Below are 112677 nucleotides of genomic sequence, written 5' to 3' on the forward strand. Positions count from 1 at the left end.
GAGGCTGCATTCGACGCTGGGGTACGTGAGCCCAATGCAGCATGAGAGAAACTGGTTGGCGGCCCAGGAAAAGAAGTCCGCTTAACAAGCTCGGTTAAGGGATTCGTCAAACAGGGGCAAGGTCAGACAATCGGCGCGGCGTCACCAGTTCGAGCATTCGATCGCGCATGTCCTGCTGCGCCTTAAGTGCAACCTCCATTTCGGCCAAAACCTTTTTGGCGGCGACCACACTAGCTGCCGAATCTTTTCGGGCTGCGTCTAGTGCGTCGCGGTTACGGTTGAAGTCATCGATCAATTCGAGATTCCGCTTTTCCTCCGCTTCCACGAACTTACGCAACTCTCCGTATTGGGTTCGCAGCTTGGCTTCGGTCGATTTGGTGAACTCCTCCAAGTTATTTACGGATACACCGAGGGTGGCTGCGTGTTCGATGGCTCGGCTGGACTCTTTCTGTGCTTCGGCAATTTTGAGGGCGGCCTCCCTTGCTTCCTCTCGTTGGAACATTACGACTTTGTATGTCGCCCATCCAACCGAAATCGCGGCTGCGGCAGCTAACGCAAGTGAAACGAGCATCACGGCTTCCCAGCCGTGCAAGTCCAATGAGAGCACGCGAGATTCTCCTTTGGAGTCGATGGTCTTAGTCATTTGCGTAACAGCGATAGTCGCGCTTCTTTATCTAGCCGCCTATGTCTTCATTCGACACTTCGGTGGAAATCGTCTTGCATACTTTGTCCTACTAGTCTTCCTGCTAGTTTGCGTCGTTACCTGCTTGGCATCTTTCCATGGCTTGCTCCCTCATCCAGTTGGGGCCAGTACGCTTGTATCGGAATGTGCTCCTGCGGTCGGGAGTGAAGCCATCGTGATACGTAACTTCGCCCGTGACGAACAGCCACAGGCGACCCCCCTCGACTTCAAAGGCGTCGGCTATTTCGAGCGGAACAATCGAGGAGTGATCCTGGGTTGGCGCAATTGCACCTGGGCGCACTACAGACGCGAATTGTGGCTCAACACTGAGTGTGTTTTCTTCGGCAGCAGTTTCGACGAGTGCAGAGGCGCTAACAACAACGTTGCGCGCGGGTGTTCTCCCATAGTTGGCAACCGTGATAACTATGTGCGTCTTTGTGCCGATCATTTCCAAGGCCAACTTGTCGACCATGACGTGAGCGCGCAATTCTTGGGCAGAAGCTGCTTGCATGTGAGCGACGGTGGCGGCGGCTGCATCGGCAGCTCTTCGAGAGACGTTGAGAGAATGGCGCGTCATTTTGAGTTGGCGCAAACCGGAACGCTCTGCGCCAGCCCACAGCCAATAAGTGAACAGGGCAAGGACGGCGGTCACGACGCAAAGGAGGCCAGTAAATACAGCGACCCACCAGTCAGCCTCGCCCCACCAATGATGCGCAGGTTTTGCATCCTTGTTGCCTTCATCGCTACTGGCTGCTACCTGCTGCGTAGGTGTTTGAGGTACTGGGCTGGCGAGAGGAACATGCGAAGGCGCTTTTTGCGAAGTCGATGGACCTACGTCGCTGCTTGGAGCTTGATGGCGATCGGTTGCGCCGTCTTTGCTCTCAGCGGCTTTAAAAGTACTTGGGACTGGTGGCTGTGATGCGGCAATCCCTACAAAGCACGCAAACGCCAACGCGATCAATGCCCGCATGGGATCCCTCCGGTTGTTTTACCGGAGAGGATAGCTCAGCAGGCGCGGATAGCAGCGCCGAAGAAATCGGCATTCATGCGGTTGTTGTAGCGGAACTCAAACTCGTTCACGTACAGCGGCAGGTACTTGGCCGACACCTTATGGAAGGTGCCCACGATGCCGCGCTTAACGAGCGACCAGAAGCCTTCAATCGTGTTCGTGTGAACGACGCCTTGCACGTACTCTTCACGGCTGTGGGTGACGTAGCCGTGAGGCAGGCCAGTGTGACGCTGCAGCTCGTGATAAGCGGCGGCTTCATCGGTGGAAATCAAGCTCACCTTGTGCGACACGACTTCGCGCAGGAACTTGAGTGCAGTGGTGCGGTCAACGCGCTTGATAACGCGAGCGACCACGTTGCCCTTGCGCTCCACAGCTCCCCTGATGATTGCCTTGCCAGAGCCACCTTGCCCGCCGCCGCCCTTGCCGCCCGGCCCTTTGTGCTTGTTCTTGGCCTTGCCGCCGATGTAGGTTTCGTCTACTTCGACATAGCCGACCAGTTGCTTGAATTCGACGTTGCCGAGGGCCACGCGAATCTTGTTGCACATATTCAGAGCCGTGCTGTAAGAGCCGAAGCCCATCAGGCGCGCCGGGCCGCTCAGCAAAGGCGCGGGGCTGTGTCATGGCACTGCTGGCAATGGTTATGCGCTGCTCAAGCTCTGGACGCGCACGGGCGATGCGATATGGCTCGCCCGCGCTCGCGCGTTTGCGATGCACGCCATCGAGCAAGTCGAAGCCGAACGCATCAAGCACGGCCAGGGCTGGCATACGCTGTGGACGGGCGACCTCGGCGTTGCGATGTTCCTGGCCAGTTGCGTGGCGGGGGACAGTGAGTTCGGGACGCTGGATGTCTTTTGAGTGTTGAGCTCTACCGCATCAAACTTGATGCCGAATTGATTCACTTTCGATGCTAAACTTCGCGCATGCGCACCACAGTCACCATTGAAGACGCTCTTTATGCGAAAGCACTGGAGCTTGCGGATCCCAACATGGACAAGTCAGAAATCTTCCGCGAAGTTTTCAGGACGTTTGTCAGAGTCCAAGCCTCCAAGCGGCTCGAAGCCCTTGGTGGTCGCGCCCCTGGAATGAAGGATGTTCCGCGCCGTCGTGAGACGCGCGGAATTCGCGGAACGCGATGAGTGTTCTTGTTGATACATCTGTCTGGGTCGAGCATTTCCGCCATCGAAACGAAGTACTCGTTGATCTACTGCGACGAGATGTTGCGCTGATGCATCCGATGGTGCTTCTCGAACTGGCATGCGGCACGCCACCTGCACCGAGAACTCAAACACTTGGCGATCTGGGGCTACTCATGGCATCCGAACAAGCAACGCCTGACGAAGTGATGCAGCTTGTCGAGCGGGAAACACTCTATGGCCGAGGTTGCGGTCTTGTGGACCTGACGCTACTAGCCTCGACACTTGTGACGCCCGGCGCGATGCTCTGGACTCTTGATCGTCGGTTAGCCGACATGGCAGACGATTTTGGTGTCGCGTATCGCCCCACGGCACATCACTGATCGTTGCGCCCTCACGCCCCACCCGACCTGAACACGACCCGCACCTTTGCATTCACCGCCTTGCCCTGCTCGCGCATCCACTTGCGCGCGAACTCTTCTACCGTTCTGGCAGCCAGCGGCTCCTGCGTTTGCAGGTAAGCCGGCAGGGTTGCACGGCGCTCCAATTCGGGCCCAAGCTGCCTGAGCGTGGACTGCACGTTCAACTGTGCGCCGGGTGACGTCCACGCGTCCTTTGTTTCGATTTCCAGCTTCGCCGCCTCTATAGCCGGCGGCAATGCGGGTTGCACGGCCGGCACTGTCAGCACGTAGTCCTGGCCTTGCACGCGCAGCTCCCACGTCTGGGCGAGCGGAATGCGATAGGTGTAGTGCACCGGCACACGCACTCGCGTCACGGTGGCGCCGAACAGCGTCGCGCAGTCGATCAATGGACAGGTGTATGTCGTCTGCCAGCCGAATTCCTCCACGCGGCTCAGCGTGGCGACTTCAAGCAAGCCGCCGGGTGTACGCAGCACGATCACCTGCGCCGGATCGAGCAGATGCCATTGCTCCTGTTGCGTGCCAGGCACGCGCAAGCCGCTGAACGTCAGCACGGCCAAGCCAGCCACGACAACTACCGCCAGCGTCACCACAGCCTTCGGGTACTTCATCCGTGCAGTCTCTCATGCGCGGTCCCAAAGCCCTAGCGCACCGCGTGCGCACTGAACCCGGCATCCGCCCACGCGGCAGCGCTCGCGCGGGTGAGCTTGAATGCAGGCGACACGCGCGCGTGGCCCAGTTCGTCGCCCGACGCATCCATCGCGCGCAGCGTCGCCGTTGGGTTCTCTTCATCGGGCTCGATGTCCAGCGCGACAGTCACGCGTGCGCCTGCGTGGTCGATCTCGATTTCGCGGTGCAGTGACGCATGCAGTTGCTGCTCGTGCCGGCGCACAAACTCCGACGCAGTTTTGACCAGCGTGTTGAACGCTGACGTGTCCAGCGGTTTCGGGTTTTTCTTGTCGCGCCCCATGGTCCAGGGGCCCACCAGCGCGGGCTCGACTTGCCCGTCGGGCGTCATGGCTACCGCCCAGCCATCGTCGTCTTCGTTCTTGATCACGCTGGCTGTCCAGCCGTTGTCGCGCCACAGCCGCGCCTGGCGGATCGCGTCCTGTTCGCCTTCGGTATTGATGCCGGTGTCAGTGTCGTTGTCGTTCATCGCCTGATTTTCGGCTAAAGCCGAAACCGCACACTCGCTCGCAGCCCCTTGCCACTGGGCGCGGGCTGCAAAACAAACTGCGCGTCGAGCAACGCGGCGTAGCGCTGGACGATCGACAGGCCCAGCCCCGCGCCCTCACCCAGGCGCTGGCCCTGCGCGCCTTGCGCCCAGCGCTGCGTGAGCGCATCGACCTCGCTCACCTGCAGGCCGGGGCCGTTGTCGGTCACAGCGAGCGTCGCAAAGCCTGGCTCACGCTCGATGGCGACCGTCACGCGGGCGGGCTCGCCGCGGCCATAGCGCAAGGCGTTGTCGATCAGGTTGTTCAGCATGCCTTCGATCAACGCCGGGTCACCACGCACCACCACGCTGTCTTCCAGGCCCTCTGCGCCGAAGTCAACGCCCAGCGCATCAGCCTTGCGCAAGTAGCGCAGCACCACATCACGCACCAGCGCGTCGAGCGCGATCGCCTCGCTATGCAGGCCGGCGCTGCCTTCACCGGCACGCGCGAGCGCAAGCAGCTGGTCGATCAGGCGGCTTGCGCGCTCTTCGGCGAGCACGATGCCTTCGAGCTCGGCGCGCCACGCCTGCGGGTTCTCCTGCGCGAGCGCGTAGTGCGCCTGCGCGCGGATGCCCGCAAGCGGCGTGCGCAGCTCATGCGCAACATTGCCCGCAAATTCGCGCTGCGCGGCCAGGCTTGCTGCCAGGCGTGTCAGCAGCGAGTCGAGCGCGTCGCCCAGCCGCCGCACGTCCTGCGTCGTCGCGCCTTGCGTCAATTCGGCAGGCAGCGGCGCAAGATCGCCGGCGTCGCGCTGCTCCATCGCCTGCTGCAGCTGCGTGAGGGGGCGCAAGTCATGCTCGATGATGCGGCTGAGCCACCATGCAAGCGTCGCGAGCAGCCACAGCTGCACCATCGCCGAATAGCCGATGAGCCGCTGCAACAGTTGTGTGCGGCTCGCCGTGGTCTGGGCCATGACCACCGTGAAAGGCGAAGCTTCGTCGCGGCGCAGGCTCACGCGGCGCACGCTTGCGCCATCGAGCACCGCGTCGGCAAATTCATGGGCTGCGCCTGGGGGCAACTGCGGCGCGGGCAGGCCCGGGCTGCCGGCCACCAGCCGGCCGCTGGTATCAAACACCGAGAAGTACAGCGTCTCGCTCTGGTCGAACAGCAAGGTGCTGACCTCTTGCGGCGTGAGCTCCAACACCAGTGCATCGCCTGACTTGCGAACCTGCGCAGCGATCGCGTAGGCGTCATCGAGCAGCGCGCGGTCGAACGCCTGCGCCGCGAAATGATTGCCCACGATCAGCAGCACGACGCTGCCTAGCACCCAGCTCAAGGCCACCGGCAGCAACACGTGGCGCGCGAGCCGCGATCGCAGGCTCGGCGGGTTGCTGCCACTGCTCAGCAATCTTCCTCCAGCACGTAGCCCAGGCCGCGCAGCGTGCGAATCGCCACGCCACTGCCTGCCAGCTTGCGGCGCAGGCGCGAGACAAAGGCTTCGAGCGCGTTGTCACCCAGCGCTTCACCCGCCTCGGACAGGCGCTTGGACAAATCGCGCTTGCTCACGACGCGGCCGGGCGGCGTCATCAGCTCGCACAGCACGCCGAATTCCCGCGCTGGCAGATCCCACGGCTGGCCCGCCAGAAAGAAGCGGCCCGCGGGCCGGTCGAGGATCAGCTGGCCCACCAGCACCTTGTCGCCAGTGCCGCTCGCACGCCGTGCGAGCGCTCGCAGGCGCGCCTCCACTTCCGCCAGGTCGAAGGGTTTGCCCAGGTAGTCGTCAGCGCCTGCATCGAGGCCGGCGATGCGTTCCTCCGTGCGGTCGCGTGCAGTGAGCACCAGCACGGGCGTCTGGTCGCCACGCGCGCGCGCTGCGCGCAGCACAGCCAGGCCGCTGCCCAGGCCGCTGCGCTCGTGGTGGGTCAGGGGCAGGTTCAGGTCCAGCAGCACGGCGTCGAACACCTGCACGCGCCACCAGTGATTGGCTTCGTCCACGCTGCTCGCCAGTTCAACGCGATGGCCCGCCTGCGCCAGGCTGCGCGCCATGGCCTGCTGCAAAACCGGATCGTCTTCAACAACAAGAATTCGCACGGCGTGGTCAGGTGTCCTGTGAGTGAGCTACGCGGAATTACCAATGGGGCGGGTCAGTCACCGGTCAGGTAGTGCATGGGATAACCGACGCACCTGAGGATACGACAACACCACCATGATGAATCGCAACCTGGCGCGCGGAATTTTTCTTTGCGCCATCTCTCTGGCCTTTGGCATCGGCGCGGCGCGCTACCCGATCGGCGAGTTCAGCCGCGCCGGCCCGGGCCTCTTCCCGTTGATGGTCAGCGCACTGCTGCTGCTCATTGGCATCTCGACCGTGATCCGCGCGTTCTTAGTCGAGAAGGTGCCGATGGAGGTCAACCCCAAGAACATCGCGATCATTCTCGGCAGCCTGTGCGCGTTTGCGCTGGTGTCCGAGTTTGCCAACATGATCCTGGGCATCGTGGCGATGGTGTTCATCGCGTCACTTGCGGCCACGACGTATTCGGTCAGCCGCATCCTGAAGATTTCACTGGGCCTCGTGCTCGTGGGCCTGGCTTTCCAGAAGGGCCTTGGCTTCAACCTGCCCCTGTATTGAGGACGCGCTGACATGGAAGTTCTCAACAACCTCGCGCTCGGCTTCGGCATTGCGCTGACCTGGCAGAACCTGATGTTCTGCGCCATCGGCTGCACAGTCGGCACGCTCGTCGGCCTGCTGCCCGGCCTGGGCCCGCTGGCCACCATCAGCATCTTGCTGCCGCTCACGTATTCGATCCCGACGGGCGGCGCGCTCATCATGCTGGCCGGCATCTACTACGGCGCGCAATACGGCGACAGCGTGAGCGCCATCACCATGAAGATCCCGCACGCGAGCTCCATCGTCGCGTGTATCGACGGCTACCAGATGACGCTCAAGGGCAAGACGGGCCTGGCGCTCTTCACGGCCGGTGTGTCGAGCTTCATCGGCGGCACCGTCGCCATCGTCGTGCTGTCGTTCTTCGCGCCGATGCTCGGTGAAGTCGCCTTCCTGTTCGGCCCGGCCGACTACTGCGCGCTGATGATGGTCGGCTTTGTGTGCGTGAGCTTCGTGACCACCGGCAGCCTGCTCAACGGCATGGCGATGTGCCTGATTGGCGTGCTGCTCGGGCAGATCGGCACTGACGTGAACAGCGGCATGCAGCGCTTCACGTTCGACCTGCCTTTCCTGGCAGACGGCATCGGCATCGTGAGCATTGCGCTGGGCTGCTTCGGCATTGCGGAAATCACCAAGAACATCGACGAGAAGAACGAGCGCACGCCGTTCAACGGCGCGATCAAGCTCATGCCCACATGGCCCGAGTTCAAGCGGATCATCCCGAGCGCGCTGCGCGGCAGCGTGGTGGGTTCGTTCCTGGGCATCCTGCCTGGCGGCGGCCCGGTGATTGCACAGTTCGCGGCCTACGCGCTCGACAAGAAGGTCAGCAAGTACCGCCATGAAATCGGCACGGGCTGCATCGAAGGCGTGGCGGGTCAAGCCGCTGCCGACGAAGCGGCTGCGCGCACGAGCTTCATTCCGCTCATGAGCATCGGCATTCCGGAGAACGCGGTGATGGCGCTGATGATGGCCGCATTCATCATCAAGGGCATACAGCCCGGCCCGAACATGATTGCCGGCCATCCTGACTTGTTCTGGGGCCTGGTCGCCAGCATGTGGGTGGGTAACGTGTTCCTCATCACGCTGAACGTGCCGCTGGTGCGTTACTGGCTGTCGGTGTTCAAGATTCCGTATTCGGTGCTGTTCCCGTCGATCCTGTTCTTCTGCTGCATCGGCACGTACAGCGTCAACAACAACCTGCAGGACATCTACATCACGGCCATGTTCGGCCTGATCGGCTACGCGATGCTCAGGCTCGAACTCGATGCAGCGCCGCTGATGCTCGGCTTCATCCTCGGGCCGATGCTCGAAGAGAACTTCCGCCGCGCCATGCTGTTGTCACGCGGCAGCTTCGGTGCCTTCGTCACGCGCCCGATCAGCGGCACGCTGCTGGCATTGATTGCGATCTTCGTGATCTGGCAGCTGGTGGCCTTTGTGCGGCAAGCGCGCAAGGGGAAAGCCGTTCCCCCTGGCCCGCTCGACGTGGATGCGGCAGCGCCGCCGCTGGCGCAGGCGCACGAATAGGCCACAAGGAGGCCGCAAGGACGCTGGAGCGAGGCGGGCAAAAGGCCCGCCTCTGCCCCGCCTCAGAGCGACAACGCGTTCGCCAGCTTCTCCCATTCGCGTGGTGTGAGGTGCGGCCGCACCACCGCCAGCGCTCCTTCGAAGGCGGCTGCCGGCGCATGCAAGCGCATGTCCTTGAGCATCTCCGCGCGCTCTGCCGGGTTCATGAACGGCACCAGCCAGCGCAGCACGAACATCATTTCCTCAGGCGGGATCGACGCCACGAGTGCGCCGTGAATCGCTTCGAGTTCGGCGTCGCTGTAGCGCGCCCACAGCACGGCGTTGTGCGCGGTTTCTTCCACGTGCATGTGCTTGAAGTTCTCGGCAATGAACAGGGCGAGCTCGCGATACAGGTGCTGCACACGGGCGGCGCGCGCCTGGGCAGGCACGCCGAGTAGCGCCGTGGTCACGGCAGCCAGCTCGGCAATGTGCCGCTCATGGTCTTCGTGGTCGTGCGCAATGCGTGCGCTGGCTCCGGGGGCACGCGCTTCGATCGCGGTGTGCACAAAGTCGTTTTCATGTTGCAGGTGCGAACGGCAGAAGTCCAGCAGCTGCAGAACGCGCTGCGTCGTATCTGCGAGTTCCAGCGTGTCGTCGCAGTCCATGCGGCCCAGGGCCAGCAGGGTGTCGGACATCAGTGCGCGCAGCGCCTTGTGGATGCCTGCGTACATGTCCACGCGCGGGGCGGGCACCTGGGGCGTTGCCTGCGCGGTTGCAGCCACTTGCTGCATTTCGATGGTGTCGATGTTCATTCGTCTCTTCCTTGATGGAGCGGTGCACCATGCACCGCGAACCATGAAAGGAAGTCTAGGAACGACGCGCGGACGCCGCCGCTAAGAATTGCTTAAGCGATCCCTAAAGATTTCTTAAACGGGCACCGCCTGCGCAGCGACAGGCGCATCTTTGTGAACTGCATCACGCGGCGCGTCGCCTTGCTGCACGTGCTGCTGCTGCGCCGCCTTAATCATGTCGGCGGCCTTCTCCGCGATCATGATCGTGGGCGCATTCGTGTTGCCACCCACGATGGCCGGCATGATCGATGCGTCCACCACGCGCAGGCCCTCAATGCCATGCACCTTCAGCTGCGCATCGACCACATCGAGCTCGCCATTGCCCATGCGGCAGGTGCCCACGGGGTGGTAGATCGTGTCGGCGAAGTTGCGGATGAACTGCTCGATCTGCGCGTCGGTCTTCGCGCCCGCCGAGCGCGGGTGCTCCTTGCCGCCATGGCCCGCGAGTGCGGGTTGCTCCAGGATGTGGCGCATCTGCTTGAAGCCCTTGATCAGGCGGTCAGTGTCGTCGCGCTCGGCCAGGAAGGCGGGGTCGATCAATGGCGCATCCATCGGGTTGGCTGAAGCGAGCGTGACGCTGCCGCGGCTCTTGGGGCGCAGCAGGCACACGTGACACGAGTAGCCGTAGCCGAACGTCGTTTTGCGGCCGTGGTCCACCAGCTTGCCGATCACGAAGTGAAGTTGCAGGTCGGGCACGGGCTCGGACGGGTCGGTCTTGATGAAGCCGCCCGCTTCTGCAAAGTTGGTGGTGAGCATGCCGCTGCGGTGCTTGCGCCATTCGAAGATGCCGGCAATCACGCGCGCAATGCCTTTGAGCGACACGCCGAACAAGTCCGTGAGGTGCGGCGCATCGACCACTTGCACCACATCGACGTGGTCGTGCAGGTGCTGGCCCACGCCGGGCAAGTCGTGCACCACGTTGACACCACGCTCCTTCAGGTGCGCCGCCGGGCCGATGCCTGAGAGCATCAGCAACTGCGGCGACATGAGCGCACCGGCACTCACAATCACTTCGCGCGTGCACTTGAGCTGCTTGCGCTCGCCGCCTTGCAGGTATTCGATACCCACGGCGCGCTTGCCCTCCATCAGGATGCGCGTGGCATGCACGCCGGTGATCACCTGCAAGTTGGCGCGGCCCAGGTGCGGCGTGAGGTACGCCTTGGCAGCGCTGAAGCGCTCGCCGTTCTTGTGCGTGACCTGGTACATGCCCATGCCCTGCTGGTGCGCGCCATTGAAGTCGGGGTTGCTGGGGTAGCCGGCCTCGACGCCCGCCTTCACGAACTCGGGCCCAAAGCGATTGGGGCTGCGCAGGTCCATCACGTTGAGCGGGCCGCCGGTGGCATGGAATTCATCGGCGCCGCGCTCGTTGTGCTCGGCGCGCTTGAAGTAAGGCAGCACCTCCTGCCAGCTCCAGCCGGGGTTGCCCTCGGCAGCCCACTTGTCGTAGTCGGTGCGGTGGCCGCGAAGGTAGATCATCGCGTTCACCGAGCTGGAGCCGCCCAGCACCTTGCCGCGTGGCTGGTAGCCCTTGCGCCCGTTCAGGCCGGGCTGCGGCACCGTCTCGAAAGCCCAGTTGGCCTGGCCGTTCTTGGCCAGCAGCGCCAGGCCTGCGGGGCAGTGCAGCAGCACGCTCGAATCGGGCGGCCCCGCCTCCAGCAGCGCGACGCGCACGTGTGGATCTTCAGTCAGCCGGGCGGCGAGCACGCAACCCGCAGAACCCGCCCCGACGATGATGTAGTCGACCATGGTGCCTCCTCAATTGAGCCACCATACAACGAAAAATGGCGCGAGTGCCTTAGCGCAGCTACCATTGCGCCCATACTTGGGAGCACCCTCCGTCTCGCGTGACCAGCACAACTGCCATTGACACTGCGGCGGCAAAACCGCCCGACAGCCCCCTGAAGCTGCGCCTGAGCGAGCAGCTGGCACAGGTGCCCGCGGAGAGGGCGCCTGCTCCTCCGCCACCGCCCCCACCACCGCCCCCTTCTGCGCCACCCGCCCCGGCGCCAACGCCCGCGCCCGCGCCAGCAGTCGTGGCAGCGCCCACGCCCCCAGTCGTGGCGGCACCCACCGCTTCCGCCCTGCTCAACTCGTTCGTTCCCGCACCCGCCGCCACACCGCCGATGACATGGCTGTTTTTGAGCGTGGCGCTGTTGGGCGGCGCTGGCTGGATCATCGAGCGGCGCAAACGGCTGCTGCTTGAAACCGAGAAAGACTCGGTGCTGTGGGCCGACGTGCAGGTGCGGCCCGGCCCGTCGGCGATGGACACGCACCAGCAGCTCGACGACATCCTGCCCGATGGGCAAAGCCCCGCCGAGAAGGCCCGTTCCATCTTTGTGACTGCAATTGGCGAGACAACGTCGCGGCGCGAAGCCACGCTGATTGACCTGCACCAGCTCGAAGGCAAGGTCACGCGAAGGCGGCTGCGCGGCGACGTGTTCGATGCGGTGCTGCTGCTGCAGCAGCATCTGGTCGATTTCCGGTACACCAGCCCGTGGGCTTTCCTGGAACTGCGCGAGCTCTACAAAACGCTGGACCGCCAGAAGGAATGGGAGGTCGCGCGCCAGGCGTTTCGCAAACGCTTTGGCCAGAACGCGCCGACGTGGGACGCGCCTTCGACCGCCGATGCGCAGCTGGCCGATGACCGCCAGCTGTGCAAGGAACTCCTGCCGCTGTGGCCCTACCGCGAGTCGCGCATGTTCGTGCTGCGCTGGGTGCTGGGCGACTCAACGATGCGGCAAAAATGCATGGGCCCGCCGATGCTGCCACTGGGCGTGTACCGCGACCTGCTGTTCATCGACGGCATGCTCGATAGCGTGATGCGGGCCAAGCAGGACCGCGTCGATACGGATCTTGCCGGCCTTGAAATCACTGAGTGACCCGTCAGTCAACTTGAGTGATTGCACGAGCAGTGCAGCCCAGTTAAGGTCGCGGGTTCATTTCAAGGAATCGACCCGATGACTTACCTGGAAACGCGCCGCCACGAGCTGCGCAAACGCCGCATCCTGATGGTGGACGGCAACCTCACCCAGAACCTGCAGACCGTCGAAGCGGGCGCAAGCGCGCGTGTGTATGACAACGGCTACTGGGGCTTTGCCTCCACCAACGACACGAGCCCTGCGGGCATCGACCGCGTCACTGATCTCGCACGCAAGAACGCAGCAGCCATGGCGCGCTTCGGCGCGAAAGACACGCTGCCCATGCCCGGCGGCAGCTATCGTGGCGAACACGTGTTCCACGGAAAGCCGGCCATCAGCCAGAAGGCGTGTGTGCAGCGCATGTCGGAGATTTCCGCCTGGTGCAAGGACCGCTACGCCGACATCAAATCAACGCGTGTCGTGATGGGCGACGAGCACCACACCAAGCGCGTCACCACCAGCAACGGCGGCGACCTGGTCAGCAGCATCCAGCGGGCGCTTTGCTACGTGATGTTCACGGCCGAGGGCGCCGATGGCGCGCCGGTCGAACTGATGGAAGTCTTCAGCTGCAAGGGCAGCCTCGCAGACCTTGACCTCTCCTTTGAAACCATTGGCCCGGTGCTCGACGCGCTGCATGGCCACGTGATCGCCAAATGCAACGCCGTGGCCGCGCGTGGCGGCGCGCACACCGTGGTGCTCGCACCCGAGCTCGCTGGCATGCTCGCGCATGAAGCGATGGGCCATCCGTGCGAAGCCGACCTGGTGCTCGGCGGTGCAGTCACGGGTGATCTCGTCGGCAAGCGCGTGGCGAGCGACCTGGTCACCATGATCGACGTGGCCAACACCTTCCGCGGCGAGGAGACGATGATCCCCGTGTACGCCGACGACGAAGGCACGCCCGCTCGCGACGCGATGCTGATCAAGGACGGCATCCTCACCGAGTTCATGAACAGCCGCGAGACGGCCGCGCGCATGGGCCTCGCGCCCACCGGCAGCGCACGCGCTTACTCGCCTTCAGACGAGCCACTGATCCGCATGCGCAACACCGTGATCGTGCCGGGCACGAGCCACTTCGATGACATGGTGGCCGGCGTGGAAGACGGCTATGTGCTGATGAAGACCGCCAACGGCCAGGCCGACTCGACGACCGAATTCATGTTCGGCATCACGCTCGCCTACGAAATCAAGGACGGCAAAGTCGGCCGTGCGATCAAGGACACCACGCTCTCGGGCTCCGCCATCAAGGTGCTGCAAAGCGCTGATGCCGTGTCGAACGACTTGAGCTGGAACTGCAGCGGCTATTGCGGCAAGAAGCAGCCGATGGTCGTGTCCATGGGCGGCCCCGCACTGCGGGTTCGCGCACACCTGGGAGGCGAATGATGCAAGGCACGATCAACCTTCAAGACAAGGCGCAGGAAGCGCTGGCGCTGATGACAGCCGCCGGCTTCGACCAGGCGCAGGTCACGGCGCAACACGTGCTGCTCGATGAGCTGAACGTCAACCACAACGAGCCGACGCTCCTGCGCAGCACCGAGTCGCACAAGCTGCTGCTGACGGGGCTGGTGGATGGCCGCGTGGCAAGCACCGAGATGGCGGACTTGTCTGCCGAGGGCATGCGCGAACGCATGGCCGCGCTCTTCGACGACGCCAAGTCCGCGCCGCGCGACGAAGCCAATGCCGTGTCGAGCGGGCAGAAGGCGTCCATCGTGCAAGGCCCGCAAGCGGGCGACCGCGAGCTGATGGCCGACAAGGTTGCCGAGCTGCTCGCCTTCCGCGCGAAGCACACGCCCAAGATGATGGTGGACGAAGGCGACGCGAAGCACACGCTGCGCCGCTGGCACACGCTCACCACGGGCGGCAGCGATCTGTCGGGCAGCGTGGGCTGCTATTCGATGGGCGCTTTCGGCACGGCGCGTGACGGCACCAAGTCAAGCTCGTTCAACTACACGGGTGGTGACGCCAACGACCTGTCGGGCGCCGCGCCCGACTACTTCGGCATCGGCCAGATGCTGCGCGACACCGAACGGATGATCGAGACGACGCCTGCGGGCGGCAAGTTCGTGGGCGATGTGGTGCTGACACCCAACGCCGTCGAATCGCTGCTCGGCTGGCTGCAGGGGCAGTTGTCGGACATGCAGCTGATCGGTGGCAGCTCGCTGTATCGCAACAGCGTGGGCGAGGCGATTGCATCGCCGCTGTTTTCGCTGCGCAGCCGCTTCAACGCGCCAGGTGTGGCAGCCGTGTCGAGCGACGGGTTTGTGACGCCGGACGTCACGATCGTCGAGCAGGGCCGGCTCGTATCGCTCACGCCCAGCCTGTACGGCAGCCGCAAGACGGGGCTCAAGCATGTGCCGGTGGCAGCAGGCGGCTGGGACATCGCGGCGGGCACCACGCCGCTGGCGGAGATGGTGGGCGGCGTCAAGCGCGGCGCGCTGGTCGGCCGCTTGTCGATGGGCGCGCCTGCGGCCAACGGCAACTTCTCGGGCGTGATCAAGAACAGCTTCCTCATCGAAGGTGGCGAGCTGGGCACGGCCCTGTCTGAAGTGATGATTGCGGGCAACATGGCGCAGATGCTGCGCGACATCGTGGCCGTGAGCCGCGAGGTGATCGACGGAGGATCGACACGGCTGCCGTGGATCCGCATTTCGAACCTGCATTTTTCGTGAGTCTTTTCGGGGGTTTTTTCGTGACAATGGGCGGATGACTGACCCCATCGCACCCCCAGAAGGCACCATCACCACCGAGCGGCGCGGCGCCTTGCTGTTGATCGGCATCAACCGCCCCGCGAAGTACAACGGCTTCACGCCGCGCATGTTCCGGGAGCTGGGCGAGGCGTATTCGCTACTCGACGACGACCCGGACTTGCGCGTGGGCGTGCTGCACGCCTTCGGCAAGCATTTCACGGCGGGCCTCGACTTGCCCACCATCGCACCGCTGATGCAACGCGGCGAGAAGGCGATTCCGCTGGGGAACGTGGAGCCGACCGACCTGGGCACGCCCGGCTATCGCCGCCGCACCAAGCCGATGGTGGTGGCCGTCAAGGGCATCACCTACACGCTGGGCATCGAGCTGATGCTGGCAGCCGACATCGTGGTGGCGGCTGACGACTGCCGCTTCTCGCAGCTGGAAGTCAAGCGCGGCATCATGGCCACGGGTGGCGCCACGCTGCGCATGGCCGAGCGCGCAGGGCTGGGCAACGCGATGCTGCACCTTCTGACGGGCGACGAATTCGGCAGCGTTGAAGCGCTGCGCCTGAACTTCGTGCAGAAGGTCGTGGCTGCCGGCCAGGAGCTGGAGGCGGCGCTGGACATCGCGCAGGCGATTGCGGCGCAGGCGCCCCTGGCCGTTGTGGCGACGCGCCTGAGTGCGCTCAAGGCCGTGGAGCACGGGCCGCTGGCGGCGATGGAGGAGTTCATCGATGTGCAGGCCAAGCTGGCGAACAGCGAAGATGCCAAAGAAGGCGTGCGCTCGTTCGTGGAGCGGCGGGCGGCGAAGTTCACTGGCCGCTGAGGCACGAGCTACGATAGCTGTTTCGCAAGCCACGACTCACGCTTCTTGGATCAAATCACCAACGCCTCCGAAGTCCTTCAGGCGCGCCTCGATCACGCGGCGATGCTGCGCGAAGCTGGCCGCGAGACAGAAGCCATCGCCTGTGGCCCGGACATCCTGCACGCCTACTACCAGCTCGAACAGGGCCGCGTATTGCCGCGCGCCGAGCCGCGCAACTTCACTGACAAGGTTTACTGCCGCATGCTCGACACGCACGAGCACGGCTGCCCCACGTATTCGCGCCTGTCGGACAAACTGGCGGTGCGCGAATGGGTTGCTGCGCGCATCGGCGAGCGGTTCCTCACACCCGTGCTGTGGTCGGGCGATGATCCGCAGGAAATTCCGTGGGCGAGGCTGCCCGAAGAATTCATGCTCAAGTGCAACGAAGGCTCCGCCAAGTGCATGCTGGTGCTGCCGCCCCACGATCGCGCAGCCGCACAGGCTTTGGCTGCCAAGTGGCTGGCTGAATCGTTTTACTGGATGCGGCGCGAGTTCCATTACTGGGATGTGCCGCGCCGCCTGCTCATTGAGCCGCGCATGGAAGATGGCCACCCGGACGGCCCGCTCGACTACATCTTCTTCTGCTTTGACGGCGTGCCGCGCCTGGTGCAGATCGGCAGCCGCTCGCACACCATCCACCGCTTCTTCACGCCGCAGTGGGAGCCCATCACGCTGACCTACCGCAAGGAATACCTCACGCCGCCCATCGCGCGGCCCGCGCCGCTCGAGCAGATGCTGGAGATAGCCGCCACGCTCTCGGCGGGCTTTGACTTTGTGCGGGTCGATCTGTATTGCCTGGGCACGGACATCCGCTTTGGCGAGCTCACGTTCACGCCTTGCGCCGGCAACGCACCGTTCGAGCCGCGCGAATGGGACGCACGGCTGGGCGAGTGGTGGCACTACGCGGGCCTGCCGCATGGCTGAGGCGGCACGCGCGAAACAGACGTCGCCGCTGCGCATCGGCGAGCAGTGGCAAGGCTTGCGCGGGCACGCCCATGGCGTGCGCGGGCCGGTGATGTGTGGTGCGCTGCACTGGTCAACTGCCGTGCCATGGAAGACCGACGCACTCGCTGCGCTGCTGCATGACGAAGGCGGGCTCAAGCCAGCAGTCGTGCAGCAGTGCCTGGCCAACGAGTCGGACACGGACACTTTTTTTGCGCTCGCGCTGGCGCTCGAAGACATGGCGCAGTCGCCCGTGGCGCAAAAAGGTGTGTTGCTCTCGCGCACTGAAGTGCAGCCGCAGCTGGTGGACTGCCAGGTGGCGATGCCGAGCTTTTACCCGCCCTTCACGCAGGCGCTGATCTCGTGGCTGGGTTCGGCCATCAACATGTGCAGCGGCACATCGAGCGCGCAGCAGCGCAAGTCGCTCATCGACTCGATGAATGCCCAATTGCACGCTGCGCGCACCCAGCTGCTGTCGTCCATCCGCACGGGGGGCGTCAATACCGCGCGCATCGCGCGTGCGGCCGCCGAGCTGGGGCTGCCCGTGCAGGTGCTCACGCGCAGCTACCTGTACGTCGGCTCCGGTGCCAATGCGCGCATTTTCAACAGCACGATGACCGAGGAGACGACGGCGCTGGGTGTTGCACTGGCGCGCTCCAAATCAGCCACTGCGGCGCTGCTGGCGATGCGCGGCCTGCCCGTGCCCCGGCACCAGCGCGCTGGCTGCGCGCAGGACGCGGTGAAGGCAGCGCATGCGCTGGGCTACCCGGTGGTGGTCAAGCCCGACGACCGCGACGGCGGCGCCGGTGTGAACGCCGGCCTCACGAGCGATGAACAAGTCATTGCATGCTATGCGCAGGCCGCAGCGATCTCGCCGAACGTGCTGGTGGAAAAGCATGTGGAAGGGCTGGACTACCGCATCACGGTGGACAACGGCCGCGTCGTCAAAGTCATTGGCCGCCAGCCCGGCGGCGTGCTGGGCGATGGCCGCCTGAGCGTGCGCGAGCTGGTGGCTGCCAATGCGGCCAAGCCGTCGATGCGCGGCAATGCGAGCGCGGTGTCGCTGGACGAAGAAGCGCTCGCGCTGCTCGCCGGATACGGCATGACTGCCGATAGCGTCCCGGCCGCTGATGCATTCGTCGTGCTGCGGCGGCGCGCCAACATGTCCACTGGCGGCACGAGCCGCGACGCAATGGCCGACATGCACCCGGACAACGCGCGCCTGGCCATCCGCGCTGCACAGGCGCTGCGGCTCGATCTGGCGGGCATCGACTTCATCATCCCGGACATCGCGGTGAGCTGGATGGAGTGCACGGCAGCCATCTGCGAAGTGAATGCACAGCCGCAGATCAGCACGGAATTCGCGCCAGCCGTGTACCACGACCTGTTGACGCGGCTGGTGCGCGAGCCCACGCGCTTGCATGCCGTGGTGCTGGTTGACGTGTCGGCGAACGCAGATTGCGATGCCGATGTGATCGCGGCTGCGCAGCAACTGGCGGCACGCGGCGAACGTGTGCTGTCCGTGCGCAGCGATGGCACGTGGCTGGGTGATGAGCGCATCGCGCCTGCGGGGCGCAGCGCCTTCGCACGCGCTGTGGCCTGCGAGCTCGAAGTCGAAGCCACTGCGGTGGTCGCCGCGTTCAAGCCCGGGCAGCTCCTGCGCACCGGCCTGCCGTGGCTGCATGTGGACGAAGTGCGGGTGTTGCGCGGATCAGCCCCAGTGGACGAGGCGCAGCTGCAGGCCTGCCTTGACCTGGTTGCGCCGCATCTTGCGGCACCGCGTGTGTGACAGGCAAGTGAACACACCTCTGTTGGCACTGACGACCTACTACAACCCGCTGCGCGGCACACGGCGGCGGCGCAACTACGACGTGTTTCGCGCCAACCTCGGCGTGCCACTGGTGGCTGTCGAATGGGCGCAGGACGGCCGCTTCGAACTCTCGCCGCGCGATGCGGATGTATTGATCCAGGTGCAAGGCGGTGACCTGATGTGGCAGAAAGAGCGCCTGCTTAACTGCGGGCTGGCGCGCATCCGCAGCGAGGGGCTGGCGCGCGACGTGGCGATCGTTGATGCAGACGTTGTGTTCGAGGCACCCGATTGGCACAAGCGGGTATCGGCCGCGCTCGACAAGTGCCCGATCGTGCAATGCCAGTCGCTCATTGACCATCTGCCGCCGCTGCCGCCAGACATCCGCACCCGCGACGCATTGGCAGCCGTGGCACCCGAGCGCTCGATCGAGTCACTTGCCTGCGTGCTCGCGCAGGGCAAGCCACTTTTCACGCTCGATGCCGAGACTGTGCGGCTGCAGGCGGTGGCGAACTTCCCGCCGTCATCAGGCAGCACCGGCATGGCGATTGCCGTGCGGCTTGCTGACCTGCCATCGTTCGAGCTGTATGACGGCAACATCGTCGGCGGCGGCGATCTGTTGATGGCAACCGCCTTCATTGGGCGCCTGAAGGAGCTGTTCGACGTGCGCAACTACGCGAGCGGTCATGAGGCAGACGCGTTTGCATGGGCCGCGCGCTGCCTGCCGCGCCAACCCCGGCTGGGCTGGGCAGATAACCGCGTGATGCACCTGTGGCACGGCAGTCTTGCAGACAGGCAGTATGGAGAGCGGCTGCACATCCTCGGCCCGCGCGGCTACGACCCTGCAATTCACCTTGACCGCAGCGGCCAGGCCATGCGGTTCACGCCCTGCGCGAGTGAGTTGAAAAACGCCGTAGCGCACTACCTGGCATCGCGCAACGATGCGTAAGCAACAGCGACACCGACTGACAAGGCCACCACATGCGCGACCAGTTCCTGCTCGATCCCGCCCTCGCCTTCCTCAATCATGGCTCGTTCGGGGCGTGCCCGCGCGAAGTGTTCGAGGCGCAGCAGCACTGGCAGCTGGAGATGGAGCGCAACCCGGTGGAGTTCCTCGGGCGGCGATCGGCGAAGCTGTTGTTTGAGTCGCGCCGTGCGCTCGGCGCCTACCTCGGTGCGGATGCAGATCACCTCATCTACATCCCCAATTCGACAACGGGCGTGAACATCGTTGCGAACTCATTCGCGCTGTCTGCCGGCGACGAGGTTCTGACGACCGATCTCGAATACGGCGCGTGTGATGCAACGTGGGAGCGCGTCTGCGCGCAACGCGGTGCGCACTACCGGCATGTGGAGATCCCGCTTCCGTACGAGCGGGAGCGTGTTGCCCCGCGCCTGATGGCCGCAGTGACGCCGCACACGCGGATGATCTACCTGAGCCACATCACATCGACCACCGCGCTCATCCTGCCTGTGGCCGACATCTGCAAGGCGGCGCGCGCGCGAGGCATCACGACACTGATCGACGGTGCGCATGCGCCGGGGCAGATCGAGCTGGACCTGGCCGCCATCGGCGCGGACTTCTATGTCGGTAACTGCCACAAGTGGCTTTGCGCACCCAAGGGCGCGGGCTTTTTGCACGCGCGGCCGGAGCACCACGACATGCTCGATGCGACGGTGATCTCATGGGGCTATGCGGCGGGCACTGGTGGGCATACGGGCTTCGAGGCTTACCTGGGCCGCAGTGTGTTCGAGCGCAGGCTGCAGTGGCAAGGCACGCGCGACATTGCGGCGTGGCTGGCAGTGCCAGCTGCCATCGAATTCCAGGCGCGTCACGACTGGCCTGCGGTGCGTGCGAGGTGCCATGAACTCGCACGCCATGCGCACGATGCACTCACGCATCGCCACGCACTCGAGCCCATCGCGCGTGATGACGACTGGGCGCAGATGGTCGCGATCCCCGTGCCTGCGCAAGACACAGAGGCGCTGCGCCAGCGGCTGTTCGATGAAAGCGCAATCGAGGTACCGGTGACGAGCCATGCGGGGCATGTGTTCGTGCGAATCTCTATCCAGGGCTACAACACGATGCAGGATGTGGAGCGGTTGCTGGCGGCGCCGGCGCTGGCTTGAGGCGGCCACAAGGTGGATGTCTGTCAGCGAGTTGGCGGCCATAGGCGCGCGGTGTGCACCAAGGCGAGAATCCAAACGCCGTCGTCCCCCACTTCATAGATCAACCGATAGCTCTCGTGAGGAATGAGCTCTCTCGTACCCGCAATCTTTCCGGGCTTGCCAAGGCGGGGGTGCGCTGCCAGTCGCTCGGCAGCATCACTGAACAACAAATCGAGTCGCACTGCTGCAGATGGGTTGTCAGCTGCGACATAGAGCCAGATTTCTTCACGGTCAACTTCAGCCTCCGCCGTCCAGATGACCTTCACGAGCGCTTTGTCGTCGAGGCGCGTCTGGCAGCAAAGGAAGACTCAACCTGGTCGTTGGAGCGACCGCGGCCTGCTCGCACCGACGCTCGCGCTGCCTCCACCTTCCCGCGCAGGAACTCATCGTGCTCCCTGACCTGTTGCTGGTAGTTGATGAAGTCCCGCATCAACTGGCGGACCACCTGCGAGGCGGGACGATGCGCCGCCTCAGCCTCTGCCATGAACTGGTCGCGCAGCTCCGGCTCCAGCTTCATTGTGAAAACAGCTTCCTTGGTCATTAGTGTCTTGCACAGTCAATGAATGTACAAAGTATAGACAAGCTACATACGTGCGGTCACTGTTCTGATCCGCTATGTGAATAGCTTGTCTTGGGCCAGGTCATGCTGACGATTCGCGCCCTGATGTGGACAACGGCTGCGTTCGAGCGTTGAGCCATGCAAGCGCGTCGCCCGCGAGCAGCGGCTCCAATCGCGCGCGCACCACTGCGTGATACTCGTCCAGCCAGGCGATCTCATCTTCTCGCAGCATCGAAGCGTCGATGCATCGCGTGTCGATCGGGCAGAGGGTGAGTGTTTCGAACTTCAGCATCTCGCCGAATGCGCCGTGCTCGGGTGTGTCGCATGGCACATTCAGCACCAGGTTCTCGATGCGCACGCCCCATTGGTCAGCCCTGTAGAGGCCCGGCTCGTTCGACGTGATCATGCCCGGCTCCATCGCCATGTGCGGCTCGACCACGGCCTTTGAAATGGTCTGCGGGCCTTCATGCACGTTCATGAAGTAGCCCACGCCATGGCCCGTGCCATGCCCGTAGTCAAGCCCCGCCTGCCACAGCGGCAAGCGCGCCAGCGTGTCGAGCATGGGGCCGGGCGTGCCGCGCGGAAACACCGCGACCGACAGGCCGATCATTCCCTTGAGCACCAGTGTGTAGTCGCGCTGGTGTGCCGCCGTGATCTTGCCGATGGGCCACACGCGCGTGATATCGGTTGTGCCGCCGAGGTACTGCGCGCCGGAATCGATCAGCAAGAGGCCATCGCCGTCGAGCCACGAATACGACTCGGGTGTGGCGTGGTAGTGCGGCATGGCGCCGTTGCCGTTGAAGCCGGCAATGGTGTTGAACGAGCGGCCGACGAAGCCCGGGCGCTTGCTGCGTGCCTCGGTGATCCATTCGTCCACCGTGAGTTCTGACAGGCGTTCGCCGCGTGCCAGCGCGGCCTCGAAGCGTGCGTAGAACTCGCACATCGCGGCGCCGTCCTGCTCCATCGCCTCGCGCACGAATTGCGCTTGCGCGTCAGTCTTGCGGCTTTTGGCGAAGGTGCTCGGGTTGACGGCTTCGATCACGCGCACGGCCGCTGGCACTGCATCGCGCAGACCCGCCGTGATGCGGCGCGGGTCGACCAGCAGTACGGCCCCGCCTGCGATTGCGCCGAGTGCTCTCGGCGCCTGCTCGTAGGGCGCGATGCGCACGCCGTCGCTCGCCAGGGTAGCCTGCAGTGCTTCGCTGCATTTGCCTTGCGCGAGAAACAAGGTGGCTGCATCCGCGTCGACCAGCAGGTGCGCCACAAAGACCGGATTGAACGTCACATCGGCGCCGCGCAGGTTCAGCAGCCATGCAATGTCGTCGAGCGAAGAGATGAAGTGGTGCGTTGCGCCCGCCTGCTTCATTTCGTCTCGCACGTGGGCTAGCTTGTCTGCGCGCGCGACAGCGGCGTGCGGTGCGACATGTTCGTAGATGGGCTCGGTTGGCAAGCCAGGTCGGCCGGGCCACGCGAGTTCGAGCAGGTCTGAGTCGCCATTGACGACGATGCCCGCTGCCACCATGGCGCTGCGGATCTGTTGTGCAGCGGCCAGGCTGACAACCTGCGCATCAAACCCCAGCATCTCGCCCGCCTTGAGTTCCGCGGTGATCCAGTCGAGCACGGGCTTGAGCGCGCCCGTGCCTGTCTTGACGAGATCAACGCCGCTGCCCGCCAGTTCGCGCTCGGCCTGCGACCAGTAGCGGCTGTCAGCGAACAGCGCAGCGCGCCGGGCACCGACCACCAGCGTTCCCATCGATCCTGTGAAGCCGCTGAACCACTCGCGGCCACGCCAGCGCGCAGGCAGGTATTCGGACACATGCGGATCAGACGAGGGAACATAAAGCGCCTGCACGCCTGCACTGCTCATGGCAGTGCGCAGCTTGTCCAGGCGCGAACGGATGGGGGTGGTGGGTGCGTTCATGGCGTCATTTTGAATCACTGCCCTCGTGCGTGCACGGCAACGACCCATCCGCGCGACAAATTATATTGCGCACAATTTAATTTGACGCTATAATTCTACCTATGACGCGCAAGCCCGACACACGCAAGTTTGACGCACAACGGGCCCTGCTGCTGGACAACCAGCTCTGCTTTGCCCTGTATTCGGCATCGCTCGCCATGACCAAGCTCTACAAGCCCCTTCTGGATGAGCTGGGCCTGACTTATCCGCAATACCTGGCGATGCTGGTGTTGTGGGAAGAAGATGGCCTGATGGTCTCGGCGCTCGGCCAGCGCCTGTCGCTCGACTCAGGCACGCTCACGCCGCTGCTCAAGCGCCTGGAGGCTGCCGGCCTTATTGCCCGCATCCGTGATGTTGAAGATGAGCGGCGCGTGCATATCTCGCTCACGGCCGCAGGCCGCAAGCTCAAAAGCCGCGCTCAAAAAATTCCGGGCTGCATCCTCGATGCGGCCCAGTGCTCGATTCCGGAACTGGTGCAACTCACACGCCAGGTCCAGGAACTGCGCGACAGGCTGATGGCCTGAGCCGCGAACCGCTTGCCTTTTTTTATCCACTGACGAAACCCGAAGGAATCACCATGACCACGCTCGAAAAAGTGCTGTACACCGCCAAGGCCCACACCACCGGCGGCCGCGATGGCCAATCGAAGACGGACGACGGCCGCCTCGACATCAAGCTCTCGCCCCCTGGCCAGCCGGGCACGGGCACCAATCCCGAGCAGCTGTTTGCAGCCGGCTACTCCGCGTGCTTCATCGGTGCGATGAAGGCGGTTGCGGGCAAGATGAAGGTCACGCTGCCGGCTGACCTGGCTATCGACGCTGAAGTTGACCTTGGCCCCATCCCCGGTGCCTACGGAATTGCTGCGCGCCTGAACGTCAGCCTGCCGGGCATGGACCGCGCCGCGGCCCAGTCGCTGCTCGACGCAGCGCACCAGGTGTGCCCGTACTCGAACGCCACGCGCGGCAACGTGGACGTGCAGATCAATCTGGTCTGAGCGACTCAGACGAGGCTGGCTTCGCGCGCGTGCCTGCGACGAATGCCGGCCTCGCCATAGACCACTGTGTTGTGGCGATACTCCGTGGTGCCTTGAACGGCACCCGCCAGCAGGCGCAGGTTGCGCCACTGCTCACTGCCCACCGGATACATGTTGCTCGCCATCACGCACAAATCGACCGGCGCCCAGCCACCGACGCGCATGGCTGCGTGATGCGCAATGTTTTCCCGCACGCCGCTGCCCATGTGCAGGTTCTGCAGCAGCTGCGTGCAACCCCCACCGCTTTTCCAGCGAACCGAATAGCCACGCAAGAGCGCCAGTGCGTACAGCATGAACGGTGCCTGCACGTCGTCGAACACCTCGTTCAACAGTGAACTGTTGGACGTAGCGAGCCCGGAGGTGAAAACGGCGGTGAAGTCGTAGTTCTTTGGAAAGCCGAATGTGTTGATCAGCACATCCTGCAACAACACTTTCTCGGCCATGCTGGTGCCCGTGTACACAAGTGCCGCGCCTGTTGTGCGCTGGTAGTCAAAGCGGGCCAGCGCGTCTCCTGCGACCGGGTTGCCATCTTCGTCGAGCACTTCGAGTGCGGGCAGCACGCCCTTCATCACGCCATTGCCCATCGTGTCGCGAATGATCTGCGTCACTTCACGAAACAAAACCTGCAGGGTGAGCAGCACGATCGACCTGTAGGCATCGTCAGACGACGAGGAGACCAGGACTGCCGCGATGGCGGGCGCCGACCCCACCATTGCGCCGCCAGCTTTGAATCCTTCGCGATACTCCTGCAAACCCAGTCGATGCGCCAGAAGGTCGCCCGCCACCCAGCCTGCCCCAGCGCCGATACCAAGCCCCGCTATGCCCGCTACAGCGCCCAGGCTCGCAGCCGCTGCGTCATCGGCCGTCGCCATGTCCGTCGTGGCTGCGCGGCCAGCCAGCGCTGCCAGCAAGCCGACACCATGGCTGAACGGCACTTTCACGAACCCGTTGATCAGCCCCACGCCGAGGCAGTTGCAAAAACTCTGGCATTTGCTGATGCGGCGTGGCCTGTCGCCCTGCAGTTCTGGCATATCTTGCTGCTGAGCAGCCGCTGGTGTGGCGGGTAGCGCAACGGGCGCCGGATCGTGTTGTGGTGTTGGGCGCGCAAGATCTCGCAGCATGCGGCCTTGCTGCAATGCATTTGCCATGTTGTGCTTCTCCCTTGTCTCCAGGCTCTTTTTTTGGACTGGTACTTAGTAGTTACTCGAAAGTCGGTGAGCGTGCCCATGCACGGCCACACTGGCATCAGCACTTGTGCCCATTGCCTTCATCGAGTGAACGTGGTTTGCGATCACGCCAGGCGGTGCACATCCACTGCATTGCCGCTGGGCTCGTCGGGCGCGAGCGTCGGGTCCGCCCGCCAGCGCAAGGCAATGCCGGTCAGGCGCACGATGGAGTCGAAGGCGCTTTGGGCATCGACTCTGGACAGGGCGATGTGCTGGCGCATCACGACTTCGCCCGTGGCAGGATTCATGCCGAACACGGGCGCTGCATGGCCCAGCATCGTGTAGTTCGCCTCGGCCATCACCTGCAACGCGTCCAGCTCCATGCCTTGCGCAATCGAGCCGAAAGTCACTGCAACGAAGGCATCGTCACATGGCTCGTCGCCCAACGCGGGCAGTTGAAATACATCGACGACCACCTCTTGAATGACGAGGTGAAACGCGACGACGCCCGCGCCGTCAGGCTCAAGCTGTGGAGTGGCAATGCCGGCACAACGACAGAGCGCATGGGCGAACTGGGAGAAATCGGCAAACGGCAAAGCTACGACTCCTGAAGGTCCAATGGATGAGGACGCGAACCCTTTGATGAGGCCGGACTTGGTAACGGCCCCTGCGCACTAGTTCCACGGCGCATACTGACGTGTCGCCTATGCAGCCAATCCTTGTTGATGCGGCGAGACGTTTGGGCTACCTTGTCGGCATGACCACCACCACCTTGCATGTGCGCCAGAACGAGCTGGCCACCACCCGACTTGTGTCTCGCGATGACGCGCCGCTTGCCGCCGGGCAGATTCGCGTACGTGTCGATGCGTTCGCACTCACTGCAAACAACATCACCTACGCCGCGTTCGGCGATGCGATGAATTACTGGCGGTTTTTTCCGAGTGGCGAAGAAGGCTGGGGCATCGTTCCGGTGTGGGGCTTTGCCAGCGTCGTGCAGTCGCAGCATCCCGGCGTAGCGGTGGGCGAGCGACTCTACGGCTACTGGCCCATGTCAAACTTTGCCGTGCTGCAGCCAGACCGCCTCACACCCGCAGGTTTCAGCGATGCTGCGCCGCACCGCGCAGAGCTGCACGCCGTGTACAACAGCTATGTGCGCGCCGCGAGCGATCCGTTCTACACGGCCGACACAGAAGATGCGCAAGCGTTGCTGCGGCCGCTTTTCATCACGTCATGGCTGATCGACGACTTTTTTGCCGACAACGACTTCTTCGGTGCCACCACCGTGCTGCTGTCGAGCGCGTCGAGCAAGACGGCCTACGGCACGGCATTCCAGCTGAAGCAGCGCCCGGGCATCGAAGTCATTGGCCTCACGTCTGCATCGAACAAAGCGTTCTGCGAAAGCCTTGGCTGCTACACGCGCGTGCTGGCCTACGACGAGCTCGACCAGATCCCCGCTGACACGGCCTGCGTCTACACCGACTTCGCGGGCAACTCGGATCTGCGCCGCGCCATTCACACGCGTTTTGCAAACCTGAAGTACAGCTGCTCCATCGGCGGCACACACGTCGAACATCTCGGCGGCGCAAAAGACCTGCCCGGCCCACGTGCGGTGCTGTTTTTCGCGCCCGCGCAAATCAAGAAGCGCCAGACCGAATGGGGCGGCAACGAGCTGGGCAAACGGCTGGTCGCTGCGTGGCATGCGTTCAGCGCGAAGGTGAGCAACCCTGCAACGCCCTGGCTCGAGGTCAGGCGCCACCAGGGCGCTGAAGCCGTGGTCGAGGCTTACGCAACGGTGCTGGCCGGCAAGGGCGATCCACGCGTAGGGCACATCCTGTCGCTGCCCGGCTAGAGGGCGCGCAAGGCGTTGCAGGACGCGGCCCCACAATCGCAGCATGTCCCTGCACGCTTACGAATCTCTCACGCCCGACCTGGTTCTCGATGCGCTCGCCAGTGTGGGCCTGGAGGGCGACGGCCGCCTCATGGCGCTGAGCTCGTACGAAAACCGTGTCTACCAGGTGCGCCTGGGCGATGCGTACGAGGGCAACGACGACGTGGTGGCCAAGTTCTATCGCCCGGGGCGATGGAGCGAGGCGCAGATTCTGGAAGAGCATTCATTCGCGGCTGAGTTGATGGCTGGCGAAGTGCCGATGGTCGGCCCGCTCGTGCTAGGCGGCAAGACGCTGCATGAGTTCGGCGGCTTTTCATTCAGCGTGAGCCCGCGTCGCGGCGGGCGCGCGCCTGAACTCGACGACAACGAAGTGCTGGAGTGGATTGGCCGCTTTCTCGCGCGCATCCACATCATCGGTGCGTCAAAGCCATTCACGCACCGGCCCGCGCTGGACGTTTCGACGTTCGGCCACGAGCCACGCGACTGGCTGCTCACACAGAACGTGATTCCGCTGGACGTGCAGTCGGCCTGGGAGAAGCAGTGCAACGAGGCGCTTGCGATGATCGAAGACTCGCCGCTGGGCGACACGACGGACGGCGGCCTGAAGTTCATCCGCCTGCATGGCGACTGCCATCCGGGCAACATCCTGTGGGTGCCCGCGCAAGGCCCGCACTTTGTCGATCTCGACGATGCGCGCACAGGCCCCGCGGTGCAGGACATGTGGATGCTGCTGTCTGGCGACCGCGCGCAGCGGCAGGCAAAGCTGGGGCCGCTGGTCGATGGCTACGAGACGATGCGCGAGTTCAACCGCGAAGAGCTCGCGCTGATCGAGCCGCTGCGCACGCTGCGCCTGATTCACTACAGCGCGTGGCTCGCCCGCCGCTGGGCCGATCCGATCTTCCCGATCAACTTTCCGTGGTTCGGCAGCAGCGACTACTGGCAGGGCCAGGTGCAGATGCTCGAAGAGCAGGTCGAAGCCATGGCTGAGCCGCCGCTCGTGGTCTAGGGCCCGTTCACACGATGGATCAGTGGCAGCCCGCCGTGTTGAACCACCCCTCGGTATTGCCGAGGTTCACCAGGTTGCCATTGAAGTAGTAGTACACGCTCGAGTCACCCGAGTTGATCCCCAGATAGAAGTTGGTGGCCGGGTAGTAGCGCAAATAGAAACCCAGGTAGTCGAACGACTCCACGTGGGGGGCGAGTATTCCCGGCAGCGCCGCCTCGGCCCAGTTGAACAGGCAATCGCGCCGGTCGATGGCGGCGGTCACGGCCACGGCTTTGGTCATGCCCCATTCAGCAAAGTAGCCGTTCATGCCGGGGCGCGCTTGCAGCAGCACATTGCCCACACCAGCGCCCGAGAAGTTGAATGTCGGCGTGCCGGCCTCGCTTGTGTTCATCACCGAGACAGCCGTGGCGCCCGTGATCTTGATGTCGTCGAGATACCAGCCGACGCCGGCGTCCGATTGGTTGTAGTACGCGCCGACCGCCAGGCGCTGGTAGCGGAAGCGAATCCGCACGGTGCGGTCGGCATAACTGGCGAGCGAAAGCGTCTTCGTGCTGAAACTGGTCTCGCCGGGCTGGTCCGTGCCGGCCTGCGAGTAAATGGGAACCCAGGCGTGCCCATCGTCGGTCGAGATTTCCACCAGCGCCACTTGCGCAGGCGTTGCGACGCCCAGGCGGCTCTTGAATTCCAGCTGCGTCGTGGGCGTCACGCCCAACATCGTGTTGAGCACCAGGCTCTGGTCGACGCCCGGCGCATGCGTGAGGTGGAACGATGCGCCGCCTTGCGCCTTCACATCCGTCGCCACGACGCTGTAGCCAGGGTTGACCGGCGCGGCGAAGTTGCCGGCGCCGCTTTCAGCGCCGTCGTTGAGCGTGTAGGGGTCGGACTGCAGCCAGCGCCATTGATACGACGTGGCACCTGGCACGGCAGCGAATGAATAGGCCGTGTCTTTCGCAGCGGGGATCGACGCTGCGCCCGAAATGGTGATCGGCCCGTCGCCCGTGCCTGCGACATCCGGGTCGAACACGATCACGTCGTAACTCGTGGGTGCCACACCCACGATGTTCGAGATGGTGACGTGGTACGTGGTGTCGCCCGCAGGCTTGTCCCAGGTGGCGCCGTCGGCCATGCACTTCGGGCGCCACACCACCGAGTTCTCGCCAAAGCCGTTCTGCACGGTTTCCTTGCAGGTGGAGATCGGGATGCCGTTCTCCGTCATCGTGATGGTGGCGTTCGTGAAGGTGCCCAGCGGATGCGAGAACGACCAGCGCGCATACGTGGTGGTGTAGGGCGAGTAGCCCTTGGCGGGCCAGGCGACGTAGGTGTCGCGCACCGCAGGGCGAGCATCGAAGAAATGGCTGTCCTGGATCCAGATTGCGTTGGTCTGCGGCGAGCCCGTGATGTCGCCCGTGCCCATCAACCTGGTTTGCGGATAGAGCAGCCAGCGCCGGTGACCCGCGACGTTGTTGCTGGGCCCCGAGTCATTGATGTAGTTGGTGATGCTCTCGACGCCCGACGAGCCGAACGCCAGGTTCGACTTACCCGCCGCTTCAGCGACAGTGGCGTTAAAGCAGAGTCCAGAGGTGGGGGTGTGGGTGAGCGTGTTGTTCGCCGACATGAACAACGCAGCCTGCTGCGCCTTGGCACTGAGCGTCGGATCGAATTGCACCGTGGCGGGCACACCCGCCATGGCGCGGAACCAGTTCACGCGGCGCAACACGGCAGCCTTGTACTCAGAGGAAGTTTCCCCGGCAACGCAGCCTGCGACGTTGCCCGTCCAGCCGCTGTCAAAGCCTTCGCTGGAAGCAAAGACCGTCTTGTAGAAAAGCCTGACCTGTTCGCGGTTTTGCGGGTTGACCGAATAGCCGAAGTCGGCACCTGTGGCCAGCGGGCCGCGCGTCGCAGTGCTCGCCTGGGGCAGGCCCTGCAGCGACGCGGCCGTGGCAGGCGCCGAGGGCGCTGTCGGCCCGGTGCGCTGCACGGAGGCTTGCGGCTGGAGCCCGGCACCGGCAGGCGCATCGCCGCCGCCGCAACCCGCCAACGAAATTGCCGCGAGCGACGCCGCGGCAACCAGTTTGAATGTATGCATCGAAAGCCCTTCCAAGCCAGGCGCAAGCCGGACTGCTGAGTCCGGCGGACGGGCCATTTTGCGTCAGGCGCACGCCTGACGGAAGAGCGTTTTAACGGGCGCGGGTACTACCGCACACGATTTTCGATGGTGCCGATACCGGCGATTTCCATACGGACCGTGTCGCCCGGCCGCAGGTACTTCGGCGGCTTGAACCCGATGCCGACACCCACAGGCGTTCCCGTCGCGATGACGTCGCCGGGGTACAGCGTGATGCCTGCAGAGATCGTCTGCACCAAGGTTGGGATATCGAAGATGAAGTCTTTCGTCGATGCGTCCTGGCGCAGCTCGCCATTGACCCAGCACTTGACCTGTGTGTTCGCGCCGTCGCACTCGTCGGCGCTCACGACCCATGGGCCTATCGGGCAGAACGTGTCGAATGATTTGCCCAGGTGCCATTGCTGGTGCCGCGATTGCCAGTCGCGCGCCGTCACATCGTTCACGATGGTGTAGCCCCACACATGGCTCATCGCGTCTGCGGCCTTGATCCCCTTGCCGCCACGCCCGATCACCACGGCCAGCTCGGCCTCGTAGTCGATTGCGTCCGAGACGCCTTGCGGCATCACGATGTCGTCGAACGGGCCCACAACGCACTCAGGCACCTTGGTGAAGATGATCGGATGCGCGGGAATGTCGCCGCCCGACTTCGCGCTGGAATCAAAGCCGCTGCCTGCGAATTCGCGTGCATGCGCGTAGTAGTTTTTGCCCACGCAAAAAATGTTGCGGCGCGGGCGGGGGAATGGGGCCGTGAGCTGCACATCGGCGATGGCGACTGCGTCACCCGCTGCAGCAAGCTGTTCGCCGCGCACGAGCGCCTCAATCAGCGGCAAGGCGCCGAGCGCTGGATCAGCCCCCGGCAACTGGATGGGCTGCACCGACTGCGAGTCGGCCGAGACAAGGCCGGCAAAGGCGCGGCCACCATGGATATACGCTGCAATCCTCATGGGGAAAACTCTCTGGCTTGGGTGAAAGGCAATGTAGCATGCTAACCATCCACAGGAGAGTCTCCATGGATAGCCACCTCAATCGCCGCCTCGCCCTGGCCGCCGCCCTTTCGGTGGCACTGCCGCTGAGCGCACTGCCGCTCGCAGCGCAGGCCCAGACCGCTTCTGCCGCCTATCCCACGAAGTCGATCACCATGGTCGTGCCCTTTCCGCCGGGCGGCCTCGCTGACCTGGTTGCCCGCCCTGTGGCCGAAGCCATGTCGCGCGACCTCGGCCAGCCCGTGGTGATCGAGAACAAGGGCGGCGCGGGCGGCGGCATTGGCATGGCGCAAGTTGCCAAGGCAACGGCCGATGGCTACACGATCCTGATGGCGCTGTCGTCGTACAGCGTGATCCCCGAGGCCGACACGATCCTGGGCCGCGCGCAGATGTACAGCTTTGCTTCGCTGCGGCCGATCGCACGGTTCACGGCCGACCCCACGGTGCTCGCCGTGCGCGCCGAATCGCCGTGGAAGAGCGTCAAGGACTTTGTGGACGACGCGAAGAAGCGCCCCGGCGCGATCAACTACGGCTCGTCGGGCAACTACGGAACCATGCATGTGCCGATGGAAATCCTCGCGCAGAACGCCGGCATCAAGATGACGCACGTGCCGTTCACCGGCGCAGGGCCGGCGGTCGTTGCGCTGCTTGGCGGCCAGATCGATGCCGTGTCGTCAGGGCCAGCGACGGTGCTGCAGCACGTGAAGGCCGGCAAGCTGCGCGTGCTCGCGCATTGGGGCAGCGCGAAGCTCGACGCGCTGCCCGATGTGCCGTCGCTCAAGGACGCAGGCTTCAACGCTGAATATGCGCAGTGGTCGGGGCTGTTCATTCCTGCTGCAACGCCAGAGCCTGTTGCGCAGCGGTTGCGTGCTGCAGCGCGCGTTGCCGCCAATGACGACAAAGTCAAGCAGGTGATCCTCAACGCCGGCAGCCCGGTGCTCTACCAGGACACGCCCGACTTTGAAAAGTATGTGCAAGGCGATGTGCGCCGCATGTCCGATGTGGTGAAGAAAATCGGGAAGGTCGAGTGATGAACATGTCGATTCGCCTTTGGTCCGCGGCGCTAGCGCTGCTGTGCGCGTGCGCATCGCATGCACAGACGCAGGCACAGGCTCAGACGCAGCCACCAGCACAGGCGTGGCCCGCGCGTGCGGTTCGCATCGTGGTCCCCTTCGCTGCTGGCGGGCCAGCCGACAACTACGCGCGGTTCATCGCGCAGCGGCTGCAGGAGTCGCTCGGCCAGTCGTTCGTGATCGACAACAAGCCGGGCGGCGGCTCGGTGCTCGGCACGGACATCGTGGCGAAGTCGCCCGCTGACGGCTACACGCTGCTCTTGATGTCGAACACGCACACGGTGAATGAAACACTGATGGCCGCCAAGCCGTTCGTGCTGATGCGCGACTTCGTGGGCATCGCGCCGATCAACTATTCCGACCTGGTGCTGGTCGCCCACCCTTCGGTGCCCGCGAACAACCTCAAGGATCTGCTGCGCCTGGCGAAGGAGCGGCCGGGCAAGCTGAACTACGCGTCGTCCGGCCCGGGCACGCCGTATCACATGGCCGGCGAGCTCTTCAAGAGCATGGCCGGTGTGTACCTCGTCCACATTCCGTATCGCGGCAGCTCCGGCGCGCGCACCGACGTGATGGGTGGGCAGGTTGACTTGATGTTCGATGCCGTCACCACGATGGCTGAGGTGGTGCGTGCAGGCAAGGTCAAAGCCATTGCCACGACAGGCCTGCAGCGCTCCAACGTGCTGCCCGATGTGCCCACCGTGCACGAGTCGGGCGTGCCGAATTACGAAGCCACGATCTGGCTCGGACTGATGGCACCCAAAGGCACGCCGCCGGCCATCGTTGCGAGGTTGAATGAAGCCGTGTCGAAGATCGCGAGCCAGCCCGACGTGAAGCAGCAGTGGGGCAAGCAGGGCGCGACGCCCATGGTGATGTCGCCCACTGTGTTCGAGAAATACCTGCAGGACGACATCGCGAAGTGGTCGCGCGTGATCAAGACGGCCAACATCAAGGCGGAGTGAAGTGGTTCAACGCATCAGGCTTTTGAGTGGTGGCGCAGCGCAAGGGTTGGTGGGGCAGTTGCAGCAGCGCTTGCTGCACGAAGCCGGGGTTGTTGTCGAGGGCACGTTCAACGCGGTGGGTGCGATGCGCGACAAGCTGCTCGCAGGCGAGCCGTGCGACGCGCTGATCCTCACGCAGCAACTGATAGCCCAGCTCGTCGCCGACGGTCATGTGGTTGCCGGCAGTGATGTGGCTGTGGGAGTTGTGCGCACGGGTGTTGCCGTCAAGGCGGGTGCGCGCGTGCCGGATGTGTCGGGCCCTGAGGCACTGCGCGCTGCACTGCTCGCGGCTGACGGCATCTACTTTCCCGACCCGTTGAAGGCGACTGCGGGGATTCACTTCATGAAGGTGCTGCGCACGCTCGGCATCGCCGACGAGCTGGGCCCGCGTCTGCGCGCGTTCCCGAATGGCGCGACAGCGATGCGCGAGATGGCCGGAGCGGCTGAGGCAGGCGTGATCGGCTGCACGCAGGTCACGGAAATCCTCTACACGCCAGGCGTGCAACTGGCCGATGTGCTGCCGAAGGAATTCGAGCTGGCGACGGTTTACACCGCCGGTGTCTGCTCGAAGGCGCAGCAACCGCAAGCAGCGGCTGCATTCATCGCGATGCTCGCGGGCGTCGAGGCGAAGGCCGTGCGCGAAGCGGGCGGCTTCGAGGCCTGAGCACTGGGCCCTAGCAGCCTGCGCGCACGCCGAAGCGGCGCAGGATGATCTCCAGCGGGCACCACTTGGTGAGCGAGCTTTGCAGCAGGTTGGCACCGACGAATGCCGTGAACGCGAGCCACCACTGGCTCACGAACAACGGGCTGCCCGGCACACCCAGCAACAGCGAAACGAGGATGAACGTGCCCGCGAACAGGCGAACGATTTGCCATGAGGTCATGAAGAAGCTCCTTGGGTAGTTAACGTGGTGCGGCTGCGCGCCTGGCGGCTCGCAGCTGCGAAATACAGCAACGGAATCACCACGAGCGTGAGCAGCGTGCTCACCATGATTCCGAAGATGAGCGAGATGGCGAGCCCGCCGAAAATCGGGTCGTCCAGGATGAACAGCGCACCCAGCATGGCCGCCAGTGCCGTGAGCAAGATCGGTTGCGCGCGCGTTGCGGCTGATGCCACCACGGCTTCTTTCAGCGCCATGCCCTGCGCCTGCTTCAGGTGGATGAAGTCCACCAGCAGGATCGAGTTGCGCACGATGATGCCGGCCAGCGCGATCATGCCGATCATGCTCGTCGCCGTGAACTGAGCGCCGAACAAAGCATGGCCCGGCATCACGCCAATGATCGTCAGCGGAATGGGCGCCATGATGATCAGCGGCACGAGGTAAGAGCCGAACTGAGCGACGACCAGCAGGTAAATCAGCACCAGGCCGACGGCATAGGCCGCCCCCATGTCGCGGAAGGTTTCGTACGTGACTTGCCACTCGCCATCCCACTTCAGCGCGTATTCACGATACGCGTCTGCAGGTTGAGCGATGAAGTATTCCTGCAGCGTACCGCCGCCTGGCACTGCCAACGACTTGAGTTCGCTTCGCATGCGGAACATGCCGTAGAGCGGGCTGTCGAGCTGGCCGGCCATGTCGCCCGTCACGTAGTTCACGGCCAGCAAGTCCTTGTGGTGCACAGGCTGCTCGCGCAGCGTGTCGCTCACCGTCACCAGCTCGCGAATCGGAACCACTTGCCCGGCAGAGCCGCGCACGCCGAGTTGCAACAGTGCGTCGATATCGCCTTGCGCTTGCGCGGGCAGTTGCAGGACAGCCGCAGCCGGGTACTTGCTCTCGTCGCGCAGGAACGCCGCTTCGTCCCCCGCGAGGCCCACGCGCAAGGTGGAGACCACCGCCTGCTGCGACACGCCCAGCGCAGCGGCCTTGCGCCTGTCCACCAGCAATAGCTTGCGCGGCGCGAGTGCGATGCTGCTGTCGTCCACATCGACGACACCTGGTGTGCGCTCGAAGATCGCGCGCACGTCTTTCGCGACGGCGCGGCGCCCCTCGGCTGTGGGGCCATACACCTCCGCGACGATAGGCGCGAGCACGGGCGGGCCGGGTGGCACTTCCACCAGCTTGACGTTCGCGCCCAGGCGCAGGCCGATGGCCTGCAACTGCGGCCGCAGGCGCATCACGATCGCGTGGCTTTGCTCGTGGCGCATCGATTTGTCGGCGAGGTTGACTTGCAGGTCGCCCACCTCGCCGCCTGCGCGCAGGTAGTACTGCCGCAGCAGCCCATTGAAGTTGATGGGCGCTGCCAGGCCCGCATACGCTTCATAGTCCACCACCTCAGGCTGCTGCGCGAGGAACGCGCCCAGTTCGCGCAGCACACCGGCTGTCTTTTCAAGTGGCGTGCCGGCAGGCATATCAACCACCACCTGGAATTCCGACTTGTTGTCGAACGGCAGCATCTTGAGCACCACCAGCCCGAGCGCGGGCAATGCGACGGATACGGCGATCGACACGCCGATCGCAAAAGCAAGCCACCTGCGATTGCGCGAGCCGCGCGTGTCATCCAGCAAAGGCGTGTACACACGCGCTGCCACGCGCTCGATCCACTGCGCCACTCGCGCGGGCGGATGCGCAGTGCCGGTGGAAGGCTTCATCCACAGGCGAGCCAGCCATGGCGTGACGGTAAAGGCCACGATGAGCGAGAGCAACATGCCCATGCTCGCATTGATCGGGATCGGGCTCATGTAAGGCCCCATCAGCCCCGAGACGAAAGCCATTGGCAGTAGCGCAGCGATGACGGTGAGCGTCGCGAGAATCGTCGGGCCGCCGACCTCATCGACAGCGCCGGGGATCAACTGCGCGAGCGATCGCTCAGGGTGAAGCGCCTGGTGCCGGTGGATGTTCTCGACCACGACGATGGCGTCGTCCACCAGCACGCCAATCGAGAAGATCAGCGCGAAGAGCGACACACGGTTGAGCGTGAAGCCCCAGGCCCACGAAGCAAACAACGTCACCGTGAGCGTGAGCACCACGGCGGCGCCAACGATGGCGGCCTCGCGGCGGCCCAGTGCCACGAACACGAGCGCGACAACACAGGCGGTGGCGAACAGCAGCTTTTCGATGAGCTTCATCGCCTTGTCGTTGGCTGTTTTGCCGTAGTTGCGCGTCTGCGCTACGTCAACGGCCTTCGGGATGAGCGTGTTGCGCAGCTGGTCGGTGCGACGCACGACGGCGTCTGCGACATCGATCGCGTTCTCGCCGGGCTTCTTGGTGACTTGCACCGTGACTGCGGGAAACTCCGCGCGCTCTTTGGCGACGCCATGCCACACGTAATGCGTTGCAGGCGGTGCGCCATCGCGGATCGTCGCGACTTCACGCAGGTCCACAGGCCGGCCATTGCGCACGGCGACGACGAGGTCGCCCAGGTCGCGCGCGTCGCGAAGATAGGGGCCCGCTTCGAGTGCAATCGCGCGGTTGCCTGCCAGCAGGTCACCCAGCGGAAGGCCGAGGTTGGCGGATTGCAGCGCCTGCCGCATTTCCGCGACCGTCACGCCCGAGCCGGCCATGCGCTGCGGGTCGAGCTCGACGATCACGGCCCTGCCCGGCCCGCCGAGCGTCGTCACTTCGCGTGTGCCCGCCACGCGCTTGAGGTCTGCCTCCAGGCTATGGGCAACCGTCTCGAGTTCACGCGGGCCGATGGCAGCGTCGCGCGAGAAGAGGGTCAAGGTCACGATGGGGACATCGTCGATGCCCTTGGGCTTGATGATCGGCTGGCCCACGCCCAAGCCGGCGGGCAACCAGTCAGCATGCGAATTCACGGTGTCGTACAGCCGCACCAGCGCCTCGGTGCGCGGCACGCCGACCTTGTACTGCACTGTCACGACAGCCACGCCCGGGCGCGAAACGGACATGACGTGTTCAATACCGGCGATCTGCGCGAGCACTTGTTCGGCGGGACCCGCCACCATCTGCTCCACATCGCGAACCGACGCACCAGGAAACGGGATGATGACATTGGCCATCGTCACGTTGATCTGCGGCTCTTCCTCACGCGGCGTGACGATCACGGCGAACACGCCGAGCAGCAACGCCACCAGCGCGAGCAAGGGCGTGATTTGCGCATGCAGGAAGAACGCTGCGATGCGGCCGGAGACACCGAGGCGTGGGCTGGGGCGCATCTGGGATGTTGTGGGGGTTGTCATGGGCGCTGAGGCGTGTGTGCTGTGAGGTCAGTGCGTGCTTGCGAGCTCAACGTCGCTGGGCCGCTGCCTGCGGATCGAGCGCGACCCGCTCGCCCGCAGAAATACCTGCCAGCACCTCAGTGCGCTCACCCTCCGCGCGGCCCACGCGCACCTGCCGCAGCAGCGCGCGCCCGCCTTCGCCAACGACATACACGGCGGTGAGCTCGCCCTGGCGCCACAGCGCTTGTGAAGGAATGAACAAGCGTGCTGGCGCGCCTTCGACGGTGAGCGGCATCCAGATGCGCGCGAACATGCCGGGCCGCACGGCGCTTCCCGCCGGCAGGTCGAGCCGCACTTCGAGCGTGTGGCTGGCCGGATCGACAGCCGGGAGCACCTGCACGTTCAACGGGACGACCCGCGCCGGCTGCGCGCCGCGGATTTCCACCTGGGGCAACTGGCCGGGTGCAAGCGCCGCCGCTGCTGATTCGGGCACTGCCGCACTCACGCGCAGCGCACGCGGGTCATAGACGGTCATCAGCGCGCGACCGGGCATCGCCATGTCGCCCACCACTGCCGCCACCTCGGCAACCACGCCGTCGTACGGAGCGCGCAGCACGTGGAAGTCGGTCTGCGTGTTGGCGGCACCAGCGGAAGCGAGCTGTGAGGCCGCGCCTGCGACTGTTGATTTGTATTGCGCTTCCGCCCGGTCGAGCGCGGCCTGGCTGATGAAGTTCTGCTTGAACAGCGCCCTCTGCCGCTCCAGTTCGCGCGTGGCCACTTCCTGCTCGGCGCGTGCGGCGCCGACTTGCGCGGTGGCAGCGGCCGCGGTCTGCTGGGCAGCGCGTGCATCAATGCGCAGCAGCACCTGGCCTGCACGCACCGTATCGCCTGCCTTGACTTCGATGGCGACGACGGCACCGGACACCTGCGCCGCAACGCTGGTCTGGCGCACGGCCTGCACGAGGCCATCGAATGCAGCAGTTTGCGATCCGCCTGCCGCCGTGGCAATCGCAACTTGCAAGGCGGGCAGATCCTGCGCCGCCGAGCCGGTCTGCGCGACAGGAGCCGTTGAGGGCGCGAACGCACGTATCGCCAGAAGTACAGCACCGACGAGCACGACGCCAGCCACGGCCCACGCGGCAACGGGCCGCCGCGCAACCACGCGAGGGCGGGAATCAATAGACGGTTGGGTCGGCAGTGCAGTCGTCATTTCTGTCATGGGTGACTTTGTTGGACCATTGATCTATTATTCAATTACATAGTTAAATAGTCAAGCAACTACAATCTGACGACTCCGTGGAAGGCAAGGAAAGAAGCAATGGAAGGTCTCTCACCCGCGGCGATGGAGCAGGTGGCCGCGTATTTCCAGGCGCTGGCCGAGCCGACTCGCCTGCAAATCCTGAATCTGCTGCGCTCGGGCGAGCGCAATGTCGGCGAGATTGCGGCCGAGCTGGGGCACACGTCGGCCAATGTGTCGCGGCACCTGTCGGTGCTGACGCAGCGCGGCCTCGCGCAGCGCGAGGGCCGCGGCACGTCGGTGTACTACCGCATTGCTGACCCCGGCGTGTTCGCGCTATGCGACCTGGTATGCGGCTCGATCGCGCGCCAGCACGAATCGGCGGCGCGCGAGAGCCAGGTTTTCATTGCCAGCGCGAAGCGCGCCACGCGCACGGCGCGGCGCGCAGCGAAGTAGTCGCCCTGCGCTGGGCTGCGCACGTGGCGCAGCTTCTGCCGGTCGTCAGGCCAGCAGCGCGTTCACCCGCTTGACGTAGGCAGCCGGGTCTTCCGGCAGGCCGCCCTCGGCCAGCAATGCCTGGTCGAACAGGATGTGCGCCAGGTCATCAAAGTGATCCGAGCTTTCCAGCTTCTTGACGAGCGGATGCTCGGCGTTCACTTCCAGCACGGGCTTCAAGTCCGGCACCTTCTGGCCGGCCTGCTTAAGCATGCGCGCAAGCTGCGTGCTCATGCCGCCGTCGCTGGCCACCAGGCAGGCGGGTGAATCAACCAGGCGTGACGTCACGCGCACGTCCTGCGCCTTGTCCTTCAAAGCCTCCTTCAGCTTGTCGAGCACGGGCTTGAAGACTTCGGCTGCTTCTTCGGCGGCCTTCTTCTCTGCTTCGTCCTGCAGGCTGCCCAGGTCCACCGCGCCCTTGGCGACCGACTGCATTGGCGTGCCGTCGAATTCCTGCAAGTGCGACAGCGCCCATTCATCGACGCGGTCAGCCATCAGCAGCACTTCAATGCCCTTCTTGCGGAACACTTCGAGCTGCGGGCTGCTCTTGGCGGCTGCGAGTGTTTCGGCGGTGATGTAGTAGATGGCCTCCTGGCCTTCCTTCATGCGTGCCTTGTAGTCGGCCAGGGACACCGTGGGTGCATCGGTGGTTGTGGACGAGAAGCGCAGCAGCTTGCACAGGCGCTCCTGGTTCGCAAAGTCTTCGCCCAGGCCTTCCTTGAGCACCGCGCCGAATTCAGCGTAGAACTTGGCGTACTTGCCCTTGTCTTCTTCGCTGGCGCTCTCGTCCTTCTCGAGTTTCGCGAGGTCTTCGAGCATCGACAGCACACGCTTGGTGCTGCCATCACGGATCGCCTTCACGTCGCGGCTTTCCTGCAGCAGCTCGCGGCTGACGTTGAGCGGAAGGTCGGCCGAGTCGATCACGCCTTTGACGAAACGCAGGTACACAGGCAGCAGCGCTTCGGCGTCGTCCATGATGAAGACGCGCTTGACGTACAGGCGCACGCCAGCGGCCTTGTCACGGTTCCACAAGTCGAACGGTGCCCGCGAAGGGATGTAGAGCAGCTGCACGTATTCGGTCGAGCCTTCGACGCGGTTGTGCGACCACGCCAGCGGCGGCTCGCTGTCGTGCGAGATCTGCTTGTAGAACTCCTGGTATTGCTCGGGCGTGATGTCTTTCTTGGCGCGCGACCAGAGCGCGCTCGCCTGGTTGACGGTTTCCCACTCATCGGTGAGCACCATCTCACCGCCCTTGTTGTCTTCGCCTTCCTTCCACTCTTCCTTGCGCATGAGGATGGGCAGCGAGATGTGGTCGGAATACTTGGCGACGATCGCCTTGAGCTTCCAGGTTGAAAGGTAGTCGAGCGCGTCGTCGCGCAGGTGCAGCGTGACGCTGGTGCCGCGCTGCTCGCGGGTGATGGTCTCTACCTCAAAGTCACCGGCGCCGCCGCTGACCCAGCGCACGCCGTCTTCTGGCGCAGCGCCGGCACGGCGCGACTCCACGGTGATCTTGTCGGCGACGATAAAGCCTGAATAAAAGCCCACGCCGAACTGGCCGATCAACTGCGCGTCTGCCTTCTGGTCGCCCGAGAGCTTGCCCATGAATTCGCGCGTGCCGCTCTTGGCAATCGTGCCGAGGTTGTCAATGGCTTCCTGCTGCGACAGGCCGATGCCGTTGTCGGCAATGGTGAGTGTCTTGGCCGCCTTGTCGAACGACACCCGCACTTCGAGGCTGGGTGCAGACTCATAAAGCGCGTTGTTGTCCAGCGCTTCGAAGCGAAGCTTGTCGCAGGCGTCCGACGCATTGGAGATCAGTTCGCGCAGGAAGATCTCCTTGTTGGAATACAGGGAGTGCGTGACCAGGTGAAGGAGCTGCGCCACCTCGGCCTGGAACGAGAGGGTTTGTTTTTGGCTCATGGATTAGTTGCAATCGTGACAAATTGGACGGGCCGCCGATTTTGACGGGCCCTGCACCGGCGAAGGAAGAGCACACCGGCAAGCCGCTGGTTACAGTAGCCGCCGGAACTTCCTCACCAGCCTGGATTTTCGTCCAAAACGCAGCAGGACTTCCTGCAGACACCACGCACTCATCATGAACATCGACCTGCTGCCACTGAGCGCCTTGGCCCTTGAAACCTGGGGCACGCATGTTGCCGGCTGCGACGCCGTCCACACGTTGACGCTGCAGCATGGTCAAAACCCGGTCGTTCCTGTCGACGAAGAAATGGCCGGCATCGCCATCGCGGGGCGCGCTGCTCATCCATACCCCGCCCAGTTGCATGTCACGGTTGACTTTGCCAGCCGCGAGGCCATCACCGTCACGTTCTGACCGGTCAAGCTGCCAAACAAAAAGCGCCCCACGGGGCGCTTTTTGTTTGGCAGGCGGCGACAGGCGCCGCATGACTTCTTACAGGCCGCCGGCTTCGCCGTAGCCGATCTGGCCCAGGCGAACAGCTTCGATGGCTTGTGCGCGCACCGTGCGGACTTCGGTGGAAGTCTTCATCGGCTCCATCACTTTGGAGGCAGCCGGAATGGTGCTGTGCGACTTCGCTTCGACGATGGCTTCTGCCTTCACTTCAGCGACGGGGCGCGTCGAGGTGAATTGCAGCGCGAATTGCGATGCATCTGCTTCGTCAGCGCGAACGCCGGCGGATGCGATGGCTGCGAATGCGGCGACGGCGAGGATGGCTTTGGAATTCATGATGGACCTTTCAGTGTGGACAAGTGAGTGAACTTCGGTTGTTGCGGGTGCTTTGTTTGTTCCTGCATCAACCGTGATGTCACTGTAGGTTTTGGCCTTTAGCTGGTCCTTAGGGGTTGCTTAGGTGTGAGTTAGCGCTTGTCTTTTCTTTGCGCTGCTGTTCGGGGTAGGCTGCGAACGGCGGGTGGCCGGCGGCCGCGGCACCGCCCTGAATAACAAGAGTGCGCAAGAACGAAGTCAGGCAGGCTCGACGCGCGCAACTAACCCACTGCGATCATCACGATTGCGCAACTCAATACGAAGGCCGCATCGTTGCGCCGCAGATGCAGCAATGGCCAAACCCAGGCCGCTGCCGCGCACGCTGCTACCCGGCACACGGAAGAAGCGATCAAACACGCGTGACAGCAAATCGGGCGGAATACCCGGGCCGGTGTCGATGACTTCAACGGCGGGCTTCGCACCATCGTTCACGACGCGCACATCCACCACACCGCCTTCAGGCGTGTATCGCAACGCGTTCTCGATGAGGTTGTCGAGCACGCTGCGCAAGTCCGCTGGGGAACACTTGAACGTCGGCGCCGGGCCCTCGCTGGGCACCAGCCCGAGATCGATATTGCGCTGGTCGGCCAGCGTGATGAGCGCATTCATGCTCTCGTGCAATTGCGCCTGCAAGTCGACCGTCCGGGCAGCTTCAACCAACGGCGCTTCCTGGCGCGACAGGCGCAGCAGCTGGTCGACAAGCCGCTGCGCACGAACGACACCTGCTTCGAGCTGCGAGAAACTTTCGCGGCACGAACCCGCCGGCAAGTCGTGCCGCACGTTCTCCAGCTGCAGCGCAACAGCGGTGATGGGGGTGCGCAACTCATGCGCTGCGTCCTGCACGAAGCGGCGCTGCGTCGCGAAAGCGTCGCGCAATCGCGTGAGCAAACTGTTGAACGACACGACCAGCGGACGAATCTCCGCGGGCACCCGGTCCAGCGGCAATTCGGTGATGTGATGCTCGTCCTGCAAGGCGGCCTGACGGCCGATGTCCTGCACGGCGCGCGACATCGACGCAGCCACGCCCCAGAGTGTGAGGATGGCCAGCGGCAGCAGGATCAGCACGGGCGCGATGGCCGCGCCAGCACGCTCGATCGCGAGCTTCGAGCGGAACGTGCCGCTCTGGAACACCTGCACGCGCCGCCCGGACACGCCGCTCGCATCCGTCGAGTACACACGCCAGGTGGTGTCGTTGGACACGACATCCTTCAGGCCCGCTTCCGGCTGCAAACCCGCCGTCAGCGGCGCATAGGAGTTCAAGCGCTGGCGGCCTTCCTTGTCCCACACCTGCACCACATACGCGCCGTAGTGATGGATGCGCTCAATCGTCGGCGACTTCGGCGCGACAGTGTCTTCCTGTGCGGCGATGGAATTGGCCAGCTGCATCATCTGCTCGTCCATGAACTCGCCGACCATGCGGTTGTAGCTCCAGTACGAGAACCCGGCAGACACAACGCCGACCAGCAGGAACAGCGGGATCAACCAGAGCATCAAGGCGCGCCGCAGCGAGCACATGCGCCCCGTCGGGAACACATGGAAGACCGGGTGGAAGCTCATTGCGGCTCCTCCTGTCGCGCCGCGATGGGCGTGCCCGCTGCTATGCGCCAGCCCAAGCCGCGCACGTTGCGGATCGTGTCGGCCCCCAGCTTGCGGCGCATGCCGTGGATCAATACGTCCACCGCGTTGCTGCTGACTTCTTCGCCCCAGCCGTAGATGCGGTTTTCGAGCTGCTCGCGCGAAAGGATGGCGCCGGGCCGCTCGAGCAAAGCATGCAAAAGCGCGAACTCGCGGGCTGACAATTGCGAGCGCTCGCCAACCACCACGACCTCACGGGTCGTGATGTCGAGCTGCACTTCATTGCTGCCAATCACCGAATGCGCCGCACCATCACGGCGGCGGATCACCGCGCGCATGCGGGCGAGCAATTCACGAAAGTCGTAGGGCTTGAGGATGTAGTCGTCGGCGCCGACATCCAGGCCATTGATGCGGTCGTCAATGCCGTCGCGCGCCGTGAGCACGAGCACCGGTGTGTGGTCGCCCATGCTGCGCGCCTTGCGCAGCACCTCGATGCCGTCGCGCTTGGGCAAACCCAAGTCGAGGAGCATGCACGCGTAGTCGCCATCAGCCAATGCGCTTTGGGCCAGCACGCCGTCCTTGACCCAGTCGACAGAAAAACCGTTCGAACCCAGGGCCTGCTTCAGGCTCTGGCCGATCATTTCGTCGTCTTCGACTAGTAGGACTCGCATAGTGGCTTTTGGCTTTCCGAAGCAATGATGCTTCTAGTGCAGGCGGTGGCCCGCGTTCCAGCGCCACTCGCGGATCAGCTCGCGCAACCGGGCCAGACCGGCCAGCAACGCGCCCGACGCGGCGAGCGCTGCGACAACGAGCACTGGCGTGAGGGTTGGCCCCCACACGAGCACCGCGCTGAACGAGGTGGCTATCAGGCTGGCAAGAGCGAAGAGGACGACGGCCATGCGAGAGTTGGTGCGGTGGGGGCGGGTGTACATGGGGCTTTCCTCAAAAAGGGAATACCCCGACTGTAGGGACGGACATTTAGGCCGGCATTAGTTCCAGCTGTCAAGGCGGCTCAGCGCGGCTGGGACTCGACTTCCCTGACCCACCTGTCCACCAGCCGCTTGCGCTCTGCCGCCCGGCCGTACTTCTCGAAGTCGTACTTGATGAGGCGCACGTCGTCCGTCTTGGGGATGCGCGGGTCAGGCGCGAACGTCTTGTTGGCGGGCGTCTGCAGGCTGTTGGCGCGCGCGCCGATCTGCTGGCCTTCCTTGCTCATCAGCCAGTCGTAATAGCGCCTGGCGCCTTCGCGGTTGCGCGAACCCTTGATCAGCGCAATGCCGCCGATTTCATAGCTGGTGCCTTCGCAGGGCGCCGCCGAGTAAACCGGGAATTTGTTGGTGATGCGCTCATTCTCGAAACCGAAAATGAAGCTCACGCCGATAGCGACCTCACCCTTGGCAACGCTGCGAGCCTGCGCCGTGCCGCTGCGCGTGTACTGCGTGACGTTCTTGTGCAGCTTCTTGAGGTAGTCGAACGCCTGGTCTTCGCCCATCAGCTGCACCAGCCCCGCCAGGATCGTGTAGGCCGTGCCGCTCGATGCAGGGTGCGAGGTTTCGATGTCGCCCTTGTAACGCGGATCGAGCAGGTCCTTCCAGCACTTCGGTGCGCGCAGCTTCTTCTTTTTCAGCAGGTCTTCATTCCAGCCGAAACCGATCGCGCTGGTATAGAAGCCGCCCACATAGTTCTGGCTCATCGCGTACTGGCGCACCGCCCATCCGTGCAGGTCATTCAGGTACTCGGGCCGGTACGGGTCGAGCAAGCCTGTTTCAGCCGCCTGGTAGAACGGGTCGCCCGTGCCACCCCACCAGATATCCGTCTTCGGGTTGGACGCCTCGGCGCGGATCTGCGCGAGTGCTTCGCCGGTGGCCTTGCGGGTTTGCAGAACCTTGATGCCCGTGGTGCGCGTGAACTCCTGCGCTGCAAGTTCGCACCACGCCTGGTCAGTGCTGCAGATCGCAGAGACCGTGCCGGTCTGCGCATGGGCCGTGCCCAGGGCCGCGAACAACGCGGCGATTGCAAGGGTTCTTTTCAGCATGACATCTCCTGTTCTCCAAGAAACCAGTTTTAGAAGGCCTCGTTGGCAGCCAGATAGCGCCACTGCCCCACCGGCAGCTGCCCCAGTAAAACGCGCCCGATGCGGATGCGCTTGAGGCCCACAACTTTCAGCCCCACCTGTTCGCACATGCGGCGGATCTGCCGCTTCTTGCCTTCGGTCAGCACGAATCGCAATTGCTCGGGGTTCTGCCAGTCGACCTGCGCGGGCTTGAGGGCTTGCCCGTCCAGGCTCAGGCCGTGCCTCAATCGCGCGAGTTGCGCGCGGGGGAAGGCCGCCTGCACATCTTTTTCAACAGTGCCGAAACTCACGCGAACCAGATATTCCTTTTCCATCTCGCTGTCTTCGCCGATCAGCCGGCGTGCCACACGGCCGTCCTGCGTGAGCACCAGCAGGCCGATCGAGTCGATGTCAAGCCGGCCGGCCGGCGCGAGGCCGCGCAACTGCGTTGGGGAGAAGCGGTGCTTGGAGCCATCGCCGCGCCAGTGATTGCGTGGCTGTATGAGCACGACGGCGGGCTCATGCCCGTCTTCGGCCTGCCCGCTGACGTAGCCCATGGGTTTGTTGATCAGGATCGTGACTTGCTGGTCCTGCTGTCCATGCGCCTCGCGGTGCACTTCAATGCGCGCGTCGGGGCCGACCTGCACGCCCATCACCGCGACTTCGCCGTTGACGCGCACCCAGCCGCGCGCAATCCAGTCATCGGCCTCGCGGCGCGAGCACATGCCGAGTTCGGCCATGCGCTTGTTCAGGCGGGTGGTGGTGGAAGCGGGAGATTCAGGCAAGATAAAAGCCGTTGGCAAATTCGTTGCGGCCATTGTGCCGCGTGGAGCCCGCCTATTCACACGACGGCGCCGCGCCTGTTGCTGGTCCTGACCGAGTTCCCGCCTGCAGTGGGCGGCATGCAGACGCATGCGCGGCACCTGGCTGCGCACCTGTCGCGGCGGGCCGACGCCGTCGAGGTGCTTACCTATCGCATCACAGACCCGCAGCTCGCCGCGCAGGCGCACGCCTTTGATTCGCAATGCGGCTATCCGGTGCATCGCGTGCTGTCGCGCCTGGGTTATTGGCACAACATGGCGCTGCTGCTTGAGCGCGTGCGCAGGTTCCGGCCCGATGCCATTTACGCGTCGACCGTGTTTTATGGGCTGCTTCGCACGCGAACGGATCTGCCGCTGGTGTGCCGCTCGGTCGGCAACGACGTGCTGCGCCCGTGGCTGGGATATCCGTACCGGGCTTTCAGCCGCCTGGTCGGCTCGCGCGCCGTTCAACACGGCCTGCGCTGGTGGCTGGAGCACGCACATCACCCGGATTGGGTCGACCGGCTCTTCCGCCGTGCGCGCGAGCAGCTCATGCGCGATGCCGCCGCCAGTCAATGCCGCATCCTGGCCAACAGCGACTTCACGGCGCAGCTGCTGCAGGGCATCGGTGTGGCACGCAGCCGGATCGACGTCGCGGCGGGCGGCGTGGATTGCGCCCGCTTCGAGCAGGCGGCGGGCGCGCGGCAGTTGGCGCGTCACAAGCTGGGGCTGCGTGAAGACGACGTCGTGCTGCTCACCGTATGCCGCCTGGTCGCCAAGAAGGGCGTGGAGATACTGCTTAAGGCGCTGGCGTTGTTGCGGCCGGAATTTCCGGCGCTGAAACTGGTGGTGGTGGGCGATGGCCGCAAGCGCAAGGCCTATATGGCGCGCGCGCTGAGCCTGGGCCTGGCGGATGTGGTCCGGTTTGCGGGGCGTGTGCCGCACGAGGACATTCCGCCGTTCTTCTGGGCCAGCGACCTGTTTGTCCTGGCCAGCTACGAGAGCCTGCATGCGGGGGGCGCGGCGCGCGACGTCGAAACGATGGGACGCGTGCTGTGCGAAGCGAACGCCGCCGGGCTGCCACTCGTTGCCACGGCCAGCGGCGGCACGCCCAGTGTCGTGCGCAGTGGCGAGAACGGCCTGCTCGTCGCGCCGGGTGACCCACGCGCCTTGGCAGACGCCATGGCGCGGGTGCTGCGCGACCCGCAACTGGCCGCGCAACTCAGGGCCGCAGGCCTGGAGCGCGCGCGCAGCGAATTCGACTGGTCTGCCGTGCTGCCGCGCCACGAGATGGCGATTGCGCGCGCCATTGCAGACAAGTCCGTGCAGGCCGCCTGAGTCAGGGCGCAGCAGGCCGCACGCCCACGCTCGATCGCAGCGCCTGCAAGTCGAGGATTCGCAGGCCGCCGTATTCGACGCGGATCATCTTCTGCGCTTCGAGCGAGGCCAGCGCCTCGTTCACCCGCTGGCGCGACAGCCCCACCAGGTAAGCCAGCTCCTGCTGCGTGATGCGCAACACATCGCCCACACCGGGAAAGAGCACCGGGTTGAACAGCGCTGCAAGGCTGCGCGCCACACGGATGTCGGGGTTGTTCATCCGGTCGATCTCGCGTGCCGCGATGAACTGCCCGAGCCGCTCGTTCAACTGGTTCATCACGAAGCGGTTGAAGCCGATGGAGTGATCGAGCAGCCAATGGAAGGTGTCCCCCGGCAAGCCCGCCACGACGCTCTTGCGCAGTGCCTGGATGTTGTAGCGATAGGTCTCGCGCTTGAGCACTGTGCCTTCACCAAACCAGCCGCCGGGCGGCAGGCCGCTGAACGTCACCGTCTGGCCCTGCTCGTTGTCGCTGCTCATCTTGAGCAGGCCCTCGATCACGCCAAACCAGTACGTGACCGGGCGGCCGATGCGGCACAGGTAGTCGCCAGGCAAGGCATTGCCGACTTGCACCTTGCTGATTGCCATCGCCCGCTCATGCTCGTTGAGCACGCTCATCCATGGGATGCCCGCGATTTCGTCAGTCGTCGGTGGGCGGCGGCGTTCGTGCAGCGAGGTGTCGACCATGGTGGCGAGCGGTTCCTTGGACGGGGAGGTCCCTACTAGGACCTTCCCTTAGATTGTCGTCGTAAAGACAACATGACGTCAAAGTCGGGTCTACATTCCCGTCCATCAGCCCTGACGACTGACCATAAGGACAACGAATGGAGACGACATTCCCGCGGCTGCTCTTGAAGCACGCGAGCGAGCGCCCCGCCGCAGCGGCGATGCGCGAGAAGGAATACGGCATCTGGCAATCGCACACCTGGCAGGCGATGGCCGAACTCGTGGCGAACATCGCATGCGGCTTGCACCAGGCTGGCCTGGCGCGCGGTGAACACATGGTGGTTGTCGGCGCCAACCGCCCGCGCCTGTATGCAACCATGCTGGCCGTGCAATCGCTCGGCGCGGTGCCGATTCCGCTCTACCAGGATGCAGTGGCAGCCGAATGCGTTTTCCCGATCAACAACGCCGACGTGCGCTTCGCCTTTGCCGAAGACCAGGAGCAGGTGGACAAGCTGCTCGAAGTGCGCGAGCAATGCCCGCAAATCAAGGCGATCTTCTTCGACGATCCGCGTGGCCTGCGCAAGTACAACGAGCCGGGCTTGCAATCGCTCGATGACCTGATCGAAAACGGCCGCGCATTTGCCAAACAGCATCCACAGTTCTTCCAGTCGGAAGTGGACTTGGCGAAGCCCGATGACGTGGCCGCCATGTTCTTCACATCGGGCACGACGGGCAACCCCAAGGGCGTGGTGCACACCCACCGCACGCTGCTCGACCGCGGCCTTGCAGGCGCGCAGTTCGACAAGCTCACGAACCACGAAGAAGTGCTGGCGTACCTGCCGCCCGCGTGGATCGGCCAGAACATCTTCAGCTATGCGCAGTGGCTCGCATGCGGCTACGTGGTGAACTGCCCCGAGTCGAGCACCACGGTGATGATCGACCTCAAAGAGATCGGCCCGACGTATTACTTCGCGCCGCCGCGCGTGTTCGAAGGCCTGCTCACCACGGTGATGATCCGCATGGAAGACGCGGGCTGGCTCAAGCGCAAGATGTTTTCGTCGTTCATGGATGTGGCCAAGCGCGTAGGGCCAGCGCTGATGGACAGGAAGCCTGTCGGCGCCGCCGATCGCCTGCTTTACGCGCTGGGCAACTTCTTCGTGTACGGACCGCTGCGCAACAACCTGGGCTTCTCACGCGTGCGTGTGGCGTACACCGCCGGTGAGGCCATCGGGCCTGACCTGTTCACGTTCTACCGCTCGATCGGCATCAACCTGAAGCAGCTGTACGGCTCAACGGAGACTGCCGTGTTCGTGTGCCTGCAGCCGGACGACCAGGCCCGCGCCGACACTGTGGGCGTGCCGATCAGCGGCGTCGAGATCAAGGTTGCCGACAGCGGCGAAATCCTCGTGCGCTCGCCGGGCCTGCTGAAGGAGTACTACAAGAACCCGACGGCAACGGCGGAAGTGCTCACCGCCGACGGCTGGTATCACACGAGCGACGCGGGCTTTCTGGATGCGCACGGCCACCTGAAGATCATCGACCGCGTCAAGGACGTGGGCCGCATCAAGGGCGGCGCGAACGACGGCGCGATGTTCGCGCCCAAGTATGTTGAGAACAAGCTGAAGTTCTTTCCGTACATCAAGGAAGTCGTGGCGTATGGCGACGGCCGAGAGAAGGTGTGCGTGATGATCAACATTGACTTCGAAGCTGTCGGCAACTGGGCCGAGCGCCGCAACCTGCCCTATGCGGGCTACACCGACCTGGCGCAAAAGCCCGAGGTGTACGAGCTGATCAAGGATTGCGTCGAGAAGGTGAACGCCGACCTCGCGCTCGACGAGCTGCTGGCCGGCTCGCAGATCAGCCGCTTTCTCGTGCTGCACAAGGAACTCGACGCGGACGACGGCGAACTCACCCGCACCAACAAAGTCCGCCGTGGCTACATCGCTGACAAATACCAGGTGCTGGTCGATGCGCTGTATGGCGGCCGGGCCGAGCAGTTCATCGAAACGCAGGTCAAGTTCGAAGACGGCCGCACGGGCAGCGTGAGCGCGACGCTGCGCATGGTCGACACCAAACTATTTCCGCCCGTGAAGGCTGCCGCATGAACATGATGTCTGAAGCTTCGCAACTCGCGGACGCACCGGCTGCATCAGGCACCGGGCGAAAGATCGGCGAGGTGATCCTCGATGTGCAGAACATCTCGCTCGCGTTCGGCGGCGTGAAGGCGCTCACCGATATTTCATTCAACGTCAAAGAGCACGAGATCCGCGCGATCATCGGCCCCAACGGTGCAGGCAAGAGCTCGATGCTCAACTGCATCAACGGCGTATACCAGCCGCAGCACGGCTCGATCACCTTCCGCGGCAAGACGTTCGACCACATGAACAGCCACGAGGTGGCCGTGATGGGTGTGGCGCGCACGTTCCAGAACCTTGCGCTCTTCAAGGGCATGAGCGTGCTCGACAACATCATGACCGGGCGCAACCTGCGCATCAAAAGCAACCTGTTCATGCAGGCGCTGCGCATCGGCCCGGCCGAGCGCGAAGAAATGCGCCACCGCGAATTCGTCGAACACATCATCGACTTCCTGGAAATCCAGCCGTATCGCAAGACGCCCGTCGGCCAACTGCCCTATGGCTTGCAAAAGCGCGTGGACCTCGGCCGCGCACTGGCGATGGAGCCGCAGGTGCTGCTGCTCGACGAGCCCATGGCCGGCATGAACGTCGAAGAAAAACAGGACATGTGCCGCTTCGTGCTCGACGTGAACGATGAGTTCGGCACGACGGTGGTGCTCATCGAACACGACATGGGCGTGGTGATGGACATCAGCGATCGCGTCGTGGTGCTCGACTACGGCAAGAAGATCGGCGATGGCACACCCGACGAAGTGCGCAACAACCCCGAAGTCATCAACGCCTACCTCGGCACCAGCCACTGAAGGCAAGCACATGGGATTTTTCCTCGAAACCCTTCTTGGCGGCCTGATGGCCGGCATGCTCTATTCGCTGGTGGCGCTCGGCTTCGTGCTGATCTTCAAGGCGTCGGGTGTCTTCAACTTTGCGCAGGGCGCCATGGTGCTCTTCGGCGCACTTGCAATGGCGCGCTTTGCCGAGTGGCTCGCGGGCTGGGGCGTGACCAATCAGATCGCGGCCAACGTGCTCGCTTTCATCATTGCCGGCGCGATCATGTTCGTGGTCGCGTGGGTGATCGAGATGCTGGTGCTGCGCCACCTCGTGAACCAGGAAGCGGCCACGCTGCTGATGGCAACGCTGGGCATCGCGTACTTCCTCGAAGGGCTGGGCCAGACGCTGTTTGGCAACAGCATCTACAAGATCGACATCGGCATGCCGAAAGACCCGGTGATCGCTTTCGAGAGCGTGTTCCAGGGCGGCATCCTGATCAACAAGGAAGACCTGATCGCGGCGCTCATCGCAGCGTCGCTCGTGGCGCTGCTCAGCCTGTTCTTCCAGAAGACGAACACGGGCCGCGCGCTGCGCGCTGTGGCCGATGACCACCAGGCCGCGCAGTCCATCGGCATTCCGCTGCAGCGCATCTGGGTGATCATCTGGTGCGTGGCCGGCGTCGTGGCGCTGGTGGCCGGAATGATCTGGGGCAGCAAGCTCGGCGTGCAGTTCTCGCTCTCGACCGTGGCGCTGCGCGCGCTGCCTGTCGTGATCCTGGGCGGCCTGACTTCCGTGCCCGGCGCCATCATCGGCGGGCTGATCATCGGCGTGGGTGAAAAGCTGTCGGAGGTGTACATCGGCCCGATGGTCGGCGGCGGCATCGAGATCTGGTTTGCCTATGTACTCGCGCTTGGGTTCCTGCTGGTACGCCCGCAGGGACTGTTCGGCGAAAAAATCATTGATCGCGTGTAGATCGGGAAACACTCAACATGATTTACCGCGAAAACGGCCAATTCAAAACCACGTACCGGGCTGACCAGCAGGTCTTCCCGATCCTGCAGGACCGCCTGTTCATCGGCCTGGTGCTTATCACTGCGTTCATCATCGTTCCGGCGATGGCAAGCGAGTACTGGTTCCGCGCGCTGCTGATCCCGTTCCTGATCATGGCGCTCGCTGCACTCGGCGTGAACATCCTCGTGGGCTACTGCGGCCAGATCTCGCTGGGCTCCGGCGCATTCATGGCTGTCGGCGCGTACGGCGCGTACAACTTCTTCGTGCGCGTGCCGAACATGCCGCTCGTGCCTGCGATCTTGCTGGGCGGCTTGTGCGCGACGGCATTCGGCATCCTGTTCGGGCTGCCGAGCTTGCGCGTCAAGGGCTTGTACCTGGCAGTGGCAACACTCGCTGCGCAGTTCTTCTCCGACTGGATGTTCCTGCGCGTGAAGTGGCTGGTGAACGACTCGCCTTCGGGTTCCGTGGGCGTGAACAACCTGCAGGTGTTCGGCATGCCGATCGACAGCGCCGTCAGCAAGTACTGGTTCTGCCTCGTGATGCTCGTCGTGATCGCGATGCTCGCCAAGAACCTCGTGCGCAGCGCCATCGGCCGCGAATGGATGGCGATCCGCGACATGGACGTTGCCGCTGCCGTCATCGGCATCCGGCCGATGTACGCCAAGCTCACTGCATTCGCCGTCAGCTCATTCATCGTTGGCGTCGCGGGTGCGCTGTGGGCCTTTGTTTACCTCGGCACGTGGGAGCCGGCTGCCTTCTCGGTGGACCTGTCGTTCCGGCTGCTCTTCATGGTGATCATCGGCGGGCTCGGCTCGATCATCGGCGCGTTTTATGGCGCTGCCTTCATCGTGCTGCTGCCCATCTTTTTGAACCAGGTGCTGCCCGCGCTGGCATCGCTGGTCGGCATCACGATTTCGACGGCGGGCCTGTCGCATGCCGAGCTGATGATCTTCGGCGCGCTGATCGTGTGGTTCCTCATTGTTGAGCCGCATGGCCTGGCCAAGCTGTGGGCCACGGGCAAGCAGAAGCTGCGGCTGTGGCCCTTCCCGCACTGAGATGAACACGTACTCGCAATCCCCAATGCGCACCGCACCGCTTTGCACTTCACTGACGTTCCGGGCTTCTTTCGCCCTGGTTTCTTTCGCTTCACCTCAAAGGAGACATTCATGATTCGACGCACCCTCCTCGCCTTGCTGGCAGGGGCGGCAGCACTGACCTCCGGCCTGGCATACGCCCAGGCCAAGGAGCAGTTCTTCCCGCTGCTGTCCTACCGTACCGGCCCCTACGCGCCTAACGGCACGCCGTGGGCCAACGGCAAGCAGGACTACATCAAGATGATCAACGCGCGCGACGGCGGCGTGAACGGCGTGAAGCTCACGTTCGAAGAGTGCGAGACCGGCTACGCCACCGACCGCGGCGTGGAATGCTACGAGCGCCTCAAGAGCCGCCCGGGCGTTGCCCTGTTCGATCCGCAAGCCACCGGCATCACGTTCGCGCTGACGGACAAAGTGCCCAACGACAAGATCCCGCTGATCACGCTGGGCTACGGCCTGTCGGTTGCGCAGGACGGCCAGGCATTCAAGTGGAACTTCCCGCTGATGGGCAGCTACTGGACGGGCGCTGACATCCTGATCCAGCACCTGGCCAAGAAGGAAGGCGGCTTCGACAAGCTCAAGGGCAAGAAGATCGCGCTGGTCTATCACGACTCGCCGTTCGGCAAAGAGCCGATCCCGCTGCTGCAGGAGCGCTCGAAGATGCACGGCTTCAACCTCGAGTTGATCCCTGTCACGGCGCCTGGCGTCGAGCAGAAGGCCGCCTGGCTGCAAGTGCGCCAGATGCGCCCTGACTTCGTGCTGCTGTGGGGCTGGGGCGTGATGAATTCCACCGCCCTGAAAGAAGCGCAAGCCACGGGCTATCCGCGCGACAAGATGTACGGCGTGTGGTGGGCCGGCGCCGAGCCTGACGTGAAGGACGTGGGCGATGGTGCGAAGGGCTACAACGCACTCGCGCTGAATACCTCGGGCACGCAGCCGAAGGTGATCCAGGACATCCTGAAGTACGTGCACGACAAGGGCCAGGGCACCGGGCCGAAGGACGAAGTGGGCAGCGTGCTGTACACGCGCGGCCTGATCATCCAGATGCTGGGCATCGAGGCCGTGCGCCGCGCGCAAGAGCGCTTTGGCAAGGGCAAGGTCATGACGGGCGAACAAGTCCGCTGGGGCCTGGAGAACCTTGCGCTCGACCAGAAGCGGCTTGACGCGCTCGGCTTTGCCGGCGTGATGCGTCCGCTGTCCACCAGCTGCTCGGACCACATGGGTTCAACCTGGGCCCGCGTGCACACCTGGGACGGCGCGAAGTGGAACTTCTCGAGCGACTGGTACCAGGCCGACGAGCAGATCATCAAGCCGATGGTCAAGGCCGGTGGCGAGAAGTACCTGGCCGACAAGAAGCTGACGCGCCGCACTGCGGCGGACTGCCAGTCCTGACCTGACTTTCCTTGCTCCCTCCCCCGCCTGGGGGAGGGTTGGGGTGGGGGCATTTGTGGTGCCCTGTGCATGTGGAGTGCCCCCATCCCAGCCTTCCCCCAGAGGGGGAAGGGGCCAAACCGAATACACGCCCATGGATCCGAAGAAAATTGTTCTCAACGTCAACGGCATCGAGGTCATCTACAACTCGGTGATCCTCGTGCTCAAAGGCGTCTCGCTGCAGGTGCCCGAGGGCGGCATCGTCGCGATCCTGGGCGGCAACGGCGCGGGCAAGACCACGACGCTGCGCGCCGTGTCGAACTTGCTCAAGGGCGAGCGCGGCGCCGTGACCAAGGGCTCGATCGAACTACGTGGCGAGCGCATCGAAAACCTCTCGCCAGCCGATCTCGTGCAGCGCGGCGTGGTGCAGGTGATGGAAGGGCGGCACTGTTTTGCACACCTGACGATAGAAGAGAACCTGCTCACGGGCGGCTACACACGCAAGAACAAGGGCGAGGTCGCAGCCAATCTCGAGAAGGTTTACACGTACTTTCCGCGCCTGAAAACGCGTCGCACGTCGCAGGCTGCGTACACGTCAGGCGGCGAGCAGCAGATGTGCGCCATTGGCCGCGCGCTGATGACCAACCCGTCGATCGTGCTGCTCGATGAACCCTCCATGGGGCTGGCGCCGCAGATCGTGCAGGAAGTGTTCGATATCGTGCGCGACCTCAACGCCAAGGAGCGCGTGACGTTCCTGCTGGCCGAGCAGAACACGAACATGGCGCTGCAGTATTCCGACTACGGCTACATCATGGAAAGCGGCCGCGTCGTGATGGACGGGCCTGCGGCAGACCTGGCCAACAACGAAGACGTCAAGGAGTTCTACCTGGGCGTCGGCGGTGGCGAGCGCAAGTCATTTCGCGACGTGAAGAGCTACAAGCGCCGCAAGCGGTGGCTTGCATGACCCACCCCCGAAGCACCTGCGGCGCCTCCCCTCAAGGGGGCGACACCAGCGGCCCGGCAAAGCCGGTTCCCCGGTGTCCCACACGAACCATCATCTCCATCAATGGGATCGCTGATGAGTGAATTCTTCGATGCGCTCGAGCAGCGCGATACGGCGCAGCGTGAACGCGATTTGATGGCGGCGCTGCCGCTGCAAGTGGCGCACGCGCAAGCGACGTCGCCCGCGATGCGCGAGATTCTTTCTGGCGTCGATGCTGCGGCTGTCACTTCGCGCGCAGCCCTTGCAAAGCTGCCCGTCACACGCAAGCACGAGCTGCTGGAGCGGCAGGTGGCGCAGCGTGCCAGCGATGCGTTCGGCGGCTTCTCGTCGCTGGTGCGTGGGCCGGCCATGCGCCGCATCTATGCATCACCCGGCCCGATCTACGAGCCGGACGGCGGCACGCCCGACTACTGGCGGTCCGCACGCGCGCTCTACGCCGCGGGCTTTCGCGCGGGCGACCTGGTGCACAACTCGTTCAGCTATCACATGACGCCGGGCGCTTTCATCATGGAGTCGGGCGCTCATGCGATCGGCTGCACGGTGTTCCCTGCGGGCATCGGGCAAACCGAGCAGCAGCTGCAGGCAATTGCCGAACTGCGCTCGAATGCTTATGTAGGCACGCCGAGCTTCCTGCGCATCCTGGTCGAGAAGGCGCAGGAGACATCGACCGACATTTCCAGCATGCGCAAGGCGATGACGGGCGGTGAAGCGCTGCCGCCGTCGCTGCGCGACTGGTTCGCCGAGCGCGGCATGGCCGTGTATCAAAGCTACGCCACGGCTGATCTCGGGCTGATTGCGTATGAGACGAGCGCACGCCAAGGGCTGGTGCTCGACGAAGGCGTGATCGTCGAGATCGTGCGGCCGGGCACGGGCGAGCCGGTGCCCGAGGGTGAAGTGGGCGAAGTCGTCGTCACGACGCTCAACCGCGGCTATCCGCTCATTCGTTTCGGCACGGGTGACTTGTCGGCGCTGATGCCTGGCGCGTGCCCCACAGGGCGCACCAACGGCCGCATTCGCGGCTGGCTCGGCCGCGCCGACCAGACGACCAAGATCCGCGGCATGTTCGTGCACCCATCGCAAGTCGCGGACATCGCCAAGCGCTTTCCTGAAGTGGTGAAAGCGCGGCTGGTCGTCAGCGGCGAAATGGCCAACGATGTGATGACGCTGCAAGTTGAGGCACATGGCACGCCGCAGGGGCTGGACGCGCGCATCGGCGAAGCGATTCGAGATGTGACCAAGCTGCGCGGTGACGTATTGCTGGTCGCACCAGGCAGCCTGCCCAATGACGGCAAGGTGATCGAGGACGCGCGCAGCTACAAGTAATGCTTACAGCTCAAGCGTTAGCCGCTACGTAGAACCCGCGATGCGGTGGTGCGCGCACGAAAGTACCATCGCGCAGTTCACGTATCCGCATCGCCCCCAAGGAGACTTCCATGACCCGCTTCCTCAAGACATTCACGGCCGCCGCCGTGCTGGCCCTGGTGGGCATCGGCGCGCAAGCGTCCGACTTCCCTGCCAAAGACAAGCCCATCACCATCGTCGTGCCGTTCGCCGCGGGCGGCCCGACGGACCGCGTCGCGCGCGACCTGGCAGAAGCCATGCGCAAGCCGCTGGGTGGCGTGAGCATCCTGGTGGACAACGCAGCGGGCGCGGGTGGCTCAATCGGCGCGAATAAGGTCGCCAAGGCAGCGCCGGACGGCTACACGCTGCTCGTGCATCACATCGGCATGGCCACAATGCCTACGCTCGTTCGCAACATCCCGTTCAAGGTCGAGACCGACTTCGAATATCTGGGCGGCATCAACGACGTGCCCATGACGATCATCGCCAAGCCCACCCTGCCGGCGAACAACATGAAGGAACTCGTGGCGTGGGTCGCAGCCAACAAGGGCAAGATCAACCTCGGCAACGCTGGCGTCGGCTCGGCATCGCACCTGTGCGGCCTGCTCTTCCAGGAAGCGCTGAAGACTGACATGACGCCCGTGCCGTACAAGGGCACCGCACCCGCCATGACTGACCTGATCGGCGGCCAGATCGACCTGATGTGCGACCAGACGACGAACACTACGTCGCAGATCGAAGCCAAGAAGGTCAAGGCCTTCGCCGTGACCAGCCCCAAGCGCCTGTCGACCGCTGCGCTGAAAGACATCCCGACCATGCAGGAATCCGGCTTCAAGGACTTCCAGGTCTCGATCTGGCACGGCCTGTATGCACCGAAGGGCACGCCCGCTGACGTCGCCAAGAAGCTGAACGACGCGCTGAAGGTGGCACTGAAGGATCCCGACTTCATCAAGAAGCAGGAAGGCCTGGGCGCTGTGGTCGTGACCGACAAGCGCATGGACTCAGCCGACCACAAGAAGTTTGTGGCCGCCGAAATCGCCAAGTGGAGCCCGATCATCAAGGCAGCCGGCGTGTACGCCGACTAAAGGACGCACTGCTGCACGCGCCATGAAAGGCCGCCCCTGTGGCGGCCTTTTACATTGCCCACCCTTTTGCTGAACTCATGAGGCCATTGCGCGTCGTCGATTCGATCACGTCGCTCGACGCGCGCGACGCGGGTTGCGTCGCCGTCTCGGGCTCGCATGGCGGCGTGAGCTCCGCGCGTTTCGCGCTGGCCTCGCGCCCGTTCCTCTCGATGTTCAACGATGCAGGCGGCGGCCTCGATGGCGCCGGTCACGCAGGCCTTGCACTACTCGCGGCGGCAGGGCTGGCCGCGTGCACCGTTTCGCACGACAGCGCTCGCATTGGTGATGCCCAGAGCACGCTGAACGATGGCATCATCACCCACACCAACGCGCCGGCTGCAGCGCTGGGCATCCATCCCGGCCAGCGCTGTACTGCGGTCGCCGCATTGGCGCAGATCGAACAGGAGACAAAACCATGACGTTCCCTAGCGCGCCCCAGCGCCGCACTGTGCTTGCAGCACTCGCTGCCGCAGCCGGCGCCGCGACATTCCCCGCACTCGCGCAGTCAGGCTGGCCGAACAAGCCCGTGCGCATCGTCGTGCCGTTTGCGGCGGGTGGCACCACAGACATCCTCGCACGTGCGGTGGCGCCGGAGTTGTCGAAGGCTTTCGGCCAGCAGTTCATCGTGGACAACCGCGCGGGCGCAGGCGGCAATGTCGGCGCGGACATCGTTGCGAAGTCACCGGCCGATGGCTACACGCTGCTCATGGGCACCGTGGGCACGCACGGCATCAACCGCGCGCTGTACGAGAAGTTGCCTTATGACCCCATCAAGGATTTCGCGCCGATCACGATGGTGGCGGGCGTGCCGAACGTGATGGTGATGCAGACCGAGAAGGCACGCGCGCTGGGCATCAACAACGTGAAAGACTTCATCGCCTATGCGAAGTCGCGTCCGGGCAAGCTCAACATGGCGTCGAGCGGCAACGGCACGTCGATCCACCTGGCAGGCGAGTTGTTCAAGAGCATGACGGGCACGTTCCTCGTGCACTTCCCGTATCGCGGTTCGGCCCCGGCCTTGCTGGACATGGTGGGCGGCACGATGGATGTGATGTTCGACAACCTGCCTTCCGCACTGCCACACATTCGTGGCGGCAAGCTGAAGGCGCTTGCGGTGACGAGCGCGCAACGTTCGGCCGCATTGCCTGATGTGCCGACGATCGCGGAGGCTGCTGGTTTGAAGGGCTTCGACGCCACGTCGTGGTTTGGGCTGCTCGCGCCGGCCGGCACGCCGCCCGATGTTGTCAACCGGATCCAGCAAGAGGTGGCGAAGTCTCTTGGCACGCCAGCGATCAAGGAAAAGATGCTCTCGCAGGGCGCGATCCCGAGCGGCGACACGCCAGCGGAATTCGCCAAGCACATCGACGCCGAGCACAAGAAGTGGGCGCAGGTGGTGAAGGTGTCCGGCGCCAAGGTGGACTGAGCCACCCGCCGCAGATCACACGCCCCAGACGATCTCTTCCTTCTCGGCGGCGCACCGCTTGAGCATGTCGATAAACGGCAGGGCTCGCTGCTTGAGCATCACGCCTTCGCCAGCGCCGCAAGAAGCATCGTCCTTGTTCTTTTCCTGGTCCGCCGCTTCCTGCGCAATGGCGGCTTCAAGGGCGCTGATCGCAGCAGGCATCTCTTCGGGCAACACAATGCCCTTCGGCCCCGCGTCCTTGCCAATGATCTGCAAGACGCGCTTGCCGTTGGGCTCGAGCATGATCAAGTCACCGGTCGCCTTGGATTTGAATTTGTAGAGCATGCGTGCACGTCCTCGCTGATGAAATCAAACGCCGATTGTGCGCCGCACGATATGCATGAGGTGAGGCGCACGGCAGACCCTGGCTTTGCCGTGTTGACACCGCATCGTTTAAGCCTAAACTATTTAGGATCGAACACCAGGAGCCACGACCATGGACATGGACATGGAAGCGCGCGCGCACAGCGAACACCCCGAGGCCCTGCGCCTGTGGCTGCGGCTTTTGACGTGCACGCAGATCGTTGAAAAGCAGGTGCGCACGCAACTGCGCGAGCGCTTCGACACGACGCTGCCGCGCTTTGACCTGATGGCGCAGCTCGAGCGCACGACCGAGGGCCTGAAGATGAACGAGCTGTCGCGCCGCATGATGGTCACGGGCGGCAACGTGACGGGCATTACCGACCAGCTGGTGGCAGAGGGCCTGGTCGATCGCGTCGATGTAGAGGGTGACCGGCGCGCCTACCGCGTGCGGCTCACGCCCAAGGGCCGCAAGATGTTCAACGAGATGGCGCTGCAGCACGAGAGCTGGATCGTCGAAGCATTTGCCGGGTTGACCGACAAGGACATCGCCGTGCTGCACAAGCTGCTCGGCAAAGTGAAAGACCACGCCAGGAATCAGGCGGCCACGGGCGCGGAGGCCGCCGCATGAGCGCACATGCCGACCCGTTTGTCCGCGATCGCATGCCGGCGGCAGACAAGATGCCGCAGCTGCGCTTCGACCTGCCCGAGCTGCAGTTCCCGCCACAACTCAACGCGATTGAAGAGCTGCTCGACAAGGCGGCGCAAAAAGGTTTCGGCGCGCGGCCGCTGCTGCGGTCCAGCCGCATCACGCTCAGCTACGACGATGTGCGTGACCGCGTGGATCGCATCTGCCGCGTGCTCGTCGAAGACATGCAACTCGTGCCCGGCAGCCGAGTGCTGCTGCGCGGTGGCAACTCGATTGCGATGGCGCTCGCGTGGCTGGCGGTGGTCAAGGCCGGCATGATCGCCGTGGCCACGATGCCGCTGCTGCGCGCACGTGAGCTTGGCGACATCATCGACAAGGCACAGCCGGCTGCCGCCCTGTGCGACATCAAACTGCTCGATGAGCTGGAACTCGCGCGGCAAGACAGGCCGGTGCTGGCGCAAGTCGTGGCGTTCAACACGATGGATACGCCTGGCTCGCTGGCTGTGTTGTCGTCGCGCAAGGAAGGCAACTTCCAGCCGTGCCGCACGGCTGGCGATGACGTGGCGATGATGGCTTTCACCTCCGGCACCACGGGCAAGCCGAAGGCTGCGCTGCACACACACCGCGACATCGTCGCCGCTTGCGAAACGTGGCCGCGCCATGTGCTGCGCGCGACGCCGCAAGACATCGTGGTGGGCTCGCCGCCGCTGGCATTTACCTTCGGCTTGGGCGGCATGCTGGTGTTTCCGATGTGGGCGGGCGCGAGCGTGTACTTCCCCGATGCACCGTACACGCCGGAGTCAATGATCAAGACGATCAACGATGTTGGCGCGACGATCTGCTACACCGCGCCCACGTTCTATCGCCAGATGGCACCCTTCGCGCGCGAGCACGGCATGGGCAAGCTGCGCATCACGGTGAGCGCAGGCGAAGGCCTGCCCGATGCAACACGCCAGCTGTGGAAGCAGGCATCAGGCATCGAGATGCTCGACGGCATCGGCGCGACGGAGATGTTCCATATCTTCATTTCATCGGCAGGCGATGAAGTTCGGCGTGGCGCCATCGGCAAGGTGGTGCCGGGCTATACCGCCAAGGTGGTGGACGACGCCGGGAACGAGGTGCCGCGCGGCACGATCGGCAAGCTGGCCGTGATCGGGCCGACCGGCTGCAAGTACCTCGACGACGAGCGACAGGCGGGCTACGTGAAGAACGGCTGGAACTACCCTGGCGATGCGTTCATGCAGGACGACGACGGCTACTTCTTCTACCAGGCGCGCGCTGACGACATGATCATCACGGCGGGCTACAACGTGGCCGGACCCGAGGTTGAAGATGCGCTGCTGCGGCACCCGGCGGTGGCTGAATGCGGCGTGATCGGCCAGCCCGACGAGGAGCGCGGCATGATCGTCAAGGCGTTCTGCGTGCTCAAGCCTGGACACGCCGGCGACGCCGCGATGGCGAAGGCGCTGCAAGACCACGTCAAGGCGAGCATCGCGCCCTTCAAGTACCCGCGCGAGGTCGAGTTCGTCGCGCAGCTGCCGCGCACCGAGACGGGCAAGCTGCAGAGGTTCCGCCTGCGCCAGTCTTGAAGCCCCAGGGTGTGGGGACATAATTCCGCCATGCCCGCCTATTCATTCGAAGCTCTCGACGCCGACGGCACCACGCGCAAGGGCGTGATGGAAGCCGATACGGCCAAGGCCGTTCGCAGCCTGTTGCGCGGCCAGTCGCTGGTGCCGCTCGAAGTCGTGCCCGTCAACGCCGGCGCAGCGGCCAACGAACAGAGCTTCGGCCTGCAGACCAGCCTCTTCACACGCCGCGTTTTCAATTCCACGGGCCTGACGATCTGGACGCGCCAGTTGGCAGGCCTCATCACCTCCGGCCTGCCGCTCGAGCGTGCGCTCACGGCGCTGACTGACGAAGCCGAGCGCGAGCCTGAACGCAATCTGGTCGCCGCATTGCGCGCTGAAGTGAATGCGGGCTCGACATTCGGCAAGGCGCTAGGGCGATTTCCGCGCGAATTCCCCGATATCTACGTGGCCGTGGTGGGCGCGGGTGAGCAAAGCGGCAACCTCGGGGTGGTGCTGGATCGCCTTGCAGATGACCTCGAACAGCAGCAAGCGCTCAATGCGCGACTGCTCGGCGCCGCGCTGTATCCGGCCATCGTGACCATCGTCGCCATCGTGATCGTGCTGTTTCTTGTGTCCTACGTCGTGCCGCAAGTGGCGACCGTTTTCGCGGGCAGCAAACGGGCACTGCCCTTGCTCACCGTGGTGATGCTCGCGGTTGGCAACTTCCTGCGGGGCTGGGGCTGGCTTGCCATCGCCTTGCTGGTCATGGGCTTCATCGGCCTGCGACTGGCGCTGCGCAATGACGCCACGCGCGAGAGCTTCGATGCGGCGTGGCTGCGGCTGCCGCTCATCGGCCGTCTTTCACGCGGCTACAACGCGGCCCGCTTTGCAAGCACGCTGGCGATGCTGGCTGGCGCTGGCGTGCCGATCCTGAAAGCGCTGCAGGCGGCAGCGGAAACGCTGAGCAACCGCGCGATGCGCGCCGATGCAATGGATGCGCTGGTGCTGGTGCGCGAGGGTGCGCCGCTCGCCTCGGCGATGTCGCAGAAAAAGCGCTTTCCGGGCCTGCTGTCGATGTTCGCGCGGCTGGGCGAGCAAACCGGCCAGCTGCCGCAGATGCTGCAGCGCGCAGCGAACCAGCTCAGCGCTGAAGTGCAGCGCCGCGCCATGCAGCTTGCAACGATCCTGGAGCCGCTGCTGATCCTGACGATGGGCTTCTTCGTGCTGATGATCGTGCTGGCGGTGCTGCTGCCCATCATCCAGCTCAACCAGTTCGCGAAGTAGGCATCGCATGGCCGTGACGCTTGACGACAAACTGGTGGTGGCGATTTCATCGCGCGCGCTCTTCAATCTTGAAGAAGAGAACGCGGTGTTCGAGGGCGGCGACGCAACGGCGTACATGCAGCTGCAGCTCGACCGCGTGGAACAGGCGGCCAAACCCGGCATCGCTTTCTCGTTGATCAAGAAGCTGCTGGCTTTCAACACCGAGACGATCCAGCGCGTGGAAGTGGTGATCCTCTCGCGCAACGACCCGGTGTCGGGCATGCGCATCTTTCGTTCGGGCAAAGCGAACGACATCAAGCTTGAGCGCGGTGTGTTCACACAGGGCAGCTCGCCGTTTCGCTATTTGCGGCCGCTGCGCGCGCACCTGTTTCTCTCGGCAAACGCCGACGACGTGCGCGAGGCGCTGGCGGCGGGTTTTCCATCGGCGCGCGTGCTGCCTGAGTCCGTGCTGGCTGCGGCCACGAACTACCCGAACGAAGTGCGCATTGCCTTCGACGGTGATGCCGTGCTTTTCTCCGATGAAGCCGAGCAGGTGTTCCAGTCCCATGGTCTTGATGCATTCCAGCAGCACGAATCGTCCAAGGCGCTGCAGCCGTTGCCTGAGGGCCCCTTCAAACCGCTGCTGGCTGCGCTGCACCGGCTGCAACAAGCGGGTACGCCGCAGATGCGCATTCGCACCGCGCTCGTCACTGCACGCAGTGCGCCCGCGCATGAGCGCGCGATCCGCACGCTGCTGAAGTGGGACATCCGCGTGGATGAAGCGATGTTCCTGGGTGGACTGCCCAAGGGCGAATTCCTGCGTGAGTTCGAGCCTGACTTTTTCTTCGACGACCAGACGGGCCATGTGGCGCATGCGGCGCAGCACGGCATTCCGTCGGGGCATGTCGCCAGCGGCGTCTCGAACACCAAGCATTGAGCCGCCACCGCTGCAACTGCAGCGGCGTTAGCGAATGCGCGAGCGCGCTTCGCGGCGTGCGATCCAGATGGTCGAGGCGCTGATCACGATGCCGCCGATGATCGTGGACTGGCTCGGGATGTCGGAGAACACCAGAAAGCCCATGATTGACGCCCAGACGAGATCGAGGAACTTCACCGACTGTGTCGCCGAGATGTCGGCCACGCCGAACGATTGCGTCAGGCAGTAGTGGCCGGCGGCACCGATCAGGCCGCAGAACAGGAACGCGATCCATTGCCAGGCCGTCGGCCATTGCCACGCGAGCAGCGCAAGCGGCAGGCTGAAGATCGATATCGTGATCGACTGCCACACGACGATCACTGTGGTGCGTTCATGGCGCGTGAGCGCTTTGGTGATGAGGAACGAGGCTGCGAACACAGGCACTGAAGCGAGCATCACCAGGTTGTAGATGCCGCCCTCGCCGCCGAGCTTGGGCGCAACGACGATCGCGACGCCGGCGATGCCAAAGAGTGCTGCGACCCATCGATCCCACCGCATCTTCTCGCCGAAGAACCACGACGCGCCGATCATGATGAAGATCGGGCCGGTGAACGCAATGGCGGTTGTGTCTGCCAGGCCGATGTAGGGCAGCGCCCAGAACCAAAGCACCAGGCCGATCGTGTGGACGCCGCCGCGCGTGAACTGGCCGATCACGTTCTTGGGCATGTACGACGACATGCCTGCATGCGCGACGAGCGGCAGCATCACGACAAGACTCGCGACATAGCGCAGGAACTGCGTCTCGAAGGCGCTGAGCTCCATTGCGAGCTTGCGCATCACCGTGTTGAGAATGGAGAACAACAGGCCGGCTGCAGCTGACCACATCAGGCCGCGCACCACCGGGGGCAGCCGCGACGCACGCCGGCGCACCACGCTTGCATGACGAACGAGCAGCGCGCGTTTGGCGCGACGCGCACTATCTTCACTGCTTGTCTCCATTGCGACCCACTATAGCCCACACACTCTTTGCAAGCGGCGCGCAGCTTCTATAGTCGAGTGGTCTTCAGGGCGGGGTGAAATTCCCCACCGGCGGTAGGCAGGCCGAAAGGTTTGCGAGCCCGCGAGCGCTTCGGCGTACGCAAGTACAACGAAGGTCAGCAGACCCAGTCCAATGCTGGGGCCGACGGTCATAGTCCGGATGAAAGAAGACGCGCTGCGGCACTTGTGTCGCGGCGTGGTCGGCTGCCGCCTTGAAGCGCTTTGTTTGTTCAACCAACAGGAGCGTTTCATATGACTTCCACTTCCGAAGCTTCCCTTGCGTCCACGGGCGCATCCACCATCGAGGTGACGCTGATGCCTGAGGTGATCGCACAGATCGCCGCGGGCAAACCGGTGCTCGTGCTCGACGACGCAGATCGCGAAAACGAAGCAGACCTGATCTGCGCTGCCGAGCGAATCACACCCGCTGTGATGGCGATGATGATTCGCGATGGCAGCGGCATCGTCTGCCTGTGCATCACGCCAGACAAAGCCAGCGAGCTGCGATTGCGACCCATGGTCGAAGTCAATCGATCTCGCTTTGCGACGGCCTTCACACAGTCGATCGAGGCGGCGCATGGCGTGACCACCGGTGTGTCCGCGAAGGACCGGGTGCAAACGATTCACTGCGCGCTGCGCTCCACGCTCGAACACAGCGAAATCGTGAGCCCCGGCCATGTATTCCCGCTGATCGCGAAACCCGGTGGCACGCTCGAGCGTGACGGCCATACAGAGGCAGCGGTTGATCTGCCTTGGCTGGCGGGGCTCGCGCCTGCAGGCGTGCTGTGCGAATTGATGAACCCCGATGGCACGATGGCCAAGGGCGAGCAGGTGGCGCGCTTCGCCATGGAGCATGGACTCGCCTGCACGACAGTGGCGGCGATAGCGGCGCATCGCCGCGAACTGGCAGCGTCACGCTAGCGGGAACTGCGCAGTTGCACGTGCTGCGCATCGTCAAGCTGCCCGGGCAGTAACCCGGGCACCGACCGGCCGCTTTGCTGGTCGCCTCTTCCCCACAAAAACACGGGCATCGTAGCTGCGGCGCCGGTGGATGAGTGCGCGCCTGCTTCGCGAAGCGCATAATGGATGGTTGTGCGGGTGATGCCCGCGCACCCGCTGGCGGGGCGGTTCCTGGCACGATGAACACCGCAAGCGACGGGCCCGCCATGGCCGGCCGCAGATGAACCCGCTACCGGCTCCCGAACCGGTCGCCCCCGCAACCCCGACCCTCCTGTCAACGGCAGGCCGGTCCTGAAAGTTATGACTGAATGGCCAAGGAAGAACTGATTGAAATGCGCGGCAAAGTGTCCGAAATTCTGCCGGACTCGCGCTACCGCGTGACCCTGACGAACGGGCATGAACTGATCGCCTACACCGGCGGCAAGATGCGCAAGCACCACATCCGCATCATCGCGGGCGACGACGTGACCCTCGAACTCTCGCCCTACGACCTGACCAAGGGCCGCATCATGTTCCGTCACCTGCCCGAGCGCAGGCCCCAGACGGGCGCTCCGATGCAGCGGCGCTGATCGCTCAGTGCACCAAACAAAACAGCCGGCACCAGCCGGCTTTTTTGTTTGCCGCCGGGAACAGGCTGGCACTTGAAATGCCATGAAAAGGCCGTATCATTAGCACTCAGTGAACGGGAGTGCTAACAGCTCTGCTTGAGCGTTTCAAGCGACTTCCGCCTCACGCTGAATAAGCGCTAACTTCGTTGGCGCGTTTTGATTTCCCTAGTGTTCAAGTCAAGGAGATGCAATGAACCTTCGCCCTCTCGCCGATCGTGTGATCGTCAAACGCCTCGATGCAGAAGAAAAGACCGCCAGCGGCATCGTTCTGCCCGGCAATACCGCCGAAAAGCCTGACCAAGGTGAAGTCCTGGCCGTTGGCCCCGGCAAGAAAGACGACAAGGGTGCCATCCAGGCCATGAGCGTCAAAGTCGGCGACCGCGTCCTCTTCGGCAAGTACAGCGGCCAGACCGTCAAGGTCGATGGCGACGAGTTGCTCGTCATGAAGGAAGACGACCTGTTCGCAGTCGTCGAGAAGTAATTTCCTCAACCAGATTCGGAGAATTCAAAAATGGCAGCTAAAGACGTAATTTTCGGCGGCGAGGCACGTGCCCGCATGGTTGAAGGCGTGAACATCCTGGCCAACGCGGTCAAGGTCACGCTGGGCCCGAAGGGTCGCAACGTGGTTCTGGAGCGCTCGTTCGGCGCCCCCACCGTCACCAAGGACGGCGTGTCCGTCGCCAAGGAAATCGAACTGAAGGACAAGCTCCAGAACATGGGCGCGCAGATGGTCAAGGAAGTTGCTTCCAAGACGTCCGACATCGCCGGTGACGGCACGACGACGGCTACCGTCCTCGCGCAAGCCATCGTTCGCGAAGGCATGAAGTACGTGGCCGCGGGCATGAACCCGATGGACCTCAAGCGCGGCATCGACAAGGCTGTGACGGCCCTGGTCGAGCAGCTGAAGAAGGCTTCCAAGGCCACCACGACCTCCAAGGAAATCGCGCAAGTCGGCTCCATCTCGGCCAACAGCGACGAGACCATCGGCAAGATCATCGCTGACGCGATGGACAAGGTCGGCAAGGAAGGCGTGATCACTGTGGAAGACGGCAAGTCGCTCGAGTCCGAACTCGAAGTTGTCGAAGGCATGCAGTTCGACCGCGGCTATCTCTCGCCCTACTTCATCAACAACCCGGAAAAGCAGTCGGCCCTGCTCGACAACCCGTTCGTGCTGCTGTACGACAAGAAGGTGTCGAACATCCGTGACCTGCTGCCGATCCTGGAGCAAGTTGCCAAGGCCGGCCGTCCGCTGCTGGTGATCGCTGAAGAAGTCGAAGGCGAAGCCCTCGCTACTTTGGTCGTCAACACGATCCGCGGCATCCTGAAGGTTGTCGCCGTGAAGGCTCCTGGCTTCGGCGATCGCCGCAAGGCCATGCTGGAAGACATCGCCATCCTCACGGGCGGCAAGGTCATCGCTGAAGAAGTAGGCCTGACGCTCGAGAAGGTCACGCTGGCTGACCTGGGCCAAGCCAAGCGCATCGAAGTCGGCAAGGAAAACACCACGATCATCGACGGTGCAGGCGCCGGCGCCGACATCGAAGCCCGCGTGAAGCAGATCCGCGTGCAGATCGAAGAAGCCACCAGCGACTACGACCGTGAAAAGCTGCAAGAGCGCGTGGCCAAGCTGGCCGGCGGTGTTGCCGTGATCAAGGTGGGCGCTGCCACCGAAGTCGAAATGAAGGAAAAGAAGGCTCGTGTCGAAGACGCGCTGCACGCAACCCGTGCTGCCGTTGAAGAAGGCATCGTGGCAGGTGGCGGCGTTGCGCTGCTGCGCGCCAAGCAAGCTGCTGGCGAGATCAAGGGCGACAACGCCGATCAGGAAGCCGGTATCAAGCTGGTGCTGCGCGCTATCGAGTCGCCCCTGCGCGAAATCGTGTTCAACGCCGGTGGCGAAGCTTCGGTGGTGGTGGCAGCTGTGTTGGCCGGCAAGGGCAACTACGGCTTCAACGCTGCGAACGACACCTATGGCGACATGATCGAGATGGGCATTCTGGACCCGACGAAGGTCACGCGCACTGCCCTGCAGAACGCTGCTTCCGTCGCATCGCTGATGCTCACGACCGAAGCCATGGTTGCCGAAGCGCCGAAGGAAGAGTCTGGCGCCGGTGGTGCTGGCATGGGCGGCGGCATGGGCGGTATGGGTGGCATGGGCGGTATGGACATGTAAGTCCATTCACCTTGAAATCGCTGCGCGATTTCAAGGTGCTCTAGTCAGATGAGAAAAAGCCGGCGAAGCCGGCTTTTTTTCATGGGGGATCGATCTGCGCGTTGCTGCGATCGATCCGGTGCCCCGGTGGGGACTCGCTTTTTTACTGCTGGCCGGGGGCGATGTCCATGGCCGCAGCCGGTGTGCCGCTTGGCGGCTCGCCGTATTGGTTGGCTGCGGTGTTGCCGGGCTGGGCCATGAGGTAGATCAGGAACAGTGTGCCGAAAAACGGGATGAAGCTGAGCAGCTGAAACCAGCCGCTCTTGCCCGTGTCGTGCAGGCGGCGTGCGCCAGCGGCCAACATGGGAATGAACAACGCCAGCGCCGCAATGCCATAGAGGTAACGGCTCACCATGCCGGTGATGGCCAGCACGACCACCCAGAACAACACGAACCACCAGAACTCGGGGCGCGCTGCGCGGCCCGTGAAATCGGCGTACTTGTTCAAACAGGTTTTGACAGCCGAGATGTATTCATCCATCGCGCTCACTCCTCTTGCCCGGGAAAGACCCCGGCGCGGATGATAGGACGAAGCCAGCGCCGCGGATAGGGGCCGGCTTTCGTCAGCCCGCTGGCGACAGGCGACGCAGCAAGCCCGCTGTCGATGCGTCCAGGCCGGCCACATCGCCGCTGGCCAGCCTGGGCGCAATGTCCTTCGCGAGCACCTTGCCAAGCTCGACGCCCCATTGGTCGAAGCTGTTGATGCCCCAGATCGAGCCACTGACGAACACGCGGTGCTCGTGCAGCGCGATCAATGCGCCAAGACTGGCTGCATCCAGCCGCTCCAGGATGAAGAACGTGCTGGGCCGATTGCCCGTAAAGTCGCGGTGGCCGCCCGCGTCGCGCTTGCCTTGCATCAGGGCCTGCGCCTGCGCAATGGCATTGGCGAGCAGCTGCTCGTGGTGGCCCGGCAACTCATGCCTGGCCTGCTTCACAGCAATGAATTCGACGGGCACGACATCAGTGCCCTGGTGCAGCATCTGGAAGTAAGCGTGCTGCCCATTGGTGCCCGGCTCACCCCACAACACGGGTGAGGTCGCTATCGATAGCGCCCGACCCTTCGCGTCAACACGCTTGCCATTGCTCTCCATTTCGAGCTGCTGCATGTAGGCCGGCAGCCGCCGCAGCGCACCGTGATACGGCGCGATGCTGCGGCTCGCAAAGCCATGGAAGTTGCGATACCAGACATCGAGCAGGCCCAGCCGCACAGGCAGGTTGGCATGCAACGGCTCGGTTGCGAAGTGCCTGTCCATCGCATGTGCGCCCGCCAGCATCTCGCGAAAGCCTGCCGCCCCAATCGCGATTGCAATTGGCAGACCTATGGCAGACCACACCGAGTAACGCCCGCCCACCCAGTCCCAGAACCCGAACGTCGTCGTGATCCCGAACGCTTTCGCGGCGGCGACGTTGGTCGTGAGTGCCGCAAAGTGCCGCGCGATGTCCGTTCCGCCATTCGATTCGAACCAGGCCTTCGCCGAGAGCGCGTTGGTCATGGTTTCTATCGTCGTGAATGTCTTGGACGCGACGAGGAACAACGTGCTTTGCGGCTTGACTTGCCTGAGCACCGCCGCAAGTTCATGCCCATCCACATTCGATACGAAGTGAAAGCGCTTGCCTTCGATCGCATCGTCGCCCAGCGCAGTCACGGCCATTTGCGGGCCGAGGTCCGAGCCGCCGATGCCGATATTGACGACGTCGGTAATGGCCACATCAGCGCGCACACGCTCGGCATAGTCGAGCATGGCATCCAGTGTTTCGTGCACCAGCGCCGCGTCAGGGTCGCTCGACGCACCTTTGGGCGAGCGCAGCAGCCAGTGCTTCACCGCGCGCTGCTCTGTGACGTTGATGGCCTCGCCGGCAAACATCGCATCGCGATGCTTTTCCAGCATGCACTCGCGCGCGAGTTCGAGCAGGAGCGAGCGTGCGTGTTCGTCGATCAGCCCTTTCGAAAAGTCGGCGAAGACGTGCGGCGCCTGCTGGCTGAAAACGTCAACACGACCTGGATCAGCAGCAAGCGCATCGCGCGCGTCGAAAGCGCGGCCCTCGCGTTCGTAGTGCGCAACCAGCAGCGCCCATGCTGCCGTGTGATCACAGTGAGGGCGGGAGATGCCGGGGGTAGTCATGCAGGCATTATGAAAGCGCGCGCCAGAAAGCGGGCGAGAAGTCCAGCTCTGCTGGGCCTTAACTCGACTGCACGACGGAGACGCCGTGATCGGCCAGCCCCAGGCCCACGTCGCAGCCAAGCTCAAGCACGCGCGTCAGCTGCGACGACACGACGAAAATCGGGCCCAGCTCAGTTTCGAACGTGTACTCGTAGATGCTGCCCAGGTACGACAGCTTGGCCAGCCGCGCTGCCAGCCCCGTGCCGGGCGGGCCGATGTGCCATGCCTCGGGGCGCACCGCCACTTTGACTGCGCCTTCATTCATTGGCGTGCGCGACTTGAACCGCAGGGGCCCCAGCGCCACCATGCCGGCCGCATCGACCCTGGCAGGGAACAGCATCGCCTCGCCCATGAACCCGGCAACGAACTCGCTCGACGGATATTCATACAGCTGCTCAGGCGTGCCGCTTTGCGCGATGACGCCCTGGTCCATCACGATGATCTGGTCGCTGACCGCAAGTGCCTCGCTCTGGTCATGCGTGACGTAGGCCACCGTGAGGCCCAGGCGCTGTTGCAACGCACGAATCTCCTCACGCATTTCGCGGCGCAGCCGTGCATCGAGGTTGGACAGTGGCTCGTCGAACAACAGCACTGCGGGCTCCAGGACAAGCGCACGCGCGAGTGCAACGCGCTGCTGCTGCCCACCCGACAGCTCACTGGGCAAGCGCGCATCGAAACCTACCAGGCCCACGTTGCGCAGCGTCTCCACGGCACGTGTGCGGGCCGGCGCCTTGTCGATGCCTGACATGCGCAGGCCATAGGCGACGTTCTCGACCACATCCATGTGCGGGAATAGCGCGTAGCTCTGGAACATCATGCTCACGTTGCGCTCGGCGGGCCCGAGGGTTGTCACGTCGCGGCCCGCAATGAATATCTCGCCTGACGTGGGCGACTCCAGGCCCGCGATCATGCGCAGCGTGGTGGTCTTGCCGCAGCCCGACGGACCGAGGATCGTCGTGAGTGTGCCGCTTGCGACCGTGAAGCTGATGCCCTTCACCGCGAACGGCGCGGGCGCATCACCGTAGCGCTTGGTGACATTGCGGAACTCGATGCCCGTGCCTGCATGAGTGGTCATGCGATTCCCTGTGATGTAGCGACGGCCACTGCCGCCTTGCGCCGGCCGAGCTTGCGCTCGCCGACGACGAATTGAATCAGCGCCGTCACGATGCTCATGAGCACGATCAGCACGGTGCAGTACGCAAGGGCCACGCCGTAGTCGCCATTGCCGACGCGGCCAATGATGTAGGTGGTGGCCAACTCGTTTTCTGCAGTCACCAGAAAGATCACCGCCGACACGGTGGTGATGGCACGCACGAAGCTGTACACCAGCGCCGCAATCAGCGCAGGCTTGAGCAGCGGCAGCACCACGTAGCGCAAGGTCTGCACACTCGATGCGCGCAGCATGATCGATGCTTCGTCCAGCGACTTGTCGAGCTGCTTGAACGCGGCTGTGCCCGCGCGAACGCCGACGGGCAGGTTGCGGAACAGGAAGCACAACACAATGATCAACCCCGTGCCCGTGAGCTCGAACGGCGGCACGTTGAAGGCGAGGATGTAGCTCACCCCCAGCACCGTGCCGGGGATGGCGAAGGCCAGCAGCGCCGAGAACTCGAACATCGCGAGCCCCTTGAACTCGGTGCGCGCCAGCAAGTAGGCGATGAGCAAGCCGAGCACGGCTGTCAGCGGCGCAGAGATCGCGGCGAGCTTGATTGTCGTGAAGAACGAGTTCCACGCTGTACCCGCCCACACAAGGCCGAACTGCCCCCACTCGAGCGAGAACGCCGTGCTGAAGTGCGAAAGGGTCGGCGTGTAGTCACGCCCCCAGGTCTGGACAAACCCGCCAGCGAACGCGAACACGTACACAAGCGCAGTGAATGCCATCCACGGCAGTGCAACGCCGTACACGATCTTGCGAACACGCGGCGGCAGGGCCATCGCCACGCCGGCATCGCCCTTGCCGCTGACGGTGGTGTAGCTCTGCTTGCCCAGCACCAGCCGCTGCACCGCAAACACACCCAGCGCAAAGAGCGTGAGGATCCACGCGAGCGACGCTGCGCGGCCCTGGTCATATTGCGCGCCGACGATCGCAAAGAAGATCTCCGTCGAGAGCACCGAGAACTGCCCACCAACCACGACCGGATTGCCGAAGTCCGCCATGCTCTCGATGAAGCCGACGAGAAATGCATTCGCCAGGCCCGGCTTGAGCAAAGGCAGTGTGATGGTCATGAACGTGCGCTGCGGGCTGGCGCGCAAGGTTTGCGCCGCCTCTTCCAGGCTCGGCGCTACGCCTTGCACGACGCCGCGCATGATCATGAAGGCGATGGGCGCAAAAGCGAATGTCTGCGCGATCCACACGCCGAACCAGCCATAGAACCAGCGCGTGGGATTGATGCCGAATGCCCATTCGAGCAACTGGTTCACCAGGCCCGCACGGCCAAACAACAGGATCAGGCCCAGCCCGACGACAAAGGGCGGCGTGATGATCGGCAGCATCGCCAGCACGTTCAACGGCTTGCTGTATTTGTTGCCAGCGCGCTCTGCCATCAACGCCATCAACGTGCCGAGCACCGTCGTGCTCAGTGCCGTTGCCACGCCGAGGAACAGCGTGTTCCATGCCACGCCGCAGCGCACGCCGCCGTAGAGGCAGCTCAGGCCGAAGTTGCGCTCGCTGGCCACACGCTCGAAGAGCGACAGGAATGAGAAGCGGCCCTCTTCAGTGAAGAACGCGCTCGACAGCGCCTTGAGCACGGGATACACGATGAACAGGCCAAGCAAGGTGCCGCTCACGACCACCGCCGCCGCGATGAACAAGTCGCCCTTGAAGAATCCACGCCGTGCCAGGCCGAAGGCGGTGAGCACCACGAGCGCCGTGAGCGCGACGAAACCGCCCCATCCGACACCAAACTGGTTCTTTGCGAGTTCGCCAAACAACTGATTGAGCCACTCGCCGCTCCAGCCCTTGGCGCCGATGAGAAAGCCGGCACCGCCCACACCGAGCACGCCCACGAGGCCGCCAGCCACCAGCAACGCGCCTTGCGCTCGACCCGGTGCCTGCACCGCGCCTGCCGCTGCGATGCAGATGCCGGCGATGCCGAGCCCCAGCCACACACGCCCGTACACAAGTGCCTGCATGAGCCCGTTGGCTTTGTCGTCGCCGCCGAAGACCTGCGGGATCGCGGTGAGGCCGTTGGCGTCCTGCAGCGCGTACCAAGGCAGCGCCAGGTAGCCGGCGACGGCGATGGCGATCCACCACCAGATCACCGTGTTGCCTGAAGATCGTGCTGGCGCGCGTGTCGTCATGCCGTCATCGCGGCAGCGAGTTCACTTCCTTCTCCCAGCGCGCAATCAGGCGCCGGCGCTCCGTGCTGGCGCCGTACTTCGCGTAGTCGTAGTTGATGAACTTGATCTTCTTGAAATCGGGAACACGCGAATCGACCTTGGCAGCCTTGTTGCTTGGCAGCTGGAACTGTTTGGCCGCGGCAGCCATCTCCTGCGCGGCGGGCGTCAGCGCCCATTCGTAGAACTTCTTGGCGGCGTCGAGGTTGCGCGCGCCCTTGATGATGCTCATGGAGCCAATCTCCGCGCCCGTGCCCTCACTGGGCGTGATTGTCTCGACGGGGAAGCCCTGCATCTTCTCGCCCGGGCCGTCGTGCACGAAGCTGATCGACACGGCCGTCTCGCCGCGCGCCACAGCCTTGATCGGGCCGGTGCCCGAACGCGAATACTGGCTCACGTTCTTGTGCAGGCTCTTCAAGTAGTCGTACGCCTTGTCTTCACCCATCAGCTGCACGAGCGTTGCGATCATTGTGTAAGCCGTGCCGCTCGATGCGGGGTTGGCCACTTGCACTTCGCCCTTGTACTCGGGCCGGGTCAGGTCGGCCCACGACTTGGGCACGGGCAGCTTCTTGCGTGCGAGCAACTCCGTGTTGTAGCCAAAGCCCAGCGGGCCGGAGTAGATGCCGACCGTTTTGTACGCCGACTGCTTGGCTTGTTGCTGCGCCCACTCGTGCAGCTGCGGCAACGAAGGCGACTTGTATTCGATCGTCAGGCCTTGTTCGGCGGCTTGCAGGTGCGGGTCGCCGGTGCCGCCGAACCACACATCAGTCTTCGGGTTTTCCTTTTCGGCAATGAGTTGCGCGAGCGCTTCGCCCGAGCCCTTCATCGACACGTTGACTTTGGTGCCCGTGGTGCGGGCGTACACGGTGGAAATCATGTTGCACCACTCGGCCTGCACCGAGCAGATGATGTTCACGTCGGCGGCGGCGCCGAACGACAGGCCGGCGAGCGTGGCGGCCAGCAGATGCTTTTTCATGGGGTTCCCTCTTCTGATTTGGCTTCGCTTCAAGGATAGGCGGCGCATGCCCTGCACTCGATGGGGGAAACACCAGTCGAGCCAAACCCGCTACAGTCGGCAGACCACCAACTGGACGGACCATGAGCTTCGATCTCGTTCTCTTCGGCGGCACAGGCGATCTTGCCTGGCGCAAGCTGATGCCGGCGCTGTTCCAGTCTTTTCGCCATGGCACGCTGCCCGAAGGGGGCCGCATCATCGGTGTGGCGCGTGATGACCTGAGCGATGACGGCTACCGCGAATTGATCCGCACGCGCTTCGACGAGGTTGATCTCTCCAAACGACCGACGCCCGAAGAATTCAGTCGTTTTGCTTCGCTGCTGCATTTCGTGCGCATGGACCTGTCGGACCCGCGCGACTACCAGCGCCTGGCCCTCCAGCTAAACGAGCGCAAAGCCGATACGGTGGTGATGTACCTCGCGACAGCGCCTTCACTCTTCACGATCACTTGCGAGCAGCTCGCAGCTGCCGGCCTGAACACGGCCCACACGCGCATCGTGCTGGAAAAGCCGCTGGGCCACGACCTCGCGTCGAACCGGGCGATCAACGAGTCGGTGCGCAAGGTGTTCAGCGAGAACCAGATCTTTCGCATCGACCATTACCTGGGCAAGCCGTCAGTGCAGAACCTCTTCGCGCTGCGGTTCGGCAATGCCTTGTTCGAGCCGCTGTGGCGGCGCGAGAACATCGCCAACATCCAGATCACGATCGCCGAAGACCTGGGCGTGGAAAAGCGTGGCGCGTTCTACGACAACACCGGCGCGCTGCGCGACATGGTGCAAAACCACGCGCTGCAACTGCTGTGTGCGCTGGCGATGGAGCCGCCCATCAACGCGCACGCCGATGCGATCCGCGACGAGAAGCTGAAGGTGCTGCGCTCGCTCAAGCGCTGGACGAGCGAGTCACTCGGCCAGCATGTCGTGCGCGGGCAATACATTGCCGGCAGCGTCAACGGCGAGAGCGTGCCTGCCTATCGCAATGAGCCGGGCGTCCATGCGCAGAGCAACACGGAAACGTTCGTTGCGCTGCGTGCGGAGATTGCGAACTGGCGCTGGGCTGGTGTGCCGTTCTACATCCGCACCGGCAAGCGGCTGGCCGGGCGCGATGCGCGCATCGTCATCAGCTTCCGGCCGACGCCGCATGCGATCTACAAGTCGCCCGCCGGCGAGGCGAACCGCCTGATCATCCACCTGCAGCCCAAGGACGGCCTGGAGCTCCACCTGCTCGCGCAGGGTCAGGAAATGCGCGGCGCGATGCAGTCGCTCGCGCCTGTGCACCTGGACCTGGATTTCGACAAGCGCTTCGGCACCGAGCGCGTGGGCGCGTATGAGCGCTTGCTGCTCGACGTGATTGACGGACGGCTCAACCTGTTCGTGCGCAGCGACGAGCAGGAAGAGGCCTGGCGCTGGGTGGAGCCGATCATCGAGCACTGGCGAAATGAATCGTCCGGGCCGCGCGCGTATGCAGCGGGAACGTGGGGGCCGAGCGCCGCAAGCGCGATGATCGCGCGCGACAACCACTGCTGGAATGAAGAGTGCTGACGCCTGCAGCCTGAATCAGCCCAAGCGCGGTCAGCTACGAGCGGTCAGCCGGCGTGAAGTAGCGGATGCCGGGTTTGAGCTCTTCGTAGATCAGGTAGTCGGTCTGCCCCATGCCGAGCGACGCGTAGGTCTGCTGCGCAACCGTGTTGTCCTTCTCGACATACAGCCTGAAGCCGCATACGCCGCTGTCGGCTTGCGCGAGCTGCTGCACATATTCGTAGAGGCGGCGATAGACACCTTGCCTGCGAAAAGCTGGCTCGACATACACGCTCTGGATCCACCAGAACAGGCCGCAGCGCCAGTCGCTCCACTCGTTGGTGATCATCAGTGAAGCGACTACGCGCTCGCCACTTTCCGCGACGACATAAAAACCCATCGACGGTGTGGCGAGCAGTTTGCGCACGCCCGCACCGATGATCTCGGGCATCAGCACCTTGTGTTCCGTCTCAAGCGCCATCGCGGCGTTGAAGTGCGCAATGGTCGCGGCGTCGCGCTCTTGCGCCTTGCGAAACTGAATCGACTGCGGCATCAGCTGCTACTTTCCTGACCCACGCCCAGGCCGATTTCCTTGCGCGCACGCACGGCGAGATTCAGCAGGTCCTGGGCATAGAGTTTGATCTCCACGGGCAGCGCTTCGGCATAGACCGTTTGCGATGACTCGAACAAACCGAAGAGATAGGACTTCGTTTGTACCGTATCTACCACCGCGATGTCCGCAACGCGCGCAATGTTGTAGTTCTGCTTGTTGCGGAAGATGGCGTTGGCCTCGCGTTTGAGCCTTGCCGCCTCGGCGCGATCGGCACGGATGCCGCCCTTGTCGCCGCCCGCATGAACGCGGTGGTCGCGCACGGCATTCGAGCGCTCGACCAGGGCGTTGCCTTGCGCGAAACCTGCGCGCCTGTCGAGCTGCCACGCCAGACTCGTCAACTCGTTCGCGCGGACATCGCTGATCAGCTCGACGATATTGCGGTACACGGCAGGGCTCTCCCGCTCAAAGTACTCCATCGTCCGCTCGAAAACAGGGCCACCCAGTTTCTTGACCTGGTCCACCGCGGAATCGCCGCCGCCCACATACGACTGGTTGAACGCCTCAGCGTCCAGCACCTTGCCATCGGGGCCTGCGAAAAGCCGCAGACGCTCCTTCGACAGCATCTCCACCTTGGCATTGAGTTCCACTGCCGGCACGACCAGCCCCGGCATGTCCTGACCCTCAACCTTGACCGCCATGCCGATCGATGCGGTGGCCGCAAGCCGGCCGAAGGCCACCGTCTCGTCGCGCTGGATGTGCCCTTTGTTGTTCTCGTAGATGGTCCGTGTGTGCTGCACGCCGATGTTGCCGCCCGCGCGCGCGCCCAACAACGCTCGCGACGATGCGGCCGAGCCCCAGTCCAACTCGCCTGACCCGGGCTTGACGATCGCCTGCACGCCTGCACCGAGTTCCGCCGCGCCCTGCACGTCGTGAAGGAACATGATGCTGTCGACGTCCTCGAGCGCAGCGAAGTCGATCGAAGGATTCAACACAATCGCTTTCGCGACGCGCTGGTAGGCTTGCTGTGTCTTGCACCGCAGCACGACGCCGTTGAACGCCTGAGCAGAGACGTCAGCTGAGGCTGTGGGGCCGACTTTCACGCCGACGGCACTGGGCAGGGCGAGGAGCGGGAGGGTCGCATCCGCGCCGATCTTGAAGTCACCGCCGGAGCGCAACACGATCTCCCAGCTGCCACCAGGATCGCCTGGGTTGCCGAAGTCAACGCCGCGCATGCGGGCCGCCGACGCACGCACATTGACACCTACCGTGTCGCCCAAAAGACCGGCCGACAGCTTGACGCGCTTGACCGCAGTCATCTTCACGCGCGAGCCGATCTTCACGTCGGCCAGGCTATCCACCAGGGCGCTGCGCGCGGCTCGATCGCCTTCGAAGTCGACCCTCTTTGGCGGAGCTGCTTTGTCTTCGGGGAGCACACCCGCCTCGTCAGCCCACAGGGCCAGCGTGGTGTGGGTGACATCATCTTGCACCGCCAGCTCGATTTCCTTGGTGAGGTCTTCGGCGACGCCCCATTCAGCAAGCACGGCCTGTACCGCTGCGGCGTCAGGGCGGAATCTCGCGAACAGCGGCAGCGGGCTGCCCACTAAACCCGGCGGCGGCTTCATGGCGTCAGGGATGAGGTGCAGGACGGCTGCACGCGCCAGGTCGCGGCGCACGCGCGTCGATTTTTGCGACGGCAGCAAGCCATCGGGCTGCAGAAGATTCGCGAACATGGTTTCGCCCAGCGTCACGGCTCGCTCTTCTTGCCGGCGGGTACGCAGCATGTCGAGCAGGCCCTGCGACTCCATGTGCCGCATGCCGCCATCAGCGACCCAGCCATCGAGCGACTTCTGCAATACCTCGAGCGTTGCGTAGGCCTCAGCTGCGCTCGACAGGCCTTGCTTCTCAAGCTGGAGCACATGGTTTGGGCTGATACCGATCATGTCGAGCGACGCGACCAGCTCCTCAGGCAGGTCGTCGCAAGGCCGCAATGCATTGGCGCGCGGCTCGATCGCGCGAAGGAAGTTGCGCTGCGACCATACTTGTGTTGATGAAAGGTTGCCCTGCTCGATGCGCTTGCTCGACGCAGCCTTCGCGGCTTCGATACAGCGCAACATGCGCTTGCCCGACTCGCACGCGCCGATGTCCTGCTCGCGCAGATACACGCCCATGATGGCCAGGCCCACTTGCTTGGCTTTCTTGCCGAGTTGCCTGGCGAGGCCCGCGACCAGCGCGGGATCCATCTTCAAGCCGCGCAGCACTTCGGCGGGGCGCTTGACGCCTGCGCGATCAAACGCGCGCATCAGGCGGTTGCGCGCACGTGCCAGTTCGCACTCGCGCTCGACCAGGTCTTTTGCTGCGTCAGCGGCCGAAACGGTGCCATCCGATGGATGCGGGTGAGCAACCATCACCGCAGTGACCCGGTCAATGCGCAGCGAAGCGATCGTCATGTCGAGCGAGGTGTCGATGCCAATCAGCGCATTGAGCTCATAGCCATCGCGGTTCGGGCCGATCGAGTCGCTGAGCGTGCCGATCATCACTTCAAGTCCCGACAGCGCATGCTCAACGCTGCCCTCGTCACGCCCTAGCTCGAGAATGCGCGCGTGGTTGCAAAGGGCTGAGAAGAGACGGTCAAAAGCGTAGCCGGGGCGCGGGATGCGCTTGCCATCCTTTGCGGGCTTGTCTTCGAATGCGAAGACCACATCGAGCGCCGCCAGCTGCTGCGCCACGTCGATGAGCATCTGGTTGTTTTTCAGTCGCGTCAAGCGATCGTGCGGCGGGCCGTCTTCGTCAATCGAATGCAATCCTGGCATGGCGAGGATGATGGCGGCGCGCGCAATCTCTTCACGCGCCGGCTTCTCGCCGGGGGGGTTCTTGCCAAGGCATGTGGCCAGCTCCAGAACGAAGGCATCGACTTGCGCAAGCGCTTGCGACAACGGCACATCCGCCCAGCGATTGCGCAGTTCAGACAATATGCGCTCGATAAAAAGACCGGGTTCGCCCGCAGCCACGCAGAGCTGCTCCAGTGCGACGAGCCGGCCCGCAATCGCATCGGCACGAGCTTGACAATCGGCATCGGCGCGGGCGTGCAGCATCGGTAGCGCACGCGCGAGTTCCGCCTGCATCAGCCGCAGTTTCGCCTGCTCCGCAGAGACGATCCGCGCGCCTGCCAGGACGGATGCGTCAGGCGCGGGCGCAAGCGGCTGTGCGCCCGGCACGGGGCCGTTGCGCTGGCGCCTGAACGCGCGCAACACGCGACGGCCGATGGACCGGTCACCGTTGGGCCGGCAAGCAGGTTGCACACGCCCAAGATCAAGCTCGTTGCGACGCGCCGACGATGCACTGGAGCGGCTCTGCGCCGCGACGATGACACCAAGACTGCCGTAGAACGTACGCTTGCATCGGTCCCAGGTCATGTGAATGCTCCCATGTAGGCGGCCGGCGGCGCGCCTTCGCGCACCAGGGTTTCGTACTGCTCGCGCAGTTGCGGAACCAGTTGAACGAAACCGGCCAGCAGCGACAGAAGCTGGTCAGAGGACACAAAGTCGGCGTCGACGAGCGCGACGAGAACGAGCTGTTGCGCGGCATCGTCGGATGCAATCGCGCAGCCGGGCAGCATGCTGGTGTAGTTCAGTTCAAGCGCCCATTGCATGAGCCTTGGATCAGCAGCGCCGGCGGCAGAGATGTCGCTTCGAAGGCTGAGCACCTGCGCGCTCGCCGTCTGCGCCAGCACCACCTGCACGTCGCCATCGAATTCGATGACGCATTCATCGCCGTCATCAATACCGACGGGTTGACCGAGCGCATCGGAAAGCGCTGAAACCAACTGCGACGGTGATGAGGGCGAGAACACGGGCTAGTTGTCCTTTCGAACTACGCCAGGGGCACACGACTGTCTCTCGAAAAAAACAGTGTAGGCACCAGCGCCCGCGAGCAGATTAGGGAAAAGGAGCCCCTATCTGTTGGTCTTGTCCCGTACCGCTTTCAGATGCGGTTTTCCTCGACGGCATGACACGCAACGCGGACGCCACGCAGCTCAAGCAGCGCGGGCCGCTCGTTGCGGCAGCGTTCATTTGCATGTGGGCAGCGCGGGTTGAACGCGCAGCCTGCCGGCGGGTTGAGCGGGTTCGGCACTTCGCCTTGCACCGGCGTGCGCGCGCGCCCGGTGTCGTGCATCTTGGGAATCGCATCGAGCAACATCCTCGTATAGGGATGCTGCGGTGCACCAAAGAGTTGTTGCTTGCCCGCGACTTCCACCAGGCGGCCGAGGTACATCACGCCGACGCGGTCACTCACGTGCCGCACGACTGCGAGGTTGTGCGAGATGAAGAGATACGTCAGGCCGCGCTGGCGCTGCAGGTCCTTCATGATGTTGAGCACCTGCGCCTGCACGCTCACGTCAAGCGCAGAGGTCGGCTCGTCGCACACCAGGAATTCCGGCTCGGTCGCGAGCGCACGCGCGATGGAAATTCGCTGGCGCTGGCCGCCCGAGAACTGGTGCGGGAACTTCACCATGTCGAGCGGCGACAGGCCGACGGACTTCAACAGCTCGCCGACTTTGTCTTTGAGCTCTGACGCGCTGGAAATGATCTTGTGTTCAACGAGTGGCTCGCCCACGATGTCTTCCACCGTCCAGCGCGGGTTCAGGCTCGCGTACGGGTCCTGGAAGATCATCTGGATGCGGCGGCGCAGTTGTTGCGACTCGCCGCTGCGATAGCCCGCATGCGCGTCCTTGCCGTCGAACATCAACGAGCCGCGCGAGGGCTCATACAAGCCGACGAGCAAACGCGCGACGGTGCTTTTGCCGCAGCCTGATTCGCCGACGAGCGCGAGCGTCTGCCCTTTTTCGATATCGAACGTCACGCCATCGACTGCCTTGAGCAGCTGGCGCGGCCGGCGCTCGATCACGCGGTTGAGCCACGGCACCGACACATCGAATGTCTTGGCGAGATCGTGCGCCTGTACGAGTGGCGCGGTCATGCGTTTGCCTTCGCGAAATCGATCTTGGCGGCTGACGCTGCATCGTGCAGCCAGCAGGCCGCGCGTGTGGCGCCTGCATCGAGCAGGTCGGGCCGCTCGACGAGGCAGCGATCAAACACGCGCGGGCAGCGCGGGTTGTACGCGCACCCCTTGGGGATCGCGTTCAGGCGCGGCATGGCGCCATCGATCTGGTTCAGCCGCTCGCGGTCGATGGTGATGTCGGGGATGGCCGCCATCAAGCCCGCGGTGTACGGATGCGACGAATGGTTGATCACCTCGTGCACCGGGCCGATCTCTGCGATGCGGCCGGCGTACATCACGGCGACGCGGTCGCATGTTTCAGCGATCACGCCCATGTCGTGCGTGATCAGCATGACGGCAGCGCCGTGCTCTTTGCAGACGGTCTTGAGCAACTGGATGATCTGCGCCTGGATGGAAACGTCGAGCGCTGTGGTCGGCTCGTCGGCCACGATCAGCTTCGGTTCGGCAGCGAGCGCAAGCGCAATCACCACGCGCTGGCGCATGCCGCCGGAGAACTGGTGGGGATAGTGGTCAATGCGCTCAGCTGCTGCGGGAATGCCAGTGTCTTCTAGCAGGCCGATGGCGCGGCGCTTGGCTTCCTTGTCATTGACGGGCAGGTGCGCCTGTATCGTCTCGGTCAACTGCCGGCCTACGGTGTAGAGCGGGTTGAGCGACGTGAGCGGGTCCTGGAAGATCGCGCCGATCTTGCGGCCGCGAATGTGGCGCATCTGCTCGTGCGGCAGGTTGTCGATGCGCTGGCCTTCGAGCAATATCTCGCCGGACGAGATGCGTCCGGGCGGCTCGAGCAGGCCGATGATCGATGCGCCCGTGAGCGACTTGCCCGCGCCCGATTCACCGACCACGCCGAGGATTTCTCCGGGCGCGATATCGAATGAAATATCGTCAAGCGCGCGCAGCGTGCCGTGGCGGCTTGGGAACTCGACGAAGAGGTTTTTGACTTGGAGTAGCGACATCGGCGCCTGTAATGAAGCTTTTGGGCCTAGCGCAACTTCGGGTTGAGCGCGTCGCGCAACCAGTCGCCCAGCAAATTGACGGACACGGCGATCATCACCAGCATGAGGCCGGGGAACACGGTGATCCACCAGTTGCCGGAAAAGAGAAACTTGTTGCCCACCTGGATCAGCGTGCCGAGCGAAGGCGAGTTCGGCGGCGCACCAACACCGAGGAATGACAGCGTTGCCTCCGCGATGATCGCTGTGGCGACTTGAATCGTCGCGAGCACCATCACCGGGCCGAGGATGTTCGGCAACACGTGCTTGCGCATGATGCGCAGTGGCGTGACGCCAGTGACTCGCGCGGCCTGTACATATTCACGGCTGCGCTCGACGAGTGTCGAGCCACGGACTGTGCGCGCGTATTGGACCCAGCCGCCGCCGCCAGCGAGCGATATCGACAGAATGAGCACGCCGAACACGACGATCTCACTGGCGTTCGGGAACATGGCGCGGCTCACACCGGCTATGAGCAACGCAACAAGGATCGCGGGGAACGACAGGATCACGTCGCACACACGCATGATGAATGCGTCAGTGCGGCCACCGACAAAGCCTGCAACCAGGCCGAGCGTGACGCCGATGGCCACCGACAAGATCACGCTCGCAAATCCGACCAGCAGCGAAATGCGCGCGCCGTACATCAGTGCCGACAGAATGTCGCGGCCCTGGTCGTCGGTGCCCAGCACGAACTTGCGGCTGCCGCCTTCAACCCAGGCCGGCGGCAACATCGAGTCAGTCAGTTGCAGCGTGCCGAGGTCGAATGGCTGGTGCGGCGCGATGAGGTTGGCGAACACCGCGCAGAACACGCAGATGAACGCCACCACAGCCGCGCCGATGGCCACCGGCGACGTCCGGAAGCTGTGGCCGATGTCGCTGTGCCAGGTCCTGTGAAACCAGCTTTGCTTGCCTGCCAGTTCCATCACTTGACCGTGATGTACTTCCACACCATGCCGTTATCCGGCCACTGCACAAGCTCGATGTTCTTCTTCGCGCCCCAGTTCAGCGCCTGCTGGTGCAATGGGATGTGGCCAATGTCGTCCTGGTGGATCTTGACGGCCTCGCGGATCATTTCATTGCGCTTCTTCTGGTCCGTCTCGGAGGCAATCAGGTTCGTGAGCTCGTCGACACGCGCGTTGCTGTATGCGCCCAGGTTGAACTGGCCGCGTCCGCCGTCACCCGGCGTGGACATGATCGGGTACAGCACGTTGTGTGCATCGACCGTGCTTGCCGTCCAGCCCAGCATGTAGAAGCTCGTGTCGCGGCGCAGGATCTTCGGGAAGTACGTGCCCTTGGTCTCGACTTCGAGCTTGATCTTCACACCCACGCGTGCGAGGTTGGCGGCCACTGCCTGGCAGATCGCGCCGTCGTTCACGTAGCGGTCGTTCGGGCAGTTCATCGTGACTTCGAAGCCCTGCGGATAGCCTGCATCGGCCAGCAGCTTCTTCGAGGCTTCCGGGTCAAACGGCAGGCGCTTGGCCAGGTCAGGCGCGAAGCCGTTGACTTCGGGCGGGAACATCAGCGCGATGGGTGTCGAAGCGCCGCGCATCACGGCGCGCTTGATGCCGTCAATGTCGATGGCCTGGTAGAACGCCTGGCGCACGCGCTTGTCCTTGAAGGGGTTCTTGCCTTTCACGTTGGAGAAGAGCAGCTCATCACGCTTTTGGTCCATGCCCAGGAAAATGACGCGCAGCTCGGGGCCTTGCAGCACCTTGAGCTTGGGGTCTGCCTTGATGCGCTCGACGTCCTGCACGGGCACCGGCTCCATCACGTCGATCTCGCCCGAGACGAGCGCCGCGACGCGCGTGGCGTCATTGCCGATCACGTTGAAGATCACTTCATCGACGTTGCCATCAATCTTGCCCCAGTAGTTGCCGTTGCGAACGAACGTCGTGCGCACGTTGGGCTGGCGCTCGCGCACACGATACGGGCCTGTGCCGTTGGCGCGGAACGAGGCGGCGTTCTCGATGCCCTTGCGGCGGTCGACAGGGCGCGTTGCCTGGTTGGTCTCGCACCACTTCTTGCTCATGATGTTGAAGTGCGTGAACAGCTCCGGCAGGATAGGGAACGGGCTGTTCGTGATGATGTCGATCGAGTGATCGTTGATCTTCTTGATTTCCTTGATGATCCCGACGTAGCTCTTCATGTCGGAGCCATCCGACTTGGCGCGCTCGTAGCTGAAGATCACGTCGTCAGCGGTGAACGGCGTGCCGTCGTGGAATTGAACGCCTTTGCGCAGGTCGAAGTGCCACACGGTGGGCGCCGTCTGCTTCCATGACGTTGCCAGCTGCGGCTCGATCTTGTAGGTCTTGCCACGCGTGGTGAGCGACTCGTACACGTTTTCATTGACGCTGATCTGCAGCGACTCGTTGAGCGAGTGCGGGTCGAGCGAGAGTGCATCGCCCTGGTTGGCGATACGCAGCGTCGCGGCTTGTGCGCCAGCGGCGCCGAGCGCGGCTACCAGCGCTGCGGACAGAAGGGTGGGGGTGAACTTCATGGTGGAGGCTCCTCAGGCTTGGATGAATTTGTTGGAAGGAATCAATTGGCTATCGGCATGCCGTGCTCGACCAGGCTCGCGTGCATGGCCGAGCCGAGCGGCAGGATGTCGTCATTGAAGTCATAGCGCGGGTTGTGCAGGAAGCAGTTGTCGCCGCCCTGCCCGAGCCGCATGTAGGCGCCCGGCTTGGTCTGCAGCATGAACGAAAAGTCTTCGGCGCCCATGCTCGGCTCCATGTCGCGATCGACGAGGTCTGCACCGACGAGACTCTCGGCAACATCGCCGGCAAAGCGCGCTTCTTTTTCAGTGTTGATGGTGGCGGGATACGAGCGTTCGTATTTCACTGTGGCCGTTGCACCCATGCCGAGCGCAATCGCGCTGCACAGCTCGGACAGGCGCCGCTCGACCAGCGCCTGCACCTCCGGTTTGAACGTGCGGATGGTGCCCACGATCGTCGCGCTGCCCGGGATGACGCTCATCGCGTTCAAGTCGCCGGCATGCATGGCGCACAGGCTGACGACAGCGCCATCGATCGGCCGCACATTTCGCGACACGATGCTTTGCGCCGCCGTGATGATGTGCGCAGCGACGAGCACCGGATCGATTGCGAGATAAGCGTGAGCGCCATGGCCGCCCTTGCCAGTGACTTCGATCGTCACGCGGTCGGCTGCGGCCATCATCGCGCCGTCGTTGATGCCAATGGTGCCGGGCTTCATGGCCGGCCAGTTGTGCATGGCGTAGATCGAATTGACCGGGAAGCGCTCGAACAAGCCGTCTTCGATCATCTGCTTTGCGCCGGCGAAACCCTCTTCACCGGGCTGGAAAACCAGCACCGCTGTGCCGTCGAAGTTGCGCGTCTCGGCCAGGTAGCGCGCGGCGCCGACGAGCATCGTGACGTGACCATCGTGGCCGCAGCCGTGCATCATTCCGCTCTTCGCGGACTTCCATGCGAAGTCATTCTGCTCGGTCATGGTGAGCGCATCCATGTCCGCGCGCAGGCCAATCATGCGACCGCTAGCCGTGCTTTTGCCACGGATCACGCCGACGACGCCGGTTTTGCCGATGCCTGTGTGGATTTCGTCGACGCCGCAGACCTTCAACGCTTCCTTCACGCGCGCCGCTGTGTAAACCTCTTCGAAGCCGATTTCCGGATGCGCGTGCAGGTCCCGGCGCAGTGCGGTGAGCTCGGGCACGTACTGCGCAATGTGTGCAAAGGCGCGGCCGTTGGCTTTGAGGCGGGGGGCGAGCATCAGTGTCCTTTCGCTGCGCCCGTAGTGCGCAGACGCGGATCGACCTGGAAATACAGCATGTCGACCACGAGGTTGATCACGACGAAGATGAGAGCAATGAGGCAAAGATAGGCAGCCATGACGGGGATGTCGGCAAAGGTCACGGCCTGAATGAAGAGCAGGCCCATACCGGGCCATTGGAAAACTGTCTCGGTGATGATCGAGAACGCAATCAACGTGCCCAGTTGCAGGCCGATGATGGTCATCACAGGCACCAGCGTGTTTTTCAACGCGTGGCCAAAGTGGATCGCCCGGTCGGGAATGCCGCGCGCTCGCGCGAACTTGATGTAGTCGGTGCGCAGCACTTCGAGCATTTCAGCGCGCACGAGCCGCATGATCAGCGTGAGCTGGAATACGGCCAGCGCGATAGCTGGCAGCACGATGTGCAGCCATCCGTCGCGTGTGAGCAAGCCTGTGGTCCACCAGCCGATCTTCACGGTGTCGCCGCGGCCAAAGCTCGGCAGCCAGCCGAGCAACACGGCGAAAACAAGAATCAACAAAATGCCGACGAGAAATGGCGGCAGCGAGACGCCGAGAAGCGAGAACGCCATGAAGGCCTGGCTCAGCTTCGTTCCGCGGCGCAGCGCTGCATAGACGCCCATCGGGATGCCGACTGCCACCGCCAGAAACGCGGCAACCAGGGCCAGTTCAAGTGTTGCCGGAAAGCGCTCGCCGATCAGCCGCGAGACCTTGGCGCCCTGGCGCAGGCTCAGGCCAAATTCACCTTGCGCGGCGTTCACGAGGAAGTGCCAGAACTGCACGAAGAAAGGTTGGTCGAGGCCAAGGTCGGATCGCAGTTGCGCGATCTGATCCGGCTTGGCATCCTGGCCGAGCAGGAAAACGACGGGATCGCCCACGTACTGGAACAGCATGAACGCGATGAACGCCACGGTGACCATGACGATCACAGCCTGCAGCAGGCGACGCAACACAAAGGCAAACATCGGGCGTGTAAGAGGGAAAAGATGATGCTAGCAGAGCAAGTCCGGTGCCCGCCTCAGGGCTTTCCTCTGTGCGCGCTTCGAAGGGCTATTCCTTAGAGGCAGGGGCTGGCCCGCCGAGCCGGATAGGGCCGTACCAGGCGGTGACGGTGGAGCGTGTGTTGTCGCTGTCGGACATGATGCCAATGCCGACAAGTGCGCCCGGCTTTTCGCCGAATGCGCGTTCGTAGTCTGCGGCGATGTCGCGCTCGTAGTCGAGCCACTGGTTGAGTTGCATCGGGCCTGACTGCACTACCAGCTTGCGAATTCGATCCGTGCGGGGCCCCAATATGACGCTGCCCGGTTCGCGGTTGTTGCACCACACGTACATCAGCGTCGCGTACGGCATTTCCTCGCCGGTCAGCGCTCGCGTCAATTCGGAAAGCATTGCGTCTTTGGCAGAGAATTTCGAACGATCGCCCTCGAAGGCCAACACGATTCGAACGGGGGAATCATCCGCGTCGCGAAGGACCATATCGGCGCCAGCAATCAGTTGCGGAACCTTCCAGGAGAACCGCACGCGGTCGAGCGCCGAAGGCTCGATCCGGATCTTGTTGCGCATCATGCTGACTGATGAAGCGGCCAGCACGGCAACTGCGTCACGGCCATCCTTGCGGGCATAGCCAAACTGCGTGGGCTGCTTGCCGGGGAACTTCATGTGCTCCCAACCCGGTGTAGCGGCCGATGCATCCGCACCCGAAGTCGACGCCGCAGTGGATTGTCGCGCCCACGGGCTTGCCGCAATGGCTGCGGCCTCATCGCGCTCAATGAGCGTCGAACAGGCGCCCAGCAAAAATGGCAGAAGGACGACAGCGGCGCCCCTCACGAATCGTTTCATCGATGGTCCCAACGTACTCGCTTTGTTCAAGCGTAACAGTGCCTTGTGAATATTCAACAGGACAAGCCCCATGAATGGCGCGGTGCGAAGGCCTTCAATGAAAAAAGCCGCCCGAAGGCGGCTTTCAAGTTTCTTCTGTCTTTTCAACTGGCCGTGAGGCCAGCCGGAAATCAGAATGCGTGACGGATACCGAAATCGTAGCCGGTCGACGACGTGTTGGCTGCACCGCCAGCGCCGTTCAGGAACGAAGCGGAACCACCCGAGTTGCTCACGCGAGCGTACGTGGTGTACAGAGCCGTGCGCTTCGACAGGTTGTGCACGTAGCCGAGTGCGAACTTCTTCGCGGTCGGTTCCGTCACAACTGCGTCGGTGCGATAGCGCGAGTAAGCAGCGCGGATTTCGCCAGCGCCGATCGGGAACAGGCCACCGATCAACCAGCCCTTGCCGGTGACAGCGCCGTTCTTGTCGCGCGACAGGTGAGCTTGCAGCTTGGCAACGCCGAAGTCGTACTGACCGCCGATGTTGTTCTGATGCACGTTACCAGCAGCGTACTTGGTGCGGCTGAAAGCGCCAGCAACGTTCAACGGGCCAGCAGCGTAGCCGACGCGAATACCGTAGCCCTTGCCGTCAGACGACGTAGCTGCACCGGAGTTGTTCTCGCCGAGGTAGTACTGTGCCTGGCCGTAGAAGCCGCCGATGTTCGCCGGCAGGAAGTAGCCGATGGAGTTCGAAGCACGAACGGCGGTAACGCCGGTGATGATCGAGTTCAGGGTCTGGGTGGTGCCCACGCCGTTGGTGCCGAACGGATCGAAGACCGTCAGGTTCCAGAATTGCGGGGAGAAGTCACGGCCCAGGCGCATTTCGCCCCAGCCGCCAGACAGGCTGACCGTCGAACGACGATTGAACGTCAGGCCTTGGCGGCCAGCAACAGCAGCGCCAGCACCGGTAGCTTGGTTGTTGGCGTTGGTGCCAGCACCTTGGCCGTCATCGTTGGCCAGACCAGCTTCGAGCCAGAAGGAAGCAGACATGCCGCCGCCCAGGTCTTCAACGCCACGGAAACCCAGACGCGAGCTGTTGTAGCCCGAGTTCGTCAGTTGGGTCTTGTTGGACACGCTACCACGACCAAATGCCAGCGTCGCATCGACAACACCGAACAGGGTCACGGACGATTGGGCAGAAGCCGAGCCGGCAGCAGCCAGCACAGCCAGAGCAATCAGGGACTTTTTCATTGCAAGTTTCTCCAAGGTTAAACAGAGGGCTCCGGTGAGCAAGGGGTCACGTAATGCAGGCACTTGATGTGCTCCCGCCGGATCCCCGGGCCAACCTCCTTTTGGGAAGGTTGAAGGTATTGCACCAGAGCAGGCTTTCTTTCGCAAAGAATTTAGCCGTGACTGAGGTGATTCGTTGCACATGGACAACAGCTGTCAGTCGCTCAGTGGAGCACGAACAACACCCAAAAAAAATCTTTCGGATTACGAAAAGTCCTTGTTGATCTTTTGTCCTTTTTGATTACAAGGACACGATTGCAGCCCGGACGTAAACTGGCGTCATGGATGCAATTCTTGGAGCAGCGGACAGCGCGTTGAGGACTCTTTTCGCCAAGCCGGGTAGCCGACGGGCCTGCCCCGTCGTGGCGGCAGACGAGACCCGGCTTTCCGATCAGGAGCGGCGCGAATCGGGCGCCCTGATGCGTGTGAATCACGTCGGCGAGGTCTGTGCGCAGGCGCTCTACACCGCGCAAGCACTCGGCACGCGCGATCCGGCGCTGGCCAAACGGCTCCTGGTCGCCGCCCAGGAAGAAACCGACCACCTTGCCTGGACCGCGGCGCGCCTAGACGAACTGGGTACGCGGCCATCGCTGCTGAATCCCCTCTGGTATGCGGGTGCGTTTGCCCTCGGTCTCGTTGCGGGCCGGCTCGGCGATCGCGTCAGCCTGGGCTTCATCGTCGAGACCGAACGCCAGGTCGAAGCGCATCTGGAAAGCCACATGGAGCGCCTGCCCGCCGGGGACCATGCTTCCCGCGCCATCGTGGCGCAGATGAAGACCGATGAGGCCGAGCACGCGCAGCGAGCCCTTCAGGAAGGCGCCATGGAGTTGCCGGCGCCTGCCAAGGGTTTGATGCGCGCTGCCGCGCGCGTGATGACCACCACGGCGCACTACGTCTGAACCGGACCGCGTGAGGCTAAGCGGCCTCGATCAGGTCAAAGCTCGTCGAAATGTCGGCGGTCTTGCCCAGCATGATGCTGGCAGAACAGTACTTTTCATGACTGAGCGCAATCGCCCGCGCCACCGCGTCTGAAGGGATGCCCTTGCCCTTCACCGTGAAATGCATGTGGATCTTTGTGAATACCTTGGGGTCCGCGGCCGCGCGCTCCGAAGTGAGCCTGACCGAGCAGGCCTGAACGTCGTGGCGCCCGCGCTTGAGAATCAGCACAACGTCATAGGCAGTGCAGCCACCTGTGCCGGCCAGCACGGTTTCCATGGGGCGCGGAGCCAGGTTCTGGCCTCCGTTTTCGGGCTTGGCCGCGTCGGGGGCACCATCCATGTGCAGCACATGGCCGCTGCCCGTCTCAGCCATGAACCCCATGCCTGATCGCGCGCCTGTCGCGCCCGTCCAACTCACTGTGCATTCCATCGCTTTTGCTCCAAATCGGCCACGAGAATGTGCTGCAACGCAGCATTTCTGTGGCTATACTGATTTAACAGCATAACGACTCGCCGCCCGTCGATTCGATGTGCACCTGATGCCGCTGGCGCCTCGCGCCACTCGCATCTGCAACAGTTGTCTCCTCCACCTCCCTTGGTGGATTTAGCCCCCGGAACGCAAGTCCCGGGGGCTTTTTTCTGCTCGCACGTATCATCGTTTGGCTCATGACGAAGAAACATCTCGGCCCGGCCGACTACCTCAAGAAGATCCTCAACGCGAAGGTGTATGACGTTGCCGTGGAGTCGGCACTCGAACCCGCGAAGAGCCTGAGCCGCCGGCTGCACAACAAAGTGCTCCTCAAGCGCGAGGACCAGCAAGCCGTTTTCAGCTTCAAGCTGCGTGGTGCGTACAACAAGATGGCGCACCTCTCACCCGACGCGCTCAAGCGCGGCGTGATCTGCGCCTCGGCAGGCAATCACGCACAGGGCGTCGCGCTGTCTGCGCATCGGCTCGGCACGCGCGCCGTGATCGTGATGCCAGTGACCACGCCCCAGCTGAAGATCGAAGGCGTGAAGGCACTCGGCGGCGAAATCGTGCTGCACGGTGAAAGCTATTCCGATGCCTTCGCGCACGCGACGAAGCTCGAAAAGGAGCAGGGCCTGACCTTCGTGCATCCGTTCGATGACCCCGATGTCATCGCGGGCCAGGGAACCATCGCGATGGAAATCCTGCGCCAGCACCAGGGGCCTCTTGATGCGGTGTTCGTGGCGATTGGCGGCGGCGGCCTCATCTCCGGCGTTGCCAACTACATCAAGGCCGTGCGCCCCGAGATCAAGGTGATCGGCGTGCAGATGAATGACTCCGACGCGATGATGCAGTCCGTCGCCGCCAGCAAGCGCATGACGCTCGCCGACGTGGGCCTCTTTTCAGATGGCACGGCCGTCAAGCTCGTCGGCGAGGAAACATTCCGCATCGCGCGCGAACTGGTGGACGAATACATCGCCGTTGACACCGACGCCGTCTGCGCGGCGATCAAGGACGTCTTCATCGACACGCGCAGCATCGTCGAGCCCGCAGGCGCGCTGGCTGTCGCCGCAATCAAGCAGTACGTCGCGACGAACAAAACGCGTGGCGAGACTTACGCCGCGATCCTGTGCGGCGCCAACATGAATTTCGATCGCTTGCGCTTCGTCGCCGAGCGCGCTGAGGTCGGCGAAGAACGTGAAGCCCTTTTGGCCGTGACCATTCCCGAAGAGCGCGGCAGCTTCCGGCGCTTTTGCGAACTGATCGGCGAGCTGCCGGGTGGCCCGCGCAACGTCACTGAGTTCAACTACCGCATCAGCGACAGCGCGAAGGCGCATGTATTTGTGGGCCTCACGACACACGGCAAGGGCGAGTCGTCGCGCATCGCGTCGAACTTCACGCGGCACGGCTTCGAGGCGCTCGACCTCACGCATGACGAGCTCGCCAAGGAACACATCCGGCACATGGTCGGCGGACGCTCGTCGCTTGCGCAGGACGAACGCCTTCTGCGATTTGTCTTTCCCGAGCGGCCCGGCGCGCTGATGAAATTCCTCTCGCATATGCGCCCAGGCTGGAACATCACGCTGTTTCACTACCGCAATCAGGGGGCCGACTACGGCCGCATCCTCGTGGGCCTGCAGGTGCCCAAAGCTGATGACAAAGTGTTCAAGACGTTCCTGGACACATTGGGTTATCCCTATGTCGAAGAGACGGGCAACCCTGTTTACCGATTGTTTTTGCAGACGTAGCATGGGTCACGAGCCGGCGCGCAAGACCCGGCAAGAGGGGGCATCCACCAAGCCGGAGGGGCCATGCTCAGACTGGGAATCGTCATCGACTCGGCGGCCGAAGTGCCGCAGAGCGTGCTTGAAAATCCGCGGGTGCGCATGCTGCCCGTCGCGATCAGGATCGGCGAGCGAACCTACCTGGACGAGCGAAAACCCGAGGCCACGAGTGATTTCAATTCGCGCAAGCTCGAAATGCGGACCGCGCAAGACTCCAAGTCGTTGCCGCCCGGCGAGCCCGATGTGCGCAAGTTCCTGCTTGACCACGTCGCCACCGATTTCGATCACGTGTTCGGCCTGTTCGTCATGTCTGCGCGGTCGCCCATCTTTCGCGCGGCATTCGACGCGGCATCGCGCGTGATCACCGATTCGATGCCGGTGCGCGTGCGCTCGGGCATCAAGGGCCCGTTGCTCGTGGAGTGCCACGACAGCATGAACCTGTTCTCCGGCTATGGCGTGCAGGTGCTCGAAGCGTTGCGGGCCTTTGAGGCCGAGCCGCTGGTATCCACCATCCGCACGCGAATGCAGGAAGGCGCCAAGTCGGCGCACGGCTACCTCGCACCGGCAAACCTGGACTACCTGCTTGCCCGCGCTCGCGCCCGGGGTGACAACAGCGTGGGCGCGTTCGGCCAGGCGGCAGCAAAGATGCTGGGCATCATGCCGATCCTTCGCGGCTTTCAGAACAAGACCGAGGCGGTGGGCAAGGTCCGTGGCGTGGCCGCCGCGCGCGCCCACATCCTCAACCTGGCTCGCCGCGAACTTGGCAAGGGGCTGCTGGCCCCGTTTGTCGACGTGAGCTATTCAGGCGACATCGCGGACGTGCAGGCGCTGGCCGAATACCGCGCACTCGTCACCGAAGCAGCAGACAAGGGCGTCAGCGTCGTGTTGCACGAGATGGCACCTACCAACTCGGTCAATGCCGGCGCCAATGCGTTGTCAGTTGGGTTCATGGCCCGCCCGCATAGCGCGGACCTGTAAGGGCGCGCGTGCTGGCGCAGCGGCAACAGCGGCGCTCAGGGCCGGCGCAGCGGCAACTCAAGCGTGACGACTGCCGGGCCGTTGGCGCCATCCGACAACACCGCCTTGCGCGACTCGACCGACTTCAGCACCAGATTGCCGTCAATCGCAGAGCCAGTACGAAATGGCTTTGCGGGCTTGCCATCGACCGAGATCAGCGCAGCGCCGCCCTGCTCGCCGGTCGCCACCACGCCTTGCAGCGAAAACCGGCTGGCAATGCTCGGCGCCGCGACGGCCACGGCCTGCACCGGGTTCCAGCCCATCAGGCGGGCAACGGACACCGGATCCACAGGCGCCGGCGTATGCACGAGCGCAGGCGCTGCCAGCGGCGGGGAACGACTGGCGATTTTCAGACCCCAATAAACGCAGGTGGCGGCAACAATCGCCCAGACCAGGAAGGTCGAGGCTGCCACTACCCATCTGCCCTGCATGTTGCTCACCATGCGGCGATTATCATTGAAGCGATTCCCTCACCGACTGCCATGAAGTTTCCTCAAACATTTCGCGCACGCGCCCAGGCCGGCTTCACCCTCATCGAACTGATGGTGGTGCTTGTGATCATCGGCGTGCTCGCCGCGCTGATCGTCCCCAATGTGCTCGACCGCGCTGACGACGCGCGGGCGACAGCGGCCAAGACCGACGTCAACAACCTGATGCAGGCGCTGAAGATGTACCGGCTCGACAACCAGCGCTACCCGACGAGCGAGCAGGGCCTGCAGGCACTAGTCACGAAACCCACGGTAGGCCCCGCAGCGCCCAACTGGAAGCCTTACCTCGACAAGCTGCCCAACGACCCGTGGAGCCGCCCCTACCAGTACCTCAACCCCGGCGTAAAGGGCGAGATCGACGTCATGTCGTTTGGCGCGGACGGCCAGCCCGGCGGCGAGGGCAAGAATGCGGACGTCGGCAGCTGGCAATGAGCGTCGCAGCTCACGCGGGCCTGGCAGCGCTCGCGTTGGCGGCTTCACGCTGCTGGAACTGCTCATCGTCATCTCCATCATCGCGATTGCCACTGCGGGCGTGAGCTTCGCGCTGCGTGACTCCGACAGCGCCCAGCTCGAGAAGGAAGGCCGCCGGCTCGCGGCGCTCCTTGAGTCGGCACGGGCAATCTCGCGAAGCTCCGGCGTTCCCGTCCGCTGGACGCCGACCGAAACCGGTTTCAAGTTCGAAGGCGCGCCACCCGACGTGCTGCCAGACCGCTGGCTCGATACGACAACGCAGGTTCGCGGCACCGCCACCCTGGTGCTTGGGCCCGAGCCGATCATCGGCAAACAGGAAGTCACGCTCGGCTCGGCCACAGCATCGACTCGCACGCTTCGAATCGCGACAGACGGCATCAGGCCCTTTGCTGTCACCAACAGTGAATGACCCACGGCGAATGAAACGTCAGGCGGGTTTCACCTTGGTCGAAGTGCTCGTCGCGCTGGCAATCGTCGCCATAGCGCTCGCAGCTGGCCTGCAATCGACAACTGCGCTCACACGCAATGCCGAGCGCCAGTCCAGTGTGCTGCTGGCCCACATGTGCGCCGAAAACGAACTGGTGAAAGTGCGCCTGACGCGGCAGATGCCGGACATCGGCGAGTCGAAGGTCGATTGCGACCAGGCCGGCCGCACGCTGCCCGTCACGATCACTGTGTCGCCCACGCCCAACCCGAGTTTCCGGCGCGTGGACGCACAGGTCTTCGACGACGGCTCGCCCGTGCTGCGACTTTCCACCGTCGTGGGGCGCTACTGATGCAGGCGCGCCACCAACGCGGCTTCACCCTGATCGAGGTGCTCGTGGCATTGGTCGCGATGGCTTTGCTGGCCGTGATGAGCTGGCGCGCCATCGACGGAATGTCGCGCGTGCAACAGCAAACTGAAGCGCGCGCCGATGATGTGCTGACGCTGCAGATCGGCCTTGCGCAGTGGGCGGCCGATCTCGATGCGGTTGTCGATCTGCCCAATATCTCGACGCTCGACTGGAACGGCCGTGTGCTGCGCCTGGCGCGCCGCAGTACAGCATCCGTGACGGATGGCGTGCTCGTCGTCGGCTGGACACGGCGCGTCATCAATGGCCAGGGCACCTGGCTGCGCTGGCAGTCGCCGCAAACGTTCACGCGCGGTGACTTCAACGAGGCCTGGCTCAAAGCCGACACCTGGTCGCAAAACCCGGGCGTCGACGAACTCGCACGTGAAGTCGCCGTGGTGCCGCTGGATGACTGGCAGGTTTTCTACTACCGCGAAAACGCGTGGACCAACCCGCAGTCGAGCGCCGTGCGTACGGCGCCGGTGGCGGGCCAGCCGATCCCGCTGCCCGCTGGGCAGGCACTGCCCGACGGCATACGGCTCGTGTTGACGCTGCCGGCAAACCAGGCGATCAACGGCACGCTCACGCGCGACTGGGTGCGACCGAACCTCGGGCGGCCGCAATGAGCCGGCGCGCCGCTCGCCAGGCAGGTGCCGCCTTGCTGATGGCGATGCTCACTGTCGCACTGGTCGCCACATTCGCAACGGCCGCGCTGTGGCAGCAGTGGCGCAGCATCGAAGTTGAAAGTGCCGAGCGGGCTCGTGTGCAATCGAGCTGGATCCTCACCGGCGCGCTCGACTGGGCGCGGCTCGTGTTGCGCGAAGACATGCGCTCGGGCAACGACAGCTCGGACCACCTGAGCGAGCCTTGGGCGGTACCGCTGCAGGAAGCGCGCCTGTCGAGCTTCCTGGCGGCCGACAAAAACAACACCTCCACCGACACGACCGAGGACATCCTCGATGCGTTCCTGTCGGGCCAGGTGATCGACGCGCAATCGCTGATGAACGTGCGCAACCTGGCGAGCACTGACGGCAAAGTGCAGCAGAGCGAGATCGATGCGTTCGCCCGCCTGTTCGACCTGCTGCAAATTGACCGGGCCGAGCTCGAAAAGCTGGTGGAGAACTTTCGCTTCGCGCTCGATACCTCCACTGCCAACCAGTCGGGCGCGCTGGCACCGCTGGCGCCCAACAAGATCGAAGAGCTGGTCTGGCTGGGCCTGTCCCCTGCCACCGTATCCAAACTCCAGCCGTACATCACCATCTTGCCCATACGCACGGCCGTCAACGTCAACACGGCAAGCGCCGAAGTCATTTATGCGTCCGCGCCGCAGCTAAGCATGGCGGATGCGCAAAACCTGGTCTCGCTGCGCGAACGCTCACCCTTCAAGAGCATCCCGGACATCGTCAAGGCGGTCGGGCGCGGCCCGGACGTCATCCCCACCGATCCGCTGGCACTGGACGTGCGCACGGCCTTCTTCGAGGTGCGCGCGCGCTTGCGGCTGGACAAACTCGTCGTCGAAGAGCGTTCGCTGATCCACCGCCTGTCGGCCAGCGAAATCGTCGTGCTGTGGCGCGAACGCGGCATTGCGGACCCCACGGCGCTCGCGCAGGCACCCGTGCGGCGCTGACCTTTCTACAATCGGCCCACCCATGAGCGCCCTCATCGTCTTCCTGCCGCAGCACGCTGCCACCGCCTCGACCGAGTTCGAGTACGTGCTGACGCACGACGGCAGCGCCATCGCCGACCACGGCGCGGCGCTGGCCACCCTGCTGCCGGCCACGACGCGGGCGGGCTCGGAAGTCGTCGCCATTGTCCCGGCTGCGCTGCTGTCGTGGCACCGTGTCGAGCTGCCCAAGGGCACTGCCGCAGGCTCTCCGCGGATGCGTGCCGTGCTGGAGGGAGCGCTGGAAGACCAGTTGCTCGACGAGCCGGAGGCACTTCATTTCGCCCTGCAACCACAAGCGCGGGCGGGGGAGCCCGCCTGGGTCGCCACCTGCGACCGGGCGTGGCTGCGTGCCGCCGTGGTCGCACTTGAAGCAGCCGAGCGGCCCGCGGCGCGCATCGTTCCCGAATTCGCGCCGGAGGGCGTGACGACCTTCTATGCCGTCGGCCAGGCCGACCAGCCGATGGTGGTCGTTGCCGGCACCGAAGGCGTCACCGCCGTTCCCCTGAGCACGCAAGTGCTGCCCCTGCTGCCTGCGCTGGCTGACGACACGCCCTGCATCGCCGAGCCGGCCGTCGCCGAAATCGCGGAACAGGTGCTACAGCGCCGACCCGAGCTGCGCCACCCCTCGGGTCGCTGGATGCGTGCGGCGCAGTCCGACTGGGACCTGGCGCAATTCGAGTTCTCCAGTTCCGGGCGCGCCCGCGCCTGGAAGAAGATGGGCACCGCCTGGGCGGACATCCTCTCGGCGCCGCAATGGAAGCCCGCCCGATGGGGCGCCGTTGCGCTCGTTGTCATCAACCTGCTCGCCATGAATGCGTGGGCATGGCGCGAGCGCTCGGCGCTCGACCAGAAGCGCGAGGCGATCCGCACGACGCTCACCGAGACTTTTCCGCAAGTCAAGGTAGTCGTCGATGCACCGTTGCAGATGCAGCGCGAACTCACGGCTTTGCGCCTGGCCACTGGCACCAGCTCCGGCAATGACCTGGAGTCGATGCTCGGCGCCCTGAGCGCGGCGGCGCCTGCGCAACGCGCGCTGACCAGCATCGAATACTCGAACGGCGAGCTGCGCGTCAGGGGCATGGCCCTGCCGGCCGAAGAGGCGCGCACGCTTGCCAGTTCACTCAAGGCGCAGGGCTTCACGGCAAATACGCAAGGCGAGGCGCTCGCCATCACCGCCGGGAGCGCACGATGAAAGCACTCTCGCCTTTGCTCGCCCGGTGGACCGGCCTCGCGCCCCGCGAAAAGGTCATGGTGGCGAGCGCCCTGGGTCTCGTCGCGGCCGCGATCGTCTGGTGGCTGCTCGTGGCGCCCGCGCTTGCAACGCTGCGCACCTCCGAGGCGCAACGCCATGAACTTGACGCCCAGCTGCAGTCGATGCGCGCCTTGCAGGCACAGGCAAAAGCGTTGCAATCGCAACCCAAGGCCGGCTACGACGAGGCATTGCGCCTGCTTGAACTCTCGGTGCGCGAGCGCCTGGGCACAACGGGCCGGCTGTCGCTGCAAGGCGAGCGGGCCACCATCACACTGACTGGCACTGCGCCCGATACCGTTGCGCAGTGGCTGGCGCAGGCCCGCGTGAACGCGCGCGCACTGCCCAGCGACGTGCGAATCAACCGTAACGCGGCCGGCCTGTGGGAGGGCACCGTGGTCTTCACGCTGCCTTCGCGCTGAGCGCAAGCAGCACCGCCCGATGGCATTGCGCTCGACCGCTTCCGGCCCGCCGCGCGCCAGCTGGGGTTGGGCCCTGGCAGGCGCTGCCATCGGCCTTGTCGTAGCGATGGTGCTGTACGCCCCGGCGCGCTGGCTGTCCGGCACAGTGCGCGATGCGACGGGTGAACGCCTCATCCTCGACGACGCGTCGGGCACCATCTGGACAGGTTCTGCCCAGCTCGTCTTGACCGGCGGCGCGGGCAGTACAGCGGCCGCCGCCCTGCCCACGCGCATCGAGTGGCGGATGCGACCACGCTGGGACGGCTTCACGGCACAGCTACAAACAGCCTGCTGCACGCAAGCGCCCGTTGAAATCCGCCTGCAGCCGCGATGGGGCGGCGCACGCATCACGGTGGCCGACTCACAGGCGCAGGTTCCTGCAGCCCTGCTCGTGGGCCTGGGCACCCCCTGGAACACGTTACAGCTTGACGGCGATTTACAGCTGGGCACGCAGGGCCTTTCAGTAGAATGGATCGAAGGCCGCCTGTCTGTCGCCGGGCAGGCCGAGCTCAAGGCGCAACGGCTGTCGTCGCGCCTGTCCACCTTGAGGCCCATGGGCAGTTATCGCATCACGGTCACGGGCGGCAGCGCGCCGACCCTGCAGCTCCAGACCCTGGAAGGCGCCCTGCAACTGAGCGGGTCGGGCCAATGGGTTGGATCGCGCCTGCGATTCTCTGGTGTTGCCACGGCAGCGCCCGAGCGCGAAGATGCCCTGTCGAATTTGCTGAACATCATCGGGCGGCGCAGCGGCGCACGCTCGATCATCACCCTGGGATGACATGAAAGAACGACTCGCGCTTGCGCACATTTTCCCCCGGCTGGCGCTGTGGCTGGCCTGCATGGTGGTGGCCGGCGCGCCCGGCCTTGCGCAGGCCCAGCGCTCACGCGAGCCCGTCACGCTCAATTTCGTCAATGCCGAAATCGAAGCGGTGGCGCGCACGATGGCGTCCATCACCGGGCGCAACATCGTTGTCGATCCGCGCGTCAAGGGCACGATCAATCTCAGCACCGACAAGCCCGTGCCGCCGTCGGTGGCCTACAACCAGTTCCTGGCGGCCGTTCGGCTGTCGGGCTTCACGATCGTTGAATCGGGCGGCCTGCTCAAGCTCGTGCCCGAAGCCGACGCGAAGCTGCAAGGCGGCGCCGTGTCCAGTACGCCGATCGCCGGCAACCAGATCGTCACGCAGATCTTTCGCCTGAACTACGAGCCGGCCGGCAACCTCGTGCCGATCCTGCGGCCGCTCATCAGCGCGAACAACACCATCAACGTGAACCCGGGCAACAACTCGCTCGTGATCACCGACTACGCTGACAACCTGCAGCGCCTGGGCCGCATCATCGCGGCGCTTGATGTGACCAACGCGACCGACGTCGAAGTGATTCCGCTGCGCTACCAGCTGGCACCCGATATTGCGCCCGTGGTGCAACGCCTGCTCGACTCCAGCACGCAAGGCAACGCCGCGCCGGCCCAGGGCCAGGCCGACACGTCTTTTCGCACCACCATCGTGGCCGAGACACGCAGCAATGCGCTGCTGATTCGCGCCGCCAATCCGGCACGCCTGGCGCTGGTGCGCTCCATCGTTGCCAAACTCGACCAGCCGGGCAGCCAGAGCCCCACCGGCAACATCTACGTGGTGTACCTGAAGAACGCCGACGCTACCAAGCTCGCCGTCACGCTGCGCGCCGCACTTGCCGCAACGGGCGGCGGCAGCGGCGGTGGTGGCAGCGTGTCGTCGAGCGCGCCTTCCGCGCCAGGCACAGCAGCAGCCAACGCCGCCACGACACCCATCGCCGCATCTGCACAGCCTTCAACGGGCGGGCAAATCCAGGCCGACCCCTCGACCAACTCGCTGATCATCACGGCCGCCGAGCCGCAGTACCGCCAGATCCGCGCCGTGATCGACCGCCTCGACTCGCGCCGCGCGCAGGTCTATGTGGAAGGGCTCGTCGTGGAGGTGAACGCCACCAAGGTTGCCGAGTTCGGCATCCAGTGGCAGGGCCCGGTGAACAGCACGAACAACACCACGGTGGGTGTGCTCGGCACCAACTTCACGGCTGGCACGTCCAACATCCTGTCGCTGGCCACAGCGGCGTCCAGCGGCACGCTCACTTCACCCGGCGCGGGCATCAACTTCGCCACGGCAACCAAGGTCGCGGGCCGCTACCTGCTCTCGTCGCTGGCGCACTTCCTGCAGACCAACGGCGACGGCAACGTGCTGTCCACACCCAACCTGCTCACGCTTGATAACGAAGAAGCCAAGATCGTCGTCGGCCAGAACGTGCCGTTCGTCACCGGCCAGTACACCAACGCCAACTCGGGCACGAATGGCTCGGTCAACCCGTTCCAGACCATCGAGCGCAAAGACGTCGGCCTCACGCTGCGCATCAAGCCGCAGATCAGCGAGAACGGCACCGTCAAGCTGCAGATCTTCCAGGAAGTCTCGAGCGTCGACCAGTCGTCGCGCACCTCGGCTTCGGGCCTCATCACCAACAAGAGTTCGATCGAATCGAACGTCCTGGTCGATGACGGCGCGATCGTCGTGCTCGGCGGCCTGTTGAAAGACAGCTACTCGGAAGGCAAGGACCAGGTGCCGGTGCTCGGCGACGTGCCGTTCTTCGGCAACCTGTTCAAGAGCCAGCAGCGCAACCGCGAGAAGACCAACCTGATGGTGTTCCTGCGCCCTGTCGTCGTGCGCGACGCTGCACAGAGCGAAGCGCTCTCGCTGGACCGCTACGACATGATGCGCGCCGTGACCGAGCAGGCCCAGCCGACTCGCAGCCTCATCACGCCGATCAACGACTCGCCCGCGCTCGCGCCGATTGCACCGGGCGCGCAGCCACGCGGCTCCGTTCCCGCGCCGCTGGGGCGTTGAAGCCGTGCGTTACCCGCTGCCTTACGCGTTCGCGCGCGGCCACCAGTTGCTATTGGAAGAAGACGGCGACACGCTGACGCTGTGGCACGGCACCGCGCCTGCCAAGCCGGCGCTCAGTGAAGTGATGCGCAAGTACCCGGTGCGCTCGCTGCAAGCACTTGACGCCACGGCGCTGGCGCAGCGCATCAGCGCGGCCTATGCGCAAGGCGAATCCAGCGCCGCCACCGTCGTGAGCGAAGTGCAGAACGACGCCGACCTCTCGCGCATGATGCAAGACCTGCCCGCCGTGGAAGACCTGCTGGAGACGAGCGACGACGCGCCCATCATCCGCATGTTGAACGCGCTGCTCACGCAGGCCGCGCGCGATGGCGCGAGCGACATCCACATCGAGCCGTACGAGCGCCATTCAAGCGTGCGATTCCGCGTGGATGGCACGCTGCGCGAAGTGGTGCAGCCCAATCGCGCGCTGCACGCCGCGCTTATCTCGCGCCTGAAGATCATGGCCGAGCTCGACATCTCGGAAAAGCGATTGCCGCAAGACGGCCGCATCTCGCTGCGCATCGGCACGCGCGCTGTGGACGTGCGCGTTTCCACACTGCCCAGCGCGCACGGCGAACGCGCCGTGCTTCGCTTGCTGGACAAGAGCGACTCGCGCATCAGCCTCGAATCCGTCGGCATGACGGGTGAGGCGCTGCGCCGTTTTGTGGAGTTGATTTCGCAGCCGCACGGCATCATCCTCGTGACCGGGCCCACAGGCTCGGGCAAGACGACGACGCTGTACGCGGGCCTCTCCCGGCTCGATGCGGGCAGCAGCAACATCATGACGGTCGAAGACCCGATCGAATATGAGCTGCCCGGCATTGGCCAGACGCAGGTCAACGCCAAGATCGATCTCGATTTCGCAAAGGCCCTGCGCGCCATCCTGCGGCAAGACCCCGACATCATCATGATCGGCGAGATCCGCGATTTCGAGACGGCGCAGATCGCCATCCAGGCGTCGCTCACCGGCCACCTCGTGCTGGCCACCGTGCACACGAACGATGCCGCCAGCACTGTCACGCGCCTGACCGACATGGGCGTCGAGCCCTTCCTTTTGAGCTCGTCAATCCTCGGCGTGCTGGCCCAGCGGCTGGTGCGCAAGCTGTGCGTGCACTGCCGCGTGCCGGGCGATGGCGCTTGGTCACCGCGCGGTTGCGCGGAGTGCGGCCACACGGGCTACCAGGGCCGCACGGGGGTGTTCGAGCTGATGGTCGCGACCGACGAAATCCGCGCGCTGATCCACAACCGCGCCGCTGAAGCCGACATCCGGCAGGCAGCGCTGCAAGGCGGCATGACGCTCATGCGCGACGACGGCGAGCGGCTGGTGCGTGAAGGCATCACGTCGCGCGAAGAGCTCGTGCGCGTCACGCGCGAGTAACACCGCAACCTGCGGGTGCAGCGGCACCTAGTCGTCCTGCCGCTTCTTCGGATCGAGCGCGATCTCGAAGACGAGACTCGCGGTCGTGCGCAGGCGCAAACCTGCACCAATCAGCTTGTCGCGGCTCACGTTGACTTTGAAAGCAGGCAGCGGCACTTGCGGATTGGCTCCCAGCTGGCGCACCCGGCTCGTGACTTGGTCCATGATCGACTGGCGCGTTTCCTGCGGCAGCATCTGCGCCTTGCTCGCTGGGTCTGATGCGTAGGCCTTGATGTCGCGGTAGGCATTGATGATCGCCCATTGCAGGCGCATGTCCTTGTTGTCATGGTGCAGGACACGCAGATGGTCCCCATGCGAAATAGCCGAGACGAACGCAAGCGGATAGTTCTGCTCGTGCAGGCCGGACGCGCCCAGCCGCTGATACAGGTCAGCGTCCTCGCCGCCCCAGCCCCGGAACACTTCGTCGAAGCCGCCGAGTTGCTCGAAGCTCGCGCGCGTGCACAGGAATGTGCCCCAGGTCTCGCGGTCGCGCGTGCCGTCGGGCAGTCGCGCCGCACGCCAGTACGCATCGGTGCGCAAATGATCGCGCAGCCAGGCGAGCCAGCCAGGCGCGGTCCTCACATCAGCATCGATGAAGCAAAGCCAGTCACTCGTACTGGCAGCGGCGCCCGCGTTGCGCGCGCGCGCCGCACAAAAGCCCGGATCGTCGTCCATGCGAACGACCTTCACACCGGGGAAATGCGCCTGCACCCACGCGCCAGACTGCTGGGGGCAGCCGTAGTCAACGAAGATGATTTCGTCGGGCGCCTGCGCGACCATCATCGGCAGCGTCTGCTGCACGTGCATCAGCCGGCTTTTGCAGGTAGTGATGAACGCGATGGAGGTCAAGGCATTGAGGGCAACTGAATGCCCTCAATGTAGCGCACCGGCGCGCCGATTTACATCGAGCCGAGTTCGCCGCGCGAGGTTGTGCCGTTGCGCGATGCCATCAGGGCTTGCGCACGCACGGCGTCGCGGCTGAGATCCGACTTGGCTGCATTCATGTAGCCCGTGCCGCCTTCAGTGATCTTCAGCGGCATGCGCGCTTCGGCTTTCACCTGTGCGACAGACACCGTCGAGACGACGGGGGCGCGAACGTTCTCGGGTGCGTTGTCGCCTTCGCCGTTCGCGTGGGCGGCCAGCGAAGTCAGTGCCGTGATCGCAGAGATGGCGATGAAGCGTGTGGTGGTGTTCATGATCAAAGTTTCCTTGTGTGTTGAAGTACAAGGGATACGCGTGCACAGCACCGGGTGGATGTCGCATCACTCGCATATCTGTGAATTTGTGTGCACCTGCGCGCGTTGCGGCCCCAAGAGGTAGTGCTGTCCCACAAGGCCAGCGCGCCAGGGACTACGCCACCAAGCTCAACAAGCGCCTAACTTGGTGCCACCTGAAGTCGTCCGGCAAGCCTGTCGCCCGCAAACAAGTCTTGTATTACCGGTCGTGCCGCTCTTCAGCAGGTGCCCGGGCTCCAGAAAGATTCCCCATGGCTACCTATAAATATGGCGTTCCGCCATTCATGACCAACATCTTCACGTCGCCCTTTGCCGGCACCGACGACGCCATCAGCGCACTCACTGCGGCTGATTTCACGATCAACGGCAATGGCGGCAACGACATCGTCTCCACCGCCAGCGGCAACGACACCATCACGACAGCCGCAGGCAACGACACGATCAAAGCTGGCGACGGCAACAACACAGTGTCGGCAGGCGCAGGCGCCAACAACGTCATCACCGGCACGGGGAACGACACCATCACCACCGGCGCCGGTGTGGACGTGATCAAGGCGGGTGACGGCAACAACACGGTCAATGCAGGCGACGGCAAGAACACCGTGCTGACCGGCAGCGGCAACGACACCATCACCACCGGCGCGGGCATCGACAAGATCCAGGCAGGCGCGGGCGACGACATCATCGTCAGCGGTGGCGGCAACGACACCATCGATGCGGGTGCGGGCGACGACAGCGTGAATGCAGGCATGGGCAATGACACCATCACTGCCGGCGCGGGCACCGATTCGCTGATCGGCGGCGGCGGTCACGACACATTCCTGTATCGCAGCCTGTCGGACGCCCTGCTCGGCCACGACACCATCTCCGACTTCAGCACGGCGAACCCTGCGATGGCCGGCGAAGGCGACGCTCTGAAACTCAACGGCCTTGTGAATGACTTCGACGGCATGTTCGGCAAGGCGACACTCGCCAAACTCGTGGCAAGCGGTCACCTGAGCTTTTCCGGCGACAGCGAAAACACTGTGCTCAGCTTCGACAGCAACGGCGACGCGGCGGGTGGCCATGTGGGCGTGCTGGTGAACCTGACCGGCGTTGCATTCACTACCGAAGGCGACGCGGTCAACGCATTCGCCGACAACATCCTCGTGTGACGATGATCAGTTGAGCGTGCAGGGCGCGGCGCTGTACGTGAGCGGTGCGCCCGCCCCACGCTACTTCGCGCTGGTCTGCATCCACCAGTTCGGACTGGCGGCCAGCACATCACCTGATTCGAAAATTGCGTTGGCCGCCAACAGCGAGGCCACGCCCGCCGCCGTATCAATGCGGAACCAGTTCTTGCCAAAGTCCATGGGACGCGCCGCGGTGAACCCGTGCGCGGCGACCCACGCGTCGACCTGCTCGCGCGTCCAGTCGGGCTTGAACTTCACCAGCACGCCACCAGGCAACGCCATCAGCCGGCCGCCCGCTGTCGCGCCGCGTGCGAACACTGGCGACAACGCCTTGGCAGCGGGCGCGGCCTGCGCATCCGTTGACGACGCAGGAAGCCTGTAGATGCGCGCAACGCTGTCGCCCGCAACAGCAGTCAGCCCGGAGGCGAGCCTGGCTTGCGCGCCGCTGCTCGAGCGGGAGAAATCTGCAGCCAGGCTGGGCACCTGGCTGAGCGCAACCTTCTGCGCGCCGTCGTAGTAGTAACTGGTGTCGCTGGCCACCGCGACGCCTGCCGCAAGCCCAAAGGCCGTCGCAACCAGGGACCGGACGATTCGAAAGAGGTGTGTTGTGATCATGATGGGCTCCGGTGCTTCAGTGGCCGTAGGCCTTGATGGACCATGCGGTCAAGGTGCTGCCACTGGCCTGGTCGCCCACACGCAGCGTCCAGGTGCCATCGGCGGGCTCATCCATCAGGCGCACGACACCGAAGCGGAACCCGCCCTGCAGCGAATTTCCGCAGGCCACCGTCTTCGGATTGCTCGAATCACTCAGGTCCCTGCACTGGTGCGGCGTGGTGAGCGTGCTGACGGTTCCCGACGGGCTGGTGAGTGTGATGTCCGCCGTGCCGAAGTCAGGCAGGTTGGCATCGACCGTGACATCGACGAACTCCAGCTTGCTGATGCCCGAGCCGCCCAATGCAACCGTGCTGACCAGGGGCGTTGCAGTTGATCCAATGAGCGCGGGTGCGGCCTGCGCAGCCGTTGCAGTCTTTTGCGCCGGCAGGTTGACCCATGTGCCTGCCGCCGCCACCGCAGCAGTCGCATCGGCAGCGCCAAAACCATATTCGTGATTGACGCCCAGGCCACCGCCATTGGTGACCCAGCCCGGACTCGTGGGATCGTTCTTGCGAGCAGTGCGCGCCAGAATCGCGCGAACATCGCGCCAGCCCAGCGCGGGGTTCATCTCAAGCAGCAGCGCAGTGATGCCGGCGACCTCCGGCGTTGCTGACGAAGTGCCATTGATGCAGCGTGTGTAGTTGGGCTGGCCCTGATAGTCGGTGTAGGGCTCTGCATTCTGGGAAGTCGCGCCGTTGTTGTAACCCGCGGCGCCCATGATGTCGGCGGAAGTCATGGTGTGGGTATCGCACGATTCGCCGCCGTATCCCATCACCAGGATATTGGAGCCCGGCTCGGAATACGACGAGCGCTTGCCCTGGTCGTTGAGCGAGCCGATGGCAAAGACGCCCTGGTAGTTGGCCTGGCCGTCATGGTCGGATCGATCAGACGGCGCGCCATTGCCGGCTGCCCAGGTGTAGATGACGCCCTTGCCGCCGCGACCTGATGTCGTGCCGGTGTCGATCGCATCGCGCCACGCCTGCCCGGACGCGAATGCCTGGCCAGTGCCATCCGGCGCGCCATAGCTGTTGGTGTAGATGTGGTTGTCGGCCAGGTCCTTGACCACGGCGCCGGCACCGAACTGGTCGATGTTGGCCGCCAGCAGGTTGTAGCCAACCACGCTCGCATTGAAAGCCACGCCCGTCACGCCGATGCCGTTTTGCCCTTGCGCTGCGGCGAGCGCTCCGCACGATGTGCCATGGCTGCCCGTTGCCGACGATGGGTCGCCGTAAGCGTCGACACGATAGTCCCAGCTCTTGCCGGGGACAACCTTGAAGTCTTCGTGAGTGATGTCCAGCCCATCGTCCACCACGGCGATGCGAATGCCCGTGCCGGTGACGTAGTTCCAGGCCATTGTCGTGCGCAGGTCTTCGCCGGCAAGCCCCGGCGTGCCATTGGGGCCAGCCTGCCCCGTGTTCAGCAAGTGCCACTGGTCGCCGAACAACGGGTCATTGGGAATCATGGGGCCCACGGGTGCCGCGCTGCCGACACTCACCAGGCCGGTCACGCTGATGACGATATTGGTGTACGTCGTGTCGCCGACCTGCACCTTGGGCAGCGTCGCCCGGAAAGTCCCCGGGTCGAATGAGTTGTAGCTGGTCCGCGGGGCATCCAGTCCGCCCGCCAGCAGCTGGCCCCACGTCACGACAACGTCGTTGTATCGCATGCCGTTCAACACGATGGAGCCGACGGTCACGCGGTCGGGCGTCGTCAGGCTGAAGGTGGTGGGCGGCAGCACGGTGGGTGTGGTCGCCGCCGGCGACGCAAGGGGGCCGGCTGATCTCGCAAGCGGCACTGCAGCATGGGGGCTGGCGCTTGGCGAGGCAGATGCAGTTGGGCTGGAAGACTCATCGCCACCGCCGCATGCGGCGAGCACCGCCGCCGCGAGCACGGCGGGCCACTGGGCGCGCGCGAGGCCAAAGACACTGAATCCAGCGTGATGCATGCGAGTTCCTTTATTGCTCTTGCCCGTGCGGCCTCGAAGAAGCCGCGGAAAAAGTGCAGTCGCGAACTCAAACTGCTACGCCAGCAACCACGCTAACACGCCAGCCGGTGCTGAGCAATAGATCGCGTGAAATTCACTCGCTGGGTTCTGGCTCAAGCTCGACTGAGCACTGCGCTCAGTGCGCTCGCTCCGCTCAGTGCGGCTGCAACTGCGCCTGCAACTGCGCCTGCAACTTCGCAAGCACAGCGCGTGCAGCGGGCTGCGATGATGCGGGGTTCTGGCCCGTGATCAGCTTGCCGTCGGTCACCACGTGCGGCTGCCAGTCTGCTGCCTTGCTATAGGTGCCGCCGTTGGCGACCAGCATGTCCTGCACCAGGAAGGGCACGATCGTGGTCAGCTGCGCCGCCTCTTCTTCCGTGTTGGTAAAGCCCGTGACCTTCTTGCCCTTCACGAGCGGCGAGCCGTCTTTCGCGCGCACATGGTGCAGCGCGCCCGGCGCGTGGCACACAGCCGATACCGTTTTGCCTGCAGCGAACATCGACTCGATCAGCGCGATCGAGTCAGCGTTGGGAGTGAACGCCAAAGGGTAGGCCGGCCCTGACGGGCCCGGCCGCGCGGTTGGCTGAACTTCGTGTCAGACGAAACCCTAAGCAGCGGGCTTGGCGAGCTTGTGCATATTGGGCACCGCCGTCATGGATGCCGCACGAATGCGCCCCAGCACTGCAAGGCGCTCAGCGTCTGACTTGTCGAGTTCGGAAACCATCCGGCTGAAACCGTCGAGCCGCGAGTCGCGCAGCCACTGCCGCCGCGCGGGGTCTTGCGACCAGGCCATCTGATTCATCATGCTGACCTGCGTTGCGCGCGCATAGCCTGCCAGATCGTTCGGGAAGGGCACCGGCTTGCACACGGCATTCTTGCCTTCGTCGTCGTCGCCATGCACTTCGATGTAGGCACTCTGCGCCGCGCTCAACACCACGAGCGGCGCGCGCAGCAATTGAATCGCAATACGGCTGCCCTGGAACACAGGCTGGCTGGCCTCGCGGCGGATCGCTGACGCCGTGCAATCCACATACAGCGTGGCCGGCTCCATGGCGACACGGCCATGCTCCAGCTCCATCGCGTCACGCGTGATGCTTTGAACGCGCCCCATGCGAATCACCCGCCGGACGGTGCGCAGCAAGTCCACTTCCCCGGTGGAGATCGTGGCGTAGTGAAACATCGTGGGCATGTGCGCTGTGTCGATGCGCAGCATCTGGCCCAGGGCCTCCAGCCGCAGGAACAGCTCGTCGATCGACTGCGCCTGCGCAAATGCCTCCAGCTTGTCGGCTTCACCGCCGACGGAGTAGTTGAAAAACTCCAGGCCCGGCTGCGTCTGCAAGCGGTTCACGATCCACGAGTCGCGCGGAACGACCCATTGAATGGCGTCCGGCGCCGCGCCATTGCGAAGCAGCCACACGACCGTGTCCATCGCCGTCTTGCCCGCGCCAAGCACGCAGAACTGTCGCGGCGCGCTGTTGCCCTGCTGCTCGAGCCACAGCTGCGGCAAGGCATTCGGCGGCATCACGCGCACGCCTTCGCCGACGGCAAACTTCGGCGTATGCGTGGAGGGCACGTTCGGCGAAAACCACGTCGCATCCACCGTCTTGCGGCGCACCTCGACTTGCGTCTGCGCACCCGACAGCAGCGACACGATGCGCCCATCGCCCGCGTATTCACTCATCGGGTGATAGCTCACGCGGCCGCTCGGCAGGAAGCGCTGCGTCATCAGCTTGTCGTAGTAGGTGTTGATCTCCGGGCCGCTGGCCATCTCATACAGGCCCTTGTTCGGGCCGGCGTCGTCGATACGCCGGCTGCCCAATTCGGTGGAGTTGACGCCGTAGTAGGCGGATGGCTGGTGCAGGCCCACGAACGAATACGCGTCGTTCCAGTGGCCGCCCGGTTTGCTATGCCTGTCAACGATGGTGATGTGCGCGTCGCACTCATCGAGCAAGGTGTCGGCAAATGCCATGCCGACGGCGCCACTGCCGATGATCAGGTAATCCGTTTCCAAGGCTTCTCCTCGTTTTGCTTGTTCAAACACTCATGGCCAAGGCTGATCTTCCATGCCGGCAGCAGCAATGTCCAGCTAGCGCAGCGGCGTGCCCCCAAGACGCAGGCGGCAGGTTTCAGCCACTGCCAGTGCATTGACCCCGCATGCCGCCAGATACAGCTTCCACCACGATGGATCCCCGGCGTTCCTGATGGCGATGATCTTCGCGACATAGCGCCGCGGATAAAACGCATCGAGCAACGAGCGGCACGCGCCTGGCGCCAGCGCCAGGTGCAGCTGCATGCGCAGCGTGAGCATGCCGCCCTGAACACGCAGCGCCTTGCGGACCACCTGCCGCCACGTCGTGCGAGTGGCATGGCGAACAATCGCCCCGGCGCAGTAGCCGACCGGGTGCCCCGCCCGCGCTGCACGCAAGCACCACTCCCAGTCGCCAGCCGAGCGCAAACGCGCGCAGAACGGACCGACCTTGTCGAACGTGGTTTTGGCGACGATGAGGTTCGCGGTGGCCGCAAAACCGCTTTTCTCCACATACGACTGCTGGTTAAGCCCGAACGCCACATCGTATTTTTCGACGAGCGACTGCGGGTTGGTCATCACGAGCTCGATGTGCCCGCCGAGCGGCTCGTGGCGTGCCGCATGAAGCAAGCCGGCTTCGAGCCAGTGGTCGTCGGGCACGCAATCGGCATCGGTGAACGCCAGCCAGCGCCCTCGCGCAAGCATTGCACCCCGGTTGCGAGCGGCATAGGAGCCAAGCTGGGCCTCGTCAACCACGGCAAGGTTTGCGAGCAAGTCGCTGACTTCCAGCGTGAGTGCTTGTGCAGGCCGGTTGTTGACCACGATCACTTCGAACGACTCACGGCCCACCGTTTGATGCGCCAGCGATTGCAAGCAGCGCTCAAGTGCCGCGCGCTCGCCGTAATACGGAACGATCACCGACACCACAACCGGCGCTGCAGTCACGGACGCAGGCCCAGAACAAGTGGCTCGCTCGC

Annotated in this window: 110 protein-coding genes, 1 pseudogene and 1 riboswitch (1 of these 112 only partly in view); of the genes and pseudogenes, 56 read left to right on the forward strand and 55 right to left on the reverse strand. The window is 64.1% G+C overall.

The features are described from left to right. Window positions 1–106 precede the first annotated feature (106 nt). The 3 genes from GHT07_RS16050 to GHT07_RS16060 all read right to left on the reverse strand — a co-directional run bounded on the left by GHT07_RS16050 (window position 107) and on the right by GHT07_RS16060 (window position 2269). Window positions 107–643, reverse strand: a complete 537-nt coding sequence (locus tag GHT07_RS16050) for a hypothetical protein (protein ID WP_153586123.1) — start codon at window positions 641–643, stop codon at window positions 107–109. A gap of 103 nt (window positions 644–746) precedes the next feature. After that, window positions 747–1652 (reverse strand): hypothetical protein, encoded by a 906-nt coding sequence (locus GHT07_RS16055; RefSeq protein ID WP_153586124.1) that lies wholly within the window; start codon window positions 1650–1652, stop codon window positions 747–749. Between the two features lie 35 nt (window positions 1653–1687). After that, entirely contained in the window at window positions 1688–2269 is a 582-nt protein-coding gene (locus GHT07_RS16060; RefSeq protein ID WP_153586125.1) for an IS1595 family transposase, read from the reverse strand. Between GHT07_RS16060 and GHT07_RS16065 the strand changes: the two genes are divergently transcribed. The 3 genes from GHT07_RS16065 (at window position 2268) to GHT07_RS16075 (ending at window position 3207) form a co-directional block, all read left to right on the forward strand. Then, the gene (locus tag GHT07_RS16065) at window positions 2268–2546 is read left to right on the forward strand and encodes a lanthionine synthetase LanC family protein (RefSeq protein WP_323740977.1); all 279 of its coding nucleotides are present in this window, start codon (window positions 2268–2270) and stop codon (window positions 2544–2546) included. The genes GHT07_RS16060 and GHT07_RS16065 overlap by 2 nt on opposite strands. A 65-nt stretch (window positions 2547–2611) precedes the next feature. Then, the gene (locus GHT07_RS16070) at window positions 2612–2827 is read left to right on the forward strand and encodes a type II toxin-antitoxin system VapB family antitoxin (protein ID WP_153586127.1); all 216 of its coding nucleotides are present in this window, start codon (window positions 2612–2614) and stop codon (window positions 2825–2827) included. Beyond that, window positions 2824–3207 (forward strand): type II toxin-antitoxin system VapC family toxin, encoded by a 384-nt coding sequence (locus GHT07_RS16075; protein WP_153586128.1) that lies wholly within the window; start codon window positions 2824–2826, stop codon window positions 3205–3207. Before GHT07_RS16070 ends, GHT07_RS16075 begins: the two co-directional genes overlap by 4 nt. A gap of 11 nt (window positions 3208–3218) precedes the next feature. Here GHT07_RS16075 and GHT07_RS16080 read toward each other — a convergent pair whose 3' ends face one another. The 4 genes from GHT07_RS16080 to GHT07_RS16095 are packed head-to-tail and all read right to left on the reverse strand — an operon-like array spanning window position 3219 to window position 6488. After that, window positions 3219–3854, reverse strand: coding sequence for a hypothetical protein (locus GHT07_RS16080; protein ID WP_153586129.1), 636 nt, complete (start codon window positions 3852–3854; stop codon window positions 3219–3221). 32 nt (window positions 3855–3886) lie between these two features. Next, complete coding sequence (locus GHT07_RS16085) at window positions 3887–4399, reverse strand: hypothetical protein (RefSeq protein ID WP_153586130.1); 513 nt, start codon at window positions 4397–4399, stop codon at window positions 3887–3889. Window positions 4400–4413: 14 nt separating this feature from the next. Continuing rightward, the gene (locus GHT07_RS16090; RefSeq protein WP_153586131.1) at window positions 4414–5805 is read right to left on the reverse strand and encodes a sensor histidine kinase; all 1392 of its coding nucleotides are present in this window, start codon (window positions 5803–5805) and stop codon (window positions 4414–4416) included. Then, entirely contained in the window at window positions 5799–6488 is a 690-nt protein-coding gene (locus GHT07_RS16095) for a response regulator transcription factor (RefSeq protein WP_323740973.1), read from the reverse strand. Before GHT07_RS16095 ends, GHT07_RS16090 begins: the two co-directional genes overlap by 7 nt. Window positions 6489–6603: 115 nt before the next feature. Here GHT07_RS16095 and GHT07_RS16100 point away from each other — a divergent pair, with 115 nt between their 5' ends. Together GHT07_RS16100 and GHT07_RS16105 are read left to right on the forward strand one after the other, a co-directional pair. Next, the gene (locus tag GHT07_RS16100; protein ID WP_153586132.1) at window positions 6604–7026 is read left to right on the forward strand and encodes a tripartite tricarboxylate transporter TctB family protein; all 423 of its coding nucleotides are present in this window, start codon (window positions 6604–6606) and stop codon (window positions 7024–7026) included. A 12-nt stretch (window positions 7027–7038) separates the two neighbouring features. Continuing rightward, window positions 7039–8586, forward strand: coding sequence for a tripartite tricarboxylate transporter permease (locus GHT07_RS16105; protein WP_153586133.1), 1548 nt, complete (start codon window positions 7039–7041; stop codon window positions 8584–8586). Window positions 8587–8648: 62 nt separating this feature from the next. Here the strand turns inward: GHT07_RS16105 and GHT07_RS16110 are convergent, their stop codons facing one another. Then, window positions 8649–9377, reverse strand: a complete 729-nt coding sequence (locus tag GHT07_RS16110; RefSeq protein ID WP_153586134.1) for a hemerythrin domain-containing protein — start codon at window positions 9375–9377, stop codon at window positions 8649–8651. A gap of 114 nt (window positions 9378–9491) precedes the next feature. Then, window positions 9492–11162, reverse strand: coding sequence for a GMC family oxidoreductase (locus GHT07_RS16115; RefSeq protein WP_153586135.1), 1671 nt, complete (start codon window positions 11160–11162; stop codon window positions 9492–9494). Between the two features lie 311 nt (window positions 11163–11473). Here GHT07_RS16115 and GHT07_RS16125 point away from each other — a divergent pair, with 311 nt between their 5' ends. From GHT07_RS16125 to GHT07_RS16160, 8 genes are all read left to right on the forward strand, one after another. Then, window positions 11474–12295, forward strand: a complete 822-nt coding sequence (locus GHT07_RS16125; protein ID WP_153586137.1) for a hypothetical protein — start codon at window positions 11474–11476, stop codon at window positions 12293–12295. 78 nt (window positions 12296–12373) lie between these two features. Next, a complete protein-coding gene (locus GHT07_RS16130) occupies window positions 12374–13714 on the forward strand; it encodes a TldD/PmbA family protein (RefSeq protein ID WP_153586138.1) in 1341 nt (446 codons plus the stop codon). Further along, window positions 13711–15000 carry a metallopeptidase TldD-related protein gene (locus GHT07_RS16135; RefSeq protein ID WP_153586139.1) on the forward strand — a complete coding sequence of 430 codons (1290 nt, stop codon included), beginning with the start codon at window positions 13711–13713 and terminating at the stop codon, window positions 14998–15000. The genes GHT07_RS16130 and GHT07_RS16135 overlap by 4 nt, the downstream gene beginning before the upstream one ends. A 34-nt stretch (window positions 15001–15034) precedes the next feature. Further along, window positions 15035–15844 carry a crotonase/enoyl-CoA hydratase family protein gene (locus GHT07_RS16140; RefSeq protein ID WP_153586140.1) on the forward strand — a complete coding sequence of 270 codons (810 nt, stop codon included), beginning with the start codon at window positions 15035–15037 and terminating at the stop codon, window positions 15842–15844. 45 nt (window positions 15845–15889) lie between these two features. Beyond that, on the forward strand, window positions 15890–16807 hold the full coding sequence (locus GHT07_RS16145) for an ATP-grasp fold amidoligase family protein (RefSeq protein ID WP_153586141.1): 918 nt from the start codon (window positions 15890–15892) through the stop codon (window positions 16805–16807). After that, window positions 16800–18614: an ATP-binding protein gene (locus tag GHT07_RS16150; protein ID WP_153586142.1), complete on the forward strand. Its 1815-nt coding sequence runs from the start codon at window positions 16800–16802 to the stop codon at window positions 18612–18614. The genes GHT07_RS16145 and GHT07_RS16150 overlap by 8 nt, the downstream gene beginning before the upstream one ends. A 22-nt stretch (window positions 18615–18636) precedes the next feature. Further along, complete coding sequence (locus GHT07_RS16155) at window positions 18637–19581, forward strand: hypothetical protein (RefSeq protein ID WP_153586143.1); 945 nt, start codon at window positions 18637–18639, stop codon at window positions 19579–19581. 32 nt (window positions 19582–19613) lie between these two features. Beyond that, window positions 19614–20762: an aminotransferase class V-fold PLP-dependent enzyme gene (locus GHT07_RS16160; protein WP_153586144.1), complete on the forward strand. Its 1149-nt coding sequence runs from the start codon at window positions 19614–19616 to the stop codon at window positions 20760–20762. Between the two features lie 23 nt (window positions 20763–20785). Here the strand turns inward: GHT07_RS16160 and GHT07_RS16165 are convergent, their stop codons facing one another. From GHT07_RS16165 to GHT07_RS16175, 3 genes are all read right to left on the reverse strand, one after another. Next, window positions 20786–21067: a type II toxin-antitoxin system RelE/ParE family toxin gene (locus GHT07_RS16165; protein WP_323740974.1), complete on the reverse strand. Its 282-nt coding sequence runs from the start codon at window positions 21065–21067 to the stop codon at window positions 20786–20788. Then, window positions 21064–21342 carry an antitoxin of toxin-antitoxin stability system gene (locus GHT07_RS16170; RefSeq protein ID WP_153586145.1) on the reverse strand — a complete coding sequence of 93 codons (279 nt, stop codon included), beginning with the start codon at window positions 21340–21342 and terminating at the stop codon, window positions 21064–21066. The genes GHT07_RS16165 and GHT07_RS16170 overlap by 4 nt, the downstream gene beginning before the upstream one ends. Window positions 21343–21442: 100 nt before the next feature. Continuing rightward, a complete protein-coding gene (locus tag GHT07_RS16175; protein ID WP_153586146.1) occupies window positions 21443–23281 on the reverse strand; it encodes an aminopeptidase P family protein in 1839 nt (612 codons plus the stop codon). Between the two features lie 101 nt (window positions 23282–23382). On the opposite strand from GHT07_RS16175, the gene GHT07_RS16180 reads away from it, so the two are divergent. Beyond that, on the forward strand, window positions 23383–23844 hold the full coding sequence (locus GHT07_RS16180) for a MarR family winged helix-turn-helix transcriptional regulator (protein ID WP_153586147.1): 462 nt from the start codon (window positions 23383–23385) through the stop codon (window positions 23842–23844). Window positions 23845–23897: 53 nt separating this feature from the next. Then, window positions 23898–24314, forward strand: a complete 417-nt coding sequence (locus GHT07_RS16185) for an organic hydroperoxide resistance protein (protein ID WP_153586148.1) — start codon at window positions 23898–23900, stop codon at window positions 24312–24314. 5 nt (window positions 24315–24319) lie between these two features. On the opposite strand, the gene GHT07_RS16190 is transcribed toward GHT07_RS16185, so the two are convergent. Together GHT07_RS16190 and GHT07_RS16195 are read right to left on the reverse strand one after the other, a co-directional pair. Continuing rightward, window positions 24320–25501 carry a hypothetical protein gene (locus GHT07_RS16190; RefSeq protein WP_194792964.1) on the reverse strand — a complete coding sequence of 394 codons (1182 nt, stop codon included), beginning with the start codon at window positions 25499–25501 and terminating at the stop codon, window positions 24320–24322. Window positions 25502–25644: 143 nt separating this feature from the next. Further along, window positions 25645–26115: a type III secretion system chaperone family protein gene (locus GHT07_RS16195; RefSeq protein ID WP_153586150.1), complete on the reverse strand. Its 471-nt coding sequence runs from the start codon at window positions 26113–26115 to the stop codon at window positions 25645–25647. Window positions 26116–26276: 161 nt separating this feature from the next. Here GHT07_RS16195 and GHT07_RS16200 point away from each other — a divergent pair, with 161 nt between their 5' ends. Continuing rightward, the gene (locus GHT07_RS16200) at window positions 26277–27368 is read left to right on the forward strand and encodes a DUF2855 family protein (protein ID WP_153586151.1); all 1092 of its coding nucleotides are present in this window, start codon (window positions 26277–26279) and stop codon (window positions 27366–27368) included. A 43-nt stretch (window positions 27369–27411) separates the two neighbouring features. Next, entirely contained in the window at window positions 27412–28413 is a 1002-nt protein-coding gene (locus tag GHT07_RS16205; protein ID WP_153586152.1) for a serine/threonine protein kinase, read from the forward strand. 19 nt (window positions 28414–28432) lie between these two features. Here the strand turns inward: GHT07_RS16205 and GHT07_RS16210 are convergent, their stop codons facing one another. Further along, entirely contained in the window at window positions 28433–30499 is a 2067-nt protein-coding gene (locus GHT07_RS16210; RefSeq protein ID WP_194792965.1) for a CAP domain-containing protein, read from the reverse strand. A gap of 107 nt (window positions 30500–30606) precedes the next feature. Further along, window positions 30607–31482, reverse strand: coding sequence for a fumarylacetoacetate hydrolase family protein (locus tag GHT07_RS16215; protein WP_153586154.1), 876 nt, complete (start codon window positions 31480–31482; stop codon window positions 30607–30609). A gap of 65 nt (window positions 31483–31547) precedes the next feature. On the opposite strand from GHT07_RS16215, the gene GHT07_RS16220 reads away from it, so the two are divergent. Genes GHT07_RS16220 through GHT07_RS16230 form a run of 3 tightly spaced genes read left to right on the forward strand, consistent with a single transcriptional unit; the run spans window position 31548 to window position 34256 of the window. Beyond that, window positions 31548–32552: a tripartite tricarboxylate transporter substrate binding protein gene (locus GHT07_RS16220; protein ID WP_153586155.1), complete on the forward strand. Its 1005-nt coding sequence runs from the start codon at window positions 31548–31550 to the stop codon at window positions 32550–32552. Window positions 32553–32557: 5 nt separating this feature from the next. Next, window positions 32558–33553, forward strand: a complete 996-nt coding sequence (locus tag GHT07_RS16225) for a tripartite tricarboxylate transporter substrate binding protein (RefSeq protein ID WP_194792966.1) — start codon at window positions 32558–32560, stop codon at window positions 33551–33553. A 1-nt stretch (window position 33554) separates the two neighbouring features. Next, entirely contained in the window at window positions 33555–34256 is a 702-nt protein-coding gene (locus tag GHT07_RS16230) for a molybdate ABC transporter substrate-binding protein (protein ID WP_323740975.1), read from the forward strand. A gap of 10 nt (window positions 34257–34266) precedes the next feature. Here the strand turns inward: GHT07_RS16230 and GHT07_RS16235 are convergent, their stop codons facing one another. The 3 genes from GHT07_RS16235 to GHT07_RS16245 are packed head-to-tail and all read right to left on the reverse strand — an operon-like array spanning window position 34267 to window position 38928. Continuing rightward, window positions 34267–34476, reverse strand: coding sequence for a YgaP family membrane protein (locus tag GHT07_RS16235; protein WP_153586157.1), 210 nt, complete (start codon window positions 34474–34476; stop codon window positions 34267–34269). Further along, window positions 34473–37730 carry an efflux RND transporter permease subunit gene (locus GHT07_RS16240; protein ID WP_228488389.1) on the reverse strand — a complete coding sequence of 1086 codons (3258 nt, stop codon included), beginning with the start codon at window positions 37728–37730 and terminating at the stop codon, window positions 34473–34475. The genes GHT07_RS16235 and GHT07_RS16240 overlap by 4 nt, the downstream gene beginning before the upstream one ends. A gap of 46 nt (window positions 37731–37776) precedes the next feature. Beyond that, the gene (locus GHT07_RS16245; RefSeq protein WP_153586158.1) at window positions 37777–38928 is read right to left on the reverse strand and encodes an efflux RND transporter periplasmic adaptor subunit; all 1152 of its coding nucleotides are present in this window, start codon (window positions 38926–38928) and stop codon (window positions 37777–37779) included. A 99-nt stretch (window positions 38929–39027) separates the two neighbouring features. Between GHT07_RS16245 and GHT07_RS16250 the strand changes: the two genes are divergently transcribed. Continuing rightward, window positions 39028–39402: an ArsR/SmtB family transcription factor gene (locus tag GHT07_RS16250; protein ID WP_153586159.1), complete on the forward strand. Its 375-nt coding sequence runs from the start codon at window positions 39028–39030 to the stop codon at window positions 39400–39402. 45 nt (window positions 39403–39447) lie between these two features. Here GHT07_RS16250 and htpG read toward each other — a convergent pair whose 3' ends face one another. Then, window positions 39448–41358: a molecular chaperone HtpG gene (htpG, locus tag GHT07_RS16255; RefSeq protein ID WP_153586160.1), complete on the reverse strand. Its 1911-nt coding sequence runs from the start codon at window positions 41356–41358 to the stop codon at window positions 39448–39450. Between the two features lie 175 nt (window positions 41359–41533). Here htpG and GHT07_RS16260 point away from each other — a divergent pair, with 175 nt between their 5' ends. Further along, entirely contained in the window at window positions 41534–41770 is a 237-nt protein-coding gene (locus tag GHT07_RS16260; protein WP_153586161.1) for a hypothetical protein, read from the forward strand. A gap of 78 nt (window positions 41771–41848) precedes the next feature. Here the strand turns inward: GHT07_RS16260 and GHT07_RS16265 are convergent, their stop codons facing one another. The 6 genes from GHT07_RS16265 to GHT07_RS16290 form a co-directional block, all read right to left on the reverse strand. Continuing rightward, window positions 41849–42142, reverse strand: coding sequence for a DUF4148 domain-containing protein (locus tag GHT07_RS16265; protein ID WP_153586162.1), 294 nt, complete (start codon window positions 42140–42142; stop codon window positions 41849–41851). Between the two features lie 237 nt (window positions 42143–42379). Continuing rightward, window positions 42380–43738: an ATP-binding protein gene (locus GHT07_RS16270; RefSeq protein WP_228488390.1), complete on the reverse strand. Its 1359-nt coding sequence runs from the start codon at window positions 43736–43738 to the stop codon at window positions 42380–42382. Continuing rightward, complete coding sequence (locus GHT07_RS16275) at window positions 43735–44427, reverse strand: response regulator (RefSeq protein ID WP_153586163.1); 693 nt, start codon at window positions 44425–44427, stop codon at window positions 43735–43737. Before GHT07_RS16275 ends, GHT07_RS16270 begins: the two co-directional genes overlap by 4 nt. Window positions 44428–44460: 33 nt before the next feature. Further along, window positions 44461–44688 (reverse strand): hypothetical protein, encoded by a 228-nt coding sequence (locus tag GHT07_RS16280; RefSeq protein ID WP_153586164.1) that lies wholly within the window; start codon window positions 44686–44688, stop codon window positions 44461–44463. 80 nt (window positions 44689–44768) lie between these two features. Further along, window positions 44769–45791 (reverse strand): ABC transporter substrate-binding protein, encoded by a 1023-nt coding sequence (locus GHT07_RS16285; RefSeq protein WP_153586165.1) that lies wholly within the window; start codon window positions 45789–45791, stop codon window positions 44769–44771. 29 nt (window positions 45792–45820) lie between these two features. Then, entirely contained in the window at window positions 45821–46627 is an 807-nt protein-coding gene (locus GHT07_RS16290) for a pseudouridine synthase (protein WP_194792967.1), read from the reverse strand. Window positions 46628–46672: 45 nt separating this feature from the next. Here GHT07_RS16290 and GHT07_RS16295 point away from each other — a divergent pair, with 45 nt between their 5' ends. Further along, window positions 46673–47947 carry a glycosyltransferase family 4 protein gene (locus GHT07_RS16295; RefSeq protein WP_153586166.1) on the forward strand — a complete coding sequence of 425 codons (1275 nt, stop codon included), beginning with the start codon at window positions 46673–46675 and terminating at the stop codon, window positions 47945–47947. A gap of 1 nt (window position 47948) precedes the next feature. On the opposite strand, the gene GHT07_RS16300 is transcribed toward GHT07_RS16295, so the two are convergent. Further along, window positions 47949–48671 carry a Crp/Fnr family transcriptional regulator gene (locus tag GHT07_RS16300; RefSeq protein WP_153586167.1) on the reverse strand — a complete coding sequence of 241 codons (723 nt, stop codon included), beginning with the start codon at window positions 48669–48671 and terminating at the stop codon, window positions 47949–47951. Window positions 48672–48808: 137 nt separating this feature from the next. Between GHT07_RS16300 and GHT07_RS16305 the strand changes: the two genes are divergently transcribed. The 10 genes from GHT07_RS16305 (at window position 48809) to GHT07_RS16350 (ending at window position 59920) form a co-directional block, all read left to right on the forward strand. Next, a complete protein-coding gene (locus GHT07_RS16305; protein WP_153586168.1) occupies window positions 48809–50755 on the forward strand; it encodes an AMP-dependent synthetase/ligase in 1947 nt (648 codons plus the stop codon). 5 nt (window positions 50756–50760) lie between these two features. Next, on the forward strand, window positions 50761–51588 hold the full coding sequence (locus GHT07_RS16310) for an ABC transporter ATP-binding protein (protein ID WP_153586235.1): 828 nt from the start codon (window positions 50761–50763) through the stop codon (window positions 51586–51588). A gap of 10 nt (window positions 51589–51598) precedes the next feature. Further along, window positions 51599–52525, forward strand: coding sequence for a branched-chain amino acid ABC transporter permease (locus GHT07_RS16315; RefSeq protein ID WP_153586169.1), 927 nt, complete (start codon window positions 51599–51601; stop codon window positions 52523–52525). A gap of 17 nt (window positions 52526–52542) precedes the next feature. Further along, window positions 52543–53619, forward strand: coding sequence for a branched-chain amino acid ABC transporter permease (locus GHT07_RS16320; RefSeq protein ID WP_153586170.1), 1077 nt, complete (start codon window positions 52543–52545; stop codon window positions 53617–53619). 111 nt (window positions 53620–53730) lie between these two features. Next, entirely contained in the window at window positions 53731–55050 is a 1320-nt protein-coding gene (locus tag GHT07_RS16325) for an ABC transporter substrate-binding protein (protein WP_153586171.1), read from the forward strand. Between the two features lie 133 nt (window positions 55051–55183). After that, window positions 55184–55993 (forward strand): ABC transporter ATP-binding protein, encoded by an 810-nt coding sequence (locus GHT07_RS16330; protein WP_153586172.1) that lies wholly within the window; start codon window positions 55184–55186, stop codon window positions 55991–55993. 114 nt (window positions 55994–56107) lie between these two features. Continuing rightward, complete coding sequence (locus GHT07_RS16335) at window positions 56108–57355, forward strand: phenylacetate--CoA ligase family protein (RefSeq protein WP_153586173.1); 1248 nt, start codon at window positions 56108–56110, stop codon at window positions 57353–57355. 110 nt (window positions 57356–57465) lie between these two features. Next, on the forward strand, window positions 57466–58458 hold the full coding sequence (locus GHT07_RS16340; protein ID WP_153586174.1) for a tripartite tricarboxylate transporter substrate-binding protein: 993 nt from the start codon (window positions 57466–57468) through the stop codon (window positions 58456–58458). 77 nt (window positions 58459–58535) lie between these two features. Then, window positions 58536–58916: a hypothetical protein gene (locus GHT07_RS16345; protein WP_194792969.1), complete on the forward strand. Its 381-nt coding sequence runs from the start codon at window positions 58536–58538 to the stop codon at window positions 58914–58916. Further along, complete coding sequence (locus GHT07_RS16350) at window positions 58913–59920, forward strand: Bug family tripartite tricarboxylate transporter substrate binding protein (RefSeq protein WP_153586175.1); 1008 nt, start codon at window positions 58913–58915, stop codon at window positions 59918–59920. Before GHT07_RS16345 ends, GHT07_RS16350 begins: the two co-directional genes overlap by 4 nt. 15 nt (window positions 59921–59935) lie before the next feature. Here the strand turns inward: GHT07_RS16350 and GHT07_RS16355 are convergent, their stop codons facing one another. Beyond that, on the reverse strand, window positions 59936–60244 hold the full coding sequence (locus GHT07_RS16355) for a DUF1840 domain-containing protein (protein ID WP_153586176.1): 309 nt from the start codon (window positions 60242–60244) through the stop codon (window positions 59936–59938). 157 nt (window positions 60245–60401) lie between these two features. Between GHT07_RS16355 and GHT07_RS16360 the strand changes: the two genes are divergently transcribed. The 4 genes from GHT07_RS16360 to GHT07_RS16375 are packed head-to-tail and all read left to right on the forward strand — an operon-like array spanning window position 60402 to window position 64676. After that, on the forward strand, window positions 60402–60890 hold the full coding sequence (locus tag GHT07_RS16360) for a MarR family winged helix-turn-helix transcriptional regulator (RefSeq protein WP_153586236.1): 489 nt from the start codon (window positions 60402–60404) through the stop codon (window positions 60888–60890). Next, window positions 60887–62497, forward strand: a complete 1611-nt coding sequence (locus GHT07_RS16365; protein ID WP_153586177.1) for an AMP-binding protein — start codon at window positions 60887–60889, stop codon at window positions 62495–62497. The genes GHT07_RS16360 and GHT07_RS16365 overlap by 4 nt, the downstream gene beginning before the upstream one ends. A 30-nt stretch (window positions 62498–62527) precedes the next feature. Next, window positions 62528–63760 carry a type II secretion system inner membrane protein GspF gene (gene gspF / locus GHT07_RS16370; protein WP_153586178.1) on the forward strand — a complete coding sequence of 411 codons (1233 nt, stop codon included), beginning with the start codon at window positions 62528–62530 and terminating at the stop codon, window positions 63758–63760. Window positions 63761–63767: 7 nt separating this feature from the next. Beyond that, on the forward strand, window positions 63768–64676 hold the full coding sequence (locus tag GHT07_RS16375) for a 5'-nucleotidase (protein WP_153586179.1): 909 nt from the start codon (window positions 63768–63770) through the stop codon (window positions 64674–64676). A gap of 27 nt (window positions 64677–64703) precedes the next feature. On the opposite strand, the gene GHT07_RS16380 is transcribed toward GHT07_RS16375, so the two are convergent. Continuing rightward, the gene (locus tag GHT07_RS16380; RefSeq protein ID WP_153586180.1) at window positions 64704–65654 is read right to left on the reverse strand and encodes a DMT family transporter; all 951 of its coding nucleotides are present in this window, start codon (window positions 65652–65654) and stop codon (window positions 64704–64706) included. A 56-nt stretch (window positions 65655–65710) separates the two neighbouring features. Then, window positions 65711–65869, forward strand: a riboswitch (FMN riboswitch). 139 nt (window positions 65870–66008) lie between these two features. On the opposite strand from GHT07_RS16380, the gene ribB reads away from it, so the two are divergent. The 4 genes from ribB to groL all read left to right on the forward strand — a co-directional run bounded on the left by ribB (window position 66009) and on the right by groL (window position 69428). After that, complete coding sequence (ribB, locus tag GHT07_RS16385; protein ID WP_228488394.1) at window positions 66009–66614, forward strand: 3,4-dihydroxy-2-butanone-4-phosphate synthase; 606 nt, start codon at window positions 66009–66011, stop codon at window positions 66612–66614. Window positions 66615–66961: 347 nt separating this feature from the next. Beyond that, the gene (gene infA / locus GHT07_RS16390; protein WP_153586182.1) at window positions 66962–67222 is read left to right on the forward strand and encodes a translation initiation factor IF-1; all 261 of its coding nucleotides are present in this window, start codon (window positions 66962–66964) and stop codon (window positions 67220–67222) included. 229 nt (window positions 67223–67451) lie between these two features. Next, entirely contained in the window at window positions 67452–67742 is a 291-nt protein-coding gene (locus tag GHT07_RS16395; RefSeq protein WP_153586183.1) for a co-chaperone GroES, read from the forward strand. A gap of 30 nt (window positions 67743–67772) precedes the next feature. Next, the gene (gene groL, locus GHT07_RS16400; RefSeq protein WP_153586184.1) at window positions 67773–69428 is read left to right on the forward strand and encodes a chaperonin GroEL; all 1656 of its coding nucleotides are present in this window, start codon (window positions 67773–67775) and stop codon (window positions 69426–69428) included. Window positions 69429–69570: 142 nt separating this feature from the next. Here groL and GHT07_RS16405 read toward each other — a convergent pair whose 3' ends face one another. The 5 genes from GHT07_RS16405 to GHT07_RS16425 all read right to left on the reverse strand — a co-directional run bounded on the left by GHT07_RS16405 (window position 69571) and on the right by GHT07_RS16425 (window position 75941). Then, window positions 69571–69948, reverse strand: coding sequence for a DUF805 domain-containing protein (locus GHT07_RS16405; RefSeq protein ID WP_153586185.1), 378 nt, complete (start codon window positions 69946–69948; stop codon window positions 69571–69573). An 82-nt stretch (window positions 69949–70030) separates the two neighbouring features. Further along, entirely contained in the window at window positions 70031–71590 is a 1560-nt protein-coding gene (gene pgi / locus GHT07_RS16410; RefSeq protein WP_153586186.1) for a glucose-6-phosphate isomerase, read from the reverse strand. Between the two features lie 58 nt (window positions 71591–71648). Then, window positions 71649–72704 (reverse strand): ABC transporter ATP-binding protein, encoded by a 1056-nt coding sequence (locus tag GHT07_RS16415; RefSeq protein ID WP_153586187.1) that lies wholly within the window; start codon window positions 72702–72704, stop codon window positions 71649–71651. After that, complete coding sequence (locus tag GHT07_RS16420) at window positions 72701–74929, reverse strand: ABC transporter permease (RefSeq protein WP_153586188.1); 2229 nt, start codon at window positions 74927–74929, stop codon at window positions 72701–72703. The genes GHT07_RS16415 and GHT07_RS16420 overlap by 4 nt, the downstream gene beginning before the upstream one ends. A gap of 4 nt (window positions 74930–74933) precedes the next feature. Then, complete coding sequence (locus GHT07_RS16425) at window positions 74934–75941, reverse strand: ABC transporter substrate-binding protein (protein ID WP_153586189.1); 1008 nt, start codon at window positions 75939–75941, stop codon at window positions 74934–74936. 122 nt (window positions 75942–76063) lie between these two features. Here GHT07_RS16425 and zwf point away from each other — a divergent pair, with 122 nt between their 5' ends. Further along, window positions 76064–77518 (forward strand): glucose-6-phosphate dehydrogenase, encoded by a 1455-nt coding sequence (gene zwf, locus GHT07_RS16430; RefSeq protein WP_153586190.1) that lies wholly within the window; start codon window positions 76064–76066, stop codon window positions 77516–77518. 34 nt (window positions 77519–77552) lie between these two features. Here the strand turns inward: zwf and GHT07_RS16435 are convergent, their stop codons facing one another. The 11 genes from GHT07_RS16435 to GHT07_RS16485 all read right to left on the reverse strand — a co-directional run bounded on the left by GHT07_RS16435 (window position 77553) and on the right by GHT07_RS16485 (window position 90891). Then, window positions 77553–78047, reverse strand: coding sequence for a GNAT family N-acetyltransferase (locus GHT07_RS16435; protein ID WP_153586191.1), 495 nt, complete (start codon window positions 78045–78047; stop codon window positions 77553–77555). After that, window positions 78047–81460, reverse strand: a complete 3414-nt coding sequence (locus GHT07_RS16440) for a hypothetical protein (protein WP_153586192.1) — start codon at window positions 81458–81460, stop codon at window positions 78047–78049. Before GHT07_RS16440 ends, GHT07_RS16435 begins: the two co-directional genes overlap by 1 nt. Next, entirely contained in the window at window positions 81457–81897 is a 441-nt protein-coding gene (locus GHT07_RS16445) for a CesT family type III secretion system chaperone (protein WP_153586193.1), read from the reverse strand. The genes GHT07_RS16440 and GHT07_RS16445 overlap by 4 nt, the downstream gene beginning before the upstream one ends. A gap of 131 nt (window positions 81898–82028) precedes the next feature. Continuing rightward, the gene (locus GHT07_RS16450; protein ID WP_153586194.1) at window positions 82029–83024 is read right to left on the reverse strand and encodes an ABC transporter ATP-binding protein; all 996 of its coding nucleotides are present in this window, start codon (window positions 83022–83024) and stop codon (window positions 82029–82031) included. Beyond that, window positions 83021–84019, reverse strand: coding sequence for an ABC transporter ATP-binding protein (locus GHT07_RS16455; RefSeq protein WP_153586195.1), 999 nt, complete (start codon window positions 84017–84019; stop codon window positions 83021–83023). The genes GHT07_RS16450 and GHT07_RS16455 overlap by 4 nt, the downstream gene beginning before the upstream one ends. Window positions 84020–84045: 26 nt before the next feature. Next, window positions 84046–84981, reverse strand: a complete 936-nt coding sequence (locus tag GHT07_RS16460; RefSeq protein WP_153586196.1) for an ABC transporter permease — start codon at window positions 84979–84981, stop codon at window positions 84046–84048. Next, the gene (locus tag GHT07_RS16465) at window positions 84981–86555 is read right to left on the reverse strand and encodes an ABC transporter substrate-binding protein (protein WP_153586197.1); all 1575 of its coding nucleotides are present in this window, start codon (window positions 86553–86555) and stop codon (window positions 84981–84983) included. The genes GHT07_RS16460 and GHT07_RS16465 overlap by 1 nt, the downstream gene beginning before the upstream one ends. A gap of 41 nt (window positions 86556–86596) precedes the next feature. Next, on the reverse strand, window positions 86597–87805 hold the full coding sequence (locus GHT07_RS16470; protein WP_153586198.1) for a M20 aminoacylase family protein: 1209 nt from the start codon (window positions 87803–87805) through the stop codon (window positions 86597–86599). Beyond that, window positions 87805–88788: an ABC transporter permease gene (locus GHT07_RS16475; RefSeq protein WP_153586199.1), complete on the reverse strand. Its 984-nt coding sequence runs from the start codon at window positions 88786–88788 to the stop codon at window positions 87805–87807. Before GHT07_RS16475 ends, GHT07_RS16470 begins: the two co-directional genes overlap by 1 nt. An 85-nt stretch (window positions 88789–88873) precedes the next feature. Continuing rightward, window positions 88874–89662: a DUF3047 domain-containing protein gene (locus GHT07_RS16480; protein WP_153586200.1), complete on the reverse strand. Its 789-nt coding sequence runs from the start codon at window positions 89660–89662 to the stop codon at window positions 88874–88876. A gap of 170 nt (window positions 89663–89832) precedes the next feature. Continuing rightward, window positions 89833–90891 carry a porin gene (locus GHT07_RS16485; RefSeq protein ID WP_153586201.1) on the reverse strand — a complete coding sequence of 353 codons (1059 nt, stop codon included), beginning with the start codon at window positions 90889–90891 and terminating at the stop codon, window positions 89833–89835. A gap of 320 nt (window positions 90892–91211) precedes the next feature. On the opposite strand from GHT07_RS16485, the gene coq7 reads away from it, so the two are divergent. Continuing rightward, entirely contained in the window at window positions 91212–91829 is a 618-nt protein-coding gene (gene coq7, locus GHT07_RS16490) for a 2-polyprenyl-3-methyl-6-methoxy-1,4-benzoquinone monooxygenase (RefSeq protein ID WP_153586202.1), read from the forward strand. A gap of 16 nt (window positions 91830–91845) precedes the next feature. Here coq7 and GHT07_RS16495 read toward each other — a convergent pair whose 3' ends face one another. Then, window positions 91846–92298, reverse strand: coding sequence for an OsmC family protein (locus GHT07_RS16495; RefSeq protein ID WP_153586203.1), 453 nt, complete (start codon window positions 92296–92298; stop codon window positions 91846–91848). 236 nt (window positions 92299–92534) lie between these two features. Between GHT07_RS16495 and ilvA the strand changes: the two genes are divergently transcribed. Further along, a complete protein-coding gene (gene ilvA, locus GHT07_RS16500; RefSeq protein ID WP_153586204.1) occupies window positions 92535–94082 on the forward strand; it encodes a threonine ammonia-lyase, biosynthetic in 1548 nt (515 codons plus the stop codon). 63 nt (window positions 94083–94145) lie between these two features. Continuing rightward, window positions 94146–95096 carry a DegV family protein gene (locus GHT07_RS16505; protein ID WP_153586205.1) on the forward strand — a complete coding sequence of 317 codons (951 nt, stop codon included), beginning with the start codon at window positions 94146–94148 and terminating at the stop codon, window positions 95094–95096. A 35-nt stretch (window positions 95097–95131) separates the two neighbouring features. Here the strand turns inward: GHT07_RS16505 and GHT07_RS16510 are convergent, their stop codons facing one another. Continuing rightward, window positions 95132–95566 (reverse strand): type II secretion system protein N, encoded by a 435-nt coding sequence (locus GHT07_RS16510; protein WP_228488391.1) that lies wholly within the window; start codon window positions 95564–95566, stop codon window positions 95132–95134. A 51-nt stretch (window positions 95567–95617) separates the two neighbouring features. Between GHT07_RS16510 and gspG the strand changes: the two genes are divergently transcribed. The 10 genes from gspG (at window position 95618) to gspE (ending at window position 104590) form a co-directional block, all read left to right on the forward strand. Then, window positions 95618–96055, forward strand: a complete 438-nt coding sequence (gene gspG / locus GHT07_RS16515; RefSeq protein ID WP_153586207.1) for a type II secretion system major pseudopilin GspG — start codon at window positions 95618–95620, stop codon at window positions 96053–96055. Next, entirely contained in the window at window positions 96030–96503 is a 474-nt protein-coding gene (locus GHT07_RS16520) for a pilus assembly FimT family protein (RefSeq protein WP_153586208.1), read from the forward strand. Before gspG ends, GHT07_RS16520 begins: the two co-directional genes overlap by 26 nt. 10 nt (window positions 96504–96513) lie before the next feature. Then, window positions 96514–96870 carry a type II secretion system minor pseudopilin GspI gene (gene gspI / locus GHT07_RS16525; protein WP_153586209.1) on the forward strand — a complete coding sequence of 119 codons (357 nt, stop codon included), beginning with the start codon at window positions 96514–96516 and terminating at the stop codon, window positions 96868–96870. Continuing rightward, window positions 96870–97550 carry a PulJ/GspJ family protein gene (locus tag GHT07_RS16530; protein WP_153586210.1) on the forward strand — a complete coding sequence of 227 codons (681 nt, stop codon included), beginning with the start codon at window positions 96870–96872 and terminating at the stop codon, window positions 97548–97550. The genes gspI and GHT07_RS16530 overlap by 1 nt, the downstream gene beginning before the upstream one ends. Beyond that, window positions 97547–98551: a type II secretion system minor pseudopilin GspK gene (gene gspK / locus GHT07_RS16535; RefSeq protein ID WP_153586211.1), complete on the forward strand. Its 1005-nt coding sequence runs from the start codon at window positions 97547–97549 to the stop codon at window positions 98549–98551. Before GHT07_RS16530 ends, gspK begins: the two co-directional genes overlap by 4 nt. Window positions 98552–98573: 22 nt before the next feature. Next, a complete protein-coding gene (gspL, locus tag GHT07_RS16540) occupies window positions 98574–99782 on the forward strand; it encodes a type II secretion system protein GspL (protein ID WP_153586212.1) in 1209 nt (402 codons plus the stop codon). Then, window positions 99779–100261, forward strand: coding sequence for a type II secretion system protein GspM (gene gspM / locus GHT07_RS16545; RefSeq protein ID WP_153586213.1), 483 nt, complete (start codon window positions 99779–99781; stop codon window positions 100259–100261). The genes gspL and gspM overlap by 4 nt, the downstream gene beginning before the upstream one ends. Before the next feature lie 19 nt (window positions 100262–100280). Beyond that, the gene (gene gspN / locus GHT07_RS16550) at window positions 100281–101078 is read left to right on the forward strand and encodes a type II secretion system protein N (RefSeq protein ID WP_153586214.1); all 798 of its coding nucleotides are present in this window, start codon (window positions 100281–100283) and stop codon (window positions 101076–101078) included. Between the two features lie 61 nt (window positions 101079–101139). Beyond that, on the forward strand, window positions 101140–103173 hold the full coding sequence (gene gspD / locus GHT07_RS16555; RefSeq protein ID WP_228488396.1) for a type II secretion system secretin GspD: 2034 nt from the start codon (window positions 101140–101142) through the stop codon (window positions 103171–103173). A gap of 4 nt (window positions 103174–103177) precedes the next feature. After that, window positions 103178–104590 carry a type II secretion system ATPase GspE gene (gene gspE / locus GHT07_RS16560; protein ID WP_323740976.1) on the forward strand — a complete coding sequence of 471 codons (1413 nt, stop codon included), beginning with the start codon at window positions 103178–103180 and terminating at the stop codon, window positions 104588–104590. Window positions 104591–104617: 27 nt separating this feature from the next. Here gspE and GHT07_RS16565 read toward each other — a convergent pair whose 3' ends face one another. Both GHT07_RS16565 and GHT07_RS16570 read right to left on the reverse strand, forming a co-directional pair. After that, window positions 104618–105478 carry a glycosyltransferase family 2 protein gene (locus GHT07_RS16565; protein ID WP_153586217.1) on the reverse strand — a complete coding sequence of 287 codons (861 nt, stop codon included), beginning with the start codon at window positions 105476–105478 and terminating at the stop codon, window positions 104618–104620. A 50-nt stretch (window positions 105479–105528) separates the two neighbouring features. Then, entirely contained in the window at window positions 105529–105825 is a 297-nt protein-coding gene (locus GHT07_RS16570; RefSeq protein ID WP_153586218.1) for a DUF4148 domain-containing protein, read from the reverse strand. 290 nt (window positions 105826–106115) lie between these two features. Between GHT07_RS16570 and GHT07_RS16575 the strand changes: the two genes are divergently transcribed. Continuing rightward, the gene (locus tag GHT07_RS16575; protein WP_153586219.1) at window positions 106116–107018 is read left to right on the forward strand and encodes a calcium-binding protein; all 903 of its coding nucleotides are present in this window, start codon (window positions 106116–106118) and stop codon (window positions 107016–107018) included. Window positions 107019–107078: 60 nt separating this feature from the next. Here the strand turns inward: GHT07_RS16575 and GHT07_RS16580 are convergent, their stop codons facing one another. The 6 genes and pseudogenes from GHT07_RS16580 to GHT07_RS16605 form a co-directional block, all read right to left on the reverse strand. After that, on the reverse strand, window positions 107079–107651 hold the full coding sequence (locus GHT07_RS16580) for a hypothetical protein (RefSeq protein WP_153586220.1): 573 nt from the start codon (window positions 107649–107651) through the stop codon (window positions 107079–107081). Window positions 107652–107667: 16 nt separating this feature from the next. Further along, entirely contained in the window at window positions 107668–109635 is a 1968-nt protein-coding gene (locus tag GHT07_RS16585) for a S8 family serine peptidase (protein WP_153586221.1), read from the reverse strand. Between the two features lie 193 nt (window positions 109636–109828). Next, window positions 109829–110245: pseudogene (locus GHT07_RS16590) on the reverse strand (type 1 glutamine amidotransferase domain-containing protein); the annotation flags it as partial. 36 nt (window positions 110246–110281) lie between these two features. After that, a complete protein-coding gene (locus GHT07_RS16595; RefSeq protein ID WP_153586222.1) occupies window positions 110282–111685 on the reverse strand; it encodes an NAD(P)-binding protein in 1404 nt (467 codons plus the stop codon). 75 nt (window positions 111686–111760) lie between these two features. Further along, on the reverse strand, window positions 111761–112645 hold the full coding sequence (locus GHT07_RS16600; protein WP_194792970.1) for a glycosyltransferase family 2 protein: 885 nt from the start codon (window positions 112643–112645) through the stop codon (window positions 111761–111763). Further along, window positions 112642–112677, reverse strand: partial view of a glycosyltransferase family 2 protein gene (locus tag GHT07_RS16605; RefSeq protein ID WP_153586224.1) — the 3' end only. The gene runs 831 nt beyond the window's last position; 36 of the gene's 867 nt are visible here — the last part of the coding sequence; the start codon falls outside the window, past its right edge; the stop codon is at window positions 112642–112644. Before GHT07_RS16605 ends, GHT07_RS16600 begins: the two co-directional genes overlap by 4 nt.

This window comes from Caenimonas koreensis DSM 17982 (assembly GCF_009646335.1).
Taxonomy (GTDB): Bacteria; Pseudomonadota; Gammaproteobacteria; order Burkholderiales; family Burkholderiaceae_C; genus Ramlibacter; species Ramlibacter koreensis.

Bases quoted from the DNA above. Each gene is read 5' to 3' on its own strand.
- GHT07_RS16265 (WP_153586162.1), bottom strand. From the start codon at position 42,142: ATGAATTCCAAAGCCATCCTCGCCGTCGCCGCATTCGCAGCCATCGCA.
- GHT07_RS16475 (WP_153586199.1), bottom strand. From the start codon at position 88,788: ATGTTTGCCTTTGTGTTGCGTCGCCTGCTGCAGGCTGTGATCGTCATG.
- GHT07_RS16160 (WP_153586144.1), top strand. From the start codon at position 19,614: ATGCGCGACCAGTTCCTGCTCGATCCCGCCCTCGCCTTCCTCAATCAT.
- GHT07_RS16510 (WP_228488391.1), bottom strand. From the start codon at position 95,566: ATGCAGGGCAGATGGGTAGTGGCAGCCTCGACCTTCCTGGTCTGGGCG.
- GHT07_RS16200 (WP_153586151.1), top strand. From the start codon at position 26,277: ATGACCACCACCACCTTGCATGTGCGCCAGAACGAGCTGGCCACCACC.
- GHT07_RS16450 (WP_153586194.1), bottom strand. From the start codon at position 83,024: ATGACCGCGCCACTCGTACAGGCGCACGATCTCGCCAAGACATTCGAT.
- gspF (WP_153586178.1), top strand. From the start codon at position 62,528: ATGCCCGCCTATTCATTCGAAGCTCTCGACGCCGACGGCACCACGCGC.
- GHT07_RS16420 (WP_153586188.1), bottom strand. From the start codon at position 74,929: ATGACGACACGCGCGCCAGCACGATCTTCAGGCAACACGGTGATCTGG.
- GHT07_RS16290 (WP_194792967.1), bottom strand. From the start codon at position 46,627: ATGGCCGCAACGAATTTGCCAACGGCTTTTATCTTGCCTGAATCTCCC.
- GHT07_RS16435 (WP_153586191.1), bottom strand. From the start codon at position 78,047: ATGCCGCAGTCGATTCAGTTTCGCAAGGCGCAAGAGCGCGACGCCGCG.
- GHT07_RS16205 (WP_153586152.1), top strand. From the start codon at position 27,412: ATGTCCCTGCACGCTTACGAATCTCTCACGCCCGACCTGGTTCTCGAT.
- gspN (WP_153586214.1), top strand. From the start codon at position 100,281: ATGGCATTGCGCTCGACCGCTTCCGGCCCGCCGCGCGCCAGCTGGGGT.
- GHT07_RS16485 (WP_153586201.1), bottom strand. From the start codon at position 90,891: ATGAAAAAGTCCCTGATTGCTCTGGCTGTGCTGGCTGCTGCCGGCTCG.
- GHT07_RS16175 (WP_153586146.1), bottom strand. From the start codon at position 23,281: ATGAACGCACCCACCACCCCCATCCGTTCGCGCCTGGACAAGCTGCGC.
- gspD (WP_228488396.1), top strand. From the start codon at position 101,140: ATGGTGGTGGCCGGCGCGCCCGGCCTTGCGCAGGCCCAGCGCTCACGC.
- GHT07_RS16070 (WP_153586127.1), top strand. From the start codon at position 2,612: ATGCGCACCACAGTCACCATTGAAGACGCTCTTTATGCGAAAGCACTG.
- GHT07_RS16210 (WP_194792965.1), bottom strand. From the start codon at position 30,499: ATGCATACATTCAAACTGGTTGCCGCGGCGTCGCTCGCGGCAATTTCG.
- GHT07_RS16495 (WP_153586203.1), bottom strand. From the start codon at position 92,298: ATGGAATGCACAGTGAGTTGGACGGGCGCGACAGGCGCGCGATCAGGC.
- GHT07_RS16275 (WP_153586163.1), bottom strand. From the start codon at position 44,427: ATGCGAGTCCTACTAGTCGAAGACGACGAAATGATCGGCCAGAGCCTG.
- GHT07_RS16460 (WP_153586196.1), bottom strand. From the start codon at position 84,981: ATGGAACTGGCAGGCAAGCAAAGCTGGTTTCACAGGACCTGGCACAGC.
- GHT07_RS16465 (WP_153586197.1), bottom strand. From the start codon at position 86,555: ATGAAGTTCACCCCCACCCTTCTGTCCGCAGCGCTGGTAGCCGCGCTC.
- groL (WP_153586184.1), top strand. From the start codon at position 67,773: ATGGCAGCTAAAGACGTAATTTTCGGCGGCGAGGCACGTGCCCGCATG.
- coq7 (WP_153586202.1), top strand. From the start codon at position 91,212: ATGGATGCAATTCTTGGAGCAGCGGACAGCGCGTTGAGGACTCTTTTC.
- GHT07_RS16305 (WP_153586168.1), top strand. From the start codon at position 48,809: ATGGAGACGACATTCCCGCGGCTGCTCTTGAAGCACGCGAGCGAGCGC.
- GHT07_RS16345 (WP_194792969.1), top strand. From the start codon at position 58,536: ATGAGGCCATTGCGCGTCGTCGATTCGATCACGTCGCTCGACGCGCGC.
- GHT07_RS16260 (WP_153586161.1), top strand. From the start codon at position 41,534: ATGAACATCGACCTGCTGCCACTGAGCGCCTTGGCCCTTGAAACCTGG.
- GHT07_RS16350 (WP_153586175.1), top strand. From the start codon at position 58,913: ATGACGTTCCCTAGCGCGCCCCAGCGCCGCACTGTGCTTGCAGCACTC.
- GHT07_RS16115 (WP_153586135.1), bottom strand. From the start codon at position 11,162: ATGGTCGACTACATCATCGTCGGGGCGGGTTCTGCGGGTTGCGTGCTC.
- gspK (WP_153586211.1), top strand. From the start codon at position 97,547: ATGAGCCGGCGCGCCGCTCGCCAGGCAGGTGCCGCCTTGCTGATGGCG.
- GHT07_RS16505 (WP_153586205.1), top strand. From the start codon at position 94,146: ATGCTCAGACTGGGAATCGTCATCGACTCGGCGGCCGAAGTGCCGCAG.
- GHT07_RS16360 (WP_153586236.1), top strand. From the start codon at position 60,402: ATGGACATGGAAGCGCGCGCGCACAGCGAACACCCCGAGGCCCTGCGC.
- GHT07_RS16455 (WP_153586195.1), bottom strand. From the start codon at position 84,019: ATGTCGCTACTCCAAGTCAAAAACCTCTTCGTCGAGTTCCCAAGCCGC.
- GHT07_RS16185 (WP_153586148.1), top strand. From the start codon at position 23,898: ATGACCACGCTCGAAAAAGTGCTGTACACCGCCAAGGCCCACACCACC.
- GHT07_RS16245 (WP_153586158.1), bottom strand. From the start codon at position 38,928: ATGACAGAAATGACGACTGCACTGCCGACCCAACCGTCTATTGATTCC.
- GHT07_RS16060 (WP_153586125.1), bottom strand. From the start codon at position 2,269: ATGGGCTTCGGCTCTTACAGCACGGCTCTGAATATGTGCAACAAGATT.
- GHT07_RS16425 (WP_153586189.1), bottom strand. From the start codon at position 75,941: ATGAAAAAGCATCTGCTGGCCGCCACGCTCGCCGGCCTGTCGTTCGGC.
- GHT07_RS16270 (WP_228488390.1), bottom strand. From the start codon at position 43,738: ATGAGCTTCCACCCGGTCTTCCATGTGTTCCCGACGGGGCGCATGTGC.
- GHT07_RS16415 (WP_153586187.1), bottom strand. From the start codon at position 72,704: ATGACCACTCATGCAGGCACGGGCATCGAGTTCCGCAATGTCACCAAG.
- GHT07_RS16240 (WP_228488389.1), bottom strand. From the start codon at position 37,730: ATGACAACCCCCACAACATCCCAGATGCGCCCCAGCCCACGCCTCGGT.
- GHT07_RS16365 (WP_153586177.1), top strand. From the start codon at position 60,887: ATGAGCGCACATGCCGACCCGTTTGTCCGCGATCGCATGCCGGCGGCA.
- GHT07_RS16325 (WP_153586171.1), top strand. From the start codon at position 53,731: ATGATTCGACGCACCCTCCTCGCCTTGCTGGCAGGGGCGGCAGCACTG.
- GHT07_RS16315 (WP_153586169.1), top strand. From the start codon at position 51,599: ATGGGATTTTTCCTCGAAACCCTTCTTGGCGGCCTGATGGCCGGCATG.
- GHT07_RS16190 (WP_194792964.1), bottom strand. From the start codon at position 25,501: ATGGCAAATGCATTGCAGCAAGGCCGCATGCTGCGAGATCTTGCGCGC.
- GHT07_RS16100 (WP_153586132.1), top strand. From the start codon at position 6,604: ATGATGAATCGCAACCTGGCGCGCGGAATTTTTCTTTGCGCCATCTCT.
- GHT07_RS16055 (WP_153586124.1), bottom strand. From the start codon at position 1,652: ATGCGGGCATTGATCGCGTTGGCGTTTGCGTGCTTTGTAGGGATTGCC.
- pgi (WP_153586186.1), bottom strand. From the start codon at position 71,590: ATGACTACCCCCGGCATCTCCCGCCCTCACTGTGATCACACGGCAGCA.
- GHT07_RS16215 (WP_153586154.1), bottom strand. From the start codon at position 31,482: ATGAGGATTGCAGCGTATATCCATGGTGGCCGCGCCTTTGCCGGCCTT.
- gspI (WP_153586209.1), top strand. From the start codon at position 96,514: ATGAAACGTCAGGCGGGTTTCACCTTGGTCGAAGTGCTCGTCGCGCTG.
- GHT07_RS16110 (WP_153586134.1), bottom strand. From the start codon at position 9,377: ATGAACATCGACACCATCGAAATGCAGCAAGTGGCTGCAACCGCGCAG.
- GHT07_RS16225 (WP_194792966.1), top strand. From the start codon at position 32,558: ATGTCGATTCGCCTTTGGTCCGCGGCGCTAGCGCTGCTGTGCGCGTGC.
- GHT07_RS16080 (WP_153586129.1), bottom strand. From the start codon at position 3,854: ATGAAGTACCCGAAGGCTGTGGTGACGCTGGCGGTAGTTGTCGTGGCT.
- GHT07_RS16575 (WP_153586219.1), top strand. From the start codon at position 106,116: ATGGCTACCTATAAATATGGCGTTCCGCCATTCATGACCAACATCTTC.
- GHT07_RS16280 (WP_153586164.1), bottom strand. From the start codon at position 44,688: ATGTACACCCGCCCCCACCGCACCAACTCTCGCATGGCCGTCGTCCTC.
- GHT07_RS16130 (WP_153586138.1), top strand. From the start codon at position 12,374: ATGACTTACCTGGAAACGCGCCGCCACGAGCTGCGCAAACGCCGCATC.
- GHT07_RS16340 (WP_153586174.1), top strand. From the start codon at position 57,466: ATGACCCGCTTCCTCAAGACATTCACGGCCGCCGCCGTGCTGGCCCTG.
- GHT07_RS16250 (WP_153586159.1), top strand. From the start codon at position 39,028: ATGGAAGGTCTCTCACCCGCGGCGATGGAGCAGGTGGCCGCGTATTTC.
- GHT07_RS16085 (WP_153586130.1), bottom strand. From the start codon at position 4,399: ATGAACGACAACGACACTGACACCGGCATCAATACCGAAGGCGAACAG.
- GHT07_RS16530 (WP_153586210.1), top strand. From the start codon at position 96,870: ATGCAGGCGCGCCACCAACGCGGCTTCACCCTGATCGAGGTGCTCGTG.
- GHT07_RS16405 (WP_153586185.1), bottom strand. From the start codon at position 69,948: ATGGATGAATACATCTCGGCTGTCAAAACCTGTTTGAACAAGTACGCC.
- ribB (WP_228488394.1), top strand. From the start codon at position 66,009: ATGCCTGAGGTGATCGCACAGATCGCCGCGGGCAAACCGGTGCTCGTG.
- GHT07_RS16075 (WP_153586128.1), top strand. From the start codon at position 2,824: ATGAGTGTTCTTGTTGATACATCTGTCTGGGTCGAGCATTTCCGCCAT.
- GHT07_RS16520 (WP_153586208.1), top strand. From the start codon at position 96,030: ATGCGGACGTCGGCAGCTGGCAATGAGCGTCGCAGCTCACGCGGGCCT.
- GHT07_RS16220 (WP_153586155.1), top strand. From the start codon at position 31,548: ATGGATAGCCACCTCAATCGCCGCCTCGCCCTGGCCGCCGCCCTTTCG.
- GHT07_RS16150 (WP_153586142.1), top strand. From the start codon at position 16,800: ATGGCTGAGGCGGCACGCGCGAAACAGACGTCGCCGCTGCGCATCGGC.
- GHT07_RS16170 (WP_153586145.1), bottom strand. From the start codon at position 21,342: ATGACCAAGGAAGCTGTTTTCACAATGAAGCTGGAGCCGGAGCTGCGC.
- GHT07_RS16375 (WP_153586179.1), top strand. From the start codon at position 63,768: ATGGCCGTGACGCTTGACGACAAACTGGTGGTGGCGATTTCATCGCGC.
- GHT07_RS16180 (WP_153586147.1), top strand. From the start codon at position 23,383: ATGACGCGCAAGCCCGACACACGCAAGTTTGACGCACAACGGGCCCTG.
- GHT07_RS16470 (WP_153586198.1), bottom strand. From the start codon at position 87,805: ATGCTCGCCCCCCGCCTCAAAGCCAACGGCCGCGCCTTTGCACACATT.
- GHT07_RS16135 (WP_153586139.1), top strand. From the start codon at position 13,711: ATGATGCAAGGCACGATCAACCTTCAAGACAAGGCGCAGGAAGCGCTG.
- GHT07_RS16355 (WP_153586176.1), bottom strand. From the start codon at position 60,244: ATGCTCTACAAATTCAAATCCAAGGCGACCGGTGACTTGATCATGCTC.
- GHT07_RS16480 (WP_153586200.1), bottom strand. From the start codon at position 89,662: ATGAAACGATTCGTGAGGGGCGCCGCTGTCGTCCTTCTGCCATTTTTG.
- GHT07_RS16570 (WP_153586218.1), bottom strand. From the start codon at position 105,825: ATGAACACCACCACACGCTTCATCGCCATCTCTGCGATCACGGCACTG.
- GHT07_RS16285 (WP_153586165.1), bottom strand. From the start codon at position 45,791: ATGCTGAAAAGAACCCTTGCAATCGCCGCGTTGTTCGCGGCCCTGGGC.
- GHT07_RS16300 (WP_153586167.1), bottom strand. From the start codon at position 48,671: ATGGTCGACACCTCGCTGCACGAACGCCGCCGCCCACCGACGACTGAC.
- GHT07_RS16310 (WP_153586235.1), top strand. From the start codon at position 50,761: ATGTCTGAAGCTTCGCAACTCGCGGACGCACCGGCTGCATCAGGCACC.
- ilvA (WP_153586204.1), top strand. From the start codon at position 92,535: ATGACGAAGAAACATCTCGGCCCGGCCGACTACCTCAAGAAGATCCTC.
- GHT07_RS16335 (WP_153586173.1), top strand. From the start codon at position 56,108: ATGAGTGAATTCTTCGATGCGCTCGAGCAGCGCGATACGGCGCAGCGT.
- zwf (WP_153586190.1), top strand. From the start codon at position 76,064: ATGAGCTTCGATCTCGTTCTCTTCGGCGGCACAGGCGATCTTGCCTGG.
- GHT07_RS16380 (WP_153586180.1), bottom strand. From the start codon at position 65,654: ATGGAGACAAGCAGTGAAGATAGTGCGCGTCGCGCCAAACGCGCGCTG.
- GHT07_RS16320 (WP_153586170.1), top strand. From the start codon at position 52,543: ATGATTTACCGCGAAAACGGCCAATTCAAAACCACGTACCGGGCTGAC.
- htpG (WP_153586160.1), bottom strand. From the start codon at position 41,358: ATGAGCCAAAAACAAACCCTCTCGTTCCAGGCCGAGGTGGCGCAGCTC.
- GHT07_RS16440 (WP_153586192.1), bottom strand. From the start codon at position 81,460: ATGACCTGGGACCGATGCAAGCGTACGTTCTACGGCAGTCTTGGTGTC.
- gspM (WP_153586213.1), top strand. From the start codon at position 99,779: ATGAAAGCACTCTCGCCTTTGCTCGCCCGGTGGACCGGCCTCGCGCCC.
- GHT07_RS16330 (WP_153586172.1), top strand. From the start codon at position 55,184: ATGGATCCGAAGAAAATTGTTCTCAACGTCAACGGCATCGAGGTCATC.
- GHT07_RS16235 (WP_153586157.1), bottom strand. From the start codon at position 34,476: ATGACCTCATGGCAAATCGTTCGCCTGTTCGCGGGCACGTTCATCCTC.
- gspG (WP_153586207.1), top strand. From the start codon at position 95,618: ATGAAGTTTCCTCAAACATTTCGCGCACGCGCCCAGGCCGGCTTCACC.
- gspL (WP_153586212.1), top strand. From the start codon at position 98,574: ATGAGCGCCCTCATCGTCTTCCTGCCGCAGCACGCTGCCACCGCCTCG.
- GHT07_RS16140 (WP_153586140.1), top strand. From the start codon at position 15,035: ATGACTGACCCCATCGCACCCCCAGAAGGCACCATCACCACCGAGCGG.
- GHT07_RS16580 (WP_153586220.1), bottom strand. From the start codon at position 107,651: ATGATCACAACACACCTCTTTCGAATCGTCCGGTCCCTGGTTGCGACG.
- GHT07_RS16585 (WP_153586221.1), bottom strand. From the start codon at position 109,635: ATGCATCACGCTGGATTCAGTGTCTTTGGCCTCGCGCGCGCCCAGTGG.
- infA (WP_153586182.1), top strand. From the start codon at position 66,962: ATGGCCAAGGAAGAACTGATTGAAATGCGCGGCAAAGTGTCCGAAATT.
- GHT07_RS16105 (WP_153586133.1), top strand. From the start codon at position 7,039: ATGGAAGTTCTCAACAACCTCGCGCTCGGCTTCGGCATTGCGCTGACC.
- GHT07_RS16395 (WP_153586183.1), top strand. From the start codon at position 67,452: ATGAACCTTCGCCCTCTCGCCGATCGTGTGATCGTCAAACGCCTCGAT.
- GHT07_RS16050 (WP_153586123.1), bottom strand. From the start codon at position 643: ATGACTAAGACCATCGACTCCAAAGGAGAATCTCGCGTGCTCTCATTG.